The sequence below is a fragment of the Adlercreutzia muris genome (assembly GCF_041223505.1).
In the GTDB taxonomy this organism is placed as follows: domain Bacteria; phylum Actinomycetota; class Coriobacteriia; order Coriobacteriales; family Eggerthellaceae; genus Adlercreutzia; species Adlercreutzia muris.
The window spans coordinates 1-115343 of the sequence record NZ_JBCLQK010000003.1; the positions used below are offsets into that span (position 1 = coordinate 1).

Below are 115343 nucleotides of genomic sequence, written 5' to 3' on the forward strand. Positions count from 1 at the left end.
GCGAGCTTGTCCGAGGTGCAGGCAGAGGGGGAGGTGGAACGGGAAATATCGGACATGGCAGACCTTCGGGAACGGCGACGCAGCCGCGTCGCAGCGGTAGTTTCTCCTCACGCTACCCCACTTCCGAATGCCGAGCGTGCGGCCGCCGACTTCGTAGATGCGCCGATGCCCAACGGTAACCTCGCCCCGTTCTCAGAATGCCGCTATCAACGGGCGCGTTGCAGGTGCGGCGTGTCCCGGTCCGGCATGCGGCGGCTCTGGTACCGTGGGACTATGCGGCATCGCAAGGCGGCGTCGCGCGGGGATGGCATTGCCACCGGCGATGTGCGGCCCTCGGCAAAGGCGATGGGAAGGCGGCCGACATGGAAGAGCGCATCAAGACCGAGGAAACCGAGAGGAACCTTCGGGAATGCCACGAGGTTCAGCAGCACGAGGCGCGCCCCCGTGCGGCATGGGAGCCGGTTCCCGCAGGGTCCTTCAACGTGTTCGTGCTGTTCAACCTCGAGGCGGCGTGGGACGAGGGGCACTGCATCCTCGCGCTTGGGCTGGTGGGCGGCCCCCTTGAGACCTATTCCTACTACCGCCACAGCACCAAGCTGGAGGCGCCGGGCATCATGGCGTGCCTGCGCGATCCTATGACCTTCGCCGAGCTTGAGCAGGCTTCGGGCTGGATTGTGCACGGGGAGCCGGGCAACTGGTGGAACGAGCATGTGAACTGCGCCATCGCCCTTACCTGCGACGAGGTTTCCTTCAACGGCGTGCGCGCCTATGCCGAGCAGCGCCGGCAGCACCCGGGCACCTACAATCTCGTCACCTACAACTGCCTGACCTTCTGCGACGATGCCCTTCGGGCGGGCGGCATCCGGCTTACCACCCGCAGTGGCCGCGCCGTGCGCACCATCATTCCCAAAGACGCCTTCAAAGAGGTGGACGGCGTGCGCGGAGCTCGGCCCTTCCAAGCGTGGAAGTACTGGTTTCCCCTCGGTGAGCCGCCGGCCAATGGACTGCGCACCATCCAAGACACACCCGGCCAGGACAAGCCGTTCGAATAGCCGCGCGGGATGTTGGCCGCGGAGTTGCGCGCCGGGGTTCTTCGGATGCAACCGTCGTCGCATCCGGCGCGGGTCCGCAGCAGAGGCCACCCCACCGTGCTCTACAGGCGGCGCAGGATGTTCCAGCCGGCCATAGTGACGCAGTCGGGAACCACCTTGCCGATGAGGCGCAGGGCTGCCGATTGGGGGCTTGCGCAGGCGACGGCGAAGTGGGCCTTGTTGGCGCAGAGGGCGCGGCGCACCACGGTGCTCGCGCTCTGCTCGCCGAAGAGGTGTCCCACGTCGTGGGCGCCCCCGGATGTGCGGGCCACCTTCTCGAAGCCGGTCTTAACCCAGGTGGGGCACAGCGCCGTGGCCGTGATGCCGGTGCCGTGCAGCTCCCAGCGCAGGGCGCGGGTGTAGCGCAGCACGAAGGCCTTGGTAGCCGCGTACACGTTCATGTGGGGCAGCGGTACGAAGGCCGCGGCCGAGGCGACCTCGATGATGCGGCTGCCGCGGTCCATGGAGGGCAGTGCCGCGCGGGTCATATCCACAAGCCCGCGGCAGTTCAGGTCGATCATGGCATCCACCGCCTCGTCGGAGATGGTCTGCCAGTCGCCGAACTTGCCGAAGCCGGCGGCGTTCACCAGGTAGCTCATGCGGGGTTGCGCGTCGCCCAGGGCCGCGGCGATATCGGCGATGTCGTCCTTGTTCGTGAGGTCGGCCACGATAATGCGGGCGGGTGTGCTCAGTGCGGCCGCGACGGCTTCGAGGGCCTCCTCGTTGCGCGCGACGAGCCAAATCTCGTCGACTACCTGCATGGCGTCGATCTGCACGGCGAACTCGCGGCCGAGGCCCGACGATCCGCCGGTGATCAGCGCGATGCGCTTGGGCAGAGGCCGTGCGGGAGCAGAAGGGGCTGGTGCGGCAGGGCTTTCCGCTGCGGAGAGGGGAGTGCGGCCGGCGGGGGCCGTTTCGGAAGCTGCGGTGGGGGAGGGGGAGGTTGAAGGGCTCGCAGCGCCCTTCTCGAGGAGGATATCGTTCGTTTTCAAGGGAGCCGCCTTTCTTGCGGAATGTGCGTTCCCCAAGAACTGTATCTAAGAAAAAAGCTCGCCTGGCCTCCGCCAACGGTTTGTTGCCGTCATGTGGCTCACATGGAAGGGGACGCCGTGCCCAGCGTCCCCTTCCGCCACGTCGGCTCTCCTAGTCTTCAGTGCTGCCCTGGTAGGCCTCAACGGCCTTCACGAGGAAGTCGGTGGCGCCGGGGCCCGCGGCATCGTCGTAGTAGGCGGCGAAGCGCGGGTCGGCCAGGTACCCGCGCACGAGGCCGAGGTACTCGTCCTTTCCGTAACCCGGGCCCCAGTGGATGGCAATCCAGCGCTCGTGCATGCGGGCGAGCTCGGCTGCCTCCTCCGAGGCGGGGTCGTTTCCGGTCAGAGCCAGGCGCAGCTGCACCTTGATGGACTCCTCCAGCAGCTCCTTGGCGTCCCACTCGTCGCGGCTGAGGGCCATCATGCGCTCGTTGGTGGCGTCGATGACGGCGCTGCCGTAGCGCTCGCGGGCCTCGCGGCCATAGGTTTCCTCGAAGCTCTCAAGGCCCTGCTGCTTCAACTTCTCGAATGCGTCTTCGGTGCTCATGTTCGTAATCCCTTCGATAGCGTGTAGGGCCGCCTGCGTCCGGTGCAGGGCGGCGTCCAGCGATTTCTCCTGTGCGCGCAGGGTGCGGAGGTGCTTGAGGAGAGCGCCGTGGATGTTCGGCTCGTCATCGCCCATGATGTGCTCGATGGCGGTCAGCGGAAGGCCGCAGGACCGCATCGCCATGATATGGGCGAGTCGACGCTCGTCGGCGGCCGTGTACAGGCGATAGCCCGCCTCGGTGCGCGCCGGGCGCAGAAGGCCGCGCTCCTCGTAGTAGCGCAGCGTGCGCGGGCTCACGCCCGAGGCGCGGGATACCTCGCCGATGGTCTTGGGCCGCTCTTTCACGGTGTGCTCCCTTCAGGTTTCTCCGACGGCGCCAGTATGAACCTTCACGCAACGGGAAGGTCAAGCGTAGCCGTAGGCATCTTCTGCGGCGCAGCTCCCCGTGTGGTAAAAAATCCGGTATTTTGGCTTGGAATGAACGGTTTTGTTACGCGAGTACCCCAAAATGTGGGCGCGGGTATTACGCTTCCAGGCCAAACGCGACCCTTGTAATACATTTTGGCCACTCAGGAAGCGCTTCGCGTAACAAAACCGTCGTTTTCAAGCCAAAAAACGCGATTGTTGTTATCGCGGGAGCGGAGCGTTCGTAGCCGTAGGTATCTTCCACAGCGCACCTCCTCTCGCGGGACTTCGCAAGCGTAAGTATAGCTTACGGTATGGCGCCCTTTGGCGAAACGGGCTTTTGCTGGGATCGCTCGTTTATCGCCGTTGTCGATAAGGCTCCGAAGGCGAAACGAGAGCGCTTGTGGCTTGCAAGCAGTCTTCCGGACGCGCGGCTCGCGTCGCCCGACGGCCTTTGCGGGCGGCTTGTGGTATACAATGGGCTGCGGAATTGGCGGCGACGGGGAAGGGCGGCGACGCGGCATGACGGCCGAGGGCTTGGACAACTTCGCATACGAGCCGGCTCGTGCGCACGAGTCGGAGGCGGCGCGGCGCCACTACTGGGCCGTGGCCATCGGGCTGCAGGCGGTGGACGGCTTGGAGGTTTCCCCCTACGTGCGCCAAGCGGCCGACGCCTACATCGCCGGTAAGCGCACGCTGGCCGAGACGGGCAAGCTGGTGCGGGCGCATCATGCCGCGGGCCATGACGGGGCGTCGCTCGAAGCCGATCTGGTCGGCCAGCGCATCGCCGAGCTGCTGGCGGCGGCCCCCTTCTGCCTCGCACCCGAGATGATTCCGGAAATTCACCGCTACTTGTTCCAAGACCTCGATGCGGCGGTGTACCACCCCGGCGAGTTCAAGACCGAGCGCATGGTCAAGCAGGAGGACATCCTCAACGGCGACAGCGTGCTCTATGCCGATCCGCTGGTCTACGAGATGGCGCTCAAGGGCGTCTTCGCGACGGAGCAGGCGAAGTCCTACGGCGCCCTTGCGAAAGACGAGCTGGCTGGTTTTTGCCACAGCGTTGCCTTCCTCTGGCAGATCCACCCCTTCTACGAGGGCAACACGCGCACCGTCGCCGTGTTCTCGGCGCTCTATCTGAACCAGCTTGGCTTCGATGTGTCCAACGAGCCCTTCGAGCACCATGCCCGCTATTTCCGCGATGCCCTCGTGCGGGCCATGTATCGCAATGCTCCTGCGGGTATCTTCCCCGACGAGGCGTTTCTGGTGAAGTTCTACGAGAGTCTGCTCGGACGCGGACCGGCCTCCTTCGATCGCGAGGAGCTCATGTGCCTGCCGCTGTTCGAGAACCCCGCGCTCTTGCGCAACGTCGACCCCGCTAAGGCGCTCGATACCTCGAAATTGGCGTAAATCGCCGCCTCCTTTAAAGCACTCTCTCGCTCTCACCTTGGCGGCATAGGCCGCTCTCATTTTCCCTTGACATCTTCTGGATGTAATATATACTTTGCAAATGGAAGATATATCTTACATCAATCGGCGCGAGGGAAGGAGCGGTTTGGAAGGCGAGAAGAACTTGCGCATGAAGACGGCCCGCATGGAGGCGGGTCTGTCACAATCGGATTTGGCCTGTCGCGTGGGGGCCACGCGACAGACCATCGGGCTCATCGAGGCGGGGCGCTACAACCCCAGCCTGAAGCTCTGTCGGGCCATCTGCGTCGCGCTCGGCAAAACGCTGAATGATTTGTTTTGGGAATAGGAGGGGTCGTATGAACCTCGTGAAACGTTGGAACGAGTACATGGGGCCGAAGGACGAGCGCCTCGAGGCCGTGAGCAACCGCTGCGCCAAGGTGGGCTTCATGATCCTGCTCTTCGGCTCGGTCATCTGCTGCTACTACGGGATGATGCTCGATCAGGTGGCCCTTACCACCGACACCGCGCTGGCCACGGCGGTGGGGGAGAGGCTGGTGGACCCCATCCAGCTGCAGTTCGGGGTCATCGTCGTGGCGTGTTTCGTGTCGCTGTATCTGGAGACGAGAAGCGGCATCACGAGCGACCGCATGCGCCTGGCTGCGGTGGACAAGGTGCCGTGGGATTACGTGGCGGTGCTGTCCGTTCTGACCGGCGCGCTGCTCTTCGTGCTCACGACGGGGCTGCGCATTGCGGCGGAGGTACAGATCGTCGGGGTGGAAAACGTGACCTGGGCCGGGGATGTGGCCATGGGCGTCGTCTACTTCGTCATGGGCTTCGGGCTCGCCATGGGGTTTGTCGGCCTGCAGTTCCACTCCGCCATCAAGCGCCGCCAAGAGTTGGAGCGCGAGCTGGAGGAGTAGGGACCTTCGCTGGCATACATAGCCTCATCAGGCACTTCTCGGTTTCTCCCCCATTCCGTCCAAGGCCCTCGCACGCCGCGTTGCGGCAAATTCCCCCGATCCGTTGATTCCCAGGCCGCCTTCTCCGAGGCTATGCTTCCTCTCGCCAAGGGGCGCCGGCGGTCGGCCGGCGCTCGATCGAGGAGGCGCCGAGCGTCGGCGCGCAACGTGAGGAAGGTGGATACCGTGAGCAACGGAACGAGGGAGTTTTCTCGCAGGCATTTCCTGCAGGGCGCAGGTGTGTTCGGAGCGGGCGTGCTGGGGGCTGCGGCTTTGGGCGGATGCGCCCCGCAGACGCAGCAGGCGACCGCAGCCGGCGAGGGCGATGATCTGGCCGCCACAGGCGAGGGCGGCGCGCCGGCCCAGGCCGCGTGGCGTACCGAGCCCGAGCCGCCGGCCGAGTTCGAGGATGCCGGCACCTACGATGCCGTCGTCGTCGGCCACGGCTACGCCGGCGTGTGCGCGGCGCGCGAGCTAGCGGAGTCCGGCAAGAAGGTCGTGCTGCTGGAAACCCAGGCCGAGGACACCTATGCCGCCTGCGGCAATCAGTCGGCGGCCCACAACTCGCAGATCCTGCGCCGGGTGAATCCGGCGGCCGATATTCCCGAGGTGGATCCGGTGGAGTTCTTCCAGAATTGGGCCATCATCACCGGCAACCAGATCAATCAGCCCCTTGTCATGCGCTACTGCCAGAACATGGGCGCGAACATCGACAAGTACTACGACCGCGTGACCGACGAGGACGTGGCCACCATGGCGCACATGGACACGCCCGGTCCCGAAGACGACTACTCCACTATGATGGACGCCGTGGGCCCCATCAAGTTCTTCAACGGCACGGTGGACTGCTACGGCGACTGCAGTCAGACCAAGGTGCAGGGCTACAACCGCGAGGCGGCCAAGGAGGCCGGCGCCGAGTTCCGCTTCAACACGCGCGGTGTGCAGCTCATCATGGAAAACGGCGCCGTGGCCGGCATCTACGCCCTGGACAAGGGCACCGACAGCTACATCAAGTTCAACTGCAAGGCCGTGGTCGTCGCCACGGGCGGCTTCGCTTACAACGAGGAGATGCTCTGCGATCTCATTCCCGAGATCGCCGACAACATGGTGGAAGGCGAGGTGTGGAAGGACGCGCACCAGAACGTTCGCTTCGAGGGCGACGTGTCCAACATGCAGTACCAGGGCGATGGCATCAAGATGGCCTTCTGGGCCGGCGGCCGCCTAGAGCCCTTCATTCCCGGCATGAACTCGAAGTTCATCGCCTCCCCTTCTATGATGAACTACACGCTGCCCCAGGCGGTGTGGGTGCGTCCCGACGGCAAGCGCTTCTGCAACGAGTTCTATCCCGTGGCCGAGCAGCGCGGCACGGCCAGCGTGTATTTGCCGCGCGAGCCTGTCACCTGCGTGTTCGACAACAACTTCCTGGAGTACCGCAAGTACACCGTCTCGCAGCACGGCTTCACCTCGCCCACGGCCATGAACATGGAGTCCATGGCCAAGGACATGGAGGTGGCGCGACAGAAGTTCGAGGGCACCTATGTGGAGCCCGAGAAGAAGGAGGAAGAGGGCCCCGGGGCCATGTTCCAGCACCCTGAGATCATCTGCGCGGACACCCTCGAGGGCCTGGCCGAGGCCGCCGGTATCGATCCCGTGGAGTTCGTGGCCCAGATCGAGCGCTGGAACGAGTACTGCAAGAACGGCCGCGACGAGGAATTCGGCCGCGATGCGGCGGTGCTGTTCCCGGTGGAGGAGGGCCCCTTCTACGCCTGCTCTGGCACCACCGAGTTCGGCGAGATCATGTGCACCTGCGGCGGCCTTCTGACCGATGCGGAGCAGAACGTGCTCGGCGCCGACTTCAAGCCCATTCCGGGCCTGTACGCCTCGGGCAACGACTGCGGCCGCCGCTTCGGCTACGAGTACATCACCCCGACGTCCGGCGTGTCGCTGCAGATGGCCATCACGCTCGGCTTCGAGTGCGGCAAGTCGGTGGCGAAGTTCCTCGGCTAGGACATTCCCGTTCGAAGGCGGGCGGCGACCGGCGTCCCTCCCCTTGGCCGGCGCCGCCCGACTCTTTGCACGAGAGCCCGCAGTGCCGCGCGCATTGCGGGCGCATACAACGAAAAACGCACGTATTCAGGGCACTCCTGTCAAGGGGTGCCCTGGGCGCATGCAGGGAGCGCGGGGGCTTTTGGTATACTGGCCCGGAATAAGGAGGGGTGTTATGGATGATGCGAGCAGGTGGGGGAGCGCCAGGGCGCAATCGTGGGGCGCGGCGCTGCTGACGGTGGCCTTTCTCAGCCCCTGGGTTCCCTGCCTTCTGCATGGCGGCCTGCTGAGCGGGGAGCACCTGGCGTCCGCACCGTTTGCCGCCTTCGCCACATGGCTGCCCGTCGGCTGCCTAGTCTCGGGGACGGCGATGCTGCTCGTGCGCCTTCTGCGTGTCGAACAGGGGCCGTCCCGGCGCGCGATTTTGCTCGCCGCCGGGGCCTCCGTTGCCGGATATGCGCTGCTGGCGGTGGCGTTGCTCTTGCCGAGCGAGGAGCTGGCGGTGGCGGCCGGCGCTGTGGCGGGAGCGGCCGTGGTGCCGCTCGGCATCGTGTGGTGCGCGCAGACCAAGGTGGTCGATTTCTCCTCGATGCTCTTCCGCGGGGCCCTTATCGGCCTGGGGGTGTTCCTCGTTACCCGGATAGCGGCGTTGCTGCCGGTTGGGGGGTGCGCCGCGCTGTGGCTGCTGTGCTCTGCGGCCGTGGGGGCGTGGGTTGCGCAGCATGGCGGGAGGGGGCGGCCGAAAGAGGGCGAGGGGGATGACGTTCGCGCTGGTGCGGAGGCGCCGCTCGGCCCGCTTTCGGCACGCGGCGCCTTCTCGGTGATCGCCACGGCCGCTATCGGCCTGGTGCCCTTCGTGCTGCTGAGCAACATCTCGCCGGGAGTGACCGTGGAGAATTTCACCTTCGACTCCTCGACGGGCCTGCTCGTCGGCTCGCTGCTCACCTTGGCCATCGCCGCTTGGGCCCGCTGCGAGAAGCCCATCGCCCCCACGCTGTTCTGGACCGTGTTTCCCGTGTGCGCCGGCGTGCTCGTGGTGCTGGTGTCCTTTCCCAAGGAGACTTTCGTCTCAACGCTTTCCGCTGGCCTCGCCTTCGCGTTTTTCTCGATGATCGGGGTGTTCGCGGTCGTGTGCTGTGCCCATGCGGTTGCGCAGCGCGAGTTTCCCGCGGCGCTGGTGGTTGCGCCTCCCTTTGCGCTGGCCGCGGCGGCGTCGGTGACTGCCGGGCTGCTCGCTGACATTCAGGCCAGCTCCGAGGAAGCCGGGGCGGCCCTGATGGTGGTGGCCATGGCCTATTTCGTGTGTCTCATGCTGGCGCCGGCCTTCCAGCTGCGCCGCCTGCGCCAGGCCATGGTTTCGGACGGAGGCGCCGAGGGAGCCGACGGCGCGTCGCGACTGGCCTTCGACGAGGCCTGCGAGCTGCTGGCCGCCCAGCGGTCCCTTTCGAAGCGCGAGCGCGAGGTGTTCGGCTACCTGGTGAAGGGCTACACCTCGCCCTATATAGCCAAGGCCCTGTTCATCTCTGATTCCACCGTGCGCTCCCATACCAAGAGCATCTATCGCAAGTTCGAGGTGTCCTCCCGCACCGATCTCATCGAGATCGTGCGCTCCCTCGCCGCCGACGGCTCCTAGCTTGAGGGCGGGTCCTTCCCCGGCTTGGGTGATTCGGGGGATCGTCGCCGGGTGCCCGCGGGCGTTTCGCGGCCGGCCGGGCTTCCACGGGCGCTGCCGACCGTTCCCCCGCTGGCTTGCCGCCTCGCCTTGTGCGCGCCGCAAGGCGGGCGTACAATCCCGCCTTGCGCTTTCTTGCTGATTCAATGACTCATATTTGAGCGGGCCGCCCGGGTCTTGGGGCGGTGTTGTGCCGTTGGCTCGGGAAGAGGCGCGCGGCCGCGGCCATCTGCCCGAGCCGCCGGGCCGACGAGTCGACGGCGCAGCTGCCGGGTCGCCGAGCCCCATCCGACACCGCCACGACCCAAGGAGCCGATTCCCCGAACTATGCAGCAGCGCGACAAGATCAAGCCGATTCTCTTCAGCATCATCAAGCATTCCAGTCCCGAGGAGCTCAAGCGGCAAATTCCCCGCGACATCGTGGCCGGCATCGTGGTGGCCATCGTGGCCCTGCCGCTGTCCATTGCCCTGGGCATCGCCTCGGGGGTGTCGCCCGAGCAGGGCCTCTACACCGCCATCGTCGCGGGCTTTCTCATCGCGTTTCTCGGCGGCAGCCGCGTGCAGATCTCGGGCCCCACGGCGGCCTTCGCCACCATTGTGGCGGGCATCGTGGCCACCGACGGCATGGACGGCCTTATCGCGGCCACCATCATCGCCGGCATCCTGCTCATCCTCATGGGCCTGTTCAAGCTGGGCGCCGTCATCCGCTTCGTGCCCTTCACCATCACCACGGGCTTCACGGCGGGCATTGCTGTGACGCTTGCCATCGGTCAGCTGAAGGACTTCCTCGGCCTGACCTATCCCGCCGGCACTGCGACGGTGGAAACCGTGGACAAGGTGGCGGCGCTGGCCGGCAACATCGCCACGGTGAACGCCCAGGCCTGCATCGTGGGCCTTGTCTGCCTGGCCGTGCTGTTCCTGTGGCCGCGCCTGGTGCCGCGGGTTCCCAGCTCGCTTATGGCGCTGTTCGCGGGCATCGCGCTCGTGAGCGGCCTCGATTTGGACGTGCTCACCATCGGCGACCTCTACACCATCAACAGCGGCCTGCCCGAGTTCCACCTGCCCCAGCTCAGCTTCGCGCTGTTCCGCGACCAGCTGGCCAACGGCGCCACCATCGCCATCCTGGCCGCCATCGAGTCGCTTCTGTCCTGCGTGGTGGCCGACTCCATGATCAGCTCCCATCACCGTGCCAACGACGAGCTGGTGGCCCAGGGCATCGGCAACATCGCGTCGGTGCTCTTCGGCGGCATTCCCGCCACCGGCGCCATCGCCCGCACGGCCGCGAACGTGAAGGCCGGCGGCCGCACGCCCATCGCTGGCATGGTGCACGCGCTCGTGCTCGTGGCCGTGCTCGCCTTCCTCATGCCCTACGCGGCGCTTATTCCCATGCCCGCCATCGCGGTCATCCTGCTGCACGTGGCCTACAACATGTGCGGCTGGCGCAACTTCGCGCACCTGTGCCAGACGGCGTCGAAGGGGGCCGTGGCCACGCTGCTGCTCACCTTCGTGCTGACCATCGTCTTCGATCTGGTGATCGCCATTGCCGCGGGCATGCTCATCACCATGGTGCTGTTCATGAAGATGGTGAGCGAGGAGACCGAGGTGAAGGGCTGGAAGTACTACGGCGACGAGAACTCCGAGGTCACCCACTTGCGCGAGCTGCCGAAAAGCGTGCGCGTGTACGAGATCAACGGGCCGATGTTCTTCGGCATGACCGAGCGCATCGCCGACATCTCGGTGAAGGACTTCACCCGCTACCTGATCATCCGCATGCGCGGCGTGCCCTCGCTGGACGCCACGGGCATGAACGCCCTGGAGAACCTCTACGAGTACTGCAGCGCCCACGGCGTCAGCCTCATCTTCTCCCACGTGAACGAGCAGCCTATGAAGACCATGTGCCGCGCCGGCTTCGTCGATTTGGTGGGGGAGGAGCACTTCCGCGCCAGCATCGACGACGCCATCGCCCACGCCCGCGACCTGCTAGGGGAGGGGGCGCCGGCGGCGACCGAGTAGCGGGCCGCAAGGGCGATGCCGGCGGCTTCTGCGAGGGAGTTTACTCCTCCGAGATATCCTGCTGCTCTTTCAACGTGTTGCGCTCCACGGCCACGAGGGTTTGGGCCGCCACCGAGGCGATGAGGGTACGGCTGGCGCCATCGAGGTCGCCGGCGGTGCAGTCGACGGCCACGACGCCGAAGATGCGCCCCTTCATCCCCAGGGGCAAGAACTTCTCCGGTACGCCGCGGTAGCCCACTTCGCCGTAGCCGGTGGGGATGCGCTGCTCGTAGCAGTCGCGGACTGCGCTCGGCGCGTCCGGGCCCGGCTCGCCCAGGGAGATCGTGACGTCCCGCCGCAGGATCTTCGCCAGGAACTCCTGGGAAAAGCGGCAGGCCTCGGCGGGAGTGGTGCTCTCGAAAAGGCCGGCGCTCAGGCGATTTAGCCGGCTGAGCGCGGTGGCGGTGCGGTCGGCGGCCTGCACCTGGCGGCCCATGCGGTGGGTGATGACCCCCATGATGAGCGCCACGGCCACGAAGATGACGAGCGCCACCAGATCGGTGCGGTTGAGCACCTTCAGCTCCAGCATGGGGCTGGCGAACAGGAAGTCGTAGGACAGCAGGAAGGCAAGCCCCAGTGCCCCGCCCCACAGGCCCGAATCGGTCTCCAGGCTGGCGATGAGCACGCCGAGCACGAACACGGGGAAGACCACGAGCGTGCTCACCCCCATGAGCGAGAACCCCCACACGGCGGCCAGCCCCGCCCCGTACAGGATGGCGAGCACGACGAGGTTGCGCACCCGTCGCCGGACCGCCGGGGAAGGAGGCGTCCCCCTGCTCGGCTTCGCGGGCGCCGGCCCTTTCGTTTCCGGTGCTTTCGCGGCTTTCCGCTCGTTCCCCGCCGGCGTGGGGTCGCTTTGCCTAGGTACGATCACGACGAACTCCTTTCCACGCCGTCGAGGCGAGGGCCCTCACGCCCAGAAACAGCGGGATGATCTCGAGGCGGCCGAGCAGCATGCCCGCACACCCGATGAACAGGGGCACTGGCCCGCTTTCGGCGCCGAGGAACCCCGTGCCCACACCGGTGCTGCCCAGGCAGGAGATGAAGTCGAACAGCGCCTCCTGCAGGGTGGCCCCGCACAGGATGAGCAGGAAGGTGCCTACGGCCGCCACCAGCAGGTACAGGGCCACGAAGGTCTGGGCCTCGGACACGTCCTTGTCGGTGAGCACCGAGCGTTTCCCGAAGCGATTGATTTTGATGCTGGTCACGTGCCGCTTGTTGCCGTAGCGCCCGTGCAGGTCGTGGGCCAGGCCCCGGGCGGCCACGGCAACGCGGTACAGCTTGATGCCGCCGGAGGTGGAGCGGGCCTCGGCTCCCGCGAGCATGAGCAGGCCGAACAGGAACAGCAGCGCCGGACTCAAGTCGCCGAAGGAGGGAATGGTCTGAAACCCCGTGGAGGTGAGCACCGACACCACCTGGAACAGGCTGTGGTGCAGCGCATCGGGCACGTCGGCGGCGGTGCCCTGGGCCAGGAAGAGGCCGGCTACCACCGGCGTGGCGATTGCGACGGCGCCGAAGTAAAGGGGCGTCTCGATGTGGGTGAGAAGCGCCTTGAGCTTCCCCCGCAGAAGCAGGAACAGCAGCAGGAAGTTCGTGCCGCCGGCGATCATGAGCACGATGGTGATGCCGTCGATGAGGGGGCTGTGCCAGTAGGCGATGCTCTCGCTGTGGGTGGCGAAGCCGCCGGTGGGCACGGCGCACATGGAAATGTTCAGGGCGTCGAAGGGGGTCATGCCGGCCAGCCCGTAGGCGAGGGCGCCGCCCAGGATGAGCCCCGTGTAAATGAGCAGGATGAGCCGGGCGGTTTTGGCGGCGCTCGGCAGCAGGTGGTCGGTGTGGCCCTCGGCGTTGTACACTCCCAGGCCGCCCGTTTGGCTGACCACGCAGGTGAGGATAAGCACCAGCCCCACGCCGCCGAGGTAGCAGGTGAGGCTGCGGTAGAACAGGAAGATGGCGGGGCAGGTGTCCACGTCCACGACGCTCAAGCCCGTGGTGGTGAGCCCGCTTGTGGATTCGAAGACGGCCTGCATGGGGGTGAGCAGGCCTGCCGCCACATAGGGGACAGCGTACACGATGATGGCCAGCACCCAGACAAGCACCGTGCATGCGGCGGCTTGCCCCCGTGTCAGACGCACGGAGGGACCGGGGTCGGGCACAGCGAAGTACACGAGGTATCCCGCCACTGCTGCCCCCAGGCCCGGGAAGATGAAGCAGGGGGCCAGGGGCACCTCGGCGGGATGAGCTGGCAGCACGGCCAGGGGAACGAGCCCTGCCAGGCCGACGAACATGACGGCCACGCCCACGTAGCGGGCGAGCGGGGCCAAGGGGTGCGGCCGCCCCTCGTTAACCGCGCCCACAACTACGCTCGGCGAGATGGCGCTGCTCCGAAGTTTCGCCATGGCGGCTACCTCCGGTCTTTCCCGATCCGGTGCCAGGAGCCCAGAAGCGACAGGAGCGAGCCGCCCTCCTCGCCGCCCTCCTCCTCCGGATCGATGTTTTCCTCGTCGTCGGGCTCGCGCTGGTCGGCGTCTTCCGCGGCCGCTTCGCCCTCGCCCGGGGCCACGGCGCCGATGGCGTCGCGGATAGCCTGGGTGAGAGCGGCCGTGGCGCTGATGGCCGCAGTCACGCCCAGCTGGCGAAAGATGCGCGTGTTCTCCGGATTGGAGACGATGCACAGTTGCAGGCGGATATCGAGGAAGGCCTTGGCCACCTGGCAGATGGCCAGGTTGTCGGCATCGTAGCCGGTCAGGGCCACAATGGCGTCGAAGCCGGCCACGTCGGCATCTTCCAGCACCGATCGCTTGGTGCCGTCGCCCCAGATCACCGTACCCTCGTGGCGGCTGGAGAGATACTCGCAGAAGCGGCGGTCGTCGTTGATGACCACCACGGCCTCGGCCTCCTCGGCGAGCGCCCCCATGAGGTAGTCGGCTCGGGTGCGACCGCCCACGATGACCACTCTCATGGGGTCTCACCGCCTCGGGCCAGGTCGGTGAGGCGGAAGAACTCCGCTTCGCAGATGCGGTGGGGGCAAATGGGCTCGATGCCCCGATCCTCCAAGATTTCCACGAAGGCCTCGTCTTCCACGAGGGGCAGCACGTTGGGCACGCCAAACACCTCGCTGGCCACCTCGGCGATGAGCAGGTTGGCGGCATCGTCGCTCGTGGCGGCCACCAGGTGCGTGGCCTCGCGCACGCCGCACTCCTCCAGCACCTGGGCGCTCTTGCCGTCGCCGGTGATGATCTCACCGTCGAAATCGTCGCCCAGGGCGTCTAAGGCGCCTTCCTGCATGTCCACGGCAATGACATCGTGGCCCGCACCCGAAAGCGCCCGGGCCACGGCCGTGCCGAACATGCTGCACCCCACCACGATGATGCGGGCCCGCTTCGCCATCCTAGGCCTCCCTTCCCGGTGCCGCGCCCAAGACGCCCGACTTCACCGGGCCGCTTTGGGCGCGGCCCGCGGTCTTCGGTGCGGTTTCGGGCGCGGCCGCGGTTGCGGCGGTTGTTTCGTTCGTCGTCTCGTCCATGATCGTCATGGTAAGGCTTTAGCGCCGCCTTGGACGGCCCGTTGCCCTCTTGTTCGCAACTTGGCACCTTGGGAAGGGGCTGCTTCGCCGCAGGCGTCCCCCGCCATGGCCGACAGGTGATCTTCTCCGGGTTCGGACTGTCGCGCAAAGCGTGGGGCGTATCGAGCAAGCTGCCGAACGCGTCTAAAGGGCGAACGATCGAGCCCGCCTCCTCAAGGCATTGATGAGCCCTCTTTCTCTGAGATACCATGTGCCCTGCCGCAAAGGCACTCGAATCTGGCAGACGGGCTCTTGCCGGAGCTGGCGACGGCAAAGCGCTGCGCGCGATAGGGGGCGTTCCGATGAATGGGAAAACCTACGAATTCGAGGCGGAATTGAAGAAGGTGCCCGACATCGACGGGGCTTATGTGGAGTTTCCCTACGACGTTCGGGAGGAATTCGGGCGCGGACGGGTGAAGGTGCGCGCTACCTTCGACGGCGTGCCCTATGATGGAAGCCTCGTGTGTATGGGAACGCCCGGCCACATCATCGGCGTGCGGAAGGATATCCGCGCGGCCGTGGGGAAGCAGCCCGGCGATACGGTGCACGTGACTGTTCGCGAGCGAGCCTGAAGGGGAAACCATGGGATTGTTTGACAGCTTGAGGTCGGCCGACATCAACGCCGGGGTGCGGGAGTTCCGCGAGACGCCGGGGGCGAAGCTCATCGACGTGCGCACGCCGGCGGAGTTTGCCGACGGCCATATCCCCGGCGCGGTGAACGTGCCGCTGCAGCAGATCGGCTCCATAGCGGCAGCGGTGCCCGAGGCGGCCACGCCGCTGTTCGTGTACTGCCTCAGCGGCGGTCGCAGCGCCCAGGCCGCGGCGGCCCTGAAGCGGGCGGGCTACGGCGATGTGCGCAATATCGGCGGTATTGGGAGCTGGAACGGGGAGGTGGAGCGCTAGATGAAGGTCGTCATTATCGGGGGCGTGGCCGGCGGTGCGAGCGCGGCGGCGCGGCTGCGTCGGCTGGACGAGAGCGCCGAGATCGTCATGTTGGAGCGCACGGGCTACGTGTCCTACGCGAACTGCGGGCTGCCCTACTACGTGGGCGGCGTTATCGCCGACCGCGCCGAGCTGACGCTGCAGACGCCGGAGCGCTTCCGCGAGCGCTTCAACATCGACGTGCGCGTGGGCAGCGAGGTGACCGCCATCAACCGGGAGGCGAAGACGGTCTCGGTGCGCGAGGCGGAGACGGGCCGCATCTACGAGGAACCCTACGACAAGCTCATCTTGGCGCCGGGGGCCGCTCCGGTGGTGCCGGCGGCCGTGTCGCTGGATTCGCCGCGGGTGTTCACCTTGCGCACGGTAGAGGACGCCCTGGCTCTGCGCGCGTTTGTGACCGAGAAGACGTCGCGCCGGGCCGTGGTAGTCGGCGGCGGCTTCATCGGCATCGAGGCCGCCGAGAACTTGGTGGAGATGGGCGTGGAAACCACGCTCGTGCAGCGACCCGCGCAGCTGCTGAAGCCCCTGGACGCCGACATGGCCGCCTTCGTGCACGCTGAGATGCGCGCCCATGGGGTGCGTCTCGTGCTCGGCGGCTCGCTGGAGGCGGTGGACGAGGACGCCTGCGGTCTTGTCGTGCGCCTCGGCGACGGCGAGGCGCTGCCGGCCGATCTGGTGGTGCTTGCCATCGGCGTGGCGCCCGAGGCGCATTTGGCCGTCGAGGCGGGGCTCGCCCTCGGCCAGCGCGGCGGTATTGCCGCCGATGCGTCCATGCGCACCTCCGACCCGGACATCTTCGCCGTGGGCGATGCCGTGGAGGTGACTCACGGCGTGACGGGAAAGAAGGCGCTCGTGGCCTTGGCCGGCCCCGCCAACAAGCAGGGACGCATCGCCGCCGACGTCATCTGCGGTCTTAACAGCCGCTATGGCGGCTCCTGGGGCTCGTCGGTCATCAAGGTGTTCGATCTCACCGTGGCGTCCACGGGCCTCAACGAGGCGGCCGCCCGCGCCCAGGGCTACGATTGCGACGCGGTTATCCTGTCGCCCGGCTCCCACGCCGGCTACTATCCCGGCGCACGCCCCCTGACCATGAAGGTGGTGTTCGAGAAGGGCACGCTGCGGCTGCTCGGCGCCCAGATTGTGGGGGCCGAGGGGGCAGACAAGCGCATCGACGTTCTGGCTTGCGCCATGCAGCTGGGAGCCGATGGGGTGCGTCTGAAAGATCTGGACCTGGCCTACGCGCCTCCCTACTCCTCGGCCAAGGACCCCGTGAACATGGCCGGCTTCATGATCGAGAACGTGGCCGCCGGCCTGGTGAAGCAGGCCGGCTACGACGAGATACCGGCTCTGCGCTCGGCCGGCGCCACGCTGCTCGACGTGCGCACGGGAGCGGAATGGGATCGGGGCCACATCGACGGGTTCGTACATATTCCTCTGGATGAGCTGCGCGACCGCTTGGGCGAGCTGCCGGCCTCGGCGCCGGTCTACGTGACGTGCCAGTCGGGCCTGCGCAGCTACGTGGCCTGCCGCATGCTGGCCCAGCACGGCTTCGACGCCTACAATTTCCGCGGCGGCTACGGCTTCTACCGCGTGGTGGCCGCCGACGGGGAGCCGGTGCGCTGCGCCCGCCCCTGCGGTGCCGAGCGTTAGGGGCTGAGCGCCCGCTTCGGATGGGTCCTGGATTGCTTCGGGGTGAGAAGGGAAAAAGAGAGGGGCGACGGGCCCCTGCGCGAAAAGAGGTGCGCCTCGAAGACGGGGCGCACCGCGGCAACTAAGGAGGCTGGCATGGCATTGACCGTCAAGCGTTTTCACGAGCTGAGCCTGGACGAATATCACGAGATGCTGAAACTGCGCTGCGCGGTGTTCGTCGTGGAGCAGCAGAGCCCCTACCAGGAAGTGGACGACGCCGACAAGGAGGCGCTGCACCTGTGGCTGCGCGACGGGGACGGCGCGCTTGCGGCCTATGCCCGGGTGCTGCCGGCCGGCGTGACCCACGAGACCCCCTCCATCGGCCGCGTCATCGCCGTCCAGCGCGGCACGGGGGCAGGGCGTCGCATCATGGAGGAGGCCATCCGCGTGGCCCAAAGTGAGCTGGGCGCCGACGTCATCACCATCGAGGCCCAGGTGCAGGCCCGCGGCTTCTACGAGAAACTCGGCTTCAAGCAGACCTCCGACGAGTTCGACGACGGCGGTATTCCCCATATCGAGATGCGCCTGACGCGCTAACCTATCCGGCCGGGGCAGCCCGGGACATGTTGAGGACGGACGTTACGGGCGAGAAGGGAGATGCCATGAACCAGCGCGAGATATACTTGGCCGGAGGCTGCTTTTGGGGTACCGAGGCCTACCTGAAGCGCATCCCCGGCGTTCTGGAAACCGAGGTCGGTTACGCGAACAGCGCCGTGGCCGACCCCAGCTACGAGGAGGTGTGCTCCGGCGAGACGGGCGCGGCCGAGGCCGTGCGCGTTACTTACGATGCCGACGTGCTGCCGCTGCCTCTGCTTCTGGCGGCCTACCTGCGCACGGTGGATCCCTTCTCGCTGAACCGCCAGGGCAACGACCGCGGCACCCAGTACCGTACGGGCATCTACTGGATCGACGACGCAGACCGGGCCGCCGCGATCTCGGCGCTGGTGAGTCTTGCACGCGCCAGCGGCAAGAACCCGCGCATTGAGGCTGCCCCGCTCGTCAACTTCTCTCCCGCCGAGGCCTATCACCAAGACTACTTAGGCCGCAATCCCTTCGGTTACTGCCATGTGAACCTCGCCGACGCCCGCGTTTTCGTGGAAGAGCACGCCGCCGATTTTGGCTCCGCCCGATAACCGGCCAGCGTTACTGCATCAATGGCAGTGCCCTCCGCTTCGTCTCCGCTGACAAGCTAGAAGCCGAGGGCTACGGCTACCTGCGCAACATCATGCCCTAACGCACTGTGCAATACGTAGTCGAAACTGAATGAGATTGGGCGGCGCGAAGTGGCTCTGCGCTGTGTTTATGCGATCAACTCGGCGGGATACTTGAATGAGCGGAGGTAGAGCCCCTCAGGCGCGATGTCGATCTCCCCGTCAAGCCATTGCAACACCCCGTGGTCGATGGAGAACGACGAGAAAGTCTCCTGATTTCCCAAAGGCGCAAACGCCTCGAACTCAGTGAGCTCGGTGGCGTCAAGAAGGCGCGTCTCTCCTGTATTGAAGGTAACGAGCATACAGAGGTTGCCAACGTCGCGTGCATCCGTGACCTTGAGGGTTGCGGTAGGCTGGCTTGCGCATACATAACCATCGGAAACAAACATGGGTAAACCTCTCTGCTTCTTACGCCAGTGGCGCAATTTTGTCGAGGGGCTTCTTCGCGACGGCAAGATTCCAGGCTCGGTAGCACGACCTCTCTTCCGACCACTATCTCAACCGAGCTGGGAATTACCAAAATCCGAATTTGTTGCAACCAAAATCCGAGTCTTGGGCGCGAAGGGGTTGATTGTCGTTCTTGGGCGCAGGGGATTAGGCGCGGGGCCAATCCAGGGACCAATCGCTACTACCTGCTCATCTCCGCCTTCCACACTTCGGCGTAGTCGGCTAGCATGGCCGAGAGGCGCTGGCCGATGGCGATGTAATCGTCGGCATTAAGGTTCGCCAGCGACACGCGCACCGACCATTCCGGCGCGTCGAAGCCATGCCCGTCCATGAGCACGACGCCAGTGTCCTGGGCGAGCCGCACCACGATGTCCAGCGAGTCGTAGTTTTCCTTCAGCCACGCGAAGAAGTCGGCGCCGTACAAGCGTGTGGCCCAAATCCCCAGGTCGATCACCGAGTAGTAGCCGGCGCGCTCGGGGTCGGGCTCAAGCGTCCAGCCGAGGCTCTTCCACAGAAGGCCCAGGCGATGCTGCACGAGCTGCTGCATTCGCGTGCGGTACACGTCGCGGTCGTCCAGCAGGCAGTACAGCGCGAACAGCGACATCATCACCTGCTGGGGCGTCCCGAGCCCCGCCGTGCCGTTCAAGGCCACCAGGCGCGAGTCGGCCACCATGCGGTCGGTGAACTTCACCTTCTCGATATGGTCGGTCAGGCATGCGTAGCGGCTGACGAGCACCTTCTTCTTGTCCTCGGGCAGCTTCGCAATGAGGTCGTCGAAAACGTTATCTTGCGCGGTGGCGATGACAGCGAGACGCCAGCCGGTGGCGCCGAAGTACTTTGAGAACGAGTACACGCAGGCGGTGTTGTAGGGCAAATCGGCCAGAAGCGACCGGTAGTGGGGCACGAAGGTGCCGTAGACGTCGTCGCTGATGATGATGAGGTCGGGCCGCTCGTTCTTCACGAGGCTGACGAGCTTGGCCCGCGAGGTATCGTCCAAGGCTACCGACGGCGGGTTCGACGGGTTCACGAGGCACAGCAGCTTGATGGACGGGTCGCGCAGCTTTTCCAGCTCGCTGTCGGGGTACTGCCAGGTGTGCAGCCCATCCGCATCGATAGTGTTCGCCTGGATATAGGTGACGTCCAGGTCGTAGTCGTTCAGCGTGGGGATGTTCAGGTACGGCGTGAAGATGGGGGTCATGAGCGCGATGCGGTCGCCGGGATTCACGAGGAAGTTGCACTTCAGGCTGTAGAACAGATAGCACATGGCCGCCGTACCGCCCTCGGTGGCGAACAGATCGTAAGGGGTCGCGGGCGCGCGGCTGTCGTCCATGGCCTTCACCAGGTAGCGGTTGACGATCTCTTGGGTGTAGCGCAGGATGCGATCGGGCATGGGGTACTCGTCTCCGACGATGCCGCCGGTCCACTCGTGCACGAGTTCGTCGCCGGCCAGGCCCTCAGCGTCCAGGTAATCCCAGGCGCGCTTGAGGAATTGCGCCGGCTTCTCGCGCCCGTGCTCGTCAAGGAAGGCGAGGAAACGCGCGGCGGCGCCCTCGGCGGCGGGCATGCCCGCCAGGTCGAAGTCCGGCTCGTCCATGGTGCGGCGCGCCTCTTCCATGGCAAAGGCGCCCAGCAGGAAGAAGGCCTCGCGGGGCAGGGTGGTTATCCAGTTCGGGTTGCCGCGCCCGGCGTTCAGCAGGGTGCGCGTGGTGCCTTCATCGCCCTTCTTAGCCATCTTCACCAGAAGGTTCTTCACCTCGAAGGGCGACATGGCGCCGAGCGATTCCTCGAAGGAGCGATCGTCGTTGGCCTTGATGCCGGCCTCGATGGCGGCGGGGGAGTCGGTGGCAGCGGTGCCGGCACCGTGGGAAGTCGAAGGGGTGGCAGTGCTCATGGGGCGTCCTTTCTCGTGGTAGCCCCATTGTGCCGCGCGCGAACGCCGATGTTCCTCGCGCGCCGCCACCTGTAAGGAAAGTGAGAACCTCGAAGGTTCGTTTTGGCACCGCTGTTTACCTTGCGCGCAGCCGCTCGTTCAGCCGCACGCAGTCGGTTACTTCCACAGAAGCGAGGCGCTCTCGTCGCGCTCGAGGCATAAATCGCGCAGCTGCTCCAATTCCTCCTTGTAGTCGGCGGGATTATCCGACTCGTCGCGGTAATCGAGCTCTTCCAGCACTTCCACCTGGAAGTTCTCCTCACCGTAGCGCCGCCAAAGCTCCAGCAGATACCGGTTGGGATGGTAATCCGAGTTCAACTTGAACGTGATGCCGTTGGTGTCGCCGGGGATGTTGCGCGATGCCAGAAGGAAGCTCTCTCCCGTAGGCACGCAGCGAAACGACAGCACGCCCATAGGCGGCCGACTGGTGCGATACGCTTCTTTCAGTTCGCGTTTGCGCTGGTTGTTCATCGATGCCTCCTGTCCGTTGAAATTTAGTGATCGAGAGTGCGCGCGAATAGGCGAGAATGCAGAGCATCATAAGCGGCAGCAAGCAAAAATAACTTCACAAGGAGGATGCAGCGGTGGGACTGATGGATTTTCTGAAACCGGCCGATATCAACGCCGGCGTGGAGGAGTTCCGCGCGACGCCGGGCGCGCGGCTGATCGACGTGCGCACGCCGGGGGAATACGCTGGCGGCCATATTCCCGGTGCGGCGAACGTGCCGCTGCAGCAGATCAGCGCCATCGTGAGCGAGGTGCCCGACAAGAGCACGCCGCTGTTCGTGTACTGCATGAGCGGGGCGCGCAGCCAGCAGGCGGTCGGCGCCCTCAAGCAGATGGGCTACACCGACGCGCGCAACATCGGCGGCATCGGCAGCTGGCGCGGAGACGTAGAACGCTAGGGCCATCGCTCGGCTTACGGCCCCCACAGGAGAGGACCGCGACGGTTACAGCGAAGCTTCGAAGTTGGCCGCAACCTCGCCAGGCGAGTGTGTCTCAGCGAAAATAGGCGGTGCGAGAAAGGATGCCCCATGCGCCCCTATGAGGAACTAATCGTCGACATTCCGAACTATCCGAAGCCCGGGGTCGTGTTCAAAGACCTCACGCCGGCCTTCGCCGACGCCGACGCCTTCGCCGCCATGGTAGACGATCTGGCGGCCCATTTCGCCGATCGCGGCATTACCAAGGTGGTGGGCGCCGAGGCCCGCGGGTTCATCGTGGGCGCGGCCGTGGCGCTGCGCCTGGGGGCCGGGTTCGTGCCCTGCCGCAAGCCGGGCAAGCTGCCGCGCACGGTGCTGCGCGAGTCCTATGTGCTGGAGTACGGCACCGATGCGCTGGAGATTCACGCCGATGCGCTGACGCCCGACGACGTGGTGCTCATCGTGGACGACCTGGTGGCCACGGGAGGCACCACCACGGCCATGGTACGCCTCGTGCGTGCGAGCGGCGCGCATCTGGCGGGTCTCGGCTTCGTCATGGAGCTGGCCTTCCTGAGCCCCCGAGCCGTGATCGCCGAGGAAACCGATGCCGAGGTGTTCTCGCTCGTTGCCGTTGATTAGACAGCTAGGGTGCGGCCTCCGGAGGCAGCTACGGCGCAGCGTCTGGCAGATGATAGGAAGAGCAAGAGAGCTGCTCTTCCTATCCCAAAAACAACAGGTTCATCAGCACGTTGAGGGCGAACAGTCCTACGATGATGAGCGCGAACAGGCCGATGCGGCGGGTGTCGCCCACCGCGAGACCGGTTTTCGGGTCGATCGGGTGCGCCGAGGGGTTCTCCTTCGCCAGGCCGCCGTAGATCTTCTTGAAGACGATATAGGCCACCACGCCCGAGGCGAGGAACGCCACAGTGGCGAAGAAGTTCGCGACGGGGTTCAAGCACAGGGTGAACGTGGCGATGCCGAAAGCCAAAGCCGAGTACAGGCGCACGCCCACCTTTCCGCCGCCGATGACGTACATGTCGGCCGGACGGTTTTCCACCGGGTACATCTTGCGCAGGCGCATCACGATGAAGCCGAGGAACATGTAGCGGGCCAAGATGAAGATGATGTTCATCTCGATGATGGTGGTGAAGTCGAACTGCGAGAAGACAAGCGACGAGGCGGCGATGGTGAGCACGCCCACGTAGGGGCTGCGGCCGGCCTTGTCCACCTTGCGGATGAATTTGGGGAACAGGTTGTCCTCCGACAGCACCCAGAAGCTGCGGGAGCCGCTGGCCAGGTAGGTGTTGTAGATGGTGCACTGGCTCATGATGGCGATGACGAGGAACAGCACCACGCCGGAGTGGCCGAGCACCATGGAGAAGATGGTGCCGTAGCCGAGCACGTCGGCCGAGAAGCCGCCGTCGATGCCCCATTGCGTCCACGAGCCGGCCGGGTAGGCGGCCAGGCAGGCCAAGGTGGGCAGGATGTAGGACAGGGCAATGAGCGGCAGGGCGATGCGGAAGCCCTTGGCCACGTTGCGGGAGTCCTCGTATTCCCCGGACATGGCGGCGATGCACTCGTAGCCGCAGTACATCCAGATGCCGATGCTGAGGGATTCCACCAAACACCCCATGGGGGCCTCGGGGGTGGCGAAGATGGGGTCGAAGGGGTTGGTCTGCCAGTTGATGAGGCCGAATACCACGGCCATGCCGAACACGATGAGGATGAGCACCGAGAAGAAGGTGCTGATGCGCTCCACCTCGATGAGCCCCACGAGGTTGACCACGGTGAAGCAGCCCACCACGAGCAGCTTCACCACGAAGGTGCCCTCGGCATCGAGGGACAGCAGCTGGGAGGTGTAGCCGCCCACCATGGCGATGTAGGCGCCCGAGGAAATGTAGGTGTCCATGGAGGTCCACCAGCCGGCCTGGAAGCCCCAGAACTCGCCGAAGGTCTCCTTGGCCCAGGCGTAGATGCCGCCCTCCCGGGGCAGGATGGCATTGGCCTCGGCCACCAGTCGGCTGATGGGGCGCGCCCACACGAAGGGCAGCACCATGAGGATGATGAGGGTGAGGCCCGGACCGGCGGCGGGGATGATCTCCTCGATGCCGAAGGCGCCGGCCGACACCAGACAGAACAGCATGAAGGCGATGCCGATGGCGCTGATATTGGTCTTCCGCAGATTGCCGATGGACCCGGCAGGCGGGGTCGGCGGGAAGAGATCCTGTTCTCCGGCAGGAAGCGAGTTGTTGGCGGCCAAGCGCGAACCACCCCCTTGAAGGTTCGGCAATAGATGCGGATTGCAGTGTAGTTCATTCCCCGCGGGCCCGTGGGCGCAGGGCCGCGGGGGCGGCAAGCGGATGAGACGCGGCGGTTGGGGCCAGCGGAGCCGAGGCAACGGCTGACAGGAAGCCAAGAGCGCGGATGGCATGCGCCGCCGCGGACGGTTCCCGTTGGGCGGCGATGGCGAGGGCGCGGACGGTTTTTTCCTAGGGAATGGTGACGAACATGGTGTCGTTAATGATGCAGGCATCGCCGTCGGCGAGCTTCTCGCGCTTGAGGGGCAGCCCATCGTTGCCGAGGAAGCCCTCGTAGAAGAGATCTTCGCCGGCGAAGAGGTAGTCCACGTCGATGTCCTCGATGCGACGGCCAAGCAGGATGCTGCGGAAGTCCAGGGCGAGGAAGGCCCCAATGAGGCCCTCGGCCTCGGCCAGCGCCTCGGGGGCGAAAGCGCCGAAGGGGAAGGGGTCGCCGCCGGGTTGGCCGGCCCGCAGCAGGTACAGCTCGTCGGCGGTGCAGGCGTAATCGAGGCGCAGGGTGCTGTCGGCGGGAAAACCGAGGGCCCGGCGCACGGCCATTTCGGTGACAGAAGGGTTATCCGGGTGCAGGACAAGGGTGCCGAAGTAGACGGCGAGGCTGAAGCTGAGCTCGCCGGTGGAGGGGTCCTCGCCGGTCCAGGCGGCCGCGGACACGCGATTGCCCACGCGGTCGAACAGGAGTTGCACCTGGGCGCACTCCGGCGGTACGACGAAATAGGGGCGATTGAAGATGTCGTTGTAGCTCATGGTGTCCTCCCGGGGGCGAGGGCTCGCGACCGCAGGGCGACGGCGCCCGGCGGGCGGGCGGGGTGCTCGGCGTGTTTCTCTGATGTTTCTACCATAGCGCAGCGCGGCGACGAAAGAAATAGTCGCAATAGTCCCATTTTCGGAATTTCGGACCGATTCGGGAAAAAGAACGGCCCCGCCGGCGTCGACGGGGCCGCAAAAAGGATCAGGGATTGTGCTGGGCCGCGACGCCAGATCGCCGGGGGCGAGCGGTGCCGCAGGCGGCCCGGTGACCCCGGCGATGGCGGTCGCCAGGTCCGTCCGGCCTTCCCTGTCTACTCGTCCTCGGGGATGAGGCCGGCCTCGTAGGCCGCCTGGAGACGGCGCAGGTCGCCGATGCGCTGGCGGATGGCCGCGCCCTCGTCGGTGTCGGCCACGGTGCGCGGGGCGTCGTAGCGCTCGAGCACGCGGCGCGCGCCAATGATGTCGGCATTCTCCTGAATGGCCGCCTCGCGCGAGGTCAGCGGCTCGTTCGCGTCCAGGAACAGGCCCTCGGCGTTCGATACCAGGGTGTAGCCGGCCAGACCCGTGGTCTTCTGATAGGCGCTCGAGAAGCCGCCGTCGATGGTGAGCACGCGCCCCGCGGCCTTCACCGGGTCCTCGCCATCTTTCGCCTTCACCGGCACGTGTCCGCAGATGATGCGCGAGGTAGCCGGATCCATGCCGAAGTCGCGGAAGATGCCGTCTACCACCGCGGGGTCGTCCAGCAGCGCGTAGAAGGGGTTCTTCACCTCTTTGCGGGCGGCCTTGTCGGCGATGAGGTACAGCTCGAAGGTGGCCATCTTGCTCTTGGCGAACAGGGGCGAGCCGGGGCCGAGCCACAGGTACCACAGCATGGCCAGGCCGCGCTCGCGTTCCTCCTCGTCGGTGGCGAGGAAGGCCGCGCGCACCGAGGCGTCCACCATGTCGTAGAGGGCCCGTCCCCGGTAGGTCTCGCCGAACAGGGTGACTTCCAGCAGCGACCCGTCGGGAGCCAGGGGCACGCAGGCGTGCAGCAGCAGGTTGCCGTTCTCGATCTTGTACAGGCTGCCGTGGTCGAGGAAGAAGGCCATGTGGCGCTGGAGGCGCTCGCAACGGGTGAAGGCGGCGCAGAGCTGCTCGATGACGGCCGCCTCTCCCTCGGTCAGGCGGTAGGGGTCGTCCCAGTCCACCGTGGGGAAGGCGGTGTCGGTCAGAGCGTATTCCACGCCGTCCACTACCACGGTGCCGCGTTCGCGGTCAATGCGGTGCAGCAGGTTGCGGTCGTCCAGGCCGAAGGAGGGGTTCGCGGCGATGAGGGCCGCCTCCACCTTGAACTGGATGACGGCCATGGCCTTCTGGATCTTCTCGGTCAGCGCGGTCTCGGCGGCCGAGAGGCCGGGGTTGCCCTTGAGGGCGAAGGCGACGCAGGGGTCGTCGGCGTAGGCCTCGGCAGCGAAGCTGGCCAGGGGGCGCAGGTTGATGCCGTAGGCGTCCTCCAGGATGGACAGGTTGCCGTAGCGGGCGCAGATGCGCACCACGTTGGCCACGCTGCCGGGGCTGCCGGCGGCCGCGCCCATCCACAGGATGTCGTGGTTGCCCCACTGCACGTCCACGGCGGGGTAGTCCAAAAGTTCGTCCATGATGAGGTGGGGCGCCGGGCCGCGGTCGTATACGTCGCCGATGAGGTGCAGCTGGTCCACCACGAGGTGCCGGGTCAGCTCGGCCAGGGTGATGGCCAGGTTGACGCCGTAGCCGCCCTCGATGGCGGCCTCGATGAGGGCCGCGGCGGTGCCGGCCTTGGCGGTCACGCCCTGGGCGGCCAAAAGCGCAGCGGCCACGGCGCCGAAGTCGGCGGGAATGAGGGCGTCCACCTCGGCCAGGCCGTGGCGGCTGGCGGCAGCATGGGCCAGGGCCGCCAGTCGGCTCAGGGTAGCGGCGAGCCAGGCATCGGCGGCCTCGTCGCTGGCGGCACGGCCGAGAACCCCGAGGGCCTTCTCTTCCGGATAGGCCACTACGGCGGCCAGCTCGGCGGCTTCCCCGGCGGTCAGCCCAGCGCCGAAAGTGTCGGCGATGAGGGTGCGCACGGCGCCCGATCCGTTGCGCAGCAGGTGGGAGAAGGCGTTGTACTCGCCGTGGATGTCCGAAGCGAACAGCTCCGTGCCCCGGGGCAGGGCCAGCACCCCTTCCAGCATCGCCGCCGCTTCGGCCGCCTCGCTGGCCGTCGGGTACAGCTCTGAGAGAGCTTCCAGGTAAGTCGTTTCAAGCGCGTCCATAGATCATCCTCCTTGTTGGACCGCAGAGATTCCGTGATCCCATTGTATCCGACCCCGCTCGACCGCCGTCCCTCCCCGCAGAAACTGCGGAGACGGAGCGGGCTTCCCGTTCGCGCAACGGGAGGGCGCGGAGCACTCTCGCGAAGGTGCTCCCATGGGAGAGCCGCCGGCTCGCGTTCTCCGGTGCTGGGGGATGGTGGCTTATGGTGATGTGGTGGCGGTGGCGGTGGCGGCGCACGGTTTCGAGGAAGGAGCTCTAATACTTTTCCCAGAGGCGCAGCTCCAGGTAGGAGGCGGTGACGCAGGCAATGAAGCCGATGATGATGAGGGCGAAGACGACGTTGGCGGCTTTGGGGTTCAAGAGCGAGAAACCCTCGCAGACGAGCGGGAAGATGATCCAGACGTAGATCATGGTGGCCAGGCCGATGAAGAAGTCGTTCACGAGCCAGGCCTGGCCGAACACGTTGCCCGGCAGTTGGGAGTTGTCCCAGAAGGGGTACTCGCCGGTGGCCGGGTCGGGTTGGTTGATGAGCCAGCCCATGACTAGTTCCAGCACCATGGCGATGACGATGGCCAGAACGAGGGATTCCAGGAACGCGCCCCAAAGCGTCTTGCGATGCAGGATCAGCCGCTCCTTCAAGGGCTCGATGAGCAAGGTCATGAACACGGCGCCGAAGCCGTAGACCCAGTAAGGGTGGTACCACGGGTCGGTCCACACGGCGTAGTCGTCGGCTACGATGCCAAAGCATTGGTCCATCAACCAGCAGTAGGGCATTTCCAGCCAATGGCCCAGGATGCAGCACAGGCAGAAGCACACGATGAGAGCGCGCCAGAACTCCCAGGTGCGGGGCGCAAAGTAGCCGATCTCATCGTGCTCGGTCAGTTTTCTCATGTTCGGGAATGCCATGATGCTTCCTCGCTCGGACGTCCGTTGGCTCTAGGGTACTCCCGACTGCCGTCCATCGGCGGTGGCATCTCTCAGCTTTTGACTCACCGTTGCCCGCCCGTTGCCGAATGTGGCGAGGGGACATGCGGCGCCATGCGCTAGCGGCTGGCCGCGAGACCGAGTGAGGGATCGGGTGCGGAATCGGGTGTGCGGCCGGGCACGGCGCCGCGGGCGAGACCGAATGCAGCGCTGTGGATGAGACGGGCACGAGATCAGACGCGGCGCCGTGGGCGAGACCGGATGCAGCGCCGTGGATGAGATGGGAAGACCGGGCGCGAGGCTGCGGGCGAGACGGGTCGCGAGACCGAGCACGGCGCCGCGGGCGAGACGGGTGTGAGCGGAGCTGTGTTTCTGAAATCGCACTTTCTGCGCAGTAAACTCCGCGAAGTAGACATGCGGAGGGAGCAAGAGGCCCGGTGCGCAGGTTTCCGCTTAATGCGAAAGATGCTGACCAGGCGTTTTCTTCCACGTCGCTTCACGATTTCTCGTAGCGTCGAAAAGCGACATCTATCTCGCGGCGTTTCCTGCACAAAATCCGCGGGTTTGGGCGCACGGGGTGTTTTCGGTCGCGGGATCCGTCAAATCGTGGTACCCTGCGAAACGAAGCTAAGCGCGCCGTGACTGACGGGCAAGCGTGGAAGACCACGGGGGAGCAGCGCGCGATTTCCGCCGACCGTCTGGGCAAGCCGACCTGCGCATTCGCGTGGCGTTGGTTTGCCCTTTTTCATGGGCGGAATGCGGGGAAGTGCCGCAGGGGAATGCGGGCCGTTGCAGGGGCCGTGCGCTTGCGGTCAGGTCAGAGAGAAAGGGAAGTCCGTGCAAGATCTCGTCGAACTGCTGAAGAACAACCCCTACCCAGGTCGCGGCATCGTGGTGGGGAAGGACACCGTGTACTACTTCATCATGGGTCGCAGTCAGAACAGCCGCAACCGCATCTTCGCCATTGAGCCCGACGGCATCCGCACCGAGGCCCACGACCCGGCGCTGCTGGAGGATCCGAGCCTCATCATCTACCATCCGGTGCGTACCATGGGCGAGGCGCTCGTGGTGACCAACGGCGACCAGACCGACACTATCGTGGAGGCGGGCGACTTCCGCGCCGGCTGCATGGCCCGCGAATATGAGCCCGATGCGCCGAACTTCACCCCGCGCATCTCGGCCATCGTGAACCCCGACGGCTCCTTCGAAATGTCCATCTTGAAGCACGGGGCCGACGACCGCTGCATTCGCGAGTTCTTCGCCTACGAGGGCGTCGACGAGGGCCGTGGCTACTTCATCAGCACCTACCAGGGCGACGGCAGCCCGCTGCCCACTTTCGCCGGCGAGCCGATCCCCGTTGCGCTGCCCACCGCCGACGAGCTGTGGGGCGCGCTCAACGACGAGAACAAGGTGAGTCTGTACGCCAACGTGAACGGCGAGGTCACCCTCTACAACAAGAACCTCGGGGACTAAGGAGAGATCATGAACGAACTGGAACTGAAGTACGGTTGCAATCCGAACCAGAAGCCCTCGCGCATCTATATGAAGGACGGCGGCGACCTGCCCATTCAGGTGCTGAACGGCAAGCCCGGCTATATCAACTTCCTCGACGCCTTCAATTCCTGGCAGCTCGTGCGTGAGCTGAAGGAGGCCACGGGGCTGCCTGCCGCGGCGTCCTTCAAGCATGTGTCGCCGGCCGGTGCTGCGGTGGGCCATCCGCTGACCGACACCGACCGCGCCATGTACTTCGTGGAAGAGGAGGGCGAGCTGTCGCCCATCGCCTGCGCCTACATCCGCGCCCGCGGAGCCGATCGTTTGTGCTCCTACGGCGACTGGGCCGCGCTGTCCGATGTGTGCGACGCCGACGTGGCCCGTTACCTGGCGAAGGAGGTGTCCGACGGCATCATCGCGCCGGGCTATACCGACGAGGCGCTCGAGATTCTGAAGACCAAGCGCAAGGGCTCCTTCAACGTGGTGCAGATCGATCCCGCCTACGTGCCGGCCGAGACGGAGCTGAAGGACGTGTTCGGCATCACCTTCGAACAGGGCCACAACAACTTTGAGATCAACGAGGCGCTGCTGGAGAACGTGGTGACCGAGAACAAGGAGATTCCCGAGGCGGCCAAGATCGACATGATCGTGGCCCTCATTACGCTGAAGTACACCCAGTCCAACTCTGTGTGCTATGTGAAGGACGGCCAGGCCATCGGCGTGGGCGCCGGCCAGCAGAGTCGCATCCACTGCACGCGCCTGGCGGGCAACAAGGCCGACAACTGGTGGCTGCGCCAGCACCCGCGCGTGCTGGGGCTGCCGTTTGTGGAGGGCATCCGCCGCCCCGACCGCGACAACGCCATCGACGTGTACATCTCCGACGAGTGGGAGGACGTGCTGGCCGATGGCGAGTGGCAGCGCGTGTTCACCAAGCGTCCCGAACCGCTCACCCGCGAGGAGAAGAAGGCCTGGATCGCCGAGATGAGCGGCGTGACCGTGGGGTCGGACGCCTTCTTCCCCTTCGGCGACAACGTGGAGCGCGCCCGTAAGTCCGGCGTGGAATATATCGCCGAGCCCGGCGGCTCCATCCGCGACGACAACGTCATCGAGGTGGCGAACAAGTACAGCATCGCCATGGCCTTCACCGGCATGCGCCTGTTCCACCACTAGGATTAAATCGATTCGACGGGGTAATGACCTTCCTTCGGGGAGGTCATTTCTTTTGCTACACTGCCAGCAGGCGGAGTGTCCGCCCAGTCGGCGGGAAGGGAGGTCGGTATGCGGGTAATGGGCCGGGAAGATCAGGAGCAGCGCGAGCGCGCGATGTTGGCGGAAGATGCGGCGCTGGCCGCCGAGTCGGAGGGACGCGATCGCTCGACGGCGCCCGATCAGCTGCGCACCGACTACCAGCGCGACCGCGACAAGATTCTGCACTCGAAGTCGTTTCGGCGGCTCTCCCACAAGACCCAGGTGTTCCTCGCATCGGAGGGCGACCACTTCCGCACGCGGCTTACCCACACCTTGGAAGTGGCGCAGATCGCGCGCACCATCACGCGGGCGCTCGGGTTGAACGAGGATCTCACCGAGGCCATCTCCCTCGGTCACGACTTGGGCCACACCCCCTTCGGGCACACGGGCGAGGCGGCCCTTGCCGGGGCGCTCGCACGCCATAGGGGCATCGACCCGGCAAGCCCGCAGGCGGCGCGTCTGTACCGCCACAACGAGCAGTCGGTACGGGTGGTGGAGCGCATCGAGAACGGCGGCGCGGGACTGAACCTCACCGCGGAAGTGCGCGACGGTATCCTGAACCACACGGGGAACTTGCGCGCCGAGACCTTGGAGGGGCGCATCGTGGCCACGGCCGACCGCATCGCCTACGTGAACCACGACATCGACGATGCCATTCGCGCGGGCATCCTGCGCGAGGCCGACCTGCCCGAGGCGACTCACCGCGTGCTCGGCGCCGACCACTCGGCCCGCATCGAGACGCTCGTGCGCGACATGGTGGAAACGTCGGCCGCAGAGGGCGACATTCGCATGAGCCCGGCGGTGTGGGACGCCATGATGGAGCTGCGGGCCTTCCTGTTCGCCAACGTGTACACCGCCCCTCCCGTGATGGCCGAGGTGGAGAAGGCGACGCACCTCATCGCCGATCTGTTCGACTACTACGCCGCGCACATCGATGAGGTGCCGGCCGATTACCGCGCCATCTCCGACGGCGATGATTTGCGCGCGGTAACCGACTACATCGCCGGCATGACCGACCGCTTCGCCACAAGCACCTATCAGCGCCTGTTCATTCCCCACGCGCTGTCGTACTAGGGATGGCGGCTATCGGTGCGAGCGGCCGTCTTTCAGGCGGTAGAGCTCGTAGGGGCGGCCCACGGCGCCAAAGCGGCAGGCGCGGAAGCACATGCCGCAGTGCCGGCAGCGCTCCAGGTCGATGGAGGGCACCCCGTTAGCGGCGGTGGCGAGGGCGCCGTGGGGGCAGATGCGCTGGCAGGCTCCGCAGCGGCAGCAGAGTCGTTCGTCGATGGCGTAGTAGGTTTGGCGCATGGCGGCTCCGGTTCCAGCGGCAGCTAAGGCCGCGTTCCGGGCGCGCCAGGGCCGTGGCGATCGTCGGGGTTGTTGGGGTAGTCGGTGCCGGCAGGTCCGCGGGGAATGCTGGGTTTGGCGCGCTGCTTCCAGAGCGCATCCATCAGGCGAGCGGCGGCAAGGCCGGCCAGGGTGCCCACGATGGCGCCGGCGAGCACGTCGGTGGGGTAGTGCACGTAGCAGTACATGCGCGAAAGCCCCATGAGCACGGCGGCCACGGTGACGCCGACGACGAGTCCTGCGGGCGCGGTGGGCCTGCGCGCGAACCAGAGGGCTGCCGCAGCGGCGAAAGCGGCGGTGGTGTGGCCTGAGGGGAACGACGAGCCGCTCGGCCGCGGCACGATCATGGACACAGCGGCGTTCACGTCGCAGGGGCGCGGGCGCATGAGCAGGGGCTTGATGGTCAAGTTCGTCACCACCGCGCCGAGCGCCACGGCCACGAGCACGCCGGCGCCGGCCTTGCGGGTGCGGCGGAAGCACAGCAGCACGAGGCCGAGGAGAATCCACAGCTCGCCGTGGTTGCTCGTGCTGGTGAAGACCGCCACAAGCGGATCGAGCACGGGGTTGTGCCACGTCTGCATGGCATCCAGTATGGCCAGTTCGTTCACGGGTCTCCTTTCGTTCCCCTACAGCCTACCCGAGAGCGCCCCCGAGGGCAACTCCCGGTGCGGGCGGCGCCATCGCCGCATTGGGCGGCACGCTGGCTCTAGCCGGCTGCGCGCCGATGTCCCATGAGGAGGCGCAGGAGAAACGCAAGGCCGCCGCGGCCGGCGGCGCCTCGACCGGGGCGGCGACCACGGCCATTGGCGAGGGGATGGGCAAGCACGGCACGTTCACCGTGGAGGTGTCCGCCAACGACGGCGGCATTTCCTGGAAGCACGACCTCATGCAGTTCGGCGGCCATAACATCAAGCGCTCTATCATCCCCATCACCCATTCTGGCTCCGAGATGACCACGAAGCTGACCGACCGCGTGAAGACCATCGACGCCATTACGCTCATCGACAACACCCAGGCCACCGAGCTCGTCACCGACAGTGCCGGCAAGGTCGTCGGCGTGAAAGTGAAAAACCCCGTCACCGGCGAGGAGGCCGAGGTGAAGTGCAAGGCCGTGGTGCTCGCAACCGGCGGCTTCGGCTCGAACGTCGATATGCGCGTGAAGTACAACCCCGAGATGGACGACAAGATCCTCTCCACCGACTCGGTGGCCGCCCAGGGCGACGGCATCGTTGTGGCCGAGAAGATCGGCGCCGGCACCATCGACATGGAGTACATCCAGACCTACCCGGTGTGCGACCCCGAGACCGGCGCGCTGCTGTACGTGGGCGACGTGCGCCTGGAGAACTACGGCATCCTCGTGAACAAGGAGGGCGACCGCTTCGTGCAGGAACTCGACCGCCGCGACGTCATCTCCAACGGCATCAAGGCCCAGACCGACGGGGTTGCCTACCTGCTGTTCAACCAGGCGGCCACCGATGCGACGGGGCTCGTGGAGCAGCACGCCGACGAGTACGAGAACAGTGAGAGCCGCGGCGTCATCGTGAAGGCCGACACGCTCGACGAGGTGGCCCAGGCCCAGGGTGTGGATGCTGAGGAGCTGAAGAATACCGTGGATGCGTGGAACCGGTACTGCGCCGACGGCAAGGACTCCGACTTCGGCTACAGCGCCGAGATGAACACTATCGAGGAGGGCCCCTACTACCTCATGGCCTGCAAGCCCGCCGTGCACTACACCATGGGCGGCCTGCACATCACGCCTAAGGCCGAGGTGCTCACTGTGGACGCGCAGGTCATTCCCGGCCTGTACGCCGCCGGCGAGGTGGCCGGCCACAAGATGGGCACGAACCGCCTCGGCTCCTGTTCTAGACCGATATCTACACCTTCGGCCGCATCGCCGGCAAGAACGCCGCGAGCTACGCGAAGTAGGCGTTCTCGGTAAAATATCGGTAACTAAGTTGGCAGGGCGCCCTTCTCGGGACGCCCCGCTTTGGCCTATGCGCTATAGTGGGACGCGCTTGCCCGGTGGGGCTGCCCCATGTTCAGGAACGCGGGACAGCCCCACCGGTAAGCGCGCCCCCCGTTCGGGCGCCCCGTTTCGTTTCGGGCGGGTGGCGGCCCGCTTGCGAGGCTCGTTTTTGGGAAAGGAAGGTGCGCGGTGGAAAACCCCGCTCTGATCGGCGTACTCGTGGCCTTGGTGGTGCCGTTTCTGGGGAACACTCTGGGCGCGGCGCTCGTGTTCCTCATGCGCCACGGCATGTCCGAACGGTTCACGAAGGCGCTTCTGGGCTTCGCGGCCGGCGTGATGATCGCCGCCAGCGTATGGAGCCTCATCACCCCCGCCCTCGAGGCGTCCGAGGGAGGTCCGGTGCCCGCATGGCTGCCCGTGGCCGTGGGCTTTCTCGGCGGCATGCTCCTGCTTTTGTCTATCGACCACTTCACGCCGCATTTGCACGTGGGCTCCAACGAGCCGGAGGGCCCGGCTTCCACGTTGAAGAAGCCGGCGATGATGATGGCGGCCCTGGCCATCCACAACCTGCCCGAGGGCATGGCCGTGGGCGTGGTGCTCGCGGGCTTTCTGGCGGGGGATGCGGCTATTACGCTCTCGGCCGTGGTGGCGCTGTCTGTCGGCATCGCCATCCAGAACGTGCCCGAGGGCGCCATCGTGTCGCTGCCGCTGACGACCAACGGCCTCTCGCGGCCCCGTGCCTTTGTGGCGGGCACCCTGTGCGGCGCGGTGGAACCGGCCGGCGCGATGCTCATGCTGGCCATCACGGGGTTCGTGACCCCGCTTCTGCCCTACGTGCTGGCCTTCGCCGCCGGCGCCATGATGTACGTGGTCACCGAGGAGCTCATCCCCCAGACCCAGCAGGGTCGCCACACCAACATCGGCACCATCGGCGTGGCCCTCGGCTTCGTGCTCATGATGGTCTTGGACGTGGCCCTCGGGTAGCGAAGCTTCGAGTGCCGCTGGTCTTCAGTGCGCAAGGCAGCTACTGCGCGTTTCGTCGCCTTAGGAGGGAGGAGTCTCGCGATTCTCTGGCTCGGCTTGAGTATCCCCCCATGTCGTGACGTCGAGAGGGCAAGGAAACCGCACGGGCCGGCTCCACGCATGGACTCGTAGGGGCTTACGTTTTCGGAGGCCGCCGCTCCTGCCGGTGTTTCCGCGGGCAGACGGGAAATCTCACCTGAAAATCCAAGTACGTCTTCGAATTCGGCAGCCGGCTCTCGCCCGCTGTTTCTGTAACGCTGTTTTTTGTGCAGCAAACTTCGCGAAATAGATGTCTGGTTGTCGAAAAGGCCCATATTTGATCTATTGTGGCCCCGTTTCAGCGGTTTTTCGCTCGGCCGAGTCTATCTCGCAGAGTTTAGTGGCCAAATTTAGGAAATAGAGAATCAGACCTTTTCCGCGCAGAAGAGCGGGCCGTAGAAATCAGGCGCACTGAAAAGCGCCCGTCCCGGAGGACGAGCGCTTGAGCGAGCCCGAGGGCCGTTCGAAAACATGCGGGCCTCCGTCGGCCGTCTAGCCCCGCCATCGCGCACGAGCACTTCGGGGCCGGGGGCTGCCACCGTGCACGAGCACTTCAGAGCCGGGGCCCGCCACCGTGCGCCGCTGCCCCTAGCCCGCGAGCATCGGCACCGCATACAGCAGGGCCACCACGATACAGGCAGCGGTTACCACGATCTTCCACGCGCGGTACTCGCGATCCATCTTCGCGGCCTCTTCGGCGCCGGGCACCTCATCGGCGCCGGGCAGGGCCTCAGCCACCGATACCGGCTCGGGCTTGCCGTAGCGGCTCTGGCAGATGAAGAACACCGCCAGCCCGAGCACGCACCAGGCAGCGCCCACCACCAAAGGCTCGGTACCCAGCTGGCTCATCATGACGGCGTAGATAACGATAGACACCGGCACGCCCACGGCCACGCCCGGCGCGCGGAAGGGTCGGGCGAGATCGGGCATGCGCCGGCGCAGTCCCAAAGCCGCCGCGATGCCGATGATGTAGTAGAACAAGTCGGCGAACAGCGACAGCGACGCGATGAAGTCCAGGGTGGAGGTGGCCACGAGCAGGATGGACAGCGCTCCCAGGGCGATGATGGCCACATACGGTGTGCGGAAGCGCGGGTGCACTTTCGCGAACACGCGGGGCATGGCGCCGTCGCGGGCCATGGTGAACAGGTAGCGCGGCGGGACGGCGATGGAAGCGTTCAGGGTGGAGAAGTCGCCGCCGAAGGCCACGCCCAGGGCCAGAAGCAGCAGCGGCAGCCCCAGAATGCCCGCCGACATCATGGCCTCGGCGTAGGGCGCGGCCGCCTCGGCCAGGCCGGGGATGGCCTCTACCGGCGTGATGCCCACGAGGAACCATTGGAAGGCCCCGTTCACGGCGAAGATGATGAAGGGCGCGAGCTTCAAGGCCCGGGGGATGTTGATAGAGGGGTAGCGAATTTCCTCGCCCATGCCGCAGCAGGTCTCGAAGCCGGCGAAGCACCACCAGATCATGGCCACGGCGGCGATGAACCCGAATGCGTCCATGGAGCCTAAGAAGGTCGGCGCGCTCACAAAGGTGGGCAGGCTCACCTCGGGGATCATGGTGAGGAACCAGATGACGGCCACGCCCCAGAAGAAGAACATGAAGCCGTTCTGCAAGCGACCGGTGATCTGCACGCCGCGCACGTTGGTGACGATGAACAGCACGAGCGCGATGCAGGCCAGCACTACGTCGGGGACGGGCAGCTCGATGCCGATGGCAAGAAAGACGGTCTTGAAATAGTAGGCGAAGGCCAGCGACTCGCCGCCGGTCACGGCCACGAGCGAGATGATGAAGTTCCAGCCGGCGAGCATGCCCAAGGGTCGGCCGAGTCCCAGGCCCGCGTACTGGTAGGTGCCGCCGGCATAGGGGAGGGCCGCGCCCATTTCCGCGTACAGTAGCGCCGGGTAGATGGAAACGAGCATCGCCACCAGGGTGGCAATGATGACCGATGGGCCCATGAGGCCGACGATGTTGCCGCCGGTGGTGAACAGGCCCACGCCGATGACGGTGCCCACGGTGATGGTGACGGCCTCGTGCAGACCGAATTGGCGGCGCAGGGTAGGGGGCGTGGCGACAGGATTGTTGTCGTAAGGTGCGCTCATGGCAGGCTCCTCTCGCGAGCGGGCGAAGCGCGTTGCCGGGGCGTGCGACGGGCGCCCCGGCAACGTGGCACCGACGGTCCGTCAATGCGCCCCATACTATAGTACTCTACTGTAATAAAGTAAAGAAATGAACTCAGGTTTAACCGCAGTGCCTCTTAGTTCACGGCCAGACTACGGCTCCCCCCATGTTCCGTGACAAGGAGCCGTCGCGCCGCGCCGGCCTGCGCGCGAGCGCGTAGGCTCCTTCTTGCACCCCGTGCGCGTTCGCGCGGGGAAATTCCACGCGACTAAGGAGCCCACCATGGCAGAGACAACTCCGTCCTTTACCGTGACCATGAACGACGGCGCGAAGGGCGCCGCGCCCGCCCAGCCGGTGCCCGAGCCGGCCAGCAAGGCGATGACCTGGACAAACGGCAAGCAGACCGTCAAGTACACCACCACCGCCGAGCTGCTGCCGCTGCACACCGACGACGGCGAGCTCATCGGGCACATGTTCGCCCTGTCCTACGTCAGCGACGAGAAGGACAAGACCGACCGCCCCGTCACCTTCTGCTGGAACGGCGGCCCGGGCGGCTCGTCGGCCATGGTGAACATCGGCGGCCTCGGCCCGCGCCGCGTGCCCATCAACAGCTTGAGGCAGCTGCCCTGCCCCACTGCGCCCGAGGATAACCCCTACTCGCTGCTGCCCACCACCGACCTGGTGTACCTGGACGCCATGGGCACCGGCTACTCCCAGGTGGCCAAGGACTACGACCCGAAGAAGGTTTGGGGCGTCGACGGCGACGCGGATGCCTTCATGCGCGGCATCGCCCAATGGCTCACCACCCACGAGCGCTGGAATACCCCGCTGTACCTCTATGGCGAGTCCTACGGCACCATGCGCAACTCGGTGCTCATGCGCGTCCTCGGCGAGCGCGGCATTGCGCTCACGGGCGTCATCGAGCAGTCCTCCATCTTGGACTACGCGCCCACTCTGGCCGGCAACGACCTGTACTACATGGGCATGCTGCCGGTGTACGCTGCTACGGCCAACTACTTCGGGAAGGCCGGCGCCGGCGTGGACCAGTTCGCGTGGTTTGACAAGGCGTGGAAGTTCGTGGACGAGAAGTACGGCCGCGCCCTCATTGCGAGCGATTCCATCACCCCGGCCGAGGAGCACGAGCTGGCCGTCGAGATGAGCGAGCTGATCGGCCTGCCCGCGGAGTTCATCGAGAAGCGCCATCTGCGCATCGAACTGGACACCTTCCGCAAGAACATCATGGCCGATGAGGGCCTGTTCTGCGGCCGGTATGACACCCGCTTCACTGAGCCGGCCTACATGGACGTCCAGGGCGACAACGAGTTCTTCGCCGGCGAGGATCCCTCGGGCGACGCCATCATGACCCCCGACCAGTCCGCGTGGATGAAGCTCGTGCAGGAAACTGGCTTTAAGGGCTCGTCCATCAACATGCTGTTGTCCATGAAGGTGAACGAGGAGTGGAACTGGACCCATCAGGCCCCCGGCACCATGGGCAGCCCCGTGTGCCCGAACACCGCCTACGACATGGGCACCGCCCTGCGCCGCAACCCGTTCTGCCGAGTGCTGTTCTTCGGCGGCATCCACGATGCGGCCACGCCGTTCTGGAACGTGAAGCACTCCATCTCCAAGATGTTCATGCCCGCCTCCATCACGGACCGCATCGAGTACAAGGTGCACGAGAACGGGCACATGGCCTACGAGGACCTGCCCACGTTGGAGAAGATGATTCCCGAGCTGGAGGCCTTCTACGCGAAGCGCCACGAGGCCTAAGGGGCTGATGGCAGCGTCTTTGCGCGCTGCGCGCCGTCCCGGACTCGGAGCTGCGCCTGCGAGTAGCTGTTTGAGAAGGGCCGCCGACCGGTAAAGAGGTCGACGGCCCTTTTTGGCGGGTGCAGCATATCCGCAAAGCGGGCATGCGGGTCCATGGAGTCGCGCGAGCGCCTGTGCGACGGGTGGAGACGGTTCGGGGCCGTGGCCGGGGGTGGTTCGGGCTTTCCCTTAACGCTCGCGGACCCAGTGCTCGCTCTCGTCGTACCACATGAACAGCTCGTAGACGCGCAGGCTCGGGGCCATGATATAGGTTTCCGGGGAGAAGCCGAAAGCGGGGCTCGTGCCGTTCATCACACTGGTTCCGAGGAGCATTTCGGCCGTGGCCTGGCTGCGGCGGCAGTCGGCGGCGATGCGAGCCGCCTCGGCGGGATGCTCCTCGAGCCACATCTCGGCCTGGGCTTCCACGTAGGGCATTTCACCGAGCAGGGCCTCGCGGCGCAGTTCGCGCAGTTCGTCGATGCGGTCGTAGTAGTCGATGCGCACGCGCGGGGTGCGCACCCCTTCGGTCACATAGAGGCGCACCAGTTCCATGGGCATGCGCTGGGCCAAATCGTGCAGGGCCGTGCTGAACTCGCGGGATTTTCGCCAGGTGGAACGGGCGAAGGCAACTTCCGTCGTCGTCATGAGGGCTCCTCGGGTCATTTGAGCTGCGTTTGAAGCCAACGTGTCCACTATAGCACGCTCGAAACGCGTATTCTGGCTTGAAAAACACGACTTTGGGACGGAAAGCGGCACAAAAGAGGTGTCTCCGTATTACAGCGGCGGCATTTTCCCAGGTAGCGTATGACAAGGAAGCGGAAAGGGCGCTCGTGTGGTACCAAGGTCGTGCTTTCCAAGCCAAAAAAAACCGAAATCCAGCACGCGATGGCTGGATTTCGGCAGGGAGGGCTGGGAAGTGAATCGCAGGGGGCGCGTTTTCGAGAGCGCCCCTTCGTGACGAGGCGGGCAGCTCGCCTTAGGCGGCGCCGGCCAGCAGCTTGGCCACGTGGCGGCCCTCAACGGAGCTGCGGCCGCAGGCCACGCCCACGATGTACTCGGGGTAGTTGCCACTGAAGAAGCTGCCGGATACGTCGCCGGCCGCATAAAGGCCCTCGATGACGTTCAGCTCAGGATCGAGCACCTGGCAGTTCTCGTTGATGCGCAGGCCGTCGATGGTGGTGAGCAGGCTTCCACCGAACCAGCAGCCGTAGAAGGGTGCCTGGCGAATGGCGGACAGGCGGTAGGCCTCCTTGCCGAAGTCCTCGTCCACCTGCTTGTCGAAGAACCCGTTGTAGCGCTCTACCTCGGCGAGGAAGTTTTCCTTATCCTGGTTGGCGAAACCGAGCATATCGGCCAGCTCCTCCAAGGTGTCGGCCTTCATGAGAATGCCGGACTCCTGGGAGGCGGCGGTGTACTCGTCGAAGGTCATGCCCATCTCGATGTAGGGCACCACGCGCGAGCAGCCCACGGTCTCGAAGCGCACCATGTCGTCCATCATGTTGGCGTCGTACACCTGGCACCACACGCCGCCGGGCTGGTAGGTGGCGGCAAAGCAGACGAAGTCGTAGGGGGTGGACTCGTTGGCGAAGCGCTGGCCGCGGCGGTTCACCTTCATAAAGGGCTGGCTGCCGATGTTCTCCTGGAAGATGTTGCCGCGGAAGACCGCCGCTTCGTCCGTACCCTCGTAGCCGGCATCGACGCCGGGGGCCACCGCGCCGCGGTCGAAGATCATGGGAGCGGCATCGATGTCCTTAGAGGCTCCGGCCCAGAGTCCTGCCCGAATGCCGTCGCCGGTGCAGGTGGGGTTGAAGCTGGAAGCGGTGCAGCAGGCCACGGCGGCCGGCTGAAGGGCGCGCATCATGACGGGGTTGGCCGCATAGCCGCCGGTGGCCAAAAGCGTGTTCTTGGCGTTGATCTGCTTGTAGCCGTCCTTGGTCTTGAAGATGGCACCGGTCACCGTGCCCTCGCCATGGAGCAGCTTCACCATCTCATGCTCGAAGAGGATGTCGTGGCCCTGGCCGGAAAGCCGCTCGGCGATGACGTCGTTGCGGGTCGGCGGCACGTAGGAGGGCTCCCACAGGTGCTGCACGTAGGGGACGTAGTAGTCAGTGCCCCCGGTGGCGTGGGCGGGCGGCATATCCAGCATGACCTCTTTGCCCTGATCCTTCATGACCTCGGTGACCCAGTCCACGTACTCGGCGCTCTCGTCGATCCACATTTTGATGAGCTTCTGGTTGCACTTGCCCGAGGCATAGCGCGTCAGCTCGTTCAGAAGCTTTGGCTTGTCGATTTCCACGTTGTTAGCCTTGGCGTAGGCCGTGTCGACTCCGCCCAGGTACTCGCGGGTCTCGGGCACCTGGTTCGCTTTGTCGCAGATGATGAAGTTCAGTCCCAAGTCGGCCGCGGCGCCGGCGGCGGCCAATCCCGCCGTACCCGCGCCGATGATGAGGAAGTCGGTGTCCAGGGTCTCTGCGATATCGCCCTCGGCGACCTCCGGCTCAGTGCCGAGCCAATTGGATGCGACCGCAGCATCGGTTGCCGCACCTGTTTCGCCGAGGCTCTTCTCGGCGGGAGCACTCGGAGCGCAGCCCGCAAGGCCCAGGGCGCCGACGACGGCGGCTCCGGCGGCCCCGAGGCCGAGGAAATCGCGGCGATTCATGCTCATGGTTTTGTTGCTCATTGGTCCCTCCTGTCGGTGATACTCGGATGCGCCGCTCTCCTGCCGCTTCGTCACGAACGGGCGGGGCGAAGCGCGCGACGCAAGGGCACCATAGGAAAATGCGAGGGCGCTATCTATCGCCCTCTGGCGGCGATTGGAGAAATCACCCTTCTGAGGTGATGCCGTTATCAGGGCTTTTCGCGAAGGGCGGGGGAGGGACAGCGGTATACTCTTCCGAGGAAAATTCACGTGGCGGTATTCGCGCTGCGTGGCAGCCTGTTTGTTTTCGCGGAGTCGGGGGGAATTTGGTGAAGAGCGTGACGGCTCGGGGGAGAGCCTTGGCATCGCTGGGATATATCGAATCTGCTTTCAAGCTGCGCTATATGGGCATCGGGCTCGTTTGGGCGTGGCTGTACTGCTCGTATTCCACTTCGGCGCTGTTTTCCGAGCGCCAAGGGCAGTCCATAAACGCCGATGCGTCGTGGCTCGCCTCGGCTGCGGCGGTGGTGATCGTGTTCTTCGTCGGCGGTATGGCTCTCAGCCGGATTCCCCGAACCTCGTCGCTGTGGCTTCCCTTGCGCCTGGCAGCGCCGCTGCTGATGGCGGTTGGCACGATCCTCTCCTATCTGGGGGTGGGCGCTCCGATGCTTTCGGGCGCAGGCGGATTGCTGACGGGCGTGGGCTACGCTCTGCTCAGCTTGCTGTGGGCCCAGGCCCTCATGGTGCTCGACATCGAGGAGATGGAGGTCGCCATTCCCCTCTCTTTTATAGTGATCGTGCCGTGCGTAGTGGTCTTTCCCCACCTGCGGGGCTTGTCGGGGCTGGCGGCCACGGTGCTGCTGCCCTTGGCGTCGGGGGTGCTGCTTTTGCTGTGCGCTCGCGACGGCGAGGCGGGGGAACGGGCCGAGGGCTCCTCGCGCAAAGGGGATCTGCCGTGCGTCGAGCTTTGTGTGGATGGGAATCGCGCTGCGCGAATCCCGATCGAGCGATCGTGGCGCGTCTATCTTCTCCGTGTAGTTCTCGTGCTAGCGGTTCTCTATGTGTCGGTGGGTTGGCTCTCCTCGCTTGCGGAAACGCGCGACGGTCTTCACGAGCTCGTTGATTTCGATGTCGCCATGCTTCTCTCTAGCTTGGCCAGCGTGGCTTTGGGGGTGGCCATCGTTTTCTTCTCGAAGAAGGTGAGCTTCTCGGGCCTGTTCCGCTGGGCGGTGCCCTTCGCCGTGGTGACGCTTGTGCTGCGCGAGATGCCGGGTCTGTGGCCGGGATTCGCCGCCAGTGCCATTGGGGAGACCTTCGATTCGCTCATCCAGGTGCTCGTCTATCTCTTCGCGCTGACGCTCGCCAAACAGGGGAAGGTACCGGTAGCCCTGGGCGTGGGACTGCTCAACGGCGCGGTGCAGGCGGGGGTGCTCGTGGGAAACGTTGGCGGCGAGCTGTGCGTTGCCGCGGGCGTGCCGCTTACCACGGTGGGGCTGCTGCTCATCTGCCTGGTCTCGTTTGCCGGCGTCGTGGCGCCTTCCGGCGAGCCGGCCGAAGATGCCGATCAGCTTGTCGGGGCGAACGCGGTGGAGCGTGTGCTGATGGAAGGCTGCCTGCGCCTGCAGGAGCGCTTCGGCCTGTCCGATCGCGAGACCGAGATAGCGTTTCTCCTGGCTCAGGGCCGTAGCCGCCCCTATATTCGCGAGAAGCTGTTCATCTCGAAGAACACGGTGGCGACGCATATCAAGCACATTTACCAGAAGCTCGGCATTCATTCCAAAGAGGAGCTCATCGACTTGGTGACGGCGGTCGCTTCCCAAGGGTAGCGGCGCGTAGGCTTGGCCCCGCATCTTCGCAGCCTTCCGGGCTGCCGGTTGCAAAATGCGCAGGGGCTATTCCGATAATCTGCATAGCCGATTCCCTTTGTGAATTGCGCGAAAGGGCGCCGCGCGGTTACTATGGTCTCAAGAGGAAAAGCGGACGTGCCGCGCCGAGGGCGCTGGCCTTAAACGAAGGAGACCCTTGTGGACAACAAGCGCGTTATCGAAGTGAAGAGGAACATCCTGGCCGCCAACGACGAGGCCGCTGACGCCTTCCGCGCCGCGCGGGCCGAGGACGGCACGTTCTTCGTGGACGTGATGGCGAGCCCGGGCGCCGGCAAGACCACCATCCTGCTCGCCATCATCGCCGAGCTGCGCGGCCGCGGCGTGGAGGCGCTCGGCGTCATCGAGGCGGACCTCGAGAGCGACGTGGATGCGCTCAAGATCAAGGAGGCCGGCGTGGAGTCGGTGGAGCTGAACACCCGGGGCGTGTGCCATGTGGAGATGGGCATGGTGGAGATGGCCTTCGAGGCCTTCGACGGCTCACGGTTCGACTACCTGTTCCTGGAGAACATCGGCAACCTCGTGTGCCCGGCCGACTTCGACACCGGGGCCCACACCCGCGTCATGCTGCTCTCGGTCCCCGAGGGCTGGGACAAGGTCATGAAGTACCCGCCCATGTTCGCCGCCGTGGACGCGCTCATCGTCACCAAGTGCGACTACCTGCCCCTGAACGAGGACTTCGACATGGACCGCCTCAAGGAGCAGGCGCGTCTTTTGAACCCCGCGCTCGACATCTTCGTCACTTCCGCCCGCACCGGCGAGGGCATCCCCGAGCTGGTGGACTGGCTTCAGGCCCAGCGCGCCGCGAAGGTGAAATAGCGTCTCCGGCACTCCGCGGCTTAGCCGAAGAGGAGCTGCAGGAAGTCGATGTGCTTCTGCAATCCCTCATAGATGAAATCGGTGCGTCCGTACATGGAGGGGTTCTCGTCGAGTAAGTCGGTGGCCCATTCGGGAAAGCCCGCCAGCTTGTCGAAGTCGAGCCAGGAGGTGTCGCTCGCAAGGCGCAGCTGCCGATCGGCGTCGTCGTAGAAGGGGCGATGGCGCCGCCTTCGATGACCCTGCAGAACACGCCCTCGCGGGGCATGATGCAGTCGCCCACCTGGTGGTAGATGGCACAGTGCGCTGGCGCTGAGGCGGGCACGACAGAGCTGATGCATATGGCTTGGGCGCACCTTGCGAACTATTGCAATTTCTGACCTGGTATTATGTTAGAAAATGTTAGAATGTTAGAAAAAGTTAGAATATGTTAGAAACCAATCCAGGGGAGACGGTCGTGAAACTTAACTTTCAGGCCGGTTTCACGAATCTTGCGCTCCTTCTCTCGGATCAGTGCCCCTCCTTTCTCAAAGCGGCCGCCTTTGACGATGACGAGCGCAACGCTTTTTTGGAACGCGAAGAGTACACCGGATCCCTTTTGGCCCAACTCGATAGCGCCTACGAATTCCTTGAGTCGCACAACAAGTTCAAGACGCGCTACGATGGATTGGAGCGCGTGGACTTCGACGACTATCCGTCGACGGCATTGCGGGAGGCGCTGGTGAATGCCGTGGCCCATCGCGAGTATGCCCTCTCCAGTCCAACTTTGGTGAGCGTTATGCCGTCTCGCATCGAGATCGTGACGCTCGGCGGTCTGGTGCCGGGGATCACCTTTGCAGATCTGACTGCTAACATATCAGTTCCAAGAAACAAGTTGCTTGCCTCGGTCTTGTATCGCCTGGGAATTATCGAGGCATGGGGGACGGGCATTGGCCGGATGCGGTCGGCCTACGAGGGGTGGCCCGCTGCAGTCGAGCTTTCGGTCACGCCCAATACCTTCACCGTGGCACTGGCCAACAGAAACGTGAGGAGGCTCGGCAATGTGCCAGTGAGAGAGCTGACGCGCGACGAAATTGCCGTGGCCCGCGCCATTGCGGAGGGCGGGACGACGCGAAGCGCCCTTCAAGAGGCGGCGGGCTTTTCCCAGACCAAGACCATCAACGTGCTCAACGACCTTATCGACAAGGGGATCGTTGTAAGGGAGGGCGGTACGCGAAATGTGAGGTACCTTCTGAAATGATAAGGTGAGTTGCCCGAGCGAAAATTGAGCCCCGAGTCGGACTGCTGGCTCGGGGCATTTTCGGAGAGCACTGACCTGGAGGGCGGCGTGCTTCTCATCGCTGAGGGCTCGCCTCCAGCTTACTGCGCGATCTCGATGGTGTCGCCGGGGGCGATGGCGCCCCCTTCGATGACCCTGCAGAACACGCCCTCGCGGGGCATGATGCAGTCGCCCACCTGGTGGTAGATGGCGCAGTGGGCGTGGCACTGCTTGCCGACCTGAGTCAGCTCCAGCACCACGTCGCCGCAGGCGAAGCGCGTGCCGATGGGGAGGCTCTTCAAGTCGAAGCCCTCCACGACGATGTTCTCGCCGAAGGAACCGTGGCCCACGTCGGCCCCGCGCGCCTTGAAGGCTTCGATCTGCTCGTAGGACAAAAGGCTCACCTGGCGGTGCCACGGCCCGCCGTGGGCGTCGCCCTCGATGCCCCAATCGGACTTCAGCTCGATGGCGTCCTGCTCGGTTTTCTGGATTCCCTTGATGTTGCTCGTGCATACGGCTTTGACAACGCCCATGATGCACCTTTCTCGCTGGCGACAGGCCGTGCGCCACTCTCGACCCGCCCGGTGCATTGGACATATCCCCGGCCCGCTGCACGACGAGAGGGGGAAACTTCGGCGCGGGAAAATTCTAGCGAATTCCTAGACTATCCGCAAGGGAGAATAATTGGAAGGGTCGGGAGTGCCGGAGGGGGACGGCTAGGCGTGTTGGGATAGGGCGGCGATCCGCAGAGGTGCTCGCGTGCGGAAAGGGCGGCGACACCAGAGAAGTGTCACCAGGGGAAGGCGATCATGCAGATGAGGAGCAATCCCGCGAGGAAGACCATGTTCACGGCGCTGAACAAGCCGATGAAGCGGCCGGTTGACAGCTCGGGCACGTCGCGTGTTTGGGGAAACACCTTGCGCACGCTGGTGAAATGCTGAAGGGTGATGAGGCTGGCGAGCGAGCCCACGAGGGTGCCCGCGCCGCCGATGTTCACACCGACGAGCAGAGGCTGCCACGCGGCCGTGAAATGCGACAGCAGCACGGCGGCGGGCACGTTGCTGATGACTTGACTTGCGCCGGCGCTGATAACGAGGCCGTGATCGTCCATGAGCGGGCCGAGGATGGCCGCCAGCTCGGGAATGCGGGCCAGGTTCCCCGCGAACACGAAGAAGCAGGCGAAGGTGGCGAGCAGTGTCCAGTCCACTGCGGCCAGCGCCCGGCGGTCGAGCACGGCGAGGGTTGCCGCCACCGCCGCGACGGTCACGGCGATGGGGAGCACGCGGAACACGGCCAGCAGCGTGAGGGCCAGCAGCACGCCGTAGGCGCCGAGGCGACGGCGACTGAGCGGCATGATGGGAACGGTTGAGGCCGGTACTAACGCGGCCGCAACTGAATGCGGCGGGGTCGCGGGCGGCGCTGAAGTGGCCGGAGCCGAATGCGATGGAGTCGTCGCCGGCGCGGCGGAGGCGGGGGTTTCCGCGGCGGAGGCGGACGCGCCCCTGCTCGCTGTCGTGTCTCCGCCGGCCGTTGCGCGCGTGCCGGCTTCCCCACTCGCATTCTCCCTGTTCGTAAGCTCTGCGAGCCACCAAGTAGCGGCAACGACGCCGACCACGGATACGGTGAAGGGAAGCGCCATGGTGCGCAGGAAGTCGCCGAGGTGCAGTCCGTAGTACGAGTACAGGTACAGGTTCTGCGGATTGCCGAAGGGCACGATCATGCCGCAGAGGTTCGCCGCCAGGCTCTGCAGCACGAAGACGGCCGGTATCAGTCGTGTCTGCTCTGCGCCCACGAGGGTGGCGGCCGACAGCGGCAGCATCATGATGAGGGCCATGTCGTTGGTGGCCACGCACGAGAGTGCTGCTGTGGTGAGTACGAGCGCAAGCGCAAGGGATCGCGGGCTCCCGAATCGCGCGATGACGGCTCGGGCCGCGCGGTCGAAGGCGCCCATGAGCCTGAGAGCGCTCGCCACGGCCAACACGCAGAACAGGCAGCCGAGCGTCTTCCCGTCGAAGTATCCCCAATACGCGCTGTCGGGCGGCACCGCCACCATGGAGGCTACCGCCGCCACGGCCGACACCGCAAGCACAGCGTGCTCACGCAGAAAGGCGATGGGGGATAGCGGCTTCAAGGGACGGCCTTTCAACGGGAGTTTGCCAGCGTCGGTCAGTATACCTTACGGCCTCTGGGCGTTGGGAATCCTTCTCTTACTGCAAGGAAAGCGCGGCATACTCCTCATCGGTGACGGGCTCGCACCACTCGCTCGCGCAGGCGGTGCCCGGAGCCTCGAAGGCCACGTGGCTCATCCAGCTGTCGGCGGTTGCGCCGTGCCAGTGCTTCACGTTGGCGGGGATGACCACCACGTCGCCGGGCAGAAGCCTGCGAGCCGGCTGGCCCCATTCCTGGTACCATCCTTCGCCATCGGTGACGAGCAGGATCTGGCCGCCGCCGTCTTCCGCATGGTGGATGTGCCAGTTATTGCGGCAGCCAGGCTCGAAGGTGACGTTGGCGATGAACTGGGTCTGCGCGGGGTCGGTCAGCGGGTTTAAGTACGACTGCCCGGTGAAGTACTGCGCATAGGCATCGTTCGGGCCGCCCAAGCCGAAGATGCCGCCATGGGACGTCGGGTTTTCGGTGCCGAGCGCATCGCGGCCGGCGGTCTGGACTACTTTGGTCATGGGCATCCTTTCCGTTGAGAGCTTGGTTCAACGGTATAACTTCGAGTAAACTCCAAGTCAAGTAAGTCTTCGACGCCTACGCGGCTGGCATGAGCGTTCGGGCGAGCAGCTTGCCGGCCAGCACGCCGGCTACGCAGAGGACGACGCTGGCCAGGGCGTAGCCGCCAGCCACGGCCCATTGGCCGCCTTCGATGAGCTCCAGGGTCTCCAAGGAGAAGGTGGAGAAGGTGGTGAAGCCACCGCAGAGGCCCACTTTCAGGAAGAGCACCGCTTCGCGGGGCAGGGCGGTTGGGGCGAGGGATGCGGCCTCTGCAACCGCGCCGATGACCACGGAGCCGACGAGGTTGATGAGCAGGGTCACGAGCGGCAGGCCCGATGCCAGAGGAATGAGGCCGAGGCCATAGCGGCTCACCGCGCCCACGAAACCGCCCGCCCCCACGCACAGCACGCTCATCATGATGTTGCCCTTTCCCCATCGTTTCCGTTTTCGCCAGTATAGGCGATGGGCGGCTGCAAGGGCGTCCGCGGGCGCTGGGCGCTCGGTTGCCGTGTGGCTGGAGGACGGTTGGCGTGCGGCCGACAGGCGGTGGTCGAACGGCTCGCAGACGGTCATGGGGTCTACGGAACGTAGGTTGCCAGGGCGGTCGCGAGCGCCCATAATCGGCGGCGTTCAACACTCAGAACGTTCAACATTCGGAAGAAGGAGCACCCCATGGGCAAGGACCACTTTATCAGTTTCATGGCCTATGTGACCACTGACCAGGTGTTCTTCCGCAAATTGTACCCCGAGCAGACGGCCGATGCCCGCTTCCCCTACCGCGGTCTTGGCATCATTTTCGCCTATTGCAACCGCCACGGCCTGTTCGCCTGCCGCACCCCGCGCGTCCAGCGCAAGAGCACCGTGTGCCTGATGTAGAAAGGGCGTAGTCGATTGAGCTTAGAACGTGTTACCCGTTATAGCGTGTGACCGCCTCGTCAGGCGGCGTCCTTTATCAGGCATAGATGGTCGATGGGAAAAGAGGCGTTTGAATTTGACGGGGCCGTCGGCCGTTGCCAGCGGGGTCATCCTGATATATAACGCTGTCATGGAAAGACGGTAGGAAAGGGCGAGGACGGATGACGAAAGAGACGCAGAGGCAGCCGCAATCGGTAGAGCACGGCATTCCGCCGGTGTTCGATGGACGGTCGGAGGTGCTCGTGCTGGGCACGATGCCTTCGCCGAAATCGCGGGAGGTGGGGTTTTTCTACGGCCATCCTCAGAATCGGTTCTGGCGCGTGCTGGCGGCGCTGTTCGACGAGCCGGCACCCGAGGGCAACGCCGAGCGCGCCGATCTGCTGCTGCGCCACCATATAGCGCTGTGGGACGTGCTCGCCTCCTGCGACATCGAGGGCGCCTCCGACGCTTCCATTCGCAACGCCCGGCCCAACGATCTCTCGCGCATTCTGCATGCGGCTCCCGTGCGGCACGTGTTCTGCACCGGCGCCACCTCGGCGCGGCTCTACGAGAAGCTGTGTGAGTCCGTTTGCGGCATCGCGGCCCAGAAGCTGCCCTCCACGAGCCCGGCCAACGCCGCCTGGTCGCTGCCGCGGCTCGTGGAGGCCTACCGTCCCGTGGCCGAGGCGGTGACTTGCTTCGAGCCACCGGTGCTGGATGTGTCCGCAGTGGTGGCGCTGGAACGGGCCATCGCCGCCGCCGGCACGCCGCTCGACGGACTCATGCGCCGCGCGGGCCGCTTCCTGGCCTACGAGGCGCGCAAGATGCTGGAGGGGAGAACGGCTGGCGGGAACGTTGCCGCAGAGAGCGGCGCCGCGGGTGCCGATGTGCCGCTAGTCGCCGTTGGCGCCGCAGCGGGCTTCGATGCGCCGACGGCAGCTGCCGCCGCCCGGCACGTGGGCTTCCGGCGCGAGGGCCCGGTTGTCGTCTTCTGCGGCAGCGGCAACAACGGGGGAGACGGCTGGGTGGCCGCCGAGTACCTGGATCGGTGGGGTATCCCGGTGCGCGTGGTGACGGCGCGGGCTCCCGAAGACCTAAGGGCCGAGCCGGCGCGCTCGGCGGCGCTCAGGGCCCGAGCGGCCCTGAGCGATCGCGCCGCCGTGCTCGTCGTGCCCGATGACGGTGAGGTTGCCGATCTTCTGACCGCATCGCCCCTCGTCATCGACGCCATCCTCGGCACCGGATTCTCCCACGATGCGGTGAAAGCTCCCTTCGACAGATGGATTCGCGCCCTGAACGACGCCCGCGTCCGGGGCACCGTGGTGGTGGCCGCCGATGTGCCGAGCGGGCTCTCGGCCCAGACGGGCGCGGCCGCCGCCGACACGGTGCGCGCCGACGTCACGGTCACCATGATCGTCCCCAAGCCGGGCTTGTACGTTGTCCGCGATCAAGGTTGCGCTGGGCGAGGCGGTGCCGAGGGCGGGCCGCTCGCCGTGCAGGTGTCTGGCGGCCAGGCGGCCGCAGCAACCGCCCCGCTCATTCCCGCGCCCTGCTGCGGTCGCATTCGCGTGGCGCCCCTTGCCTATATCGAGCCGCTTCTCGAAGCCGCCGCGGGCTGACCGCAGTGGCGCCCCGGTGCCGTGGCGGTCAGCCCGCGGCGGCTCGTTGCGCTCCTACTGGTGCTCTTTCCGCACCCCGTCGGGAAGGCCCGCTTCGGGGACGTGCAGGGTGCCCGCTTTCTCGCGCCGGCGCAGATCCCGCAGCATGAGGGCCGCTACGGCCAGCAGGGGCAAGCCGCCCACGATGCCCGTGCACAAGGGCCCCACGAAGGGGCTGCCGCCGGTGAGCGAGAAGAGCACGGCGAGGTTGACCGACCCGTTTAGCGCGCCGTGGCCGATGGCTGCGGCCAGGGTGGAGCCGGTGCGGATGGTCACATAGCTGAGGAACACGGCCAAAACCACGCACCAGGCGCACATTGCCAGGATGCCGCCCCAAGGCTCGGTGGGATAGCCCGTGCCGTAGTTATGGCCCAACGCCACGACGGGCGCATGCCACAGGCCCCAAATCACGCCGGTAATCAGCAGGGTGGGCACGATGGGCAGGCGTGTGGCCATCTTCGGCAGCAAGTAGCCGCGCCAGCCCCATTCCTCGCCGAACGTGGTGACGATATTGAGAACCGGCGCGATGGCGCAGGCTCCCAGCAGGGGCAGCACCAGCAGGAGGGGGTTGGCGGCGGCCATATCGAAGGCGGACAGGGAGGCACTGTCGGCGCCGGCCTGCCCGGCGGCCGCGCGCTGGGCCTCCATGAATACCGAGGCTGCCGGGTCGAAGTCGCTCGGGAACAGGAGGAAGTACACGGCGGCGCCGGCGATCACGAGCAGCGTGGGCCCGAACCAGGCCACGGCGAACCAGGGCAGCGACTGACGTGCCGGCTTGGGCTTCATCACGCAGTTCGCAAAGCCCTCGCCGGTGACGAGGCGCGTGATGACCACGCCGAGGGTGGGGAAGAACATGGTGACGGCTACGACCACCGTATAGGTCAACTCGGGGGAGACGAGGGCGCTGGTGTCGGGCGCCTCTCCCAGGGCAATGGGGTACACCACGAGGAAATCGTAGGCGTAGGTGATGCCGAAGGTGATGGCGAGGAAGATGAGCGCTCGTTTCATGGGGTACCTCCTGGAGCAATTTTGTTCTATTGAAGCTATAACAATTTCTGTTATAATACGAATAGAACAGAAAGTCAAGAGAAAGGGGAGCGCCATGTTGCTCGCCGTGGACGGGGCCTTGGAAGAGCCTCTGTACCTGCAGATTCGCAACCAGATCGTGGCCGGTATCGCCACTGGTGAGCTGGAGCCCGGCCAGGCGCTGCCGTCGGTGCGCTCGCTGGCAAGCGACTTGGGCATCAACCTGCATACGGTGAACAAGGCCTACGCCGTCCTGCGCGACGAGGGCTACGTGCGCATGCGGGGCCGCGCGGGCGCCGTCATTGCCGACCCCGCCGCGGCCGATCGCGCCGATGCGGACGAGCGTGCCCAGGTGAAGATGGAAGACGAGTTGTTCAAGCTCGCCCTGGCCCACCGCGCCCGCGGGGGCGCGCGCGGCGCCTTCCTGGAGGCGGCGGCCGCCCAAGCCGCCCGCGCCTACGGCGTGATGGGCGCCTCCGTCGAAAGCGCCACGCCCGGCGCCTCCGCGGCGGACCGCCTCGCAACAGGGGCGTGCGGAATGCCTCTGCAGGGAGCGAGCGTGTAATCGGGCGCAAAATTGCGGAAATGGTGCAAGCCCCGGCTCTGAAGGCCTCTCAAAGGCGGGAACCCCTCGAGTCGTGGCGCATGGTTTCGTTTTTGGTGCAGTTTGGCTCGATTCGACGTTTAGGGGCGACTCGAGATGCACCAAAATCGAAAAAATGCGCCATCTGAGGGCATTCCGTCCGCCACTCGATCCGTGACGCCTCGTTGCATCTGCACCGGGTGCTACTGAGCGAAAGGAAAACCATGATATCCATCGAACCGACCATGATGCTTTTGCTGGGGGTGATCGTGATCGCCCTTCCCCTGACCGGCGCCCTGTTCGCGTTCACGCCCTACCTGATGCCCAAGCGCGAGTGCTTCGCCGTCACCGTGCCCGATGCCGCCCAGACCGACCCGTATCTGCGTCGCCTCAAGCGCGCCTTTACCGCGAAGGTGCTCGGGCTCACGGCGGCGCTCACCCTGCTCTCCGCGCTCTCGCTGGCCTTCGCCTCGCCCCAGGCTTTCCTCGCGGTGCTCTGCCCGGCGCTTCTCGTGCTCATGGTGGCAGGCTACGCCCTCATGCTGCGTTCCCGTGCGAAGGTGCGCACCTACAAGCGCGAGCGCGGTTGGAAGGCGGCCGGGGAGCAGATGACCGCGCTCGTGGCGGACGAGTCGTTTCCCAAGCCCCTCTCGCTGTGGTGGTGCCTGCTGTACGTGCCCGTCATTCTGCTCACGCTCGCCATCGGCCTTGCCGGCTACGGCGCTATGCCCGAGCGCATCCCCATGCAGGTGAGCCTCGACGGTGCTGTGACCCGCTGGGCTGACAAGTCCCCGGGTGTCGTGGCGTTTCCGGTCATCTTCGCCATGTTCATGGCCGCCTGCTTCACCTTGGGGCAGTGGTCTATCCTGCGCTCGAAGAAGGGGAGCGATCCGACATGTCCGGCGGCCAGCACCTGGGCCTACGGCATGTTCGCCCACGCCCAGAGCATCCTCATCTTGGGAATGGGGCTGCTTGCGAGCCTGATCGGCCCGCTCATGCAGCTCGCGTTCGTCGGCGTGCTCACCTTGGCCCAGACGCTCGTGCCGCTTGTCGCCATCGTCGCGATCATCCTCGTGGCAACGCTCGCGGTGAGTGTCGTGTACGGTCAGAACGGCAGCCGTCTCATCGCGCGCATGGAGGCGAGCGATGCCATGGCCCGCGACGACGACCGTTTCTGGAAGCTCGGCATCCTCTACGTGAACCGCGGCGACGCGAGTCTCTTTTTGCCCGAGCGCTTCGGCATCGGCTGGACGATCAACTGGGGCCGCCCGGCCGCATGGGCGCTCACGGCCGGCTTTGTGCTCGTGACCGCGGCCTTCGTGGCGGCCACGCTGCTGCTCACGTAGGCATGCGTCGTTTCACGGCGTTCGAGCGCGCTCCTCGGGTGCTCAAGCGCCGTTCTTGCGGCAGTCGGCGCGGGGGCGCTCGCAGGTCTCGCAGCGGTGCAGGGGGTGTTCCGCCAGCTCGGCTTCCCAGTCGAAGTCGGGCGGCGGCCCAAGCGGCCCGTCGGCCGCGCCGTCGCCGCCGGCCGTCGCGCCTTCGGGATGGCCGTCCCATTGGAAGACGTCCATGAGCACCCGTCCCTCCTCGTCGAAGGCCACCCCCTCCGCGGCCAGCATCTTGCGCTGCTCGTCGGGGCCGCCGAAGGCGAAGCCCGTGGCCATGCGCCCGTCCTTGAACACCACACGATGGCAGGGGATGCACCCCGGCTCCGAACCGGGCTCCGGGTTGCCGTGCAGGGCATAGCCCACGTAGCGGGCCGCCCGCGGCGCCCCGATCATACGTCCCACCTGGCCGTAGGTGGCCACCTTCCCCGCGGGGATGCGCCGCACCACCGCAAATACCCGATTGGCGAAATCTCCCATGACCGACCTTCCGTGGACGCCCGTTGAAGTTTTGCTGTCAGCATAGCGCAGTTTCTGGTTCCCGAGGGCGCGCGGTGGTATCGTGCGCTGAGAAAACCACGCGGTGCTCGGCGCCGCTTTCCCCGAAAGGTTCGTTATGTTCAAAGTCCGTTCCAAGTACCTGCTGCTCATCGCGGCCGCGGTGTGGCTTATCGCTGGAAGCCAGGTGGCCCGCATGGGCATCGAGGCCATAGCCGCGGGCCAGGGCAATCTGTGGCTGCTGCTTCTCGGCATTCCCGCCACGTTCCTCGTCTTCCATATGATGTTCTCGAAGCTGGTGGGCAAGCATGCCGCCCGCATCCGCAGCTACGGGGAGGAGAAGATGCATGTGCTGAAGTTCTTCGACGTGAAGGGCTATGTCATCATGGCCGTTATGATGGGCGGCGGTGTGGCCCTGCGCTCTTTCCACCTGGTGCCCGGCTGGTTCATCGCGTTCTTCTACACGGGGCTCGGCATAGCGCTGGCCCTGGCGGGCATCGGGTTCGTCGTGCACTACGCGCACCGGAACGGGTGCATCACCTGTCCGGTGACGGGCAAGGTGCGCGAAGGGTAGGAGGGGCACCGCCGAGGGGCGCGGCACCCGATTCGCAGTGCCTCTGGTCGAACGAAAAGGCCAGGCGAATTCGCCTGGCCTGTAGGGGGAGGGCGCCGTGTAGGGAGGGCTACTTGCCCTTTTTCTCCCAGTAATGCTTGCATTCCTCATATTGCATGGGATTTTTCGGTTCCATCTTGCCGGTGAGGGCGTGAATGACGGCATAGCGGCCCATGGTCATGTAGATGCCGCAGCACAGGCCGCCCTGGGCGAGGTTCCACTCGAGGCCGCCACTCACACTGCCCGCGCCCGATCCCACGGAATACAGGCCCGGGATGGGCTCACTGTTCTCGTCGACCACTTGGCAGTTCCCGTTAACTCCAATGCCCGAATTGATGGCCGAGCAGCGAATCCATTGACGTGTGCCCCAGTACGGCGGTGTGTCGATGGGCTTCATGAGCTCAGAGCTCAAACCGAACTCCAGATCCTCGCCGGTCTCGCACATCTTGTTCCAATCCTCGACGCTCTTCTTCAGGGCATCGGCGGGAATGTCAAGTTGCTCGGCCAGATCATCAAGCGTATCAGCGCGATAGGTATCGGTGAGGTCGGGGTATACGTTCTCGGGATCTTCCTTGAACCCGGGAATGTAGTTCTCCAGGGTCTTTACGCCCATCGACGGCGGCAACTCGTATTTTGCCTGGTAATCGTTATCAAAGATGCGAACGAAGCGGCCCGGATCCTCGACATCTAGGGAGCGTTCGCGCAAGGTCAAATCCCAGCTTTCCATGGGGATGTCCTCGTTCATGAAGCGCTTGCCGCTCTCGTCGAGGGCCATGAAGGGCTTGCGAGTGAGGAGCATGGGCTGGGCATCCATGTCGTGCATGGTCTTCGCGTGGTTCACCGGGCAAATCCGGCCTCCTGCCAAAGCTGCCATGAGGATACCGTCGCCCGTGCGGCCGGATTGCTTGCGACCAAAGCGCGCGACATCGGGGGACAGCGCCTTGACCATGTTCTCGTTGTTCTGGTAGTCGCCTGCGGCGATGATGACGGCTTTGTTTGCGATGAGCTTGACGTAGCCGTCGGAGTTCTTGCCGATGGCGGCAACTACGCGGCCCGAGTCGTCTTTCTGAAGCTGCACGCACGGAGTGCCGTAGTAGAAAACGGCGCCTTCCTTCTCAGCTCGCTGGGCAAGGGTACGCATGAGAGTGCCATGGTTGTCGGGCTTCGGGCCGTAAGACTTCAAGACGGCTGTGCATATGCCCTTGTCACCTTCGTACTTATTGGCGGTTGCGGAAACGTTGTAGGACGGGAAGCCCTCTTCGTCCGAGCGCGTGAGGATCCACATGGCGGTTTCGCCGGAATGGTCCATGAACAGCTGAAGAAGATCGCTCTGCATGCGGTAGCCGCCCGACTTGCGCCATGCCTGGAAGTACTGCTTCATGCCCAATGGGTTCGACTCTTCGAGGATGATGCCCGACGAGCCGTTGCCGTTAGCCTGGGCGCTGTCCTCGCGCTGCAGGCAGGCAACGGTGGCGCCCTCTTCAAGGGCGGTCAAAATGGCGGGCACGCCGGCTGTGCCCGCCCCGATAACCACGATATCGTAACGAGCTGGGGGCGCCGATGTTCTGAAGAGCATGGGCGTCCAAAAAGGCGAGTACGTTGAGGGAGAGCGCCTTACGCTGCTCTGCTGGATTTTCTTCGTTCTGCTCTTCTTTGTGGGCATGGCGGTTATCGTTGCGAGTCAATCCTATGCGCTCGGTGGCCATATCGTCGTTGTCGCGCGGAGTGGGCTCGATTTCCTGCTGTGGATCTTGCTGTGCGGCATTGCCGCAAGCGAGCGCGTGCGCACGTGCCGACTCTTTCTCGTGTGCGGCGTGCTTACCGAAATTGCATCATGGACCATAAGCTACCTGATCATTCCCTTGGCTGCCACGGAAAGCCAGGAGTTTTTCTCATCGTTGGGCGGGCGCAGTATCTTGCTCAGCCTGTTCTTCTTGCTCGCAATGCTCACGCTCACGTTCGGCGCGCTTTCCCTTAATCGCGAGCCGGTGGCCACAAGCGGGACGGTGGCCGATATGAAAGCGGATCGACCGGATGCCATCGCCCCCGAGCTCGTCGGTCGGTACGGACTCTCGAAGCGTGAGGCGGAGGTTGCGTGGCTCTACGGTCAAGGCTATAGCCTCTCGAAAGTCGCAAGTCGGTTGTTCATCTCAACGGGAACGGCGCAAACCCACATCAAGAGCATTTATCGGAAACTTGACATCCATAGCCGCAACGAGCTTATCGAAATTATCCTGCCGCGCTAGACGAGCCGATAGATCATTTGCTTGTTGCCGATCAATCCGCTAAGCATTATCATGGCTGGGTTGGCCGTAAAAGGAGCCGACGGGATTATCCATCAACTGAAGGAGCGGGAATGAAACTGAAGGCAAAGATCTTGGCTGTGGCAGCTTGCGCGATTGCCCTGACCGTGGCTCTCACGGGCTGCGGCGGCGGTGGCAATTCCGCCGACAACGCCGCGAATTTCCAGGGCAACTGGGTGCTCACCAGCGGTAACGTGGACGGTCAGGAAGTGACTCCCGAGGTCATGGACGAGGCCGCCAAGCTCGGCATGTCCATCTACATGCAGTTCAACGAGGACGGCTCCTGTGTGCTGAACGTGCTGGGTAGCGAGATGCAGGGCACCTGGGAGGCCAAGGACGCCACCACCGTGTCCTTCACTTTCGAAGGCTCCACGGAGCAGGCCAAGCTGGAGGGCGATGAGCTCGTCATGAGCTACGGCGACGACAACATGCACTTCAAGCGCGGCGACATCCCCACGGCCGCCAGCGAGACCGAGCAGGGCGCCGAGCAGGAGGCTACCCCGGAGGCCTAAAGACCTGCGGAAACGCTTCCCTATGTGGAAACTGAGAGCCCGCCGCACCATGCGGCGGGCTCTTTTTGTGCAATTGCACAAGAGGACGAGAGGTATTGAATCTAGGCATTATACGGGTATGATAGGCGTTCAGATGATCCTTTTGATCAGAAAGTGCTACACTGTAATAGTGCACCAGCGGAGGATTTTCGGATGATCTGTCAATGGGAGCGTACCATGGATGAGATGTTGCAGGTTTGGGCGATGACATTCGACCGCAGCCCGCAGCCCTTCGGCATCGTCGAGGTGCTCGTCGACGACGACGGCCGCCCCTACGATGCGGCCTACCGCTACCTCAATCCGGCCATGGCGGCGGTGACCGACCACACCGTGGAAGAGCTCACCGGCGCGCTCATGTACCTCATCTGGGGCGGCGATCCCACCTGGCTCGAGCACTTCTACGAGGCAGCCTTTGAGGATCGTGTCGTCCAGTTCGAAACGCTCTCCGACATGCTGCAGCAGTTCTTCCGCGCCGAAGCCTTCCCCGTGGCCCCGGGTCTGTGCGGCTTCACCCTGCAGGATGTGACGAGCTGGATCGTGCCGGCCCAGCGCTCGCTCGACAAGGCCGGCGCGGGCCTGTTCTTCTACGATATGCGCTACCGCCAGCTGCTGCTCACCGACTCGGCCCGCGAGCAGAGCGGGGTTGGTACCAACTACATCAGTCTCGCCGAGTTCATCGAGCTTACTTTCGGCGCCACCGCCGGCGATGATTTGCTCCGCCAGATGGAGAACTTCCTCGACGACCAGACGAGCCTCTACCAGGAGGGCCAGCTGCCCGACGGGCGCTGGCTGCGCATCAGCTTGGATCACACGGGCCATTCGGAGCGCTTCGCCTACGGCTTCGTGGAGGACTTCACCCGCACCAAGCAGGCCGAGCAGCGAAGCGAGCAGTACGTGGAGGTCATCGACAGCCTGGGTGCCGAGAACTTCGCGCTGTATTTGGTGGATCTGGAAACCAACGAGCTGGAAGTATATCGTCGCGGTGCGGATAACGCGACTCAGTTTGCCCTCATCAGCGAGCAGGAGGGTGACTATCCGGTCGCTATGGAGCGCTACATCGATACCTACGTGGTGGAAGAGGATCGCGCCCGCGTGCGCGCTGAGGTGGGGCCCGATGCGTTGTGGCGGCGCCTCGCGGAAGGCGATGCCGATTTCTCGGTGGGCTACCGGCGCCTGTTCGGGGACGAGGAGCAGTACGTGGAGCTGCGTATCATCCGTCTTCCGCGGCCGAGCTCCAAGGTGATCTTGGCGGCGCGCAACGTCACCGCCGAGATGCGCGAGCAGCTGCTGCAGAAGCTGGCGCTGCAGAACGCACTCGATCTGGCCGAGCATGCCAGCCGGGCGAAATCGACCTTCCTCACCAATATGTCCCACGATTTCCGCACGCCGATGAACTCTATATCGGGATTCGCCTCCATTGCGCTCGACCACTTGAACGATACCGACCGCGTGCGCGACTGCCTGCGCAAAATCATGGTATCGAGCGATCACTTGCTGAGCCTCGTGAACGATATCTTGGACGTGAGCCGCATCGAGAGCGGCAAGCTGTCATTCAACGAGGATGTGGTCGATCTGGCCGAGGCGGCCGAGGAGGTGGCCACGATGTTCGGCGACAAGGCCGAGGCCTCGGGCATCGATCTGACAGTAAGTACTTCGGGGCTTTCCCACAGCCGGGTGGTTACCGATCCGCTGCGACTCAGCCAGGTACTTGTGAACACTGTCGGCAATGCCGTGAAATTCACGCCGGCTGGCGGCCTGATCACGGTGACCTTCAGCGAGAGCGGCGAGGCGCCTCGCGGGTTCGGCAGCTACGTCATCACGGTGAGCGATACCGGTTGCGGCATGACGCCGGAGTTCCTCGACCGTATCTTCCTGCCCTTTGAGCGCGACGGGTTGGGCTATGCCAACCGAACCGAGGGTACCGGCCTTGGCATGACCATCACCAAGAGCCTCGTGGACTTAATGGGCGGCGAGATCCAGGTGGAAAGTACCGTGGGCCGCGGCTCCACCTTCACCATCACGCTGCCGCTGCGCCTGGCGTCGCCGGAAGAGGTGTCCCGCGAGGAGGCGCGGAGCTCTGCGACTAATGAGTGCCGCCGCGATTTTACGGGCTGCAAGGTGCTCGTGGTGGACGATGACGATCTGTCCCGCGAGATCCTCATGGAAATTCTGAAGGACTACGGCTTCACGGTGGAAGAGGCCCGCGACGGCGACGCGGCCGTGCGCAAGGTGGCCTCGGTGGCGCCGTTCTACTACGATGCGGTGCTCATGGACATGCGCATGCCCCGCATGGATGGCGACGAAGCCACGCGCGAGATACGCGCGCTCGACCGCCCCGATGCCGCCAGCCTGCCCATCATCGCCGAGACGGCCGATGCCTTCGAGGAGGGGCAGCGCCGCGCCCGGGAGGCCGGCATGACGGCGCTGACTACCAAGCCTTTGAACACCCACGCCCTCATCGCCCTGCTCGCCGAGCACATTCCCGAGAAGTAGGGGGAAGGCGGCGCGCCCCTCCGTCGTTGGAGTCCACTTTCTTATGGGCGGCGGGACGGTGGGTGGCGTCCGTTTCGGTCCTTGCGGTCGGGGCGTGTCAAGCTGTAGAAAACGGGAAGGGGAGCCGAAACGCTTCGGTTCCCCTTCCTTGTGCATGTATGAGTGCGAGACGTGCGCAGCCGCGAGATCCTAGGCCACCGGCGGGGTGCCCTCCCAGTTGCCGGCGATGGCGTCGATCATGACGCGGGCGCCGAAGGGCAACTCGCCGCAGCCGACGACCTTGCGGGCCGGCTTGTGGTCGCCGAAGAAGGCGGCATAGGCCTCGTTCATGGCGTCCAGATCGGCCATGTCGGCCAAAAACACGTTCACCTTCACGATGTCTTCAACCACGTGGTCCACCGACTCGATGATGGTCTTCACGTGGGCGAGGCACTGGGCGGTCTGCTCGGCCGCGCCGCCGGCGATCAGCTTGCCGTCAGCGCCGAAGGGCAGCTGGGCGGAGATGTTGTTGTAGTGGGAGAAGGCCACGGTCTGGGTGGAGAAGGGGCACTTCGGGGCGGCGTCGGTGTTGTTCGCCTCGATGATGAGACCGTGACGGTCCTCGATGGCCTGGGGCGGGGTGCCGTCGCCATGGGACACCACGGCCTCCACGGCCACGTCGCAGTGGAAGGGCAGGTCGTTGACGGGCACCACGGTGCGGGCCGGCAGGTAGTTCACGGCGCGGGCGATGCCGGAATCGGGGAAGAAGGTCTTGTACACCTCGTCCACGGCCTCCATATCGGCCAGGTCCTTCACGAAGATGGTCACCTTCACGACGTCGTCCAGGGGCACGTCCACCGACTCCAGGATGGCCTTCACGTTCTTCAGGCACTGGGCGGTCTGGGCGGCCGCATCGCCCAGGATCGGACGGCCCGACTTCGGGCACAGCGGCAGCTGCATGGTGATGTTGTTGTAGTGGGAGAACGCCACGGTCTGGGTGGAGAGGGCGTCGTAGGGAGCGCCGTGGGTGTTGTTGGTGAGCTTCACCAAGTCGCCGGCCTGGGGCACGGACTGAGTGCCCTCGCCGTTATCCACAAGGGCCTCGATGAACACGAGGGCATCCTGGGGCAGGCCGTCCACGGCCACCACGGTGCGGGCGGGCTGGTAGGTGGGGAAGAAGGAAGCCTGCACCTTCTCCACGGCATTCAGATCCATGATGTCGGCCAGGTAGACGGACAAGCGGATGATGTCGTTCATGTCGTGGCCGATGCTCTCCACGATGGCCTGGATGTTCTTGAGGCACTGCTCGGCCTGCTCGGCAGCGCCGCCGGCCACGATGGCACCCGTCGCCGGGTCGATGGGCAGCTGGGCCGAGAGGTTGTTGTAGTGGGAGAACGCCACGGTCTGAGAATAGAGGTCGCTTACGGGCGCCTTCTCGGTGTTGCGGGCCACTACCACGTTCGGATCGGTCATTGGTACCCCCTTCAAGGTAGAATGTGCACCGTTTTGTGCAAGTGCATTAAACTTTACGGGAAGGGTCATTGTCAATGCCGTTGGCCGATAAAGGGGCCATATGCAGATATTTGACAGAATGTCAGGCATCAAGCGAGAGAGAAACCACAGGTCATCATCGACAAATAGTGCACTTGAACAAAAATATTCCTTTTGTGTGCGGCGCCTCTCGCGCTGCGGCGGCATTGAAGGCGCCCACGGCTTTGCGGCGGTGTCGGGGGGGCGAGCGGCTGTGGGGATACCTTGGAGGGGGCGTGCCTCGAGGCCCCGACGCGCTAGGATGGCCTTTCCAGAGAGAGGAGCGATGCCGGAATGTTGAAGTTGCACGTGCTGGCCAGCGGGAGCCGCGGCAATGCGGCCATTGTGGAGAACGGGCGCACCGGGCAGGGCGTGCTCGTGGATTGCGGCATCTGCAAGCGGGAGTTCCTCGATCGGGCCGCCACCTGCGGCTTCGACCTGTCGGGCCTGGCCGCCGTCGTTATCACCCACGACCACGGCGACCACGTGAAGGGCCTCGGCGTGGTGCTGCGGGGCCTGGCGAAGGCCGGCGTGCGTCCGGCGGTGTACGCGAGCGAGGCGGTGCTGGCGGCTTCGGCGCCCCTGCGCGATGCCGTGGCCAGCGTGGGCGTTTCCTGCCGGGTCTTTGCCGCTGGCGACCGGTTGCCTCTCGCGGGTCTTGCCGTGCGTCCCTTCGCCACCTCCCATGACGCGGCTGCCTCCTTCGGCTTCCGCTTCGACGAGCCGGTGCCCCGGGTCGAGGAAGGCGGAGCGCCCGAGGTCGCGGCCGATGCCCTCGGCTTCGTGACCGATACGGGTTTTATGACCGACGAGGCCTCCCGGGCCCTGGCGGGGGTGCGCCTGCTGGCGCTGGAGAGCAACCACGACGATCGGATGCTGCGGGAGGGGCCCTATCCCTATCCGGTCAAGCAGCGGATCGCCTCGGATCGGGGCCATCTTTCCAATGAGCAGGCCGCTCGGGCCCTGGTGGATCTAGTCCACGAGGGGCTCGAGGCCGTCGTGGCCATGCACGTGTCCCAGGAGAACAACACCTACCGCCTGCCCCGTGAGACGCTGGAGCGGGCTCTTGCCGAAGCGGCTCCGGCTCTGGCGCCGCAGGTGCGCGTGGCGGTGGCCTTCCAGGATCGTCCCGTCACAGTGGCGTGACAGATTGACCCGCACCGTCCTTCCCGAGGCGGTGGTGCCCTATGCTGAGCCCATAGCGAGAGGCACGGGGTTGCGCGGCGGCCCTGGGAAAGGAGCTTCCTGTGGCTGAGAGCGCAGTGCGCCCCGCGTCGGGCATCGGAAGGAACCGGATGCTCAAGATCATCGGCATCGTCTTGGCTTCGGTGGCCGCCCTGGTTCTGGCGGCGGTCATCGGGCTCAACCTGTACGTGCGCGTGGCCTTCGGGTCCTTCTACAACCAAGCTGAGCGGGAATTTGCCATACCCGGGGTGGACAGCGGCTTCGTCTGCCAGGACCTCGATCACCTCCAGGGGAGCGATGCGTGGCTGTTCAGCGGCTATATGGTAGATTGCGGCCCCTCGCCGCTCTACCGCCGGGCGGTGGATGGCGCCATCGCGCGGCTGCTCGTGCAGACGCCGGACGGCGAGCTCTACCAGGGCCACGGCTCGGCCATCACGAGCGCCGACCAGTACGCCTATCTGGCCTGTGAGGAGGGCTATCTCGTGCTCGACGCCGAGGAGGTGGCCACAGCCGCCGACGGCGCCACGGTGCGGGCCCTGGCCCGGGTCGAGCTCGATTTCTCCCCGGCCTTCATGAACATCGAGGGCGACACGCTGCTCACGGGCGAGTTCTACTTTCCTGGCGACTACGAGACACCGGAGAGCCATCACATCGCCACTCCCGACGGCACAGAGAACCCGGCGGTCATGTACGCCTATCCGCTGGATCCCAACGCCCCCTTCGGTGTGGCCGCCCTGCCCGAACGGGTCTATTCCATTCCCGGCATGATCCAGGGGGTCTGCACGGCGGGGGAGAACCGCCTCGTGCTGTCCCAGTCCTACGGCGTCGCCCCCTCGCACTTTCTGGCCTACGATATCGCGCATCTGGCTCCCTCGGGCACGTTTACGGCCGATGGCGCCGAGGTGCCCCTCTACTGCCTGGATAGCCGCAGCCTCGGGGCCGATGTGGAGGCGCCGCCCATGGCCGAGGGCATCGAGTCTTACGATGGCCGGGTGTACGTGTCCGACGAGTCGGCGAGCAACAAGTACTTCTTCGGGAAGCTCTACGGTGCCGGGGTGGTATATTCCCTGGCCATGGAAGGGTAGAAGAGCACGGAAAAAAGCCCCGGACAGGGGCTTGCATCTTCATTATAGGGCACGGCTCGTCCCGTGGGGAGGAACCTTGCCGCGATACCCGGCAGTCTGCAGGGCGATACCGCGAAAACGCCACAGTCGCGCGGGGGTGCGCGGGGCGGCAGTGGTGTATACTCGATAGTCGCATTTTTCCGGAAGACGCGGCGGTCCGAGCCGCCGCCGACGCAAAGGAGCCCCTGTGATTAAAGAGATCATCACCGACGAGGACATTCTGTCGAAGCCCTGCGAGCCGGCCACGGCCGAGGACGCCTCCATCGGTACCGACCTGGTGGAGACGCTGCTGGCCAGCGACGAGGCGGTGTGTCTGGCCGCCAACCAGATCGGCGAGACGAAGTGCATCGTCGCCTACCTGAACGAGGCGGGGCGCCCGGTGGTCATGTACAACCCGAAGGTGACCCAGAAGCTGAAGCCCTACACGGCGGTGGAGGCGTGCCTCTCCCGCGAGGAGCCCACGGCGGTGCAGCGCTACGACTGGATTCGCGTGAGCTACGACCGCTTCCAGGACGGCAAGCTCGTGCCGGCCAAGAAGAAGCTCGAGGGCAACGCCGCTCAGGCCGTGCAGCACATGATCGACCACTGCGAGGGCATCCTTGTCTAGCGCCGCGTCCGATCCCGAATTTACCACCGAGCAGGCGCACTTAACGGAGACCTACGGAAAGCTGGAGAAGATCGGTCGCGATGCCGTGGCGGCTATGGAGGCCGTGGCAGCCCAGGCGGCCGAGGACAAGAAGTCCATGGCCGAGGAGTTGGCCGTGAACTTCGCCACCTGGGACGACATTCTGGAGACCCATGCCGACATCGTGGCCATGAACAACATCATCGAGGCCCACGACATGGCCAACTCCGTGCAGGCCGAGCGCCTGCGCGCCGTGGAGGTGCTTCTGCGCGAACCCTACTTCGCGAAGATCGCCCTGCGGTTCAAGGAGGGCGCGCCAGCCAAGGAGCTCTATATCGGCTCGGCGGGTGTCTCGGACGAGAACTACCGTCGCCTGGTGGTGGACTGGCGCAGCCCCGTAGCCGAGGTGTACTACAATCAGGCCATGGGGCCGACGTCATACGTGGCCGACGGGCGCGTCATCCACGCCGACCTGCTGCTGCGCCGCCAGTTCGAGATCGATCGCGACCAGCTGCTCGGCTACTTCGATTCCGACGTGGCCATCGAGGACAAGCTGCTTTTAGCCTCGCTTTCCCGGGGCCGCTCCGCCCGCATGCAGGCCATCACGGCCACCATCCAGAAGGAGCAGAACACCGTCGTGCGCCATGCCGACGTGCCGGTGCTCCAGGTGGCGGGCGTGGCCGGCTCGGGGAAGACCTCGGTACTCATGCAGCGCATCGCGTATCTGTTCTACCAGCATCGCGGCACGCTCGATCCTGCCCAGGTGTTCCTCATCTCGCCGAATCCGGTGTTCGGCCGCTACATCGACCGCGTGCTGCCCGATCTGGGCGAGCGCAACCCCGAGATCCTCACCTGGGCCGAGTTCTTGGCGCCGCTTCTACCCGCGGGGCGCGGGGCGGGGGAGGGCAACGTCTCCTACGAGCGCCTGCGCGCCATCGACGCGGCCCTGGCGCGCTTCGCCTTCGAGCGTTCTGATTTCCGCGATATCACGGCGGCCGGCACGCGCCTTGTCGGCGGCGATGCCGTGGCGAAGGTGGCGGCGAAGTTCGATCATTTGCCCGCAGGCCCGCACCGCGTGACGCTCATGAACGAGGAGCTGGAGGCGCGTCTGCAGAGCCGGCTCGCGAGCATCGCGGCGGCCGAGGACACCCACGACGAGATTTCCGAGCTTCCCATCGAGGAGCAGCTGCGGCTGTTCGGCGAGACCTTCGACCCGCAAAGCGAGGAGGAGGCTCGTGCGCTCGCCCTCACCTACGTACGCGAGAAATATGCGTCCGGCATTCAGCAGGTGCGCGCCATGGACTGGCTCGACATCGACGAGATCGCCCGCCGCCTTCTGGGCTGCGACGGGCTTGCCTCGGTGGAATGGGTGTATCTGAAGATGGCGCTCACGGGTATGGGCGACCCCGATGCGAAGTACGTGATGATCGACGAGGTGCAGGACTATTCCGAAGGTCAGCTGGCCGTGATGGCCCGCTATTTCCGCCGGGCGAACTTCCTGCTTTTGGGCGACCCGAACCAGGCCATCGCCGAGGGCACGGCCGGCTGGGGCGAGATCCGCGCCGTGTTCGAAGCCGAGCGCGGATCGGTGGACGAGTGCCGTCTCATGACGAGCTATCGCTCCACCCCGGCCATCACCGATCTGTTCGCATCGCTGCTGCCGCCGGGCGAGGCGGTGGAGGTGTCCTCGGTGCAGCGGGAGGCCGCCCCGCCGGAGATCGTCGTGGCCGCGGACGGAGAGGCCTGGGCCGCCGAGCTGCGGCGTGTGGCCGATGAGGCGGCCAGCGCCGATACGCTGACGGCCGTCATCGTGCCCTACAAGAGCGAGGCGCGGCGGGTGGCAAAGGTGCTGGGAGAGGCCGCTGTGGTGCTCGGCGAGCGCGACAGCCTGCCCGATGGCGGCGTGGTGGTGCTGCCGCTCAAGTTGGCGAAGGGGCTGGAATTCGACCGCGTCATCGTCCCCGACGCCTCGCCGCAGGTGTTTCCCGCCAGCGACTTGGCCCGCCGGCGCCTGTACACCACCATCAGCCGCGCCACCCGCCACGTCACCATCCTCGCCAACGGCGAGCTCACGGAACTTTTGAGGTAGCTATGGCGAAAAGGCAATCGTTGACGATGCGCAGTTTGCACTACTACTGGCTGGCGACGCGCAACCACCTGGGGCTGTTCGTGGCACTGGTGGCTTCCACGATCGGGTTCTGCGGGTTTCTCACCTACGGCAACCCCTATGTGATGAGCCTCATCGTAGACCGCATCAGCGCGGCGCCGGTGGCCGCCGACGAGGTGCTCGCCGTGTTCGGGCCCTATATCGCGGCGCTCATCGCCATCAACTTCGCCGGCCAGGCTTGCAGCAAGCTACAGGACTACACGTTGTGGAAGCTGCAGATCGCCGTGAACTACGACTTGGCCACCACGGCCTTTGACTGCTTGTGCAACCAGTCGCTGTCGTTCCATTCCAATCGCTTCGGGGGCACGCTCGTAAGCCAGACCTCGAAGTTCATGGCCGGCTACACCCAGCTGTTGAATACGATGAACTTCCCGTTTCTGCCCATCCTCTGCTCCATCACGTTCACCTGCATCATTCTGCTGCCGGCGGTGCCGGTGTACGCGGGCGTGCTCATGGCCATGCTCGCGGTGTACGCGACGGTGAGCTACCTCATGTACAAGCGCATCCTGCACCTGAACGAAAAGGCCGCCAGCGCCCAGAACCAGCTGTCGGGCGAGCTGTCGGATGCGGTCACGAACATCCTGGCCGTGAAGACCTACGGGCGCGAGGACTACGAGCGGGGGCTGTTCGACACGGCGAACCGCGAGGTGGTGGCCCGCGACTCCAAGCGCATGCGGGCCTCGCTCGCTCGCGGCGTCACCACGGCGGCCATCACCGTTATCATCATGAGCGTGGTCACCGTGTTCATCTCGGGCGGCAACGCGTGGTTCGGCATCACGCCGGGCACGGTCATCCTCATGTTCACCTACACGAACACCGTCACCAACCAGTTCAACTTCATCAACACGGGCCTGCAGCGCATCAACCAGGCCTTCGGCGACGCCTCCGGCATGACGGCCGTGCTCGACGAGCCGCGGCTGGTGGCTGACAAGCCCGGCGCGCGTCCGCTTTCCGTGGAGCTTGGCGACATCGACTTTAAGGACATCAACTTCTGGTACACCGACGGCGATGTGAAAACCCAGGTGTTCAAGGACTTCAACCTGCGTATTCCCGCCGGTCAGCGCGTGGGACTGGTGGGTATGAGCGGCGCGGGGAAAACCACGCTCACGAAGCTCTTGCTGCGGCTGGCCGACATCCAGGAGGGCGAGATTCTGGTGGACGGCCAGAACGTGGCCGATGTGACCCAGACGAGCCTGCGCCGGCAGATCGCCTATGTGCCCCAGGAGGCGCTGCTGTTCCACCGCTCCATTGCCGAGAACATCGCCTACGGGCGGCCCGATGCCACCATGGACGAGATTCGCGAGGCGGCCCGTGCCGCTAACGCGCTCGAGTTCATCGAGGCGCTGCCCCAGGGGTTCGACACCATTACCGGCGAGCGCGGCATCAAGCTCTCGGGCGGTCAGCGCCAGCGCATCGCCATCGCCCGCGCCATGCTGGCCGATTGCCCCATCCTCGTGCTGGACGAGGCCACAAGCGCGCTCGATTCCGAGAGCGAGGCGGCCGTGCAAGAGGCTCTGTCCAACCTGATGGAGGGGCGCACCTGCATCGTGGTGGCCCATCGGCTGTCAACGGTGGCGAGCCTCGACCGCATCGTGGTGCTCTCCCACGGCAGGATCGCCGAGGACGGCCCTCATGCCGAGCTCGTGGCCAAGGGCGGCGACTACGCCCGCCTCTGGAACCGCCAAACCGGCGCCTACGGAGAAGAGTAGGGGAGCGGGGTTGTGCCCCGCTTCCCTCCGCGTAGTTCCTGGTTTGTCAGCTTGGTGATTGTCCGGCTCCGAACATTCCCGCTTTGTGGGTGAAGTTCGGAGTCGCTTACAGCTTCACGACGGCATCGGTGGGACCGGATTCGGTGGCGTTGACGAGGGTGATCGAGGAGGGGCTGGAGATCTCGCCGGTGCAGAGGGCCAGAAGAATGCGGCGCATGGGTGTCTCCTCGATTCTCGGGGTGCGATGGGATTGCGGGAGAATTCTAGCATGACGGGCGCGGTACCCATCATCCGTGCGACCGTATTTTCGCGCACGACGCGGCAGGACGCGAGGGGAGGGGCAGCGAGGTTCTCGGACGCGTGGGGATGTGACCCGGCGGTGTCGATTCCCCTTCCGTTCTCGCGGGAGACCGCCCGCGCTCTTCGCAGGTGGCGTTGTTGTGGTAACCTCAAGTGTTCGTAATTCATTGTGGGAAGGAGAGCACCGTGGGCGTTGGAGGCATCAATCTGGCCGATTACGCCGATCCGCGTGCCGTGTCGCGGGGCGTGGGCATTGCGGCCAGCGCGAAGTCCATCGTGGGGCGCACCGTGCGTCGCGACGAGGATGTGACGGTGATCTCCGCCCGCGTGGCCTCGGCCTCGGGCATTGCCGACTACTTCGACGCCTCGGTGATGTTCGGCGATTACGAGTCGCGCATCGTCGACTACGAGTGCACCTGCCCGGCCATCGCCCGCTTCGACGGCTTGTGCAAGCACTGCGTGGCCCTGGTGACCTCCTACTTTACCCAACCGCGCAGCTTCGAGGAAGGTGCCGTGCGCGCTGCGGCTCCGATGGCGCGGCGCACGAGCGAGGCCCTCGGCCGACTGTTGGCGGAGGGGAAGGGCGGCGTGGCGGGGTTGGGCGCCCTCGTCTCGCGCGATGCGGAAGGGGCGGCCCTGAGCGTGACGCCCGGCAGCGTGCGCCTGGATGTTCAGCTCGTCTACGACGGGCGCCTCTGGTCGCTGCGCCTGGCGGTGGGCGGTGCGCGCGGAACCTACCAGGTGCGCGACATCGAGGACTTCGCCCGCCACGTGCAACGCGGTGAGTTTCACGCCTACGGCAAGAAGCTCGCCTTCGCCCATCGCCTGGAGGCGTTCGACGAGCCGTCCCGGGCCGTGGCCCGGGTGGTGGCCGGGCTCTTTCCCGACGAGCGCCTGTTCGGGGGCTCGGCCTTCCGCACTGCCGGCACCGGCAAGCGCGAGGCACGGGTGCGCGAGGCGGAGGTAGTGGCCCTGCTGGACGCTCTCGGCGAGGGATCCTTCACGTTTGCGCGTCGCGCCGGGAACGCCGAGGCGGGCGCCGACGTTGCGCCTGAACCGTGGCGTGTAGTCGCCGACGCACCGCTTACGGCCCTTCTGTTCGATGCCGCCGATGGCGGCTACGACCTGCACCTGTCCGAATTCGCGCTGGTGGTGCGGGGGCTCGAGCGGGCCTACGTGCTCGCTGGCGGCGTGGCCGCACGGGTGGAGGGCGCCGCGGCGGCAGCCTTCGCGTTTCTGCGGGAAGCGGGCCTTGCCGACGGCGGCGCGGCTTTCGTGGCCAAGGGCGACGGGGCGGCGTTCTGCCGTCGGGCGCTGCCGGTGCTGGAGGCGGCGGTGGACGTGCGCCTGCCTGAGGGGTGGGAGGCTCTGCGCCCGGTGGCCGGCACCCTTGCCTTCTACTTCGACAAGACCGGGAAGAAGGAGGCGGCGCTCATACGCCTGACGGTGAAGGCATTCTACGGCGAGCGCGAGGTGGTGCTGGCCAGCCCCGCCGACTCGGGCGAGGAGTCCGAGCTGCGCCCCGCCTCGCAGCAGCCCTTCCGCGATCAGGCGCTGGAGGATGCCGGCATCATGCTGGCCGCCCAGTTCTTCGACGGCTCTATGACGCTGCCGCTGCGCCAGGCCGACCTGGCCGGCGAGCTGCTCTACGGGGGCCTCGCGCAGTTCCGCGCCGCGGGCGAGGTGTTCACCACTCCGGCCTTCGATCGGCTCGTGGCAGAGCGGCCGCCGCGGGTGCAGCTGGGTCTTTCACTGGTCGCGAACCTCATTCAGATGGACGTGCGCGACAGCGACGTGTCCCGCGATGAGCTGGCGGCGATGTTCTCCTCGCTGCGCCGCCGCAAGCGCTTCCACCGCATGAGTGACGGGCGCATCGTGGCGCTTGCCGAGGGCGATGTGGCGCATCTCGGCGAGATGATGCGCGATCTGGGCGTGTCGGCCGACGATCTTCTGAACGGCTCGGCGCAGATTCCCACCTACCAGGCGTTCTACCTCGATCGGGAGTATGCCGACGCGGTGCGCGATGCGACCTTCGAGGACTACCTGCGCCGGGTGGAGGAGCCGGGCTGTCCCGTGGAGCCCCCTGCGGGCCTGGCCGCCACGCTGCGTCCCTACCAGCTGGAGGGCTTCCGCTGGCTCGCGCGGCTTGCCTCCCTCGGCTTCGGCGGCATCCTCGCCGACGAGATGGGCCTCGGCAAGACGCTCCAGACCATCGCGCTTTTGCAGAGCCTGCGGGACGCGGGGCGGCTGGAAGCGCCCGTGCTCATCGCGTGCCCGGCCTCTCTCGTGTTCAACTGGCTGGACGAGTTCGCCCGCTTCGCGCCTGCCGTGCCCGTGGCGGCCCTGGAGGGCACGCGTGCCCAGCGCGAGATGCTCGTGGCCCGGGCGGCTGCGGAGGGGGAGGGGCGCGTGATCGGGCGCGGTGCGCGGGCAGCCGGTGACGGTGCTCCCGCGGGCGAGGTTCCCGCTGTCATCGTGGCCTCCTACGACCGCGTGCGCATCGACGGGTCCTTCCTGCAGCCGGTCGGCTGGGGCATGGTGGTGCTCGACGAGGCCCAGCGCATCAAGAACCACGCCACCAAGACCACCCGCGCGGTGAAGCGCCTGCGCGCCCCGCTGCGCTTCGCGCTGACGGGCACGCCCATCGAGAACCGCCTCTCGGAGCTGTGGAGCATCTTCGACTTCCTCATGCCGGGGCTCCTCGGCAGCTACGAGCGCTTCCGCGAGCGCTACGAGCTGGGCATCTTAGGGGAAGATGAGGAGGCGGCCGCCCGCCTTCGGGCGCTCGTGGAGCCGTTTCTGCTACGCCGGCGGAAGGCCGACGTGCTCACCGACCTGCCGGCGAAGACCGAGATGGTGCGCTACGTGCCCCTAAGCGACGAGCAACGGCGCCTCTACGATGGGGCCGAGCAGCAGCTGCGCGAGGACTTGAACGCCCAGAAGCGCCAGAACGCCTCGCGGGCGAACCGGCGCGGGCGCCTGGCCGAGGCCGAGAAGAGCTCGGTGGAGGTGCTCGCCGAACTCACGCGCCTGCGCCAGATCGCGCTGGACCCGGCCCTCGTGTTCGAGAACTACCGGGGCGGCGCCGAGAAGCTCGGCGCCATCATGGAGCTGGTGGCCGAGGCTCAGGAGGCCGATCGCAAGGTGCTCGTGTTCTCTCAGTTCACGAGCTATCTTTCGGTGCTGGCCGACGAGCTTGACCGGCGGGGGCTGGCGCATTTCACCATCACCGGCGCCACGCCTAAGCGCGAGCGCGTGGAACGGGTGAAGCGCTTCAACGAGGACGACACGCCGGTGTTCCTCGTGTCGCTGAAGGCTGGCGGCACGGGGCTTAACCTTACGGGCGCTTCCGTTGTGGTGCACGCCGACCCGTGGTGGAACGCCGCAGCTACCGACCAGGCCACCGACCGGGCCCACCGCATCGGTCAGGAGCGCGAGGTGGATGTGTACAAGGTGGTGGCCAAGGGTACCATCGAGGAGCGCATCGTGGCGCTGCAAGAGGCTAAGCGCGACCTAGCCGACTCCGTGGTGGCCGCCACCGGCGCCGATGTCCTGGAAGGCCTCACCCGCGACCGCCTCGCCGAGCTTTTGGGCTGCGACGAGTAGCGGACCGCCGCGCTCCCGCACCGCCGCCTGGTGCGCTGCCGTGCCCGTCACCCGCGCCATCGCGCCGCGCTGCGCCCTGCTGTCCCACCGCTTGGCGCGCTGCGGCTTCCACCTATCCCGCCCACGAAAAAAGGGGAGGGCGCGCCGCCCTCCCCTCCAGATGCCGCAGGTCGTTGCCGAACGGCCTACTTCCGCTCGCCCTTCTCCACCATGGCGTTCATGGCCGCGCGCTCCCTGTCGGCCAGCTTCTCCTCGGCCACGTCCAGGGCGCGTTTGTCGTGCTTGGCGTTGGCGATGGCCAGCACCGCGCCCGATAGGGCGAACAGCGCGATGGCGTTGGGAATGACCATGAGCTGGTTGAACATATCGGCCATCTCCCATACCAGGTCGTTGGACAGAAGCGAGCCCAGGAAGATGAACACGAGCGCGATCACGGTGAAGGGCAGCACGGCGCGCTTTCCGAAGAGCCACTCCACGTTCAGCTTCGCGAACAGGTTCCACGACAGAATGGTGGAGAAGGCGAAGAACAAAAGGCAGATGGCCACGAACCAGGCGCCTGCGCCCTCGCCGAAGAACTGCCCGAAGGCCAGCTGGGCGATGTTGGTCTTGGTGATAGTCTCGGCGGTGAGGCTCGCGTAGTCGCCGGTGGCGAGCATTCCGTCGCCCACGTACAGGGTGGACAGCACCACGAGCGCGGTCATGGTGACCACCACGATGGTATCCACGAACACGCCGATCATGGCCACAACGCCCTGCTCGTGGGGGTCGCGCACCTCGGCCAGCGCGTGGGCGTGCGGGGTGGAGCCCATGCCGGCCTCGTTGGAGAACAGGCCGCGCTTGGCGCCCTGGCTGATGGCGGCGATGATGCCGAAGGTGGCGCCGCCCACGGTGGCAGCGGGGTTGAAGGCGCACTCGAAAATGAGTGCGAAGGTGGCCGGGATGTTCGCCGCATTCATGATGAGCACGATAAGCGAGCCGAGCACGTAGAGGATGGCCATGATGGGCACGATCTTCTCGGTGACGGCGGCCAAACGGGACACGCCGCCGATGAACACGATGCCGGCCAGAATGACCACGGCCAGGCCGATGACCCAGGTGGGAATGCCGAAGGCGGTGTTCATGGTCTCGGCGATGGAGTTCGACTGCACCATGCAGCCCATGAAGCCGAGCGCCAGAATGATGGCCACGGCGAAGAACCCGGCGAGGAACTTGCCCAGACCGCCCTTGAAGGCCGTGGTGATGTAGTACACCGGGCCGCCGTGCACGGTGCCGTCCTCGTCCACGACGCGGGTCTTCTGCGCCATGACGGCCTCGGCGTAGTTGGTGGCCATGCCCAGCAGGGCGATGATCCACATCCAGAAGATGGCGCCCGGGCCGCCCACGATGATGGCGCCGCACGCGCCCACGATGTTGCCCGTGCCCACCTGGGCCGCGATGGCGGTGGACAGCGCCTGGAACGAGGTCATGCCGCCACCCTGGTTGCCGCCGCGCAGGCTGAAGTCGCCGAACACGCGGCGCCAGCCCTCGCCGAAGCAGCGGAACTGGATGGCCTTGGTGCGCACGGTGAACCAAATGCCCATGCCGAGCAGCAGGATGATGAGGATGTAGTTGGAAAGATAGTTGTTGATGGTGGTAACGATACCAAGCAGTGCCTCTTCCACGGCGTTCCCTTCTTCTCGCGAGAAAACTCGGGGGAACTTATGCGTGGCCGGCCGAAAAGGTCGCGTCATCGCTCTGTCCGTTTGCCTGAGAGATTCGGCCTGTTTCGCTTGGGATTTACCCTTGCGGAATCTGCCGCCTTGCGGAGCCGCTCCCCTTTGGGGCCACTCGCGCCGGCAGGGCCTTGCACCTTCGGCACTCACTTAAGAGTTCTCCAGAGTTTTCTCCGCCTCCGGTTTGCCCGGCGCACCGCGCATCCCGAAGACATCACAGAATTATTGACGCAGGTCACTATACGCCCTGACGCTTCGCCAATCAACAACTATTTTCCTCAACGTTCGGTTTGGACGGGGAGGGCGGAAAAGCGAGCGGGCGGACGGTGCATCGGTGCAGCACCGTCCGCTCAGACTCTAGAGAATGGCCCGGGTGGACGGGGAGGGATTCGCGCCCGGTCCAGGGGCGCTCTGTGACTGACGAGCTGCATTGGCGGCAGGGGCTCCTTGCCCCTGGCTCAGGTAAGTGCGGGACAACGGGGCGTCTGCGAAGCGAGTATCGTCGTGGCTGCGGCAAAGAAGAGCGACTCCAAACTTTCCCACTTTGTGGGTGAAGTTCGGAGTCTGAAGAAAAGGACGGTCGTCTATGGCAGTCATCGCGAGGCCTACCTCAAGGGGCTTTTCGATACGGTGTACGGGGCCGATATCGTGGAGCGCTTCGCCATCGAGAACCCGTTCGCCCTCGATCAGCTGGTGAAGGAGCTTGCCTCGGCCGTAGGCTCGCTCACCAACCCGTCCAAGTTGGCCAATACGCTCAACACGGTGGCCCATGCAGGTGCGACGGACAAGACGGTCAAGCGCTATCTCGACGCACTCACCGATGCTTTCATCTTCTCAGAGGTGGAACGCTTCGACGTGAAGGGGAAGCGCTACTTCGACTACCCCATGAAATACTACGCCACTGATGCGGGAATACGGAATGCGCTCCTCAATTTCAGGCAGATCGAGGAGACGCACCTGATGGAGAATGTCATCTACAACGAGCTGGTACTGCGGAGCTACGCCGTGGGCGTGATCCCCTTTCTGCTGCGGCCCGAGATTCTGGAGTGAAGCTTGCGCCCTCCTACACCCGCACCGTCACGTCGGCGGGGCCGTCCTCGGTGGCGTTGACGAGGACGGTGGCCGATGGGGAGGAGATGTCGCCGGCACACAGGGCGTAGAGGCCCGGCTCGCTCACAGTGACGGCGCCGAACTCGCTGGCGGGAATGGTGCGCATGCGGGCGGGCACCACGGTGCCGCCCTCGTCGTCGGCGACAACGGCACTGCACAGGATTACCTCGTCGGCGCTGCTGTCGATGGCGAAGGTGAGCCCGGTCACGGCGGCTGCCGAAAGGTTGGGGGAAGCGGCCGCCGCGCGGCCGTCGCTGTGGCAGGAGGCGCAGGCCTCGCCGGCCTTCGTGACGGGATGGGATGTACCGCACCCCGCCAGCCCCAGTGTACCGAGGGCAAGCGTGGCGGCCAGGGCGATACGCCCGATGCGGCGGACGGCGGGGGCGGCGGCTCCGAAGCGAGATGCGAAAGAGAGTGCGGGGGTAGAGGCGTGGGCCATGAGTTCTCCTCCAGGTCGAGGGTCGGGAATCGGGGCGTGTCTTCCGCGCCAGTGTAGCACCGCCGCCGCCTCGCACCATCATACGCGCGACCTGACCTGAGGTGATCTCGGTATGATTTCGCCGCTATCCACCGCCATTCCGCCATCCCGCCAGGCCCGTCGCCCGCGCCGCGTCAGCCCTCCACCAGGTCCTCCACGAAGCCCACGCGGTAGTTCTTGAAGATGACCTCGCCCTCCTCCTGAGTGGCGTCCAGGTCTACGCAGGCCTGCGCAGAGTCGTGACAAGCAGGGTCCGTACTCGTCTCCCGAGGGCGTCGCAGAATAATGCCACCCTATTGTTCGCCCTGACACGCTGGCGGTCAATAACTAATGTGTTCAGCGTTTCGCCTCGCGTAGAATGCTTCGCTAACGACAGAGATATCAGAGCACCTGCTGTTTCGTGCGCCCCAAAACGACCCTCGATCCCCTTGTTGCTACAGAAGGGGATCGAGGGTCGTCTGTTAAATGATCGCTAGGCAAGACCCAGATCCTTGCAAGCTGTGTTCGCAGCAACATATCCCGTCGTGCAAGCAGCACCCTGCCCCGATCCTCCATGCAGCCCATAGGGATAGTCGTTAAACTGCATGGAACCGTTATCGATGCCGCACACAAACAAGCCCTTGATGGGGAGATCGTCGTGTCCGATCGCCCGCGCCTCAGAATCTCCTCGCACGCCGCCACAGGTGCTATAGGCGCAAGCCTCGACCTGAACCGCATAGAATGGCTTCTTTTCTAGGGGCGTCATGAGCGCAGGGTCAGCTCCAAAGGGGTCATGAGAGCCGTCCCCCTTCGCTCTATTATTGTAGTCTTTCATCGTTGCAGCCAATGCCTCCGAGTCAACCCCCATAAGCTCGGCAAGCTCCTCGAAGCTATCGGCTTTCCAAACAAAGTCGCTACTTTCAACCAAGGATCGGAACTCTCCGCTCCCAACACCCATGAAGGCAACGAACTCATTGAGCTTATCCTCGCCCTCGTAGGCTTCAACGTGCGCCTCGTCGAACAACGTAAAAACCTTCGACTGGGAAGCAATTGCCGTGTTGAGGCGGGCGGTATCGGCGTCTTCCGCAAGCGTCTCGTTGTAGAAGCGCTTGCCGCTCTGATTGACCATGGGGAGCGTTTTGCCTATTTCTAGCGGATACCGATAAGAGGGCGGCCACTGAGTAAAAATCGATAGCATGCTGCTCCAACTTTCTCCGCATGCCTTCGAAAGTCCGTACATTATCGCAGACGGCGCCTGGGGAAGCGCGCCTGCCGTCAGCGCCATATTGATACCGTCACCATCTTGGCCATCAAACCCCAGAAACACAACTCGTTCACTAGGAACGCGAAGCCGCTCGGCGCACATTTCCGGGTTTTTTCCGAATCCGCCCGTTGCGAGCACCGTCGCTTTGGCATTAATCCGTACGAGATCGTCCCCGCTTTTTGCGTAAACGCCCCCAACTCCCTCGTCATCGAGAATGATATTCACGGCAGGAGTCTCTAGGCGAAAATCCAAATTATCGAGTGTCTCCCCATAGGCCCAAAGCGGCTTGAGCATACCTTCGCCGTTGTTTGTCCAGTTTCCTTCCTCATCAAAGCAGCTCAGGAGGGAACCCTGACCTCCAGTCGACATCGAAGCCCCATGGCTTATGGCCCAATCGAGAGCTTCTCCGGAATTATCCAGATAGCACCAAATCCCCGGTGCATAAGCACCCCAATTGTGCCACTGCATGTAAGCTTCGAACTCGGCCTGCAGGTCTGCGGGCCCCTGTGCGTCAAGCTGCTCTTGGGTGTTGTAGGCAAGCGTGCCCTCCGTCACCGTCGAAGTTCCTCCCTTGAGACTTGTCTTCTCAAGCCAGATTACATGAGCACCAAGCTCAGCTGCTCTAATGGCGGCATAGGTTCCAGCGGATCCTGAGCCGCACACTACGACATCGCACTCCTCCGTGCGGGCCACATCCCCTTCATCCACTTCGACAAGCCGCGAAGAAAGAGGGCGATCTGCGCCCTTATGCGTACTGGTGCCCGATGCGTCGGTACCGGTCGACGGCAGGCCACCATTTGAAGGAGCGCATCCCGCGAGGCCGACCGCTGCCATGCTCGCACCAAACACTCCACCTCCAACAATAAAATCTCTGCGCGATATTCCCTTGTCCATTTTTGACTCTCCCCTTTCCTAACTGAGTTATTGCATGCGCGATTTCGGACTCATGGGCCATCGCCCAACTCGTCTATCGACAAAACGTTGACGGCGCCTATTCGAAATCGCACTTACGTATAAAAACGCAGGTATTGGATTGTGAGGATGCAGATTGAGGTTGATTGCAAGCAAGGAAGGGTTGAAAAAACGGTTGATGAAGCGCATTGCGCACTTCAAGCTATTCCTCGTCTCCGCACTCCACTTCCTCAAAGTGCGATTACCTCAGGTTTTCCAGGCTTAATCGGTATAGAATAGACCGAGAGGCAGTTCTATCATGCGAAACCATTCGGGAGGTCGAACGTGGCCAAGGCAGTGACGGTAAATCGGATACGCAACGTGCCTTATGCACTCGCTCTGGCTTTCGCTTGCGCTTGGATGCTCGACCCTTCTGCTGCAATTCCGGCAGGATTCGCTTCACTCGTATCCTTTTCCCAATATCCCCATCTCCTTGTAACGTCGCTCGCGTTCGGCGTCTTGGCCCTGTTTCACCGCCAAACCAGCACTTTCCTCAGCAGTAAGGCGTTCGTTGTTGCCTCCTGCTCACTGTGCTTTCTCGGTTTTTTTGGCGCCTGGATATTCTCGTTACAGCCAGAAACTTCCTGGGGGATTCTACCCTTCGCTTGCCTTTGCGTGACGGCGCTCTGTCAAGCCTCTCTGCTCATCTCGTGCCTCAAGGCGCTTGCGGGACTCCCCCTCGTCGACTGTCTTTTAACGCTCATTGCTTGGCAGTTTTTTGTAGGCACGCTGCGGGCTCTCTCCACTTTGCTCCCGCCGCTTGCCGTATCTTGCATTGCGCCCCTTGCGATCGCCCTTTGCCTCACGAGAAATACCTCTACTGCGCTCTGGCACGAAAACCCTACGGAAAAACTGCCCTCAGAAGAGGCCGGCAAAATCGAACCGCACAGCTTCTTTCCCATTGCGCGCTTGCTGCTCATTTATTCGCTTATCATCTTCACCATCCAAATGCTACAAGGCTTTGCCCCCACGCCTGTAGCTAGTGTTTCCTACTTCGGGCTCTTTATCGCCATTGCGGTTACCTCAATCGCTCTCGCAGTAAACGGAAGAATCGTTCGCATCAAGCAGCTCTATGACGTATCGCTCGCCATTCTGGAATTGGCAATCATAGTTTTCGCTATAGGAGCTGGGTGTTCCTACGAAATTGCTTCGATTCTTCTCGATGCCTCCTATATGACTTTTTCGACATTCTTCTTCACCATACTGTGCAATCTCTGCCAAAGAAGAGGAAACAACCCAGTCTTTGTTTTCTCGCTTGCCTATCTTGCAGAGCAACTCGCCGCTTTTCTAGGAGAAGCTTTCTCGGGCATGATAGGGCCTGGCGTGCATGCGTTGCCCCTCGTCCTACTCGCAGGATTAGGAGCCATTGCGTTCGTCTATCTTTCTCCTCTCAGAGATGGAAGTCTCGAGAGGAGCACCGATCCAGCAAAGGCGCAGTACGTCGATCCGGCACGTTATTACACCATACTCGCCGAAACCTGCACATCGGTTGCCATGCAGTGCTCTCTGACTAAGCGCGAGGGAGACGTACTCCTTCTCCTCGCCCAGAGAAAAACGTTAGCGCAAATTAGCGACGATCTGGTGGTAAGCCTCGCTACGGTGAAGACCCATACTCACAACATTTATAAAAAATTGGGCGTCCACAGCAAACAGGAGCTGTACCAGTTTCTTGGCCTGGAAAACCTATCCTATTCCGCCAAATCCTCCACGAAGCCCACGCGGTAGTTCTTGAAGATGACCTCGCCTTCCTCCTGGGTGGCGTCCAAATCCACATCGGCCTCGATGCGGAAGTCGCCGTCGTCGTCCTCGTCGAGGAAGATCTGGCGCACGTGCCAGAGGTGCGCGTCCTGCTCCGGTCCCTCGTCGATGGCCAGGTAGGCCGCGCTTCGCGCGTCGCCGTCGATGCGGATCTCGTTGTGCTCGGCGAAGTAGTCGTCCAGAGCCGCGTCCCAGGCGCGCTCGGTAAAGCCCCAGTCCTCGTCCAAGCTGCCCAGCTCGCGGGTGCGGTCGAGCGATGCCAGGCGCACGCGGGCGAAGAGCGCGTTTCTCACCATGACTTCCATGCCGTGGCGGTCGGCCACCACGGCGTCGGCGGCCTGCGGGGGCGCGCCGGCCTCGGGCAGCTCGCCGGCGCTCTCCCACGCGTCCACGAGTGACGAGTCGGTGGTGCGCACCATGAAGCCGAGCCAGGCGATGATGTCGCGCAGCCGGTCGTCCAGCACATCGGGCGGCAGGGTGCGCACGAGCACGCGGAAGGCGTCGGACAGGTAGCGCAGCAGCGTCCCCTCCGATTTCGCGATGCCGTAGCGGCCGATGTAGGTCTTGAAGTCGCTCGCCGTCTCCACCATGTCGCGCAGCACGCTTTTGGGCAGAAGCTCGTAGTCGCGGGCCCACGGCACGCTCTGGCAGTACAGCTCGAAGGCGTGGTCGAGCAGCTCTTCCAGGGGCTTCGGGTAGGTGATCTCGGCCAGGCGTTCGATGCGCTCCTCGTATTCCACGCCGTCGGCCTTCATGGCGGCCATGGCCGCGTCGCGCGCCTTGCGCTCCTGGGCCCGCAGCACTTTGCCCGGGTTCTCCAGGGTGGCCTCCACAAGCGAGATGACGTCCAGGGCGTAGTCGGGGCTCTCCGGGTCCAGCAGGTCGAGCGCGGCCAGCAGAAACGGCGAGAGCGGCTGGTCGAGCGCAAAGTCCTCGGGCAGCTCAACCGTCAGCTCGTAGGAGGGGTTGCCCTCGGCGTCTTCCCCGCGCACCACCACGCCCGCCTCCAGCAGCGTGTGGAATATCTCGTCGGCCCGCGCGTTCAGCTTGATCTTCTCCTCGGGGGACTGGGCCGAATCGGCGATGAGCTGGTGCACGTTGGCCCAGGCGTCGCCCCCGCGGCTCACCACCGACAGCACCATGGAGTGCGTGATGCGCATGCGGGGGTTCAGCTTCTCGGGCGGCTTTTCGATGAGGTGCTCGAAGGTCTGCTTGTTCCAGCTGACAAAGCCCTCGGGCGGCTGCTTCTTCTTCACGCGGCGCTGCTTTTTCGGGTCGTCGCCCGCCTTCAACAGGGCCTTGTGGTTCTCTATCTCGTGCTCGGGGGCGAGCGCCACCACCAGGCCCTCGGTGTCGAAGCCGGACCGTCCCGCACGGCCCACGATCTGGTGGAACTCGCGCGAGCGCAGACGGCGCATCTTGGTGCCGTCGAATTTGGTGAGCTGGGTGAGCACCACCGTGTGGATGGGCACGTTGATGCCGACGCCCAGCGTGTCGGTACCGCAGATGACCGGCAGGAGCCCCTGCTGGGCCAGACGTTCCACGAGCAGGCGGTAGCGCGGCAGCATGCCCGCGTGGTGCACGCCCACGCCCGCGGCTAAAAGCCGTTGGAGGATCTTGCCGAAGGGCGTGGTGAACTTCGTACCCTTCATAGCCGCCTTCACCGCCTCGCGCTGTTCCTTGTCGGCCACGCCGTAGCTCGCGAGCGCGCGGGCGTTCTTCAGCGCCTCGTCTTGGGAGAAGTGCACGATGTACATCGGCGCCTCGCCGGCCCGCAGGCCCAGCTCCACGGTGGCCTCCAAGGTCTCCAAGGTGTAGTCGTAGGACAGCGGTACGGGCCGCGGCGCGTCGGTGACAAGGTCGACGGGGCGTGCGGTGCGCTCCTCCACGAGGGCGGCGATGTCGGTCACGTCGCCGAGCGTGGCGCTCATGAGCAGGAACTGGGCGTTTGTCAGGGTGAGCAGCGGCACCTGCCAGGCCCAGCCGCGGTCGGGGTCGGCGAAGAAGTGGAACTCGTCCATCACCACGCAGGCCACCTTCGACGCGGCGCCCTCGCGCAGAGCCTGGTTCGCGAGGATCTCCGCCGTACAGCAGATGACCGGCGCCTCGGTGTTGATGGTGGAATCTCCCGTGATCATGCCCACGTTCTCGCGGCCGAGCACGTCCACCATGTCGAAGAACTTCTCGGACACGAGCGCCTTGATGGGGGCCGTGTAGTAGGCAGTGCGCCCCGTGGCGATGGCCATGAAGCACAGTCCCAGGGCCACCATGGACTTGCCCGAGCCAGTGGGCGTGCCCAGGATGACCGAATCGCCCACGGCCAGGTCCATGAGCGCGTCCTCTTGGTGAGGCCACAGCTCCATGCCCCGGGCCTCCACCCATTCCAGGAATACTTCCAGGGCCTCGTCGGGGGAAAGCACGTCGCCCTCGCCCGTTTCGGCCCAGGGCAGAAGCCAACCGAGCGAGCCCGGCTCGAAGGGGTCGACGGGCGCGGCGGGGTTGTCGGCGTCCGCGCAGGCGCCGCGCTCGGCAGCCTCGGCGGCGATGTTGTCGGAGGTCTCGCAGGCGCCTTCCTCGACGCGGTTTTCGGCTGGGTTGTCCATAGAATGTCCGTTCTGACGGGGCGATGTCTCACCATCTATTATAAGTAAGGGCCGCGCGAAGAAGATGACGCATCGGCAGCGGTTTTTGTGGTGTACTATAGGCGGACTGTTTTTTCAGAGACGAAGAAGGTGGAGTTCGACGTGAAAAAGGGAAATGTGGCGGCGCTGCTGCCTATCGGGGTGTTCCTCGTGCTGTATCTGGGGCTCGGCGTTCTGTTCGAGTACGGCATGGGCATCTCCATGGGGTTCTACAACATCCCCATCGTGGTGATCTTCCTCATTGCGCTGCTGGTGGCCTGCTTCCAGAACCGCAAGCTGCCCTTCGATGACAAGCTGGTGGTTATGGGCCGTGGCATCGGCGATAAGACCATCGTCACCATGATCCTCATCTTCATGGCCGCCGGCGTGTTCGTGGGCACCGTGGGGCGCGACTCGGCCGAGTCAGTGGCCTACCTCATGCTGTCCATCATTCCGGCGGAGTTCTCCGTGGCCGTGCTGTTCGTGGTCAGCTGCTTCGTGTCCATCTCCATGGGCACCTCGGTGGGTACCATCACGCTCATCACCCCCATTGCCGTGGCCGTGTCGGCTGCCTCCGGCTTCAGCCTGCCTCTGTGCGTGGGCTCGGTCATGGGCGGCGCCATGTTCGGCGATAACCTGTCGTTCATCTCCGACACCACCATCGCCGCCTGCCAGGGCCAGGGCTGCCAGATGAAGGACAAGTTCCGCGAGAACTTCAAGATCGCCCTGCCCGCGGCTATCGTGACCCTCGTGCTCATCTTGGCGCTGTCCCTGGGATCCAACATCTCGGGCACGGTGCACAACGACTACAACCTCATCGAGCTCGTTCCGTACCTCATCGTGCTGGTGGGCGGCATTCTGGGCATCAACGTGTTCGTCGTGCTGCTGCTGGGCATCCTGTCCGGCTCCATCATCGTGGTGGCCGAGGGCGCGGTGGCGGCCACCGATCTTTTGGGGAACATGGGCACGGGGGCGGCCGGCATGTTCGAGACCACCATGGTGGCCGTGCTGGTGAGCGCCATCTGCGCGCTCATTCGCGAGAACGGCGGTTTCGTGGCTCTGCTTGCCGGCATCAAACGCGTGTTCAAGGGGCGCAAGGGCGGCCAGCTGGGCATGGGTCTGCTCGTGGGCGCCATGGACATCGCCACGGCCAACAACACCGTGGCCATCGTGATGGCGAACCCCATCGCCCACGAGATGGCCGAGACCTACGACATCTCCCGGCGCAAGACCGCATCCATCTTGGATACCTTCTCCTGCGTGTTCCAGGGAGTGATTCCCTACGGCGCCCAGATGCTGGTGGCTATCTCGGCCTGCGCCGAGTTGGGCTTCAATGTGTCGGCGTTCCAGATCATGCCGTTTCTGTTCTATCCGTTCTTCCTGCTGTTGAGCTCGCTGGTGTTCATCTTCCTCGTGCCGGATAACCGCGGCTACGAGCCCGATCATGCGGGCTTCGAGGAAGAGGTCCTGGAAGTGGCCGAAGAGGCTTAGGGGTTCCGGGCATACCCGACGATGCAGGGGCGGTCGCAAGGCCGCTCCTTTTCTTGTGGCGTGGGCTCGCTATCGGTTGGGGCTCCCGGCTCGGCGTTCGCTACCACTCTTCCAGCGGGTGGTAGCCGGCGAGGGCCACAGCCTCGGGCGTGATGGTGAAGTCGGCCTGCCAGAGCTCCACACCGGCGGTGCGCGCCTCGTCCACGCAGGCGAGCATCTCCTCGTAGGTGGTGCCGTGGTAGTAGCGGAAGCCGTCGTTCTCGTAGTAGAGGCAGTACAAGATGACGGCCCGCTCGTTGTGCTGGAGGGACGCGGCCAGTTCCCGCAGATGGCGCTGGACGCGCTCGGTGGAGTCGAAGGGAGCCGGGGGCACCGTGGGCACCCAAGGCGGAATAGCGGTCTGTATCTGCACGAGGGGCGTCTTCACTTCCAGGTACTGGTTCTCGTTCACGAGGAAGTCGAGGCGCGAGGAGCCCAAAGGCACCTCGCGGCGCAGCTGGCCCACGGGCCCGGTGACGGCGCTGAAGGCGCCTTCGCGCAGGAAATGCTCCACGTAGCGGTTCGAGGCATTCTGGTTGATGCCGATCCATTGCTTCTCGGCCGCGTCGGGTTGCTGCAGCGAGAAGGCCTCCACGGTGAGGGGCAGCTTGCGCCGGGGGTTGTGGGAATCAGACGCCAGGCAGGGCCGTCCCGTCAGATCCAGGTCGCCGATGCGCGAGACAGCCGGGCAGTGGCAGCGCGCGGGAGCACCGTCGCTGAAGGCCACGTCCATGATGAAGCGGTTCGGCCGCGCCAGGATGACCCCTTCCCGCAAAGGCTCGGGGAAGAGAAGGGGAGCGGTATTTGCTTTAGGGGAGGTCATGGGCCTGTCCTTGTGAGTAAAAAGCGGAATCGTGGACAAAAGCCGTCGAGTGAGCTCTGCGGAGGTCAATTTTGGGCTAAAAAAGCGCTGGACAGCGTCAAATTACCCTATCTGATAGCGAAACGTGATAAATCAAGGCCGTCGAGTGGCTTCCGAAAGCTCACTCGACGGCTTTTTGTCCACTTTTCTGCGAAGTGCTCACAGCGCCGGTTCGCAGAGGCGGTTGCTGCGTGGGTAAACCTTAGCGGGCCGCGTCGGCGAGGGCGCTGAACAGGCCGCGGTGACGGTCCAGGTACTCGGGATGCCACTGCACGCCCAGATAAAAACGACGGCTCGGATCTTCCACCGCCTCCACCACGCCGTCGTCCGAGCGGGCCGCCACCGTCAGACTCTCGGCCACGTGATCGATGCCCTGGTGGTGCATGGAATTCACGTCGAAGGCCCCTGCGGTACCGAGCACGGTGGCCAGCAGGCTGCCTGCGGCAATGGTGATGGTGTCGGTGGTGCGGTCGTAGGGCGGTTCCTGACGGTGGCCCCGCTCGGTGACGCCGCAGTTGTACAGGTCGCGGTAGAGACTGCCGCCCAAGGTCACGTTCATCACCTGCATGCCGCGGCAGATGCCGAGGCACGGAATGTGCCGCTCGTGGGCCAGGCGGGCCAGCTCCAGCTCGAAGCCATCGCGGTCCTCGCTGACGGCGAGCAGGTCGGACAGGCAGGGCACCGCCGGCCGCTCTGGGTCGGTGAGCACGTTGCGGCCGTCCAAGGTGGTCACCTCGTCGGGGCCGGGAGGGCCGCCCATGGCCTGGCGGAAGGCCTCGTCAGATGCGTTGTGGCCGCAGAAGGGCACGGGTGCGCCCGTGGAACGGCAATGGGACGCCGAGCCGCAGCCGAGGGCTGCCACATCGTCCATGTTCAGGGCATCGCGGTTCTTGGCTGGATCGGGCACGTAGTAGCGGGGGTGCACATCGCCGCCGCCGGTGATGACGAGCGCATCCACCGTATCGATGACCTGCCGCGCCAGGGCGCGGTTCGCCTCGGCCCCGCCGCGCACGGGCGTGAGCAGCACCGGTGCGGCACCTGTGGCGGCCACGCGGTTGATGTACTCCACGTTGACGCGCTGGAAGCCGTCGGCCTCGTTGAGCGTGGTGGTGATGCCGATAATCACTGAGATTTCCTCCCTGGTTGTTTTCTCAGGTACGAACATACCACCATGCGCGAGGGGCGCTCGTCTTGCATCGGCCAAGCAGCGCCGGCGAAGCGTGGAAGGGCGCCCGGGGCCATGGGATGCTCCGATGGCCCCGGGCGCAGCGGCGGTGATGCATCGGGGGGGGCACGGTCGCGCTTGCGCCGACGGGTGCGGCGATACAGGATGAGGCGACGGGTGCGACGACGCCGCGGACTCGTCCTGACGAGGGGTGATGGGGTCCGGCCCCGTCGTCGGGGACTCGGTCGAGCCCCTCACTTCGCATTCCTACTCGGCTTCTCCGTCCATCACCAAATCGGTGAACTGGAAGGTGGTGCAATCCACCAGGCCGCGGTTGGTGAGGCGCAGCTCGGGCAGGCAGGCCAGCGGAATGAGGGCCATGGTCATGAAGGGGGAGGGCATGGTGCAGCCGATCTCGGCCCAGGTGTCCTCCAGGTGGTGCACCTTCGCGCTCATCTCCTCGGCGGTCAGGGCATCCATGAGCCCGGCGATGGGCAGCTCCACGAGTCCGAGCACCTCGCCGTCGGCCACCACGACCATGCCGCCGCCCACCTCGGCGAGCGTGTTGGCCGCCAGGGCCATGTCCTCGTCGTTGGTGCCCACCACCAGCAGGTTGTGGGCATCGTGGGCCACGGTGGAGGCCATCGCCCCCCGCTTGATGCCGAAGCCCTTGGTGAACCCGACGCCGAACGTGCCCGTCTCGTGGTGGCGCTCGAAGACGAAGGTCTTCAGCACGTCCTGGTCCAGGTCGCTTTCCAGGGCCCCGTCGCGCACGGCGAGGGCTACGGAGGCCTCGCGGTCGGGCACCGATCCGGGCAGAAGCTCGATGGCCCGCACGGTGACGGCATCGCCGTCGGAGGCGCCGGCGGGCGCTTCCACGCGGAAGGTGTCGGGAGTGATGGTGCGCCCCAGGTGCATGGAGTGGGTGACCCAATCCGGGTAGTCAAAGGGCGCCAGATCGAAGGTGCAGGCACCGTTTTCTGCCACCACATCGCCGTCGATCATGGTGCGCACGACGTTCAAATCTTCCAGGTTGTCCAGAAACACGATGTCGGCGCACTTGCCCGGGGTGATGGAGCCCAGCTCGTGCTCCATGCGGAAGCAGGTGGCGGTGTTGATGGTCATCATCTGGATGGCGGCCACGACGGGGATGCCCAGGCTCACGGCCATGCGCAGGATGTAGTCGAGGTGCCCCTCGGCCACCAGGGTGTGGGGGTGGGTGTCGTCGGAGATGAGGTTCGCGAAGCGGGTGTCGATGCCGGTCTCGGTGATGGCGGCGGCCAGCTGGGGCAGGTCGAGCCAGGCCGAGCCGTAGCGCAGCTGGGCGTACTGCCCGAGGCGCATCTTGGCGAGCACGTCCTCGGCCCGGGTGGACTCGTGGCAGCAACGCACGCCGCAGGCCACATACGCGTTGAGCCCCCGGTCGGTCTCGGGCACCGAGTAGTGGCCCGTGATGACCTTGTCGGCCTTCAGCGTCTCGGCCAGCTCGCCGTGGGCGTGGTCGGCGCCGGCCAGCACGCCGGGGAAGTTCATCATCTCGCCGAGGCCCACCACCCCGTCCCAGGCCATGGACTCGGCGATTTCCTCGGGGCCCACGAAGGAGCCGGTGTCCTCGAAGCCGGGCACGGCCGGCACGCAGGAGGGCGTGGTGACCATGGCCTTCAGGGGTGTGCGGGCGGCATCGTCCATCATCACCTTCACGCCTTCAAGCCCCAGCACGTTGCACACCTCATGGGGGTCCCAGTAGATGCCCACGGTGCCATGGGGCACCACGGCCCGGGCGTACTCGCCAGCGCCGAGCATGGAGGATTCCACGTGGATGTGCCCATCGAGGAAACCGGGGGCGATGGTGGCGCCTGCGGCATCGATCACGCGGGTGTCCTCGCCGATGCAGTGGTCGGCGCTCGGTCCCACGTAGGCGATGCGCCCGCAGGCGATAGCCACGGCTATGTCGTCCTGAATCTCGGCGGTGCACACGTTCACGAGCCGCGCATTGGTGATGACGGTGTCGGCCGGCACCTGCCCTTGGGCCACGGCGGCCAGGGTGCGGGTGCACTCCCAGAGCGGTTGCTTGCAGAAATGGTTCAGCATGGCATCTCCTTGTCGTTGGCGGGCGCGGGACGGCGCCGATCCTTGGGGCCAGTGTACGCCCGTCGACCCCTGGCGGCGCGTCAACGACCGATAATGCAGAAGGGCTTCACGCTATAATCGTTGACCTGGAGTTCGCTTCAAGTGATTGAATGGCCGCAACGAGACAAGGGGAGAGAGGAGCACCATGGAATACCGCAAGCTGGGCCGCACGGGATTGCAGGCGAGCGTCATCGGGTTCGGGGCCGAGTGGATCGGCAAGATGGAGCAGGCCGAGGTGAACGCCATGGCCGCCCGGGGCGCGGCGGCGGGTATAAACATCGTCGACTGCTGGATGAGCGACCCGGCCGTGCGCTCGGCGCTGGGCGAGGCGCTCGCGCCTGCGCGCGAGGAGTGGGTCATCCAGGGACACGTGGGCAGCACCTGGCAGGACGGCCAGTACGTGCGCACCCGCGATATGGCGCTGGTGCGTCCCGCCTTCGACGACCTGCTCGCGCGGCTGCGTACCGATCATGTGGAGATCGGCATGATCCACTACGTGGATGCCTGCGACGAGTTCCGCTCCATCATGGCCGGCGACTTCATCGCTTACATGCGCGAGCTTTTGGCCGAGGGCCGCATTCGCCACATCGGCCTTTCCACCCACAACCCCGAGGTGGCGCTGCTCGCGGTGGACGAGCCGGAGATCGAGGTCGTCATGTTCTCGCTCAACCCGGCTTTCGACATGATGCCCGCCTCGGAGAACTTGGATGACCTGTTCGGCGACTACGAGAACGTGGCCGGCGACGGCATCGAGCCGGTACGTGCCCGCCTGTACGCTCGGGCCGAGGCGACCGGTACCGCCATCACGGTGATGAAGGGCTATGCAGGCGGGCGGTTGCTTTCGGCCGATGCGTCGCCCTTCGGGGTGGCGCTCACACCGGTGCAGTGCATCCGCTACGCGCTCACGCGCCCTGCCGTGGCCAGCGTCATGGTGGGCGTGGAAACCGTGGAGCAGCTGGACGAGGCTTTGGGCTACGAGGGCGCCACGGCGGCCGAGCGCGATTACGCCAGCGTGCTGGCCGCCGCCCCGAAGCACGCCTATATGGGCCAGTGCACCTACTGCGGGCATTGCGCCCCGTGCGCGGTGGGCATCAACATCGCGCTCGCGAACAAGTTCTACGACCTGGCTGAGATGGCCGTCGGGGGCAACGCGGCTCCCGTGCCCGTCTCGGTGCAGGCCCACTACGAGGCCATGGCCGTCACCGCCGGGGCCTGCACCGGCTGCGGCCAGTGCGAGCCCCGCTGCCCCTTCGGCGTGCCCATCCCCGAGCGCATGGAGAAGGCCGCCGCGCTGTTCGGCTGCTAGGGGGCGCCTCGTCTGGCGCCTGCCAATCGGCGCACCCGATATCTGCGCCCGTCGACGGCCCCGTCCCCGGCAAGAAGCTCGGGCGGGGCTGTTTTCCATCTCACCCGTTCTCGGGTATATTTGGCGTTTTCCCAGGTAGCATCTGGGTGAATACCCGAATGCGGGCGATGTGCGGCTCGGGGTTCCTCCGCTAGGATGCGTTTCGTTCGGTTCGCTTATGGGAGGGCCGGATGCGCACTGCTCCCCGTGGAAGGGGCGGGCGCGAACCGATTCTTAGAGGAGGACACCATGGAGACCAGCCTTTCCCGTCGCGGATTTCTGACCGGCGCCGCTGTGACCGGCGCTCTGACGGCCATGGGCCTGGCGGGCTGCGCGCCCCAGGTCTCGGCCGAGGGCAACGCGAAGGCCGCTGACACCGGCGCGGCGACCAGCTGGCGCGACAAGCCGGAGATGCCCACTGAGTTCATCGAGACTGTGGATGCCGACATCGTCGTGGTGGGCGCGGGCAACGGCGGTCTGGTTGCGGCCACTACGGCGGCTCAGAATGGCGCGAAGGTGGTGGTGCTGGAGAAGGCCGGGGCTATCGCCGCCGCCCGCGAGGCCATTGGCGCGCTGAATTCCAAGCTGGCGCCCGACCATAAGGTAGACGTGCCCACGCTGCTGAACCACGCCAACATGACCCAGTCCGGCGATGCCAACATGCTCATGTACAAGACCTGGGCCGAGAGGTCCGGCGAGATGATCGAGTGGATGGCCGATACCCTGGGTCCCAAGGGCATGCTCTTCCCCTTCGAATGGCACGCCCCCGACGATGAGCACGCATACTATCCGGCCATGTGCTACAACCCCTGCATCGGCGAGTACAACCCCGACGGCCCGAACTACAACGCCTACGCGCACTTGTCTGTTTTGAGCGACGTGTTTACCCAAGATCTTGGCGGCGAGATCCGCTTCGAGTGCCCGGCCCAGCAGCTCATCGTGGACGAGGCGGGCAAGGTCACCGGCGTCGTCGCCGAGACTGAGGGGGGCTTCATCCAGGTGAACGCCGCCAAGGGCGTCATCGTGTGCACCGGCGGCTACGGCGCCAACAACGAGATGCTGGCCGACCTGGCTCCGGGCAATTCCGCCTGGTGCGCTCTGCGCGATTCCGTGACGGAGACCGGCGACGGCATCCGCATGGCCCTCTGGGCCGGAGCCGAGCTGGAGGCCGGCGGCGCCTGCATGATCTGGAACCGCGCCATCCTGCCCGACGGCTTCGAATTCAACGAGGACCGCATGGGCGGCGACATCTTCCTGCCCGGCAGCCAGCCTTTTCTGCACGTGAACGTGAACGGCGAGCGCTTCATGAACGAGGACCAGTGCTATCCCATGAGCTACGCCGCCGGCGCCAACCAGCCGCGTCACTACAGCTGGATCGTGTGGGACGGCAACTACTGGGAGGACATCGCCCAGTTCGACACCTGCGGCTGCTCGCGTTTGTACCCGGCGCCCTCCGGCACCGCCTTCAACGCCGACGTGTACGACTGCGAGGCCATGAGCAAGGAGCACCTGGACGAGTTCTGGCTGAACCCGCGCCTGGAGGCTGGCACGCTGAAGAAGGCCGATACTCTGGAGGCCCTGGCCGACCTGATGGAGTTCGACGCTGATCAGAAGGCCACCTTCCTGGCCACGGTGGAGCGCTACAACGGCCTGGTGGCCGCCGGCGAGGACACCGATTTCGGCAAGCCGGCCTACCGTCTGTCCGATGTGGAGACCGCGCCCTTCTACGCGGCCCGTATCGGCGGCGAGCTCTTGGTGACCATCCACGGCGTCATCACCGACGTGAACTCCCAGCCGCTGAAGGGCGACGGCACGGTCATCGAGGGTCTGTACGTGTGTGGCAACGACCAGGGCGGCTTTTACCCGCACAACTATCCGAGCAACTTCACGGGCATCAACGCCGGCCGTGTGGCCACCTTTGCCCGCATCGCCGCCAAGCACGCTCTCGGCGTGGCGTAGGGCGAGCCGCCGCGACGAGCGCCGGGCGAAGGCGGCACGGGACATCTTCGCGCCCTTCCGCCCGGCGGTGTTGCGGCGCAATCAGTCGATCGTGCGCCTGCTCTCCCTCCCCGCAGGCGATCGTTCCGGGGCTTCCCTTCGGGGAAGCCCCTTTGCATGGGGGCGGTTCGGTCAAACGTCCTCCGCTTCCGTTACGGGGAGGACTTTCGGAAAGTGAGGGCGCTGAACTGCAATGAAAATGACGGTTCTCGTAGTCGCCGGATGTCGAAGAGTCTGTTTGAAAACACGCGACTTGGGAAAACAAGCACGCCTATCGCAATGAGCCCTTGGGAGACGGCTTCGAAACTACGAGAACTGTCATTTTTGTTGCAGTTCAGCGTTGGACGAGATCGATGAGCTCCTGGCGGGAGTGCACGCCGAGCTTCGCGTAGATGTGCTTGGCGTGGGTGGCCGCCGTCTCGCGGCTGATGATGAGCTCGTCGCGGATGTAGGGGATGGAGCGGCCCTGGGCGAGCAGGGCGAGCACCTCGGTCTCGCGCGGTGTGAGGCCGCCGGCGCAGGCGAGCTCGGCGACGCGCTCGGCGCCTCCGGCCTTGGGGGCGGTACGGGCCGAATTGGCGGAGGGGGGCGGGGCGGAAGCTGCATCGTCGCTCGAGTCGGGCGTCGGGGCCTTGCCGAGGTTGTTTTTCTGTTCTTCCGGAACCCGGAGGAAGGTGGTGGTGTCGCCCATGACGAGCATGGTGACGGTGACGAGGGCGACGATGCACCCCACGGCCGTGGCCGTTATGCCTCCGGACAGCAGAGCGACCACGGGTTCGAGGACGACCCACAGCGCGGCGCCCAGCAGGTCGCCGCCGTGGACGAACAGCCAACCGAGGCTCGACGACTGGGCCGGGGTGGCGCGCCCCGCAGCGGCGTAGTTCGCGAAATAGACCTGGGCGATGAGGCAGAACGTGAAGCGGCCTCCCAGGGAGGCGGCCACCGCCGCAATGGCCCCCGCCTCGCCCCAGAGAATGACGGCCGAAAGCCCGATGACGAGGGTGGGGCACATCCAGCGGTAGAGGAAGAACAGGGACATGCGGCGCGGGCCCGATACGGCTATGAGCGCCACTACGGCCATCATGACCGCGCAGAACAACAAAATGATTTGCAGCGGCAGGCTCGTTATGCGCTCGGGATGCAGCATTCCCGCGATACTGATGACGGCGAACACTCCGAGAATGCCCGCTCCCGTGCGCCCGAGCCCAGCCAGGGGCGCGGGGCTTGGACTGGCGGCAGCGCCCCGCGCCCGGGCGAGCCGACGTTCGGCGCGTTCGGCCTCGGGAGTCCAGACAAGGTAGAAGCAAAGCCCCGACAGGAGGGGCAGCGTTGCCGCCACGGCGATGGAGACCCAGCCGTCCATGGCCGACACGAGCAGCACGATGAGGGCTGCCGACACGGCCGATGCTGGGGCTAGCAGCTCCGATTTCTCGCGGGGGAGCACGGCGTAGTACGCGCCCCACATGACCCACAGCAGGGCGCTCCCGATGCCCGTGGCCACCGATCCCGCGCCGAAGAGCAGGGCGTTGGCCAGCGGGTCGGGGGCGGCCACGAACATGAACGGCGTGCTGACCGCCGTGAGCAGGGGCGCGGCGACGATGAGGCGCCGATGGTCGGTGGGCGAGCCGAAGCGGGGCTCGGCGATGACGATGGCGATGAGAGTGGCCACCGAGGCGGCCAGGGGCATGGCGACGTAGAACAGCGTTCCGGCGACCGAGCTTGCGACGGCGCTATCGTTGCCCTGCACCGCCGCGCTGCCGGTCCCATCGCTCAACACTCCTGCGGCATTGGTATAGAACACGCAGAACACCCAGGCGAGCAGAAACGCCCATCCCAGCTGCCGCAGCGGCACCCATTCCCGGGGCTCGTCCTTGACCATCCCATCACCCTCCCTCGCTAAAGTTCCCCTATTGTACTTGAAGCGGCGCGGAGTGTTCGATTCAAAGGCGTGGCTGTCTCAACCCATGCAAATCACGTATGCGCAAGTAGTCGTAACGCGTATTGGCCTTTTACGCGGGCGCTTCATAGAATTTTTCCCAGAGAGAGCGGCCGTGTGCCGCTGGAGAACCGAAAGAGAAGGGGAGCCCTATGAGCACCATTTCGAGACGCTCGTTCGTAGGAGCCAGCGCGCTCGCCGCTGCTGCCATGGTGGCGGGCTGCGCGCCCGAGAACGCGCTGGATGCGACCGATGAGGGCCAGTCGCTGAGCGCCACGGGACAAGGCTATACCGTTGACGCGGAATTCGACGAGGCACAGGCCGGCGAATGGGTGCCGGTGAGCTGCTGGACGAGCTGCGGCGGCCGCTGCCTTCTGAAGGCCTACGTGGTTGACGGCATGCCCATGCGCATCAAGACCGACGACATCGAAGAGGACAGCTTCGACAACTTCCAGAACCGTGCCTGTCCGCGCGGCCGCGCCCAGCGCATGCACGCTTTCGGCGCCGATCGCATCAAGTACCCCATGAAGCGCAAGAGCTGGCAGCCCGGTGGCGGGGAAGCCGCCCACGGCGAGCTGCGCGGCAAGGACGAGTGGGAGCGCATCAGCTGGGACGAGGCGCTCGACCTGTGCGCAGCCGAGGTGAAACGCATTGCGGATACCTACGGGCCTATGGCCATCAACTACGCGGGCATTCCCTTCTACAACGCGCCGGTGGCCCAAACGCTGCTGCCGGCCCTGGGCGGCTACACGTGGCATCTCGGCTTCACCTCCTACGGCTCCTGGTGCTCCGAGCCCGATGCCATCGGCATCGACAACACGGCCGGCGAACCGGGCACCATGGGCACCAACGACCGCTTGAGCATGCTGGAGAGCGATCTCATCGTGCTGCACGGCAACAACCCCGTGCACGCGGCCGCCGCTCGCCTTCGCTGCATCTCATGCGCGCCCATGAGGCGGGAATCCCCTTCATCTTCATCGGCCCGGACTACAGCCAGACGGCCGCCCTGGTGGAGGCCCGCTGGATTCCCGTGCGCCCCACGACGGACGCGGCCTTCCTCTCGGCGGTAATTTACGAGATGCTGCGCCTCGATGAGGAGCGCGGCAGCGTCATCGACTGGGACTTCCTGTACAGCCACACCGTGGGTTTCGACGACGACCACATGCCGGCGGACGCGAAGCTTGCCGAGAACGTGCGCGGATATGTGGAAGGCGCCTACGACGCCATCATTGCCGTGCGCCGCGCCTACCCGCGGGTAGTTTTCCATCTGCATGCCGGCAGCTCGCTTACGCTGCTCGATCGCCTGAATGCGGGCCAGCTCGATTTCATGCTCGAAGTCGAGCATATTGCGCGCCCCGGCTACGAGGGCTTGGTCTTCCCCGGGGCGGATGTTTGGGGCGTCTATCCTCTGCCCGACACACCGCTTGCGGGAAAGACCTCCGTTCGTCCCGAGGATTTAGTGGGGGAGCCCCTCATTGTGTCGTGCCAGTTTCTCAAGAGTGGTTTTCTGAAGCAATGGGCCGGCGAGTGCTATGCCAGCATCAAGCCTGCGGTTTCCACGGATATCTTTCCCAGCCATTGGCGTCGGTTAGTGGAGGGCCGCGTGGGCCATATGCTGGGATACCTTTATTTCCAGAACGAAGAGGATTCCGTCTTGGGTTCCCACGGCATTCCCTTCGATCCTCCCTTGGAGACGGGCAACGCGCTCATCTGGAAGAAGGGGCGCCCCCTGTCGCGGGCGTCGCAGGTGTTCCTTGAAGAGCTCCGAAGGATCGTGGGCGGCGAGTGAGGGGCATGCCCTGCAGGTATGGAAAAGTATGAGAAGAGGGTATTGGCGCTTGTGCGACAGGATGCAGCATAATGGGGGTGACCCTTCCTCCCCTTGGGCCGGCCTTCGGGTCGCCCTGTTTCGTTGAAAGGACGCCTTATGGACATGCAAGGCTACCTCGATCACCTGAATGCGGGCCGTACCGTGGTCGGTGGCTCGGAGGAGCATCGCTTCATGCACGGGGCGAGCCAGGAAGCCATCCGCATTTGCATGGAGGTCAACAATCGCTACCATACGCCCGAAGAGCTGCGTGGGCTCATGGCCGAGCTGACCGGCCGGCCCGTGCCCGAGGGCTTTGCGCTCTTCCCGCCGTTCAACAGCGACTGCGGCAAGAACATCCATTTGGGCCGCGACGTGTTCATCAATGCCGGTTGCAAGTTTCAGGACCAGGGCGGCATCTACCTGGGAGATCGGGTGCTCGTGGGCCAGAACGTGGTGCTAGCCACATTGAACCACGGCATGGATCCGGCCCATCGCGCCGACTTATACCCCGCGCCGATCCGCATTGGCGATGACGTGTGGATCGGGGCGAACGCCACGGTGCTGCCGGGCGTGACCGTGGGCGATGGGGCCGTCGTGGCCGACGGTGCCGTTGTGACCCGCGACGTGCCCCCGCTCACCGTGGCCGGCGGCGTCCCGGCCCGCGTTATCAAGCGGATTGAGGTGGAAAATCCGAAGGATTTAGCCGCAACGGTGGGATCTGGTTTCGTCGACATCCGATTCGAATAGATCGGCTTCGGAAAGCTCTTCGCTACAACCAGAGGGCTGTGTTCCCCATGAGGTAGAGGGGCACATTAGTGAGCCAATCCTGCGCGCGATAGTCGGAAAGCGAGAAGCGCCGGGCTTGAATATCGGGGTACTTCTCCTTGAAGCTGCGCAGGCTCTTGGCACGCAGGTTTTCCTTGGCCTTCACCTCGATGCCGTAGACGGTGCCCGCTGATTGCGCAAGGAAGTCCAGCTCCCCCCGGGAGTTCTCGGCCGACCAGTAATAGGGAACAAGCTTGCAGCAGGCTATAAGCTCTTGGCACACGTACTGCTCGGTGAGCGCCCCTTTGAATTCCTCGAAAAGGGTGTTGCCCTCGATAACGCTCTTGCTGTCCAGCTCGCTCATGGCACCGAGCAGTCCCACGTCTAGCAGGAACACTTTGAATGCGCCCGGATCGCGATAGGCCTTAAGGGGTATTCCCGGTTTGGACACGCGCGGTACCTGGTAGATAAGGCCGGCTTGCCTCAGCCACGTGAGAGCGCTCTCGAACTCTTTCGCCCGGGCGCCCTTAGCGAGACGGCCGAAAATGAACTTCTTGTTCTCTTGGGACAGGTGGGCGACGACGGAGTCCCACACGGCGAAAACCCGCTCGGCCTCGCGGGGGGCGATGTGCTTGGAGAAGTCGCGCTCGTAGTCGGCGAGAATCCGCTTCTGAACGGCCCGTGCGTCATCGTAGTTCCTGCTGTCGAGAAACACGCTGACTGCCTCGGGCATTCCCCCGACGAAATAGTAGGTTTTCAAGAGAGCGATCGCCCGTGATTTGAAGGCCTGGATGAGTGTCGGGTTTGGACTCTGCAATGAAGCAAGGAACTGCTCTCCTTCGGCCGCTAAGGCGAATTCTTCGAAGGAAAGGGGATAGAGGTCGAGTGTTTCCACCTTCCCCACGGGAAAACCCGTCCCGCTTTGGAGAAGAATCCCCAGCAAGGAGCCGGCGGCGATGACCGAGAAGCCGCGCGAGTCTTCGTCGAAGTACTTGAGGGCCGTGAGTGCCTTGGGATTTTCCTGGACTTCGTCGAACACGATGAGGGTCGAGTCGGGCTCGATGGTAACGCCGGTTTGCAGCTGGAGGCCGGCGATAAGAACGTCGATGTCGTACCCGATGTCGAACAGCTCGCGCATGGCCGCGTTGTTGTCCATATTCACATAGGCGACGCTCTTGTAATGGAGCCTTCCGAACTCTTTGATGAGCCATGTCTTCCCCACCTGGCGAGCCCCGTTGATGATAAGGGGCTTCCTGCGAGGATTCTCGCACCATGCTTCGAGATCGCGCATAAGAAAACGTTCCATAGACACCCTCTTTGCTCGGTGGACGTTGTGAGTATACAAAAACAAGGACGTAAAAGTAAGAAGATTCACAAAAACAAGGACGTAAAAGTGTCAAAACTCACACAAATCAGGGCGTAATGGGAGATAGTGCTGTGGTGCTCCGTCGGCCTCGGCGAGAGAGCTCCAGGCGAGGCCAAGCAGATCAGCTAGCTGTTTTCCGCTCCCGCTCCCATACAAAGCGGAGGTTGTCGGGGCCTTCGGCCCATTGGCGTGAGGAGAAATCGAACAACAGCTCGTAGGTGCGCGACGAGGCGAAAACGTCAAGGGTCTCGTCGAAGGACGCGCCCGCGTCGTCGCACCAGTCTTCCAGTATGGCGCGCATGACCTCCACCGCGCAGGCTTCGCGCTGTGCGTCAGTTACCAGCTCCTCGTCAAATCCCATAGGGTTCGCTCCCTTTGAATCCCAGACATGCTATGGCCGCCGGCGTCAGAAAACAGTACTGGTCTTCAAGTCGGTTCGGCAGCATGGTGAGCATTTTTTTGCGGCGAGGTGGTTTTCGACGTCATCAAGCGCTCGATCATAGCTGCTCAGATGCAGCAGGTCATAAAGCTCGGAGATGTAGGCGCACACGTCGGCGTGACGGAAGATTCGTGCGATCTCGGCGGCCGGCAGGCCCCAGCGCTTCTGGGCCAGGCGCAAGAGTCAGCACTTCATATCGGCAATGTCGGACTGTCGTGGCGACATGGGGTCTCCCCTTGAGAATTGCAGTTGGACTAGCATCTATTATAACGGCTGCCCCGACAGTCGGCTTTTGTGATCGGACGGAAAGTTCCGTTGCCCTACAATAGGAGTCGTGCGATGTTCGGTTTCTCGAAAGGGAGGTCCCTATGAGCAAGAGCGCAGTGGTGTTTCTGGCCGATGGCTGCGAGCCGTTGGAAGTGGTGGCGCCCACCGACGTGCTCCGTCGCGGCGGGGTGGAGGTGGTGCTCGCGAGCACCAAGGACGATCTGGCGATTCGCGCGGCCCATGGGGTGACGCTTGTGGCCGATGCGCCGCTTTCCGCCCTTGACCTGACGGGCTTCGCCATGGCCGTGGTGCCCGGCGGCTCGGTGGGTGTGGATAACCTGGGAAAGAACGCCCGGGTTATGGCCGAGCTGACGCGCCGCATGGAAGCGGGGGAGCCCGTGGCCGCCATCTGCGCCGGCCCCGTGCTGCTGGCCCGCGCCGGGCTGCTGAGCGGCCGCAAAGCCACCTGCTACCCGAGCTGCGAGGAGGGCTGGCCGGCCGGCGTGTACCAAGCTGATGTGGCTGTGTGCGTCGACGGCAACCTCATCACCGCTACGGGCCCCGGCGCCGCGCTGCCCTTCGGCATCCAGCTGCTGCGCGCGCTGGCCGGTGACGAGGCTGCCGACGCGGTGGCCGCCGACATGCTGATGAAGTAGGAAAGCCCATGATGGCATCGCCCGCAGAACCGACTCAGCGGGCGGCGAGAAACGGAGCGCGAGCGTCTTCCGGCTGTGCCCCCCGTCGTGCCCTTAGACGCCCAGCTTGAACCGCATCATCACGGGGTTGTGATCGGAGTAGGCGAAGTCCAGGTCCACGGTGGTGTATTCCAGGCATTCTACGTTGTCGGAGTAGATGAAGGTGTCCATGATCCAGCGGTCGTTGGTACCGTCGTAGGGGCGGCCCGCATCGCGGCAGGTGGCGGCGTCGGCGAAGGCCTCGATGCCCACCTCGTCCAGCTTCGCCTTGGCGGCCACGGTGAACCCGGCGGGCACGCCGTCGAAGTCGTAGGGCTTCGCCCAGCTCTCTACCGCCTGCACCTCGTTGCCGTACACCTCGCCCGACACACCGATCATATCATGGTTGAAATCGCCTCCGGCGATGACGTAGTTGCCGGCCTCCCGCTCGCGCACCATGACCTCGTAGAGCTTGGCACGTTGGGCCGCCATGATGGACTCGTCGGCGCCGTAGGCAGACAGGTGCACGTTGATGAGGGACAGAGCCCGGCCGTCATCGGTGGGGATGCGGCACAGCGAGAAGCACCGATCCAGATCGAGGAACTTGCCGAAGCCCTCGGAGATGGGCAGCTGGTAGCGCGTGCCATCGGCAATGGGGAAGGCGGAGAATGTGGCCAGGCCCGCGCGATTGGCACCGTGGGGCGCGTAGAGCGGCCAGGCCAGAAACGCGGAATCGTAGTTCTGGCAGAAAACGGCCGTATCGGCGGGGAACTGCTCGTGCAAGAGGGCGTACTCGTCCACATGGTGGCTGCGGGTGCCGTCGACATCCACCTCCTGGAATAGCGCGAAGTCGGCGCCAGCCTCTCGAACGACCTCGGCCGTGCCGACGACGTCCTCGCGCACCACCTCGGGGCTGGCAGCCACCGAGCCGGTGCCGCCGTCCATGAAGAAGTCGAAGTCGCGGTTGTAGGCCCCGAAGCCGATGTTCGCCGCCACAACGGTGAGCTCCGCACCGACCTCGACGGTGCCGCGGGGGCTCTCGTCGGCGGCCAGCGGTGCCTCGACCGCAAGGGAGAGCTCGTCGCCAAGGCGCTCGTAGCTCAGCACGACATAGGCAACGTAGGCTGCCAGGGCCAGCAGCAGGGCGCCCAGGACGACGGCAACGGCCTTGAGGATCTTTGGGGCCATGGGATGCTCCCTTCTTGAGCAGTTGCACAACGACGCGCTCGGCGGGCAATCGTCGTAGTTGGGAACCCCATTCTAACCCCTGGGAACTCTCGCGGTGCTGAAAAGGGGACAAATGCGTGGGTGATCCGGCCCGATTCAACGGCATGGGCCCCGAGCGCTGATTCTTGAATCTCGATTCAAGGTGGTCGGGAAAAGTCCTTGTCTTTTATGGATGTTTTTGCACGGTCTGTCAACAGTTAATGACAGTGCGGTAACAGAGAACTTACGAAGAGGTGGCGCAAATTTGTGCAGACGTATAGTCGTTTCGCAGCTAAGACTCAATAAGCCCGGTTGATTCGGCGGGCCATGCGCGGAGGAGGATCCATGCAATCGGTACGAAAGAATGGGCGCGTCGGCGCCACCCGCGAGGTCCTCCGCAGCAATGATACCGCCAAGCGCTCGGCCGAGATCGTCGTGGCTGCCCGCGAACTCTACGAGGAAAAGGGCCTGGCCCACACCTCCATCCAGGACATCACCAACCATGTGGGAGTGACGCGCTCGCTGTTCTATCACTACTTCCAGAACAAGGAGGAAGTGACCTCGGCGGTGCTGGATCAGTACATCACCGACTTCATCGAGGCCATGCAGCACTGGAGCGAGAGCCGTGCAGTGCAGGAGACCGACGAGTCGCTGCACACCATGGTGAAGATCATGCGCATGGTGCTCTTCGAGAAGAATACGTTCCGCATGGCCCTTTCGACCCAGGAGAATGCGGCGCTCTACCTGGACTTCCTCAATCGCTTTGCCGCCCAAGGCGCTGAGTTTATGGTGTCGCACCCCCTGGCCGGCCAGGGGAAGTACGGCGACGGATCCGATCACCTCTACGAGACTTTCTACGTGCTCATTGTGGGGCTCGTGAGCTACCTGCGCTCCCACCCCGATGCCGACGACGAGATGCTCATCGCCATCGTCTCCCAGATGCTGCACTTGGAGCAGCCGGCTTAGGAGCTTATCGGCGGCGGTGTGGCGAATCGGTTGCGTTTGCCGCCCGGCCGCTCAAGTTAGCTATTATCGGGCTGTAAGGAAAATGGGCGCCAGGGGCGTCCCTCCCGGCCCGCGGCGCGCCGGGGGACAGACCTGCGAGAGGACCGGCCTCCCATGGATATCAGGCGCGTGCTGGCAAGCGCTCCCCGTAAACACGATCTGGGCCCCGAACGGCCCCTGCTCACCCCCTGGGGCGAGGCCCTCGATCCGGCTTCGGTGCGCTCGGAGCACCCCCATCCTCAGTTCGCACGGGAGGCGTTCACCTCGCTGAACGGCTGGTGGGACTACGCCATCGTGCCCGTGGGTGCCTGCCCGACCCTGCGTCAGCCGGAGCGCTTCGACGGGCGCATCCTCGTGCCCTTCTCGCCTGAGGCACTGCTATCGGGAGTGGGGCGCCAGCTGGCCCCCGATGAGCTGCTCTGGTACGTGCGCCGGGTGCCTCGGCCGACGCTGCGCGAGGGAGATCGCTGCCTGCTGCACTTCGAGGCCGTGGACTTCGCCTGCGCCTGCTGCGTGAACGGCCGGGTCGTGGGCACCCACGAGGGCGCCTACCTGCCCTTCGCCTTCGACATCACTGAGGCGCTCACCGCTACCGACGGCGAGGCGGCCCTGGCTTGGCAGCAGGGCGGCGACTTCGTGGTGGCCCTGGCTGTGCGCGATCCGAGCGATACGGGGGTGCAGCTGCGGGGCAAGCAGCGGCTCGAGCGCGGCGGCATCTGGTACACGGCTCAGAGCGGCATCTGGCAGCCGGTGTGGATGGAGGTGGTGCCCGAGCGCTCCATTGAGGCCGTTGCCCTGCGGCCCGATTGCGACCAGGAGCTTCTCGTCGCCGACGTGGACGTGCGAGGCGCCTCGGGGCTCTTGCGCCTCTACGTCTCCGATGGGGACGGCGTGCAGGTGGGATCGGTGGCCGTGGCCGTGGAAGAGGGGGCGGTGCCCGAGGGCGCGGATCCGGCCGGTCCTGCCCGCCGCCGGGTGCGCCTGACCGTTCCCGTGCCCCGGCCGCGCCGCTGGAGCCCGGACGACCCCCACCTCTACGACCTCACCCTGCGCTACGGCTCCGATGCCGTGCACAGCTACACGGCCTTCCGCACCGTGGAAGTGGCCCCCGATGCGCACGGCGTCTTCCGCTTCCTGCTGAATGGGGAGCCGCTGCTGCTGCGGGGCGTGCTCGACCAGGGCTACTGGTCCGACGGCCTCATGACGGCCCCCTCCGACGAGGCCTTGGCCTTCGACATCCAGGCTATGCGCGAGGCCGGCTTCAACATGCTGCGGAAGCACCTGAAGGTGGAGGCCGACCGCTGGTACTACCACTGCGACCGGCTCGGCATGCTCGTGTGGCAGGATATGGTGAACGGGGGCGGCGCCTACGGATCCTGGGAGACGAGCTTCAGGCCGACGCTGTGGCGCGGCAGCTGGGGCGACTACGACGACTGCGATCCGGAGCACCAGGCGAAGCTCGGCGCCGGGAGCGAGCGCTACCGCGATCAGTGGCGCCGCGCCTGCCGGGCCACGGTTGATCATCTACGCAACCATCCCTCGGTGGTCTGCTGGGTGCTGTTCAACGAGGGCTGGGGCCAGTTCGATGCGGCCCTGGCCACCGAGGCGGTGCGCCGGGCCGATCCTACGCGGGTCGTCGACGCTGTGAGCGGCTGGTACGACCAGAGTTGTGGCGACTTCCTCTCGGTGCACAACTACTTCCGCAAGCTCAAGGTGTATGCGGACGGTGCTGCCCTGCGGGGCCGGGCGGCCGAGCGGGGAGGGCGGGCCTTCGCCATCTCGGAGTTCGGCGGGGCCACCTTCCGCGTGGAAGACCACAGCGCCTTCGCCGAGAGCTACGGCTACGACAGCTTCGATGATCTGGGTGCCTGGAGGGCGGCGGTGCGCCGCACGTTGGAGGAGGCCGCGGCCCTCGAGGGCGACGGGCTGGCGGGCTATGTGTACACGCAGCTGTCGGACGTGGAGGAGGAAGTGAACGGCATCCTCACCTACGACCGGCGGGTGAACAAGCTGAAGGAGGAGGCCCATGGGATCTGCGACGGCTAGCGGCGGCGCGGCGAAAGTCGCCGCTCTGTGCGCCCTGTTCGAGGATGTGTTCGGCGCCCCTGCCGTCGGCGCGCAGGGCGCCGGCGCTGGATCGCCATACGGGGCCCCGACCGGCAACGGTGGTGCGCCGCCGGCGGCAGGGCGCGCCTTTGTGCTGGCCTCGGCCCCGGGTCGCATGGAGGTGGCCGGCAACCATGTGGACCATCAGGGCGGCCGTGTCATCTCGGCGGCTATCGGCGAGCGCACCTGGGGACTTGCGGCCGAGAACGGCCTGGGGCGCATCCGCGCGGTCATGGAGGGATTCGGTACCGTGGAGATCGATCTCGCCGACCCGCAGTGGGCGCAGCCCCATCCCGTGGAGGCGCTCACGTCCGTAGCTCTGGTGCGGGGCATGGCCGCGACTTTCGCTGCCGGCGGGGGCGCGGTGCGCGGCTTCGATCTCGTCACCGGCTCCGAGGTGCCCCCGGGCTGCGGCCTGTCATCTTCGGCCGCTTTCGAGGTCATGATCGGCGCGTGCCTGGAGGGCCTGTTCGGTCCCGGCCCTTTCACGGGCTCGGCGGCCGGGGGCGCCGCGAGCCGGGCGCTGGTCGCGAAGGGCGGGGGCGGGGTTGCGAGCAGCGGGGGCGAAGCGGTGCCCCTCGGTGCCGTGGCCGTGGCCCTGGCGGCGGTGGAGTGCGAGCAGCGCTTCTTCGGCAAGCCCTGCGGAGCCCAGGATCAGCTGGCCTGCGCCTGTGGGGGCGTGGTGACCATCGATTTCGCGCCGAAGGTGCCCGTGGTGGAGCCGATGACGCTCGATGCGGCTGCCGAGGGCTACCGTATCGTGCTCATCGACAGCCGGCAGGATCACTCGCTGCACCAGGATGAGTTCGCCGCCATTCCCGCCGACATGCGCATGGTGGCCAACCTGCTCGGCGTGCCCCGCCTGGGCGATGCGCCGGTGGACACGCTTCTGGCCCAGCTACAGCGCGTGCGCACCGAGCTGGGGGACCGCCGTGCCATGCGCGCGCTGCACTACTACGACGAGGTGGCTCGGGTGAACGCCCAGCGCGCGGCATTGGCTGCCGGTGACTTCGGGCTCTTCCTGCGCGAGGTGCGCCTGTCGGGCGCCTCGTCGGCCCAGTTCCTGCAGAACGTCTCGCTGCGCGAGCCTGGCAGCGAGGCACGCCAGCCGGCCATGGTCATCCAGAGCCTGGCGGCGCACCTGCTCGGAGAGCGCGGGGCGTGGCGCATCCACGGCGGCGGCTTCGGCGGCTCGGTGCTTGCGTTCGTGCCGTGCGCGGAGGCCGATGGTTTCATGGGGGCCATGGACGGGCTGCTCGGCTACGATGCCTGCCGCGAGGTGACCCTGGGGGCGCCCGGGGTGCGGGCGGAGCGCCTGCCGTGAGCGCGGTGGAAAACCCCGCGTGGGTGGCCGACTCTCCTGCGGGGCCGCTGGAGATCACCATCAACCTGGCCAAGCCCGAGAAGGATCCGCGGGCCATTGCCCGGGCTGCGAGCGAGGGCGCAGCGAGCGAGGGGTCCATCGCCGAGAAGGCGGGGCGCTCTTCCGATGCCCGCGGCAACGGCGCAGCCTCGGATGCCGCTGCGGCTTCCCTCCGCGTGGATGGCCACGGCTCGGCACCGCTGGCCGTCACTGGCGACGATTGCGTCCTCTGCTGGCAGCGCGCAGCAGACGGAAGCCTTGCTTGCGCGGGGGCCGGCGGCGGGGACGTGCGTTCGGTGGAGCTTGCTGGCGAGGAATGGGCCTGGTGGTTCTCGCCCTACGGGTACTTCCCCGAGCATATCATCGTGTCGGCGCCGGCGCACCGGCCCATGGCCATCACCCACGGGACGATCGATCGGCTGCTCGACTTCGTCGACGCCTACCCGCAGTGGTTTATCGGGTCGAACGCCGACCTGCCCATCGTGGGCGGCTCCATCCTCGTCCACGACCACTTCCAGGGCGGCGGTTACCGATTCCCCCTCATGAAGCGGCCCGTCAGGCAGCGTTTCGCCCTGCCGGGCCTGGGCGGGGTGGAAGCCGGCATCGTGGACTGGCCCGCGTCGGTGGTGCGCCTGCGTGCGTCGGAACGCACGGCCCTCGGCGAGGCCGCCTGCCGCCTCATGGATGCCTGGCTCTCCTTCTCCTTCGAGCCCTGCGCCATTCGGGCCTGCTCGCCCGGCGTAAGGGGAAGTCGTGCTGGGAAATTGGCTGCCGCGGCCGATTGCCGCCCGGTCGCGTCCTCGGTCGGGGCCGTCATTCCCCACAACACGGTGAACCCCATCCTGTGGCGCGAGGGTGGCGACTACGTGATGGATCTCGTGCTGCGCAACAACCGCACGACGCCGGAGCGTCCTTACGGCCTCTTCCACGTACCGGAGCATCTCTTCCACATCAAGAAGGAGAACATCGGCCTCATCGAGATCATGGGCCGCGCCATCTTGCCGGGGCGCTTGGCCGCCGAGCTGCCCGAGGTGCGTCCGGTGTGTGACGCCGCCTACTACGAGATCCTCCAGGCCACCGGCGTATTCAAGGACGACGAGTGCGGCCACGCCGGCTGGGACGCGCTGATCGCCACCCTGTAGGGGCGAGGTTTTCCGCGCATGCCCGGATGCTCGGTCAGGCGCAGCGGGCGTCGCCGCCTCGGGTGTGGCGCACTACCTCGAAGCGCTCGAGCCTCGCGTCCTCGTCGGGGGCGATGCCGGCCTTCTGCTTCGCGATGGCGATCTGGTCCATCACCGTGTCCACGCCCTCCAGATCGGGCAGCAGCAGCCCGCGCTTGAAGCCGCGGGTGACGATGACGCCGTAGCGCGCCGGATCGAGCTGTTCCAGCGAATCTACCGGCTCCGGCTCGCCGAGCACGTCCACCGAGTAGGACAGGGCGTCCAGCTCGTCGGGGCGCACCTGCGGGAAGCGCGGATCCTCGGTGGCGGCGGCCACGCCGTTCATGATGATCTCCTCGGCCAGGCACGACTGGGCCGGCGCGATGGTGCCGATGCACCCGCGCAGTTTTCCCTCCTTGTGTAGGCTGACGAAGGTGCCGGCTCGTCGTCTGGTCATGGCATCGGGCAGCCCCTGGGGAGCGGCCAGTACCTCGCCGCTCCCCACGATGGATTCCACGCTCAGTCGCGCAAGGGCCACGAGCGGGTCCACCGCGGGATCCAGCACGAGCGAGAGGATCGCGTTGTTTTCCTCGCGCTCGTCCTCGTCAAGGGCCGCCTCGGCATCCCGATTCCAGGCGAGCGGGTGCCGTCGCCCCGTCTTTGGCTCGGCGGCCGCATGGGGCACCTCGGGTGTCGCGCCGGCAACGCCGGCCGATGGGCCGTGTGCGCTCGTGGCCCTGCTGCCCGCAGCCGCCCCATCGGCATCACCACGCTCTCCGTCCTCGCACCGGCCATGCCGCTCGCTGCTGCGCTTGGCATCGGGTCGTGCGCCGTCAGCGGGTTTTTCAGCCGCCTCTTCCCGTTCGCGGGCCGCCTTGGCATGGGCGCCGCGAATCTCGGCTCCCACTTCCTCCTCGGTCGTGGAGGGGCCGGCCTCCACCTCGAAGGCGGCGATGGCATAGCCCACCCCGAAGGGCCCCTCGTAACTGAGCAGCTGGGGTGTGAAGGGCAGTCCCTCCAGCGCACCGGCCATGATCTCGAAGGAGCGCAGCCCGCACTCCGCCGCGCTCTCGCACATCACCGGATCCAGGGCGAAGAGCTCCTGCAGGGCCCCGCGGGCGAACACGTCCTCCACGGCTCGGTCGAACTTGGGGCCGGCCGGGTCGAAGCCGTAGGGACCGTCTTCCCTCAGGCGGTGGGACAAATCCCCGCTGGCGATGAGCACGCAGCGCATGTCCAGACGCTCGGCCGCCCGGGTGATGGACTGCCCCAGGAAGTGGTGGTCCGACGGTGAGAGCGCCGAGAGTCCCACGCGCAGTACGGGCACCTCCTCCAAGTCCACCGTCTGGGCGAGGAAATGTAGCGGCACGAAGGCGCCGTGGTCGATCTCGGTCTGGGCTGCAGGTGCGGCGGCCGCGGGAATGGACCGTCGGGCGAGGCGGTCGGCCACCGCTTGGGCGAACTCACCATCGCCGCGGGTAGCTATCGTGGTCTGAGGCTGTCCGAACGGGGCCATCGAGCCGGTTTCTTCGTCGGCATTGGAGATGAAGAATCCATCGCGGTAGAGCGGCGCGTGGGGCGAGGCGATGACGATGATGTCCGGATCGGCCGCGGCGACGCGCTGGGCGATCTCCTCGTAGGCGGCAACGGTCTCGGGGATGGCCTCTTCCTGGCCCTGACCCACGGCGGGCACGATGAGCGGCGGATGGGGCACGGCATAGGCGGCAAGAAGGCCCATGGGACACCTTCCCTTTCTGCTGGGGAGCGAATAGGCTGCGTTTCAGCGAGCCCTATGGTGAGGGAAGCTCCTGCGATGAGCCTCCCCATCAGCGAACTGTCACGGGATCGTTAGCCCGTCTGCGCAGGAGGGCGGGGTTCGCGCGGCGATCCCTGTGCCAGGCGAAAGATGCGCCGGCTCGCCTGCACGATCCTTTCCGGCTCGATCTGAGCCCCGGCGAGCCGCCCCGGTGCGCTGCCCGCTGCCAGCATCTGAATGCTGCGCCGCTCACCCAGGCTCGCCGGGTTTTCGCGCGACCTCCTTGACTTGAAGTCGACTCCAAGGTTTACCCTCCTCGGTGAGAGCAATCAGAGAGGAGCATTCATGACCACATCTTACGAGGCCGTGGCCAAGTTGGGCTTCGGCGCCATGCGCCTGCCCCTGACCGACCCCGATGATGTCACGGCCATTGACATCGAGTCCGTGAAGACCATGGTCGACGAGTTCATCGCCCGGGGCGGCACCTATGTGGACACCGCCTTTGTCTACCATAACGGCGCTTCTGAGACGGCCCTGCGCGAGGCTCTGGTAGAGCGCTACCCGCGCGAGGCTTTCACCCTGGCCACGAAGTGTCTGGCCTGGGCCTGCGCGAGCAAGGAGGAGGCCCAGGCGTGCCTGCCCACCTCCCTGGAGCGCCTCGGCGTCGATTACATCGACTACTATCTGCTGCACAACCTGGGCGGCGCGCGCACGGCCAAGTTCGACGAATACGACATGTGGAACTACGTGGCGAAGGCGAAGGTCGACGGCCTCATCCGCCATGTTGGCTTCTCCATGCACGACGGCGCTGACGTGCTCGACGAGTTGCTCGCGGCGCACCCCGAGGTGGACTTCGTGCAGCTGCAGGTGAACTACTTGGATTGGGACGATCCGGTGACCCAGTCGGCCTGCTGTATGGAGGTGGCGGCCAAGCACGGCGTGCCCGTCATCATCATGGAGCCGGTGCGCGGCGGTCGCTTGGCGAATCTGCCCGAGCGCGGAGCGGCGGTGCTCGCCGAGGCGAACCCCGAGGCGAGCCAGGCCTCCTGGGCCTACCGCTTCTGTCTCGATCTGCCCGGTGTGCTCACAGTGCTCGCCGGCGCCTCCACCTTAGAGCAGATGCGGGACAACATGGCTACCTTCCAAACCCACAAGCCTCTGACCGATGCCGAGCGCGATGCTATCGCCGAGGTGGTGGCCGCCCTGCGCAGCGTGGATCTCATCCCGTGCACCAACTGCGGCTACTGCGTGAAGGACTGTCCCGAGGGCGTGAAGATCCCCGTGGCCCTGAACCTGCTGAACCTGGAGAAGACCACCGAGGACCGCTCGTTCGCTAAGGGGCTGTACTCCTGGCAGGTCGCCGAGGGCCCCGCGTCCAAGTGCATCCAGTGCGGCACCTGCGAGGCCGCCTGCCCCCAGTCCATTCCCGTCATCACCCGCCTCGCCGAGGCCGTGGACCACTTCGAGGGGTAGGGGAAGCGCGCGCTTTGCAGTCGGGAGGGCCGCTGCGGTGGCCCTCCCGACTGCTGTGGAAAGAGATAGTTCGCGCATATGTCCTCAGCCTACCATGCCGACGAATCCGGCCAGCACGGGAATCGTCAGCAGGGCCAGCACGGTGGTGACGAAGGTGCCCTGGGCCATGACCCGGGAGTTGCCACCGTACTGGTAGCAGAGCATGGTGCCGTTGGTGGCCACGGGCATGCCCGCGAGCACTACGGCCACCGAGAACATGAGACCGGCCGGCACGAACCCGTGAAAGACGGCCCAGATGACGGCCGGCATCCCGAGCAGCCGGAACAGGGAGCACGTCCACAGCCGCGGTCCGCCGATCAACTCGCGCACCGGCAGGTTCGCGAGCGACGAGCCGATGATGAGGAGCGCCGCCGGGGTGGTGATGGAGCCCAGGGTGCTCAGCGCGTCGCCTGCGATGGGCGCGTAGTGGATGCCGGTCAGCGTGAGGATCACCGCCGCCACGCACGACAACATCACCGGTGTGACAAAGGTGCGCCAGGTGGTCTGCACCTTCACGTCCCCGTCGGTGTCCTGGGTGAGGAACCACGCGCCCACGGTGAACACGAAGAGGTTGAACGGCAGGTTGAACACGGCGGCGTAGATAAGCGCGTCCGGCCCGAAGATGGCCGAAAGCACCGGGTAGCCGATGAAACCCACATTGCCGAAGCAGAGCATGAAGCGGTACACGCCGCGGTGCCCGTCGGGAATGCGCAGAAGCAGCGTGAATCCGTAGGCCACGGCGAACATGACGAGATTGCTGGCAACGGAAAGCCCCAGGCACAGCCACACCTCGGTCTGCGAGGGCAGCTCGGTAGCCGTGAGCACCGACCCCAAAATCATGCCCGGCAGCGCAATGTTGATGACCAGCTTCGAGAGCATGCGGTCGAACTCGTCGTTCATGAACCGCAGCTTCTTGGCGCCATAGCCCACGCCCACGATGGCGAACAATGTGACGATCTCCTGGAATATGCCGATCATGCCCGCGGTCACTAGCGCCCTTTCTCGTGTTGTTGCGAAGTCGCCCCAGTGTACGCCTGGCGCAGTGCGCCGATGGCGTATACTAGGCGGCCGCTACGTTACCCCCGTCGAAAGGATCGCCCCGTGTTCACCATCGGTTGTCATCTGTCCAGTGCCAAGGGATATCTGAAGATGGCCGAGGATGCCGCGTCCATCGACGGGAACACCTTCCAGTTCTTCACGCGCAACCCACGGGGCGGTCGTGCCAAGGCCATCGATCCGGCCGATGTGGCGGCCTTCCACGCCTTTGCGGCCGACCACGGCATCGCGACGTTTCTCGCTCACGCGCCCTACACCATGAACCCGGCGGCGGCCAAGCCCGAGACGCGCCAGTTCGCCATCGAGCTGTTGACCGACGACCTCATGCGCATGGAGAACACTCCCGGCCAGCTGTACAACATGCACCCGGGCTGCCATGTGGGCCAGGGCGCAGAAGCGGGCGTTGCCCTTATTGCCGATGCCCTGAACCAGGTGCTTTCCCCGGATCAGTCCACCACGCTTCTGCTGGAGACCATGGCCGGCAAGGGCACGGAAGTGGGTGGCCGCTTCGAGGAGCTGGCCGCCATCATCGATGGGGTGGAGCTCTCCGACAAGGTGGGCGTGTGCCTGGATACGTGCCATGTGTGGGACGGCGGCTACGACATCGCCGGCAATTTGGACGGCGTTCTGGAGGAGTTCGACCGCGTGATCGGCCTCGATCGCCTGCACGCCATTCACCTGAACGACTCCAAGAACCCGCTCGGTGCCCGTAAGGATCGCCATGCCCCCATCGGCGAGGGGCATATCGGCTTCGAGGCCCTGGCCGCCGTGACGAATCATCCGGCCCTGCGCGACCTGCCCTTCTTTCTGGAAACGCCCCAGGACGATCTGGCCGGCTGGGGCGCCGAGATCGCCGCCCTGCGCACGGCCCGCACCAGGGGGTAACAGCTTTTGCCTCCCCGCGTCGGTTTGTTTGCCGCTTTTTCCCGATGCGACCGGTCGCATCGCTGATATGGGGCAGGCTGCAAGGGTTTGCGGAGGCGTGGGGCGCTCCTGCTGCCGCAAATCTACGATGCGCTCGGTCACATCGTGGAAAAGGGGCAGAAAAGAAGGGTGAGAAGGTCCCAGGGCCGCAGATCGCGACGCTTTTCCACGGTGCGCCCTGTCACATCGTTGAAAAGCGTCGCGGGTTTTAAATTACGAAGAAGTACACGCTGAAGAACTGCAGGATGCTGGCCGCCAGCACGAACAGGTGGAAGATGGAGTGCAGGTAGCGCACCTTCTTGAAGATGTAGAACACCGCGCCCACAGTGTAGCTGATGCCGCCTGCGGCCAGAAGCCAGAAGCCCACGGGGTGCAGCTGGGCGTACAGGGTGGGGAGGAAGAATACGATAGACCAGCCCAGGGCCACGTAGAGCACCGAGGAGATCCAGCGGGGGCGGTAGGTCCAGAAGGCCTCGCAGGCGATGCCGATGAGGGACACCGCCCATACGAACACGGCGAGCCATAGACCACCCACATGGCCCAAGGTAATGAGGCAGTAGGGGGTATAGGTGCCGGCGATGAGCAGGTAGATGCCCGCGTGATCGAGCACCTTGAACACGCGCTTGGCCGCATCGGCCGCCAGGGCGTGGTACAGGGTTGACATGAGGTACTCTACCAGCTGGGCGATGCCGTAGACCAGGGCCGCGGCCAGAAGAATGCCGCCGCCGTCGGCCACCGACTTCACGATGAGCACCACCAGTGCCGCCACGGCCAGGCCCGCGCCGATGCCATGGGTGACAGCGTTGAAAATTTCCTCGCCCAAGGTGTACTCGCGTACCGGCTTCTTGCCGGAGCGGCGCAGCAGATCCCGAATCTCGGGGGCGACTTTGGCTCCGGCTGCCGAGGCGTTGGGGGAGAGTTGGGGGTGGGCGAGGGCGACGTTGGGCATGGAAACTCCTTTGCGCAGGGGCATCCTCGCATCATAGACCAGCGGGCCGGTTTTCGCGGTGACGATTGGTAAACCGCAGGGGAAAGGCGCGGGCTGCCCCCACTCGTCCTACTCGTCCCCTCGCTGCCCCCGCAGGGCCTTCAGGGCGGCTCGCTTTCTCGCCTGCCTGTCGGCGTAGGCCCGCTTCTCGGCCCGTTTGCGGGCGCGCTCGGCCTCTTCGGCGGCGCGCTCATCGGCCCGGGCCGCCTTCGCGGCCTCGCGGGCGGCGCGGCGGGCGGCGGCGCGCTCTTCCCGCTCGGCGGCGGCCTCTGCCTCGGAGAAGCGGCAGCCGCAGTAGTTCTGGCGGTACATGCCGCCCTCCCGCGAGCGGCGCGTGGCCTCGTCGTAGAAGGGGCGGTAGTCCTCGAAGTGGGCCTCAATGCCTTCACGTGCGCAGGCCCGCTCCAATTCCTCCCGGATGATGCGGGTGTACTGGTAGGGGCTCACGGAAAGCGTGGTGCCCAGGGCGGCGAAACCGTGCTCGGCGGCGTAGCGGGCCGCCTCCGTAAAGCGCAGTCGGTAGCAGGCGCGGCAGCGGGCCTCTCGGGCAATGCGGGCTTCGGAGGGGCCGTCGGCTGCGGCCCCGTCGCCTTCCCGGGCCGCCCGGGCCTCGGAGTCGGTCTCGCCTCTCCCGTCGCCCTCCTCGTCGCAGATCACGCCGAACTTGGCTTCGGCCGCGTTTCCGATGCGACCCACCGCGGCCTCCCAGGCCTTCGCGTCGTAGGCACCTTCCGCCACCGCCACCTCTTCCTCCGCAGCCCATGCGCGCAGGGTGGCCAGGCGCCGAGCGTACTCCTCGGCGGGGTGGATGTTCGAGTTCGCGTAGAAGATGACAGGCTCGATGCCCTCCGAACGCAAAATGCGGACCGGCTCCAAGGAGCACGGTCCGCAACAGGCATGTAGCAGGATGCGCTGCAAGAGTGCCCGGCTCTACTCGGCGGCCAGGGGGCTCGGCGTCGAGTACACGCGGGCGGCGCACTCGCGATCCAGGTCGTAGAGGCCCTTCGGGTCGCCGCCGAACAGCTTCATGTTGGTGATCATGGTGTCGGCGTTGTCCTCTTCTTCCATCTGCTCGTCGATGAACCAGCCCAAGAACTTCTGGGCGCGGTAGTCGTGGGCCTCGAGCGCCGCGGCGTAGATGTCGTGGATGAGCGAGGTCACGTACTGCTCATGCTCCATGGCAGCCTCCAGCGGCTCCAGGAAGTTCGAGAAGGTCACCTCGGGCTGGTCGATGGCCAGCAAGCGCACCTTCTCGCCGTTCTCGTGCAGGTACTTGCGGAAGATCAGCGCGTGGTCGCGCTCCTCGGCGGCCTGGATCTCGAAATAGTTGGCGTAGCCAGACAGGCCCTCCTCCTCGTAGTAGTCGGCGAAAGCGAGGTACAGGTAGGCGCTGTAGAGCTCCTTGTTGATCTGGTCGTTGATGAGTTCGTACACCTTGGCGTCCATGGGAGTCCTTTCTGAGCCCGAGGGCTGGTCGGTCTGATAAACGGCAATCAGGATACCCCAAAGCGCTTCAATCATGTGAAGATAAGCGGTAATTCGATGAGAAAATCCGTCCTATTTGGGGCCATGCTCCGCCGCTGTGGCACCATGGGTGAAATTTTTGAGAAGAGGGAGCGTGCGACCTATGCTGCAGCTGAGGAATATCTGCAAATCCTATCGGACCGGCGACTTCACCCAAGTAGCTCTCGACGATGTGTCCATCTCGTTCCGCGATAACGAGTTCGTGGCCATCCTCGGCCCCTCGGGCTCGGGCAAGACCACGCTTTTGAACGTCATGGGCGGCCTGGACCACTATGATTCCGGCGATATGATCGTGGACGGCATCTCCACCCACAAGTACAAGGATCGCGACTGGGACACCTTCCGCAACAACCGCATCGGCTTCGTCTTCCAGAGCTACAACCTCATCCCCCACCAGACTATCCTGCAGAACGTGGAACTGGCCCTCACCCTGTCGGGCGTGGGGAAGACCGAGCGCACGCGCCGGGCAAAGGAGGCCCTGGCCTCGGTGGGGCTCGCCGACCACGTGAACAAGCGGCCGAGCCAGCTGTCGGGCGGCCAGATGCAGCGCGTGGCCATCGCCCGCGCCCTCATCAACGACCCGGAGATCGTGCTGGCCGACGAGCCCACCGGCGCCCTGGATTCCAAGACCTCGGTGCAGATCATGGAGCTGCTCACCCAGATCGCCCAGGACCGACTCGTCATCATGGTCACCCACAATCCGGAGCTCGCGGCCATGTACGCCACGCGCACGGTGAACTTGGCCGACGGCGTCATCCGCAGCGATTCGGACCCCTACCTCCCCACGGAAGAGGAGATGCACCTGTCCCAAAAGCCCATCCGCAAAACCTCCATGGGCTTTCTCACGGCGCTCGCCCTGTCATTCAACAACCTCATGACCAAGAAGGGCCGCACCATCATGACGGCCTTCGCCGGCTCTATCGGCATCATGGGCATCGCCGCCATTCTGGCGTTGGCCAACGGCGTGGACAACTACATCGAGAAGACCGAGGAGGAGACGCTGTCGGTGTACCCGCTCCAAATCATGTCCACGGGCTTCGACATGAGCGCACTCATGACTATGTCCACGGGCGGCGATGCGGATGACGGGGAAGGGGCTGCCGACGACGCCTCGGGCGCCGGTGGCGACGGGGTCGCTGCCCTGGCCGCTGCCGGCGTGAAGGGGGGCACCTACGGTGACGAGAACGACCCGGCGGCCCGCACCACGGTGCCCGAGACCCGCATGGTCACCGACATGTTCGCCAGTCTGGAGAACAACGACCTGGCCGCGCTCAAGCAGTTCTTCGACGAGGGCGGTGACGGCATGGGCGACTATGTGAGCTCCATCGAGTACCGCTATAACGTGACGCCCCAGGTGTTCTCCGGCAACACAGAAGGAGAGGTGCGCCAGATCAACCCCGATACCACCTTCGAGGCCTTCGGTATGGGCGGCGGCTCGTCGTCCAACTCGCTCATGTCCACGATGTACAGCACCAACGTGTTCAACGAGATGATGGGCAATTCCGCCATCGTGGAGGGCCAGTACGACGTGAAGGCCGGCCGATGGCCCGAGGCCTACAACGAGTGCGTCATCGTGCTCACCTCGCGCGGCACTCTGCCCGATCTGGTCACCTACGCCCTCGGTCTGCGGGATCACGCCGTGCTGGAGGACATGATCGACCAGTTCATGAACGAGGAGGAGGTGGTATCCCCTGACGACAAGCTGGAGTTCACCTACGAGGAGCTCATGGCTGTGCCGCTCAAGATGGTGGCCGCCGCCGATTGTTACACCTACGATGAGGAGAATGCGGTGTGGGTGGATAAGACCGACGACGAG

At 65.3% G+C, this 115343-nt stretch carries 99 protein-coding genes and 2 riboswitches (1 of these 101 running past the window's edge); of the genes, 53 read left to right on the top strand and 46 right to left on the bottom strand.

Annotated elements, in window-relative coordinates:
• The first annotated feature begins 362 nt into the window (after positions 1–362).
• On the top strand, positions 363–1052 hold the full coding sequence (locus AAK988_RS03685) for a C97 family peptidase (RefSeq protein WP_369873032.1): 690 nt from the start codon (positions 363–365) through the stop codon (positions 1050–1052).
• Positions 1053–1153: 101 nt separating this feature from the next.
• Here AAK988_RS03685 and AAK988_RS03690 read toward each other — a convergent pair whose 3' ends face one another.
• The 3 genes from AAK988_RS03690 to AAK988_RS03700 all read right to left on the bottom strand — a co-directional run bounded on the left by AAK988_RS03690 (position 1154) and on the right by AAK988_RS03700 (position 3339).
• Positions 1154–2083 carry an SDR family NAD(P)-dependent oxidoreductase gene (locus tag AAK988_RS03690; protein WP_369873031.1) on the bottom strand — a complete coding sequence of 310 codons (930 nt, stop codon included), beginning with the start codon at positions 2081–2083 and terminating at the stop codon, positions 1154–1156.
• Positions 2084–2234: 151 nt separating this feature from the next.
• Positions 2235–3014 carry a MerR family transcriptional regulator gene (locus tag AAK988_RS03695; protein ID WP_151431758.1) on the bottom strand — a complete coding sequence of 260 codons (780 nt, stop codon included), beginning with the start codon at positions 3012–3014 and terminating at the stop codon, positions 2235–2237.
• 178 nt (positions 3015–3192) lie between these two features.
• The gene (locus AAK988_RS03700) at positions 3193–3339 is read right to left on the bottom strand and encodes a hypothetical protein (protein ID WP_170272798.1); all 147 of its coding nucleotides are present in this window, start codon (positions 3337–3339) and stop codon (positions 3193–3195) included.
• A gap of 212 nt (positions 3340–3551) precedes the next feature.
• Here AAK988_RS03700 and AAK988_RS03705 point away from each other — a divergent pair, with 212 nt between their 5' ends.
• The 6 genes from AAK988_RS03705 (at position 3552) to AAK988_RS03730 (ending at position 11174) form a co-directional block, all read left to right on the top strand.
• The gene (locus AAK988_RS03705; protein ID WP_369873030.1) at positions 3552–4484 is read left to right on the top strand and encodes a Fic family protein; all 933 of its coding nucleotides are present in this window, start codon (positions 3552–3554) and stop codon (positions 4482–4484) included.
• 145 nt (positions 4485–4629) lie between these two features.
• Positions 4630–4830 carry a helix-turn-helix transcriptional regulator gene (locus AAK988_RS03710; protein WP_028026758.1) on the top strand — a complete coding sequence of 67 codons (201 nt, stop codon included), beginning with the start codon at positions 4630–4632 and terminating at the stop codon, positions 4828–4830.
• 10 nt (positions 4831–4840) lie between these two features.
• Positions 4841–5404: a hypothetical protein gene (locus AAK988_RS03715; RefSeq protein ID WP_151431754.1), complete on the top strand. Its 564-nt coding sequence runs from the start codon at positions 4841–4843 to the stop codon at positions 5402–5404.
• Positions 5405–5629: 225 nt separating this feature from the next.
• Positions 5630–7450, top strand: a complete 1821-nt coding sequence (locus AAK988_RS03720) for an FAD-binding protein (protein WP_369880434.1) — start codon at positions 5630–5632, stop codon at positions 7448–7450.
• A gap of 214 nt (positions 7451–7664) precedes the next feature.
• Positions 7665–9122, top strand: a complete 1458-nt coding sequence (locus AAK988_RS03725; RefSeq protein ID WP_369880435.1) for a helix-turn-helix transcriptional regulator — start codon at positions 7665–7667, stop codon at positions 9120–9122.
• A 366-nt stretch (positions 9123–9488) separates the two neighbouring features.
• A complete protein-coding gene (locus AAK988_RS03730) occupies positions 9489–11174 on the top strand; it encodes a SulP family inorganic anion transporter (RefSeq protein ID WP_369873027.1) in 1686 nt (561 codons plus the stop codon).
• 40 nt (positions 11175–11214) lie between these two features.
• Here the strand turns inward: AAK988_RS03730 and AAK988_RS03735 are convergent, their stop codons facing one another.
• Genes AAK988_RS03735 through AAK988_RS03755 form a run of 5 tightly spaced genes read right to left on the bottom strand, consistent with a single transcriptional unit; the run spans position 11215 to position 14748 of the window.
• Positions 11215–12087 carry a DUF4118 domain-containing protein gene (locus AAK988_RS03735; protein WP_161471561.1) on the bottom strand — a complete coding sequence of 291 codons (873 nt, stop codon included), beginning with the start codon at positions 12085–12087 and terminating at the stop codon, positions 11215–11217.
• On the bottom strand, positions 12074–13612 hold the full coding sequence (locus tag AAK988_RS03740; protein WP_369873026.1) for a TrkH family potassium uptake protein: 1539 nt from the start codon (positions 13610–13612) through the stop codon (positions 12074–12076). The genes AAK988_RS03735 and AAK988_RS03740 overlap by 14 nt, the downstream gene beginning before the upstream one ends.
• Positions 13613–13617: 5 nt before the next feature.
• On the bottom strand, positions 13618–14175 hold the full coding sequence (locus AAK988_RS03745; protein ID WP_257482804.1) for a potassium channel family protein: 558 nt from the start codon (positions 14173–14175) through the stop codon (positions 13618–13620).
• Positions 14172–14603, bottom strand: a complete 432-nt coding sequence (locus tag AAK988_RS03750) for a potassium channel family protein (protein ID WP_369873025.1) — start codon at positions 14601–14603, stop codon at positions 14172–14174. Before AAK988_RS03750 ends, AAK988_RS03745 begins: the two co-directional genes overlap by 4 nt.
• 1 nt (position 14604) lies before the next feature.
• Positions 14605–14748 carry a hypothetical protein gene (locus tag AAK988_RS03755; protein ID WP_369873024.1) on the bottom strand — a complete coding sequence of 48 codons (144 nt, stop codon included), beginning with the start codon at positions 14746–14748 and terminating at the stop codon, positions 14605–14607.
• A gap of 332 nt (positions 14749–15080) precedes the next feature.
• Between AAK988_RS03755 and AAK988_RS03760 the strand changes: the two genes are divergently transcribed.
• The 5 genes from AAK988_RS03760 to msrA all read left to right on the top strand — a co-directional run bounded on the left by AAK988_RS03760 (position 15081) and on the right by msrA (position 18542).
• Positions 15081–15350: a DUF1905 domain-containing protein gene (locus AAK988_RS03760; RefSeq protein ID WP_369873023.1), complete on the top strand. Its 270-nt coding sequence runs from the start codon at positions 15081–15083 to the stop codon at positions 15348–15350.
• 10 nt (positions 15351–15360) lie between these two features.
• Entirely contained in the window at positions 15361–15681 is a 321-nt protein-coding gene (locus AAK988_RS03765) for a rhodanese-like domain-containing protein (RefSeq protein ID WP_369873022.1), read from the top strand.
• Positions 15682–17370 carry an FAD-dependent oxidoreductase gene (locus AAK988_RS03770; protein WP_369873021.1) on the top strand — a complete coding sequence of 563 codons (1689 nt, stop codon included), beginning with the start codon at positions 15682–15684 and terminating at the stop codon, positions 17368–17370. It begins immediately after the preceding gene.
• 135 nt (positions 17371–17505) lie between these two features.
• Complete coding sequence (locus AAK988_RS03775) at positions 17506–17946, top strand: GNAT family N-acetyltransferase (RefSeq protein ID WP_369880436.1); 441 nt, start codon at positions 17506–17508, stop codon at positions 17944–17946.
• A 65-nt stretch (positions 17947–18011) separates the two neighbouring features.
• Complete coding sequence (gene msrA, locus AAK988_RS03780) at positions 18012–18542, top strand: peptide-methionine (S)-S-oxide reductase MsrA (RefSeq protein WP_369873019.1); 531 nt, start codon at positions 18012–18014, stop codon at positions 18540–18542.
• A gap of 167 nt (positions 18543–18709) precedes the next feature.
• Here msrA and AAK988_RS03785 read toward each other — a convergent pair whose 3' ends face one another.
• From AAK988_RS03785 to AAK988_RS03795, 3 genes are all read right to left on the bottom strand, one after another.
• Positions 18710–19009 (bottom strand): DUF2442 domain-containing protein, encoded by a 300-nt coding sequence (locus AAK988_RS03785; RefSeq protein ID WP_151430197.1) that lies wholly within the window; start codon positions 19007–19009, stop codon positions 18710–18712.
• 239 nt (positions 19010–19248) lie between these two features.
• A complete protein-coding gene (locus AAK988_RS03790; protein ID WP_262999858.1) occupies positions 19249–20958 on the bottom strand; it encodes a bifunctional aspartate transaminase/aspartate 4-decarboxylase in 1710 nt (569 codons plus the stop codon).
• A gap of 156 nt (positions 20959–21114) precedes the next feature.
• The gene (locus tag AAK988_RS03795; RefSeq protein ID WP_151430195.1) at positions 21115–21468 is read right to left on the bottom strand and encodes a GIY-YIG nuclease family protein; all 354 of its coding nucleotides are present in this window, start codon (positions 21466–21468) and stop codon (positions 21115–21117) included.
• 122 nt (positions 21469–21590) lie between these two features.
• Here AAK988_RS03795 and AAK988_RS03800 point away from each other — a divergent pair, with 122 nt between their 5' ends.
• Both AAK988_RS03800 and AAK988_RS03805 read left to right on the top strand, forming a co-directional pair.
• Positions 21591–21902 (top strand): rhodanese-like domain-containing protein, encoded by a 312-nt coding sequence (locus tag AAK988_RS03800; protein ID WP_205717327.1) that lies wholly within the window; start codon positions 21591–21593, stop codon positions 21900–21902.
• 129 nt (positions 21903–22031) lie between these two features.
• Positions 22032–22559, top strand: coding sequence for an adenine phosphoribosyltransferase (locus AAK988_RS03805; protein WP_369873015.1), 528 nt, complete (start codon positions 22032–22034; stop codon positions 22557–22559).
• Between the two features lie 79 nt (positions 22560–22638).
• Here AAK988_RS03805 and AAK988_RS03810 read toward each other — a convergent pair whose 3' ends face one another.
• The 4 genes from AAK988_RS03810 to AAK988_RS03825 form a co-directional block, all read right to left on the bottom strand.
• Positions 22639–24180, bottom strand: a complete 1542-nt coding sequence (locus AAK988_RS03810) for an APC family permease (RefSeq protein WP_369873014.1) — start codon at positions 24178–24180, stop codon at positions 22639–22641.
• Positions 24181–24409: 229 nt separating this feature from the next.
• Positions 24410–24985 carry a hypothetical protein gene (locus AAK988_RS03815; RefSeq protein ID WP_151430191.1) on the bottom strand — a complete coding sequence of 192 codons (576 nt, stop codon included), beginning with the start codon at positions 24983–24985 and terminating at the stop codon, positions 24410–24412.
• Positions 24986–25299: 314 nt separating this feature from the next.
• Entirely contained in the window at positions 25300–27258 is a 1959-nt protein-coding gene (locus AAK988_RS03820; protein WP_369873013.1) for a fructose-bisphosphatase class III, read from the bottom strand.
• 256 nt (positions 27259–27514) lie between these two features.
• Positions 27515–28165, bottom strand: a complete 651-nt coding sequence (locus AAK988_RS03825) for a putative ABC transporter permease (RefSeq protein ID WP_135970960.1) — start codon at positions 28163–28165, stop codon at positions 27515–27517.
• A 646-nt stretch (positions 28166–28811) separates the two neighbouring features.
• Positions 28812–28894: riboswitch (ZMP/ZTP riboswitch) on the top strand.
• Between the two features lie 126 nt (positions 28895–29020).
• Here AAK988_RS03825 and AAK988_RS03830 point away from each other — a divergent pair.
• From AAK988_RS03830 to AAK988_RS03840, 3 genes are all read left to right on the top strand, one after another.
• On the top strand, positions 29021–29656 hold the full coding sequence (locus AAK988_RS03830; protein WP_369873012.1) for an IMP cyclohydrolase: 636 nt from the start codon (positions 29021–29023) through the stop codon (positions 29654–29656).
• Between the two features lie 9 nt (positions 29657–29665).
• Positions 29666–30844: a phosphoribosylaminoimidazolecarboxamide formyltransferase gene (locus AAK988_RS03835; protein ID WP_369873011.1), complete on the top strand. Its 1179-nt coding sequence runs from the start codon at positions 29666–29668 to the stop codon at positions 30842–30844.
• A gap of 108 nt (positions 30845–30952) precedes the next feature.
• Complete coding sequence (locus tag AAK988_RS03840) at positions 30953–31996, top strand: deoxyguanosinetriphosphate triphosphohydrolase (protein ID WP_369873010.1); 1044 nt, start codon at positions 30953–30955, stop codon at positions 31994–31996.
• 9 nt (positions 31997–32005) lie between these two features.
• Here AAK988_RS03840 and AAK988_RS03845 read toward each other — a convergent pair whose 3' ends face one another.
• Both AAK988_RS03845 and AAK988_RS03850 read right to left on the bottom strand, forming a co-directional pair.
• On the bottom strand, positions 32006–32230 hold the full coding sequence (locus AAK988_RS03845) for a 4Fe-4S binding protein (RefSeq protein ID WP_369873009.1): 225 nt from the start codon (positions 32228–32230) through the stop codon (positions 32006–32008).
• Positions 32231–32253: 23 nt separating this feature from the next.
• A complete protein-coding gene (locus AAK988_RS03850; RefSeq protein ID WP_369880437.1) occupies positions 32254–32877 on the bottom strand; it encodes a phosphatase PAP2 family protein in 624 nt (207 codons plus the stop codon).
• 80 nt (positions 32878–32957) lie between these two features.
• On the opposite strand from AAK988_RS03850, the gene AAK988_RS03855 reads away from it, so the two are divergent.
• Together AAK988_RS03855 and AAK988_RS03860 are read left to right on the top strand one after the other, a co-directional pair.
• The gene (locus AAK988_RS03855) at positions 32958–34208 is read left to right on the top strand and encodes an FAD-dependent oxidoreductase (RefSeq protein WP_369880438.1); all 1251 of its coding nucleotides are present in this window, start codon (positions 32958–32960) and stop codon (positions 34206–34208) included.
• 216 nt (positions 34209–34424) lie between these two features.
• Positions 34425–35219 (top strand): ZIP family metal transporter, encoded by a 795-nt coding sequence (locus AAK988_RS03860; RefSeq protein WP_369880439.1) that lies wholly within the window; start codon positions 34425–34427, stop codon positions 35217–35219.
• A gap of 666 nt (positions 35220–35885) precedes the next feature.
• Here the strand turns inward: AAK988_RS03860 and AAK988_RS03865 are convergent.
• Complete coding sequence (locus AAK988_RS03865) at positions 35886–37397, bottom strand: APC family permease (protein WP_369873006.1); 1512 nt, start codon at positions 37395–37397, stop codon at positions 35886–35888.
• 301 nt (positions 37398–37698) lie between these two features.
• On the opposite strand from AAK988_RS03865, the gene AAK988_RS03870 reads away from it, so the two are divergent.
• Positions 37699–39186: a S10 family peptidase gene (locus tag AAK988_RS03870; RefSeq protein WP_201757616.1), complete on the top strand. Its 1488-nt coding sequence runs from the start codon at positions 37699–37701 to the stop codon at positions 39184–39186.
• Positions 39187–39414: 228 nt separating this feature from the next.
• On the opposite strand, the gene AAK988_RS03875 is transcribed toward AAK988_RS03870, so the two are convergent.
• Complete coding sequence (locus AAK988_RS03875) at positions 39415–39870, bottom strand: hypothetical protein (RefSeq protein ID WP_151430181.1); 456 nt, start codon at positions 39868–39870, stop codon at positions 39415–39417.
• A gap of 331 nt (positions 39871–40201) precedes the next feature.
• Positions 40202–41890: an FAD-binding protein gene (locus AAK988_RS03880; RefSeq protein ID WP_369873005.1), complete on the bottom strand. Its 1689-nt coding sequence runs from the start codon at positions 41888–41890 to the stop codon at positions 40202–40204.
• A gap of 332 nt (positions 41891–42222) precedes the next feature.
• On the opposite strand from AAK988_RS03880, the gene AAK988_RS03885 reads away from it, so the two are divergent.
• Both AAK988_RS03885 and hypB read left to right on the top strand, forming a co-directional pair.
• On the top strand, positions 42223–43689 hold the full coding sequence (locus AAK988_RS03885) for a response regulator transcription factor (RefSeq protein ID WP_369873004.1): 1467 nt from the start codon (positions 42223–42225) through the stop codon (positions 43687–43689).
• A 198-nt stretch (positions 43690–43887) separates the two neighbouring features.
• Complete coding sequence (gene hypB, locus AAK988_RS03890; protein WP_369873003.1) at positions 43888–44565, top strand: hydrogenase nickel incorporation protein HypB; 678 nt, start codon at positions 43888–43890, stop codon at positions 44563–44565.
• Between the two features lie 20 nt (positions 44566–44585).
• Here hypB and AAK988_RS03895 read toward each other — a convergent pair whose 3' ends face one another.
• Complete coding sequence (locus AAK988_RS03895) at positions 44586–44903, bottom strand: hypothetical protein (protein ID WP_170272727.1); 318 nt, start codon at positions 44901–44903, stop codon at positions 44586–44588.
• Positions 44904–44989: 86 nt separating this feature from the next.
• On the opposite strand from AAK988_RS03895, the gene AAK988_RS03900 reads away from it, so the two are divergent.
• Positions 44990–45802 (top strand): ATP-binding protein, encoded by an 813-nt coding sequence (locus AAK988_RS03900; RefSeq protein ID WP_369873002.1) that lies wholly within the window; start codon positions 44990–44992, stop codon positions 45800–45802.
• 119 nt (positions 45803–45921) lie between these two features.
• Here the strand turns inward: AAK988_RS03900 and AAK988_RS03905 are convergent, their stop codons facing one another.
• From AAK988_RS03905 to crcB, 4 genes are all read right to left on the bottom strand, one after another.
• The gene (locus tag AAK988_RS03905; RefSeq protein WP_369873001.1) at positions 45922–46353 is read right to left on the bottom strand and encodes an MOSC domain-containing protein; all 432 of its coding nucleotides are present in this window, start codon (positions 46351–46353) and stop codon (positions 45922–45924) included.
• Positions 46354–46610: 257 nt separating this feature from the next.
• A complete protein-coding gene (locus AAK988_RS03910) occupies positions 46611–47951 on the bottom strand; it encodes an SLC13 family permease (RefSeq protein ID WP_369873000.1) in 1341 nt (446 codons plus the stop codon).
• A 76-nt stretch (positions 47952–48027) separates the two neighbouring features.
• Positions 48028–48498: a cupin domain-containing protein gene (locus AAK988_RS03915; protein WP_369872999.1), complete on the bottom strand. Its 471-nt coding sequence runs from the start codon at positions 48496–48498 to the stop codon at positions 48028–48030.
• Positions 48499–48574: 76 nt separating this feature from the next.
• A complete protein-coding gene (gene crcB / locus AAK988_RS03920; protein ID WP_369872998.1) occupies positions 48575–48955 on the bottom strand; it encodes a fluoride efflux transporter CrcB in 381 nt (126 codons plus the stop codon).
• Positions 48956–49189: 234 nt separating this feature from the next.
• Between crcB and AAK988_RS03925 the strand changes: the two genes are divergently transcribed.
• Positions 49190–49414 carry a desulfoferrodoxin family protein gene (locus tag AAK988_RS03925; RefSeq protein WP_369873052.1) on the top strand — a complete coding sequence of 75 codons (225 nt, stop codon included), beginning with the start codon at positions 49190–49192 and terminating at the stop codon, positions 49412–49414.
• A gap of 200 nt (positions 49415–49614) precedes the next feature.
• Positions 49615–51051: a DNA-deoxyinosine glycosylase gene (locus AAK988_RS03930; RefSeq protein ID WP_369872997.1), complete on the top strand. Its 1437-nt coding sequence runs from the start codon at positions 49615–49617 to the stop codon at positions 51049–51051.
• Positions 51052–51105: 54 nt separating this feature from the next.
• Here the strand turns inward: AAK988_RS03930 and AAK988_RS03935 are convergent, their stop codons facing one another.
• A complete protein-coding gene (locus tag AAK988_RS03935; protein ID WP_369872995.1) occupies positions 51106–52098 on the bottom strand; it encodes a CPBP family intramembrane glutamic endopeptidase in 993 nt (330 codons plus the stop codon).
• 94 nt (positions 52099–52192) lie between these two features.
• Here AAK988_RS03935 and AAK988_RS03940 point away from each other — a divergent pair, with 94 nt between their 5' ends.
• Positions 52193–52681 (top strand): GntR family transcriptional regulator, encoded by a 489-nt coding sequence (locus tag AAK988_RS03940; protein ID WP_369872994.1) that lies wholly within the window; start codon positions 52193–52195, stop codon positions 52679–52681.
• Positions 52682–52923: 242 nt separating this feature from the next.
• Positions 52924–54045 (top strand): DUF1648 domain-containing protein, encoded by a 1122-nt coding sequence (locus tag AAK988_RS03945; protein ID WP_369880440.1) that lies wholly within the window; start codon positions 52924–52926, stop codon positions 54043–54045.
• A 42-nt stretch (positions 54046–54087) separates the two neighbouring features.
• Here AAK988_RS03945 and AAK988_RS03950 read toward each other — a convergent pair whose 3' ends face one another.
• Positions 54088–54564: an MGMT family protein gene (locus AAK988_RS03950; protein ID WP_369872993.1), complete on the bottom strand. Its 477-nt coding sequence runs from the start codon at positions 54562–54564 to the stop codon at positions 54088–54090.
• A 136-nt stretch (positions 54565–54700) separates the two neighbouring features.
• Here AAK988_RS03950 and AAK988_RS03955 point away from each other — a divergent pair, with 136 nt between their 5' ends.
• Entirely contained in the window at positions 54701–55156 is a 456-nt protein-coding gene (locus tag AAK988_RS03955) for a hypothetical protein (protein ID WP_135969744.1), read from the top strand.
• Positions 55157–55265: 109 nt separating this feature from the next.
• Here the strand turns inward: AAK988_RS03955 and AAK988_RS03960 are convergent, their stop codons facing one another.
• Entirely contained in the window at positions 55266–56771 is a 1506-nt protein-coding gene (locus AAK988_RS03960; protein ID WP_369872992.1) for an FAD-dependent oxidoreductase, read from the bottom strand.
• On the opposite strand from AAK988_RS03960, the gene AAK988_RS03965 reads away from it, so the two are divergent.
• The 3 genes from AAK988_RS03965 (at position 56770) to AAK988_RS03975 (ending at position 60542) form a co-directional block, all read left to right on the top strand.
• Entirely contained in the window at positions 56770–57441 is a 672-nt protein-coding gene (locus tag AAK988_RS03965; protein ID WP_236650526.1) for a helix-turn-helix transcriptional regulator, read from the top strand. The genes AAK988_RS03960 and AAK988_RS03965 overlap by 2 nt on opposite strands.
• A 110-nt stretch (positions 57442–57551) precedes the next feature.
• Complete coding sequence (locus AAK988_RS03970; protein WP_135969741.1) at positions 57552–58010, top strand: hypothetical protein; 459 nt, start codon at positions 57552–57554, stop codon at positions 58008–58010.
• 192 nt (positions 58011–58202) lie between these two features.
• Positions 58203–60542 (top strand): ATP-binding response regulator, encoded by a 2340-nt coding sequence (locus AAK988_RS03975; RefSeq protein WP_369880441.1) that lies wholly within the window; start codon positions 58203–58205, stop codon positions 60540–60542.
• 189 nt (positions 60543–60731) lie between these two features.
• Here AAK988_RS03975 and AAK988_RS03980 read toward each other — a convergent pair whose 3' ends face one another.
• Entirely contained in the window at positions 60732–61994 is a 1263-nt protein-coding gene (locus tag AAK988_RS03980; protein WP_369872991.1) for a Rid family hydrolase, read from the bottom strand.
• 351 nt (positions 61995–62345) lie between these two features.
• Here AAK988_RS03980 and AAK988_RS03985 point away from each other — a divergent pair, with 351 nt between their 5' ends.
• From AAK988_RS03985 to AAK988_RS04010, 6 genes are all read left to right on the top strand, one after another.
• On the top strand, positions 62346–63197 hold the full coding sequence (locus AAK988_RS03985) for an MBL fold metallo-hydrolase (protein WP_160324067.1): 852 nt from the start codon (positions 62346–62348) through the stop codon (positions 63195–63197).
• A gap of 101 nt (positions 63198–63298) precedes the next feature.
• On the top strand, positions 63299–64321 hold the full coding sequence (locus AAK988_RS03990) for a hypothetical protein (RefSeq protein WP_160324066.1): 1023 nt from the start codon (positions 63299–63301) through the stop codon (positions 64319–64321).
• A gap of 226 nt (positions 64322–64547) precedes the next feature.
• Positions 64548–64967, top strand: coding sequence for a peptide deformylase (locus AAK988_RS03995; RefSeq protein WP_136432598.1), 420 nt, complete (start codon positions 64548–64550; stop codon positions 64965–64967).
• Positions 64960–67074 (top strand): HelD family protein, encoded by a 2115-nt coding sequence (locus AAK988_RS04000; RefSeq protein ID WP_369880443.1) that lies wholly within the window; start codon positions 64960–64962, stop codon positions 67072–67074. Before AAK988_RS03995 ends, AAK988_RS04000 begins: the two co-directional genes overlap by 8 nt.
• A gap of 2 nt (positions 67075–67076) precedes the next feature.
• Positions 67077–68861, top strand: a complete 1785-nt coding sequence (locus AAK988_RS04005) for an ABC transporter ATP-binding protein (RefSeq protein WP_369880444.1) — start codon at positions 67077–67079, stop codon at positions 68859–68861.
• 486 nt (positions 68862–69347) lie between these two features.
• Positions 69348–72767 carry an SNF2-related protein gene (locus tag AAK988_RS04010; protein ID WP_369872986.1) on the top strand — a complete coding sequence of 1140 codons (3420 nt, stop codon included), beginning with the start codon at positions 69348–69350 and terminating at the stop codon, positions 72765–72767.
• A gap of 185 nt (positions 72768–72952) precedes the next feature.
• On the opposite strand, the gene AAK988_RS04015 is transcribed toward AAK988_RS04010, so the two are convergent.
• Positions 72953–74428 carry an alanine/glycine:cation symporter family protein gene (locus AAK988_RS04015; RefSeq protein ID WP_321194016.1) on the bottom strand — a complete coding sequence of 492 codons (1476 nt, stop codon included), beginning with the start codon at positions 74426–74428 and terminating at the stop codon, positions 72953–72955.
• A gap of 63 nt (positions 74429–74491) precedes the next feature.
• A riboswitch (glycine riboswitch) is annotated at positions 74492–74654 on the bottom strand.
• A 329-nt stretch (positions 74655–74983) separates the two neighbouring features.
• Here AAK988_RS04015 and AAK988_RS04020 point away from each other — a divergent pair.
• Positions 74984–75529 (top strand): DUF8612 domain-containing protein, encoded by a 546-nt coding sequence (locus AAK988_RS04020; protein WP_136432584.1) that lies wholly within the window; start codon positions 74984–74986, stop codon positions 75527–75529.
• A 13-nt stretch (positions 75530–75542) separates the two neighbouring features.
• On the opposite strand, the gene AAK988_RS04025 is transcribed toward AAK988_RS04020, so the two are convergent.
• Positions 75543–76028 carry a hypothetical protein gene (locus tag AAK988_RS04025; protein ID WP_369872985.1) on the bottom strand — a complete coding sequence of 162 codons (486 nt, stop codon included), beginning with the start codon at positions 76026–76028 and terminating at the stop codon, positions 75543–75545.
• A 511-nt stretch (positions 76029–76539) separates the two neighbouring features.
• A complete protein-coding gene (locus AAK988_RS04030) occupies positions 76540–78204 on the bottom strand; it encodes an FAD-dependent oxidoreductase (RefSeq protein ID WP_160345761.1) in 1665 nt (554 codons plus the stop codon).
• Between the two features lie 342 nt (positions 78205–78546).
• Between AAK988_RS04030 and AAK988_RS04035 the strand changes: the two genes are divergently transcribed.
• Complete coding sequence (locus AAK988_RS04035; protein WP_136432579.1) at positions 78547–79986, top strand: helix-turn-helix transcriptional regulator; 1440 nt, start codon at positions 78547–78549, stop codon at positions 79984–79986.
• Here AAK988_RS04035 and AAK988_RS04040 read toward each other — a convergent pair.
• Positions 79950–82622, bottom strand: coding sequence for a DEAD/DEAH box helicase (locus AAK988_RS04040; RefSeq protein ID WP_369872982.1), 2673 nt, complete (start codon positions 82620–82622; stop codon positions 79950–79952). The two genes, AAK988_RS04035 and AAK988_RS04040, sit on opposite strands and share 37 nt — an antisense overlap.
• A 141-nt stretch (positions 82623–82763) precedes the next feature.
• Here AAK988_RS04040 and AAK988_RS04045 point away from each other — a divergent pair, with 141 nt between their 5' ends.
• Positions 82764–84131: a Na+/H+ antiporter NhaC family protein gene (locus AAK988_RS04045; RefSeq protein WP_136432575.1), complete on the top strand. Its 1368-nt coding sequence runs from the start codon at positions 82764–82766 to the stop codon at positions 84129–84131.
• A gap of 100 nt (positions 84132–84231) precedes the next feature.
• On the opposite strand, the gene AAK988_RS04050 is transcribed toward AAK988_RS04045, so the two are convergent.
• The 3 genes from AAK988_RS04050 to ade form a co-directional block, all read right to left on the bottom strand.
• A complete protein-coding gene (locus tag AAK988_RS04050) occupies positions 84232–84993 on the bottom strand; it encodes a DNA/RNA nuclease SfsA (RefSeq protein WP_369872981.1) in 762 nt (253 codons plus the stop codon).
• Positions 84994–85234: 241 nt separating this feature from the next.
• The gene (locus AAK988_RS04055; RefSeq protein ID WP_369880445.1) at positions 85235–86158 is read right to left on the bottom strand and encodes a gamma-glutamyl-gamma-aminobutyrate hydrolase family protein; all 924 of its coding nucleotides are present in this window, start codon (positions 86156–86158) and stop codon (positions 85235–85237) included.
• Positions 86159–86464: 306 nt separating this feature from the next.
• Entirely contained in the window at positions 86465–88288 is a 1824-nt protein-coding gene (gene ade / locus AAK988_RS04060; protein ID WP_369872979.1) for an adenine deaminase, read from the bottom strand.
• Between the two features lie 184 nt (positions 88289–88472).
• On the opposite strand from ade, the gene AAK988_RS04065 reads away from it, so the two are divergent.
• Together AAK988_RS04065 and AAK988_RS04070 are read left to right on the top strand one after the other, a co-directional pair.
• Positions 88473–89633, top strand: a complete 1161-nt coding sequence (locus AAK988_RS04065; protein WP_369872978.1) for an aldo/keto reductase — start codon at positions 88473–88475, stop codon at positions 89631–89633.
• A gap of 288 nt (positions 89634–89921) precedes the next feature.
• On the top strand, positions 89922–91631 hold the full coding sequence (locus AAK988_RS04070) for an FAD-dependent oxidoreductase (RefSeq protein ID WP_369872977.1): 1710 nt from the start codon (positions 89922–89924) through the stop codon (positions 91629–91631).
• A gap of 373 nt (positions 91632–92004) precedes the next feature.
• Here the strand turns inward: AAK988_RS04070 and AAK988_RS04075 are convergent, their stop codons facing one another.
• Positions 92005–93549, bottom strand: coding sequence for a response regulator transcription factor (locus AAK988_RS04075; RefSeq protein ID WP_289636031.1), 1545 nt, complete (start codon positions 93547–93549; stop codon positions 92005–92007).
• Between the two features lie 209 nt (positions 93550–93758).
• Between AAK988_RS04075 and AAK988_RS04080 the strand changes: the two genes are divergently transcribed.
• From AAK988_RS04080 to AAK988_RS04090, 3 genes are all read left to right on the top strand, one after another.
• Entirely contained in the window at positions 93759–94676 is a 918-nt protein-coding gene (locus AAK988_RS04080; protein ID WP_369872976.1) for a molybdopterin-dependent oxidoreductase, read from the top strand.
• Entirely contained in the window at positions 94637–95395 is a 759-nt protein-coding gene (locus AAK988_RS04085) for a LysR family transcriptional regulator substrate-binding protein (RefSeq protein ID WP_289636029.1), read from the top strand. The genes AAK988_RS04080 and AAK988_RS04085 overlap by 40 nt, the downstream gene beginning before the upstream one ends.
• A 138-nt stretch (positions 95396–95533) precedes the next feature.
• A complete protein-coding gene (locus tag AAK988_RS04090) occupies positions 95534–96163 on the top strand; it encodes a DapH/DapD/GlmU-related protein (protein WP_289636028.1) in 630 nt (209 codons plus the stop codon).
• Positions 96164–96185: 22 nt separating this feature from the next.
• On the opposite strand, the gene AAK988_RS04095 is transcribed toward AAK988_RS04090, so the two are convergent.
• The 3 genes from AAK988_RS04095 to AAK988_RS04105 all read right to left on the bottom strand — a co-directional run bounded on the left by AAK988_RS04095 (position 96186) and on the right by AAK988_RS04105 (position 98166).
• A complete protein-coding gene (locus AAK988_RS04095; protein ID WP_151430149.1) occupies positions 96186–97487 on the bottom strand; it encodes an ATP-binding protein in 1302 nt (433 codons plus the stop codon).
• A gap of 181 nt (positions 97488–97668) precedes the next feature.
• Positions 97669–97908 carry a hypothetical protein gene (locus AAK988_RS04100; RefSeq protein ID WP_151430148.1) on the bottom strand — a complete coding sequence of 80 codons (240 nt, stop codon included), beginning with the start codon at positions 97906–97908 and terminating at the stop codon, positions 97669–97671.
• A 45-nt stretch (positions 97909–97953) separates the two neighbouring features.
• Positions 97954–98166: a DUF3791 domain-containing protein gene (locus AAK988_RS04105; RefSeq protein WP_289636027.1), complete on the bottom strand. Its 213-nt coding sequence runs from the start codon at positions 98164–98166 to the stop codon at positions 97954–97956.
• Positions 98167–98354: 188 nt separating this feature from the next.
• Between AAK988_RS04105 and AAK988_RS04110 the strand changes: the two genes are divergently transcribed.
• Positions 98355–98909, top strand: a complete 555-nt coding sequence (locus tag AAK988_RS04110; RefSeq protein ID WP_369872975.1) for a DJ-1 family glyoxalase III — start codon at positions 98355–98357, stop codon at positions 98907–98909.
• A 93-nt stretch (positions 98910–99002) separates the two neighbouring features.
• Here the strand turns inward: AAK988_RS04110 and AAK988_RS04115 are convergent, their stop codons facing one another.
• Complete coding sequence (locus AAK988_RS04115) at positions 99003–100115, bottom strand: endonuclease/exonuclease/phosphatase family protein (protein ID WP_369872974.1); 1113 nt, start codon at positions 100113–100115, stop codon at positions 99003–99005.
• A gap of 363 nt (positions 100116–100478) precedes the next feature.
• Here AAK988_RS04115 and AAK988_RS04120 point away from each other — a divergent pair, with 363 nt between their 5' ends.
• From AAK988_RS04120 to AAK988_RS04135, 4 genes are all read left to right on the top strand, one after another.
• Positions 100479–101099 carry a TetR/AcrR family transcriptional regulator gene (locus tag AAK988_RS04120; protein ID WP_135969711.1) on the top strand — a complete coding sequence of 207 codons (621 nt, stop codon included), beginning with the start codon at positions 100479–100481 and terminating at the stop codon, positions 101097–101099.
• Between the two features lie 153 nt (positions 101100–101252).
• Positions 101253–103184 (top strand): glycoside hydrolase family 2 protein, encoded by a 1932-nt coding sequence (locus AAK988_RS04125; protein ID WP_369872973.1) that lies wholly within the window; start codon positions 101253–101255, stop codon positions 103182–103184.
• Entirely contained in the window at positions 103165–104568 is a 1404-nt protein-coding gene (locus tag AAK988_RS04130) for a galactokinase (protein ID WP_369872972.1), read from the top strand. Before AAK988_RS04125 ends, AAK988_RS04130 begins: the two co-directional genes overlap by 20 nt.
• Entirely contained in the window at positions 104565–105749 is a 1185-nt protein-coding gene (locus AAK988_RS04135; RefSeq protein ID WP_369872971.1) for a galactose-1-phosphate uridylyltransferase, read from the top strand. The genes AAK988_RS04130 and AAK988_RS04135 overlap by 4 nt, the downstream gene beginning before the upstream one ends.
• 34 nt (positions 105750–105783) lie before the next feature.
• Here AAK988_RS04135 and amrA read toward each other — a convergent pair whose 3' ends face one another.
• Positions 105784–107505, bottom strand: a complete 1722-nt coding sequence (amrA, locus tag AAK988_RS04140) for an AmmeMemoRadiSam system protein A (RefSeq protein ID WP_369872970.1) — start codon at positions 107503–107505, stop codon at positions 105784–105786.
• A gap of 363 nt (positions 107506–107868) precedes the next feature.
• On the opposite strand from amrA, the gene AAK988_RS04145 reads away from it, so the two are divergent.
• Positions 107869–108996, top strand: coding sequence for an aldo/keto reductase (locus tag AAK988_RS04145; RefSeq protein WP_369872969.1), 1128 nt, complete (start codon positions 107869–107871; stop codon positions 108994–108996).
• An 84-nt stretch (positions 108997–109080) separates the two neighbouring features.
• Here the strand turns inward: AAK988_RS04145 and AAK988_RS04150 are convergent, their stop codons facing one another.
• Positions 109081–110025, bottom strand: a complete 945-nt coding sequence (locus AAK988_RS04150) for an AEC family transporter (RefSeq protein ID WP_369872968.1) — start codon at positions 110023–110025, stop codon at positions 109081–109083.
• 111 nt (positions 110026–110136) lie between these two features.
• Between AAK988_RS04150 and AAK988_RS04155 the strand changes: the two genes are divergently transcribed.
• Complete coding sequence (locus tag AAK988_RS04155) at positions 110137–110976, top strand: deoxyribonuclease IV (protein WP_369872967.1); 840 nt, start codon at positions 110137–110139, stop codon at positions 110974–110976.
• A 247-nt stretch (positions 110977–111223) separates the two neighbouring features.
• Here the strand turns inward: AAK988_RS04155 and trhA are convergent, their stop codons facing one another.
• From trhA to AAK988_RS04170, 3 genes are all read right to left on the bottom strand, one after another.
• Positions 111224–111964 carry a PAQR family membrane homeostasis protein TrhA gene (trhA, locus tag AAK988_RS04160; RefSeq protein WP_160324043.1) on the bottom strand — a complete coding sequence of 247 codons (741 nt, stop codon included), beginning with the start codon at positions 111962–111964 and terminating at the stop codon, positions 111224–111226.
• Between the two features lie 108 nt (positions 111965–112072).
• Positions 112073–112921: an epoxyqueuosine reductase QueH gene (locus AAK988_RS04165; RefSeq protein ID WP_369872966.1), complete on the bottom strand. Its 849-nt coding sequence runs from the start codon at positions 112919–112921 to the stop codon at positions 112073–112075.
• A 12-nt stretch (positions 112922–112933) separates the two neighbouring features.
• Positions 112934–113449, bottom strand: coding sequence for a ferritin (locus AAK988_RS04170; RefSeq protein ID WP_135971553.1), 516 nt, complete (start codon positions 113447–113449; stop codon positions 112934–112936).
• 181 nt (positions 113450–113630) lie between these two features.
• On the opposite strand from AAK988_RS04170, the gene AAK988_RS04175 reads away from it, so the two are divergent.
• Positions 113631–115343, top strand: partial view of an ABC transporter ATP-binding protein/permease gene (locus AAK988_RS04175; RefSeq protein WP_369872965.1) — the 5' portion only. The gene runs 1515 nt beyond the window's last position; 1713 of the gene's 3228 nt are visible here — the first part of the coding sequence; it begins with the start codon at positions 113631–113633; its stop codon lies beyond the right edge, outside the window.

Excerpts from the sequence above, each read along its gene's own strand:
- AAK988_RS04080 (WP_369872976.1), top strand. The coding sequence starts at position 93,759 with ATGAGCACCATTTCGAGACGCTCGTTCGTAGGAGCCAGCGCGCTCGCC.
- amrA (WP_369872970.1), bottom strand. The coding sequence starts at position 107,505 with ATGGGCCTTCTTGCCGCCTATGCCGTGCCCCATCCGCCGCTCATCGTG.
- AAK988_RS03970 (WP_135969741.1), top strand. The coding sequence starts at position 57,552 with ATGAAACTGAAGGCAAAGATCTTGGCTGTGGCAGCTTGCGCGATTGCC.
- AAK988_RS03905 (WP_369873001.1), bottom strand. The coding sequence starts at position 46,353 with ATGGGCGTTGTCAAAGCCGTATGCACGAGCAACATCAAGGGAATCCAG.
- AAK988_RS04100 (WP_151430148.1), bottom strand. The coding sequence starts at position 97,908 with ATGGGATTTGACGAGGAGCTGGTAACTGACGCACAGCGCGAAGCCTGC.
- AAK988_RS03755 (WP_369873024.1), bottom strand. The coding sequence starts at position 14,748 with ATGACGATCATGGACGAGACGACGAACGAAACAACCGCCGCAACCGCG.
- crcB (WP_369872998.1), bottom strand. The coding sequence starts at position 48,955 with ATGATGAGCGTGCTGTGCGTGGGGGCGGGCGGTTTCGTGGGCGCGGTG.
- AAK988_RS03945 (WP_369880440.1), top strand. The coding sequence starts at position 52,924 with ATGATATCCATCGAACCGACCATGATGCTTTTGCTGGGGGTGATCGTG.
- AAK988_RS03765 (WP_369873022.1), top strand. The coding sequence starts at position 15,361 with ATGGGATTGTTTGACAGCTTGAGGTCGGCCGACATCAACGCCGGGGTG.
- AAK988_RS04120 (WP_135969711.1), top strand. The coding sequence starts at position 100,479 with ATGCAATCGGTACGAAAGAATGGGCGCGTCGGCGCCACCCGCGAGGTC.
- AAK988_RS03785 (WP_151430197.1), bottom strand. The coding sequence starts at position 19,009 with ATGTTTGTTTCCGATGGTTATGTATGCGCAAGCCAGCCTACCGCAACC.
- AAK988_RS04040 (WP_369872982.1), bottom strand. The coding sequence starts at position 82,622 with ATGGACAACCCAGCCGAAAACCGCGTCGAGGAAGGCGCCTGCGAGACC.
- AAK988_RS03800 (WP_205717327.1), top strand. The coding sequence starts at position 21,591 with ATGGATTTTCTGAAACCGGCCGATATCAACGCCGGCGTGGAGGAGTTC.
- AAK988_RS04115 (WP_369872974.1), bottom strand. The coding sequence starts at position 100,115 with ATGGCCCCAAAGATCCTCAAGGCCGTTGCCGTCGTCCTGGGCGCCCTG.
- AAK988_RS04130 (WP_369872972.1), top strand. The coding sequence starts at position 103,165 with ATGGGATCTGCGACGGCTAGCGGCGGCGCGGCGAAAGTCGCCGCTCTG.
- AAK988_RS03795 (WP_151430195.1), bottom strand. The coding sequence starts at position 21,468 with ATGAACAACCAGCGCAAACGCGAACTGAAAGAAGCGTATCGCACCAGT.
- AAK988_RS03960 (WP_369872992.1), bottom strand. The coding sequence starts at position 56,771 with ATGCTCTTCAGAACATCGGCGCCCCCAGCTCGTTACGATATCGTGGTT.
- AAK988_RS03825 (WP_135970960.1), bottom strand. The coding sequence starts at position 28,165 with ATGGCATTCCCGAACATGAGAAAACTGACCGAGCACGATGAGATCGGC.
- ade (WP_369872979.1), bottom strand. The coding sequence starts at position 88,288 with ATGCTGAACCATTTCTGCAAGCAACCGCTCTGGGAGTGCACCCGCACC.
- AAK988_RS03955 (WP_135969744.1), top strand. The coding sequence starts at position 54,701 with ATGTTCAAAGTCCGTTCCAAGTACCTGCTGCTCATCGCGGCCGCGGTG.
- AAK988_RS04095 (WP_151430149.1), bottom strand. The coding sequence starts at position 97,487 with ATGGAACGTTTTCTTATGCGCGATCTCGAAGCATGGTGCGAGAATCCT.
- AAK988_RS03725 (WP_369880435.1), top strand. The coding sequence starts at position 7,665 with ATGGATGATGCGAGCAGGTGGGGGAGCGCCAGGGCGCAATCGTGGGGC.
- AAK988_RS03880 (WP_369873005.1), bottom strand. The coding sequence starts at position 41,890 with ATGAGCATGAATCGCCGCGATTTCCTCGGCCTCGGGGCCGCCGGAGCC.
- AAK988_RS04170 (WP_135971553.1), bottom strand. The coding sequence starts at position 113,449 with ATGGACGCCAAGGTGTACGAACTCATCAACGACCAGATCAACAAGGAG.
- AAK988_RS03875 (WP_151430181.1), bottom strand. The coding sequence starts at position 39,870 with ATGACGACGACGGAAGTTGCCTTCGCCCGTTCCACCTGGCGAAAATCC.
- AAK988_RS03900 (WP_369873002.1), top strand. The coding sequence starts at position 44,990 with ATGTTAGAAACCAATCCAGGGGAGACGGTCGTGAAACTTAACTTTCAG.
- AAK988_RS04145 (WP_369872969.1), top strand. The coding sequence starts at position 107,869 with ATGACCACATCTTACGAGGCCGTGGCCAAGTTGGGCTTCGGCGCCATG.
- AAK988_RS04090 (WP_289636028.1), top strand. The coding sequence starts at position 95,534 with ATGGACATGCAAGGCTACCTCGATCACCTGAATGCGGGCCGTACCGTG.
- AAK988_RS03715 (WP_151431754.1), top strand. The coding sequence starts at position 4,841 with ATGAACCTCGTGAAACGTTGGAACGAGTACATGGGGCCGAAGGACGAG.
- AAK988_RS03740 (WP_369873026.1), bottom strand. The coding sequence starts at position 13,612 with ATGGCGAAACTTCGGAGCAGCGCCATCTCGCCGAGCGTAGTTGTGGGC.
- AAK988_RS03965 (WP_236650526.1), top strand. The coding sequence starts at position 56,770 with ATGGGCGTCCAAAAAGGCGAGTACGTTGAGGGAGAGCGCCTTACGCTG.
- AAK988_RS04005 (WP_369880444.1), top strand. The coding sequence starts at position 67,077 with ATGGCGAAAAGGCAATCGTTGACGATGCGCAGTTTGCACTACTACTGG.
- AAK988_RS03840 (WP_369873010.1), top strand. The coding sequence starts at position 30,953 with ATGCGGGTAATGGGCCGGGAAGATCAGGAGCAGCGCGAGCGCGCGATG.
- AAK988_RS03930 (WP_369872997.1), top strand. The coding sequence starts at position 49,615 with ATGACGAAAGAGACGCAGAGGCAGCCGCAATCGGTAGAGCACGGCATT.
- AAK988_RS04025 (WP_369872985.1), bottom strand. The coding sequence starts at position 76,028 with ATGGCCCACGCCTCTACCCCCGCACTCTCTTTCGCATCTCGCTTCGGA.
- AAK988_RS03865 (WP_369873006.1), bottom strand. The coding sequence starts at position 37,397 with ATGAGCGCACCTTACGACAACAATCCTGTCGCCACGCCCCCTACCCTG.
- AAK988_RS04065 (WP_369872978.1), top strand. The coding sequence starts at position 88,473 with ATGGAATACCGCAAGCTGGGCCGCACGGGATTGCAGGCGAGCGTCATC.
- AAK988_RS04050 (WP_369872981.1), bottom strand. The coding sequence starts at position 84,993 with ATGACCTCCCCTAAAGCAAATACCGCTCCCCTTCTCTTCCCCGAGCCT.
- msrA (WP_369873019.1), top strand. The coding sequence starts at position 18,012 with ATGAACCAGCGCGAGATATACTTGGCCGGAGGCTGCTTTTGGGGTACC.
- AAK988_RS03915 (WP_369872999.1), bottom strand. The coding sequence starts at position 48,498 with ATGACCAAAGTAGTCCAGACCGCCGGCCGCGATGCGCTCGGCACCGAA.
- AAK988_RS03950 (WP_369872993.1), bottom strand. The coding sequence starts at position 54,564 with ATGGGAGATTTCGCCAATCGGGTATTTGCGGTGGTGCGGCGCATCCCC.
- AAK988_RS03750 (WP_369873025.1), bottom strand. The coding sequence starts at position 14,603 with ATGGCGAAGCGGGCCCGCATCATCGTGGTGGGGTGCAGCATGTTCGGC.
- AAK988_RS03685 (WP_369873032.1), top strand. The coding sequence starts at position 363 with ATGGAAGAGCGCATCAAGACCGAGGAAACCGAGAGGAACCTTCGGGAA.
- AAK988_RS04075 (WP_289636031.1), bottom strand. The coding sequence starts at position 93,549 with ATGGTCAAGGACGAGCCCCGGGAATGGGTGCCGCTGCGGCAGCTGGGA.
- AAK988_RS03985 (WP_160324067.1), top strand. The coding sequence starts at position 62,346 with ATGTTGAAGTTGCACGTGCTGGCCAGCGGGAGCCGCGGCAATGCGGCC.
- AAK988_RS04125 (WP_369872973.1), top strand. The coding sequence starts at position 101,253 with ATGGATATCAGGCGCGTGCTGGCAAGCGCTCCCCGTAAACACGATCTG.
- AAK988_RS03760 (WP_369873023.1), top strand. The coding sequence starts at position 15,081 with ATGAATGGGAAAACCTACGAATTCGAGGCGGAATTGAAGAAGGTGCCC.
- AAK988_RS03730 (WP_369873027.1), top strand. The coding sequence starts at position 9,489 with ATGCAGCAGCGCGACAAGATCAAGCCGATTCTCTTCAGCATCATCAAG.
- AAK988_RS03980 (WP_369872991.1), bottom strand. The coding sequence starts at position 61,994 with ATGACCGATCCGAACGTGGTAGTGGCCCGCAACACCGAGAAGGCGCCC.
- AAK988_RS03775 (WP_369880436.1), top strand. The coding sequence starts at position 17,506 with ATGGCATTGACCGTCAAGCGTTTTCACGAGCTGAGCCTGGACGAATAT.
- AAK988_RS03975 (WP_369880441.1), top strand. The coding sequence starts at position 58,203 with ATGATCTGTCAATGGGAGCGTACCATGGATGAGATGTTGCAGGTTTGG.
- AAK988_RS04030 (WP_160345761.1), bottom strand. The coding sequence starts at position 78,204 with ATGGACAAGGGAATATCGCGCAGAGATTTTATTGTTGGAGGTGGAGTG.
- AAK988_RS03835 (WP_369873011.1), top strand. The coding sequence starts at position 29,666 with ATGAACGAACTGGAACTGAAGTACGGTTGCAATCCGAACCAGAAGCCC.
- AAK988_RS03770 (WP_369873021.1), top strand. The coding sequence starts at position 15,682 with ATGAAGGTCGTCATTATCGGGGGCGTGGCCGGCGGTGCGAGCGCGGCG.
- AAK988_RS03895 (WP_170272727.1), bottom strand. The coding sequence starts at position 44,903 with ATGCATCAGCTCTGTCGTGCCCGCCTCAGCGCCAGCGCACTGTGCCAT.
- AAK988_RS03845 (WP_369873009.1), bottom strand. The coding sequence starts at position 32,230 with ATGCGCCAAACCTACTACGCCATCGACGAACGACTCTGCTGCCGCTGC.
- AAK988_RS03805 (WP_369873015.1), top strand. The coding sequence starts at position 22,032 with ATGCGCCCCTATGAGGAACTAATCGTCGACATTCCGAACTATCCGAAG.
- AAK988_RS04110 (WP_369872975.1), top strand. The coding sequence starts at position 98,355 with ATGAGCAAGAGCGCAGTGGTGTTTCTGGCCGATGGCTGCGAGCCGTTG.
- AAK988_RS04070 (WP_369872977.1), top strand. The coding sequence starts at position 89,922 with ATGGAGACCAGCCTTTCCCGTCGCGGATTTCTGACCGGCGCCGCTGTG.
- AAK988_RS03815 (WP_151430191.1), bottom strand. The coding sequence starts at position 24,985 with ATGAGCTACAACGACATCTTCAATCGCCCCTATTTCGTCGTACCGCCG.
- trhA (WP_160324043.1), bottom strand. The coding sequence starts at position 111,964 with ATGCCCAACGTCGCCCTCGCCCACCCCCAACTCTCCCCCAACGCCTCG.
- AAK988_RS03870 (WP_201757616.1), top strand. The coding sequence starts at position 37,699 with ATGGCAGAGACAACTCCGTCCTTTACCGTGACCATGAACGACGGCGCG.
- AAK988_RS03745 (WP_257482804.1), bottom strand. The coding sequence starts at position 14,175 with ATGAGAGTGGTCATCGTGGGCGGTCGCACCCGAGCCGACTACCTCATG.
- AAK988_RS03705 (WP_369873030.1), top strand. The coding sequence starts at position 3,552 with ATGGGCTGCGGAATTGGCGGCGACGGGGAAGGGCGGCGACGCGGCATG.
- AAK988_RS03820 (WP_369873013.1), bottom strand. The coding sequence starts at position 27,258 with ATGGACGCGCTTGAAACGACTTACCTGGAAGCTCTCTCAGAGCTGTAC.
- AAK988_RS03940 (WP_369872994.1), top strand. The coding sequence starts at position 52,193 with ATGTTGCTCGCCGTGGACGGGGCCTTGGAAGAGCCTCTGTACCTGCAG.
- AAK988_RS03790 (WP_262999858.1), bottom strand. The coding sequence starts at position 20,958 with ATGAGCACTGCCACCCCTTCGACTTCCCACGGTGCCGGCACCGCTGCC.
- AAK988_RS03935 (WP_369872995.1), bottom strand. The coding sequence starts at position 52,098 with ATGAAACGAGCGCTCATCTTCCTCGCCATCACCTTCGGCATCACCTAC.